The organism is Flavobacterium sp. TR2 (assembly GCF_025252405.1).
Classification (GTDB): domain Bacteria; phylum Bacteroidota; class Bacteroidia; order Flavobacteriales; family Flavobacteriaceae; genus Flavobacterium.
The window spans coordinates 3690051-3805393 of record NZ_CP104307.1 but is presented as its reverse complement, the minus strand read 5'-3'; the positions used below and the strand labels follow the sequence as shown (position 1 = coordinate 3805393).

Sequence of the window (115343 nt, the reverse complement as noted above, 5' to 3'; positions counted from 1 at the left end):
CAGCTTTATTTTCTTTAGAGTTTAAAAGTGTAATGCTTTGTCTTGCAAGTGATCTGGAATCATTCAATAAAGCACCCCAGAGTTTTCTTCCTTCCCAAAAACGGTCGTAGCTCACATTGTTTCTAAAACCAAGAAATATTGCAAGCGCAATTCCGAATAAAGTAAAAATTGCAGGATTTATATGGAGATTATATTCTAGTAAAAAAGATTTGTAATAGAAAACAAGAAAAGAAAATAGAAAGAGTAAAAACAATCGCGGAATAAGCTGGGGTAAAACTGAACCTTTCCATTCGAAGAGCATTTTAAACCAGTTATCTTTTTTCTTAATAATCATTTTGCAAATAGAATTGATGCATTAAAAGTAATTAAAAGTATTTATTCTCTGTATTTTTTTAAGAGTAAATCTTTGCGCAGCAAAAAGAAAAAAAACTGAAAGAATCAGGCTTTTAAATTCGGTTTTTAATACAAAATCATTTCAGCCAATTTGATGAGTTCATTTTGAGTTTTCATATCAGAATCATTTGCAAAAAGAATTATTCCCGAATTCATTTCTGGAGAAAAAACAACATAAGAACTAAAACCTAAACTTCCGCCTGTGTGCGAAATTCGTATTGGGCCATTTTCAGGTTTGGTTATTTTCCAGTTTAAGGCAATTGCACCTTTGCGAATGTCTCCCGTAGTTGGCTGATGGCTAAGTTTGGCATCTTCATTTTTTTCATTCAAATGATATTTGATATATTTCAACATATCTGAAGTTGAAGAAGCGATAGACGCCGCAACCTGAATATCTTCCCAATCTATAAAAGGCATTTTTCTTCCTTTGGCATCATATCCAAATGCCATTGAAGCCGGAATTTTGCCATTGCCCAATAAAACTGTGTTTTTCATTTTGAGCGGAGTTGTAAATTGGTTTCTTATTAATGTTCCGAATTTTTCTCCATAAACCGTTTCCATAATATGTCCCAATAATTGAGCGGCGGTGTTGCAGTGTCTTGCCAATGCACCAGGAATTGTATCTAATTTCACTTTATGCAAATCGGTGTAAAATTGGTTTCTGCTATACTTTCTATGTACGGCATCTAATAGGTATGCAATAGAATCTGGGTTTGCTTTGGCAAAAAGTTCTCTGCTGTCTGGCATCCAATTTGGGAGGGCAGAAGTAAGATTGGCTAGATTTAACAGTGTAATTGGAGTTCCATTATATTGAAGATTTGGATAATCTTGGTTTAAGTATTTTCGAATATCATCTGTGAGGTTTACTTTTTTGTTCAAAACGGCTCTTGCTAATAATGTAGAAGAGAATGTTTTACTGTTTGAAGCCAATTCGTAAATCGTACTTGCAGTTGGCAGAATCTGCTTTTCTTTTTGAGTCGAGCCGTAATTATAAAAATATTCTTTTCCGTCTTTAATGATTCCTATAGAGAGACCAACTCTTGAACTTTCTGACATAAACGGGATCGCAGATTTGTTTACCAACGAATCTAGCTTTGTTTGGAGTTTGTTGTCTGCAGGAATTGCACTTTTTTGTGAATAAGCCATTACAATACATAGAATTAGGCTTAATGTTAGTAGAAATTTTTTCATTTTAAAAAAGCTATTTTTATGTTAGTGGTAATTCAATCTATAGGTATTAAAGCTGAGGCGAAACCAAATTGTCTAAATCTGAAAGTTTATAGAATTTAAGATCATTCAATTTCATGTATTTACAGATAAATTCTAAAGTTTCAATTTTGACCTGATAATTTTCGGTTACTTCTTTAACGGGTTTATGACCGCATAGAAGGAGAATTTTATTGTTCTTTTTGGCATAATCCAATAGTTCAAGTACATACGGAATGCTGAAATGAATATGGCTGTTGTCAATATCAAAAGCAAAAACAATTTTAGAATTATCAAAATAACTGTCCTGTTTTTCTGGGATTTCACCTCCAAATGCTCGTCCTCTAATAATTTTAAACAAAGGAGATAATGCCTGATCTAAAGAATCTGATCTTTCGCCGTACGGATAAGCAAAAGAAGTCACATTGAATCCCTTTTTTTTCATAGAAACAATCATTGGATCTATTTCTTGTTTTAAGTATTCTTTGACGTTAAATTGCTTAGTAAACTTTACAGCATTGTAATGATGATAACCATGTCCAGCGATCTCATGGCCGTATTTTTGCATTTCTAATAGTGTTTTAATTTCTGGCGCGCCAATAGAATCTATGCGGCAGACATTAAAAGTCGCTTTCCAAGCATACTTTCGCAAGGCTTGATCTGCTTCTGACCATTCGTCAACATAAGCATCATCAAAAGATAAAATTACACCCGCTTTGTATGCCGGTTTAGGGGCTGATTTCGGTTTTTTATTTTCACATGAAAATAAAGATAAGAACAATAAAAATAATACTGCTTTAGTAAAATGTATTCTCATAGATTTAGATTTCTAGCGTATAAAATATAAGATGCAATTTAATTCAAATATAGAGAATCTTCTTAATAATAGGTGTGGCTGCGAGCTAAAAAATATTGAGGTAAATTTTTAACTAAGAGATAATTATTGTAAATTTATTACGAGCCAAGACATATATTTTCATTACTAAATTTTCTTATGGTGTAAATATGAAAGTACAATCCATTTCTAATAGATTTCTTGTTTTTTTTAAAGAGAAAAAAGGAATCTCCTTTATACGAGAAAATGATAAAATTATTAGACAATCTGTTTTTACTATTTTTTTTCTCGGAATAGGAATTTGGTTTATCAAACATGAAAATTCGGAACTGAAAGAAGTCAAAAATGTAATTGCAAATGCCAGCAGTTTTTGGGTTTTATGCGGTGTCTTTTTAGCCGTTATTTATATAGCATTGCAAGCATTAATGTATTATGCTTCTTTTAAGGCGGTGCAAAGTAAAATTGCATTTGCAGATGCAGTTGTTCTCTTTTTAAAACGAAACTTTGTTAGTGTTTTTCTTCCTGCCGGCGGAATTTCGTCTTTAGCTTTTTTTACAAAACCCATAGAAAAGAAGGGGATAAAAGCAACTCAAATTCATTTTGCCTCAATTGTTTATGGTTTCGTCGGAATACTCTCTGTGATCATTGTGGCAATTCCTGCATTAATCTATTCTTTTTTTCAAGGCACTACAGGCGCTGGCGAATGGTATGCCTTTGCTACCGTGGCAGGATTAAGCATTTTGCTGTATTATATTTATGTTTCGGTTCTGGAGAGAGGATTTTTCTACAACATTATCATAAGATTTTTTCCTTCGGCCGAGGTTTTCATGGAGGATTTGAGAAATAATAGAATCATCAAAAATAAATTCCTGTTAGTTGTTTTTTATTCCGTAATGATTGAGTTTGTCGGAATCGCGCATTTATATGTAGCCATGATTGCGCTAGGATTTTCGCCATCGTTAACAGCGGCTATAATGGGCTATATTATTTCGGTTATATTTTTAATCGTTTCTCCTTTTCTTCGCGGGCTTGGAGCCATAGAAATCTCAATGAGTTTCGTATTGATACAGTTTGGCTTTCAGAACGTCAATGCGATAGCCATAACTTTTTTGTATCGTTTCTTTGAATTTTGGATTCCGCTATTGGCAGGAGCAGCATTGTTTTTATTGAGTGCCAATAAACTATTAATGCGTATTATACCTTCTTTCCTAATTTTTATATTAGGGCTAATCAATATAATATCTGTTTTGACGCCTGCTATTTCAGAACGTTTGGATGCTTTAGAAGATATAATTCCAATTTCTGCCATTAAAGTGTCCAATTATTTTGTGATAACTGCTGGGTTATTTATGCTCGTTAACGCCGCTTTTATGCTCAAAGGATTACGTACCGCGTGGTGGTTTTCTGTTTTCCTGACAGGTATTTCTGTTCTAGGAAACCTTGCCAAAGCAATAGATTATGAAGAAGCCCTAATTGCATTAATCGTTCTGATCAGTCTCATTGTAACCAGGAAAGAGTACTATGTAAAAAGCAATTCTCATTTGCAGAATGTAGGTTTTAAGACCGTTTTAATTAGCATTTCAGCTGTTTTAATTTATGGCGTTTTAGGTTTTTATTTCTTAGACAAAAAACATTTTAATATTGATTTCAACTGGCTTCAATCGATAAAATATACGCTTCAAAATTATTTTCTGATTGGAAGTTCAGATTTAGTTCCTTTGGATCGTTTTGCAAGGCACTTTCTAATATCGATAAATATCTGCGGATTCTTATCGTTAGGATTTTTGCTTTATGCGTTAATCCGTCCGTATACGATTAAAAAAGAAGCGGTTGAAAATGATTTTGCTGTAGCGAATGAGATTCTAAAGCAATACGGCTCATCTTCTTTGGATTATTTTAAAACCTATGATGATAAGACTATTTTTATTTCCAAAAATCAGAAGGCTTTTTTAGCATATCGTGTTGCAGATAATTTTGCTGTCGTATTAGAAAATCCAGTTGCAGAATCAGCTGAAGAAATGAAGCAATGCATCACAGAATTTGATGTTTACTGCTACGAAAATGGGCTCAGAAGCATCTATTATCGTGTTTCAGAAGAAAATATAGGTTTGTTTGCTTCATTGCAAAAAAAGAACTTGTTTATTGGTCAGGAGGGAGTTGTCGATTTATCGCTATTTACATTAGAAGGCGGTGCAAAAAAATCGTTGCGGAATGCAATAAGCAAAGTCAAAGAGAAAGGTTTTAAAACTACTATTTATACGCCGCCAATAAAAGATGGAGTGCTTCAGAAAATTAAAGCCGTAAGCGATGAATGGCTGGATAGCACAGGAAGAAACGAAATTATCTTTTCGCAAGGAAAATTTGACTGGGAAGAACTAAAACAGCAGACTATTATTACGGTTGATAATGCAGAAGAAAAAATTGTCGCTTTTTTAAATGTAATTCCAGATTATGCTGAAAACGAAGGAACTTATGATTTGATTCGCAAAACAAGCGATGCTCCAAATGGTATCATGGATTTTATTCTTATAGAGCTTTTTACGTATTTAAAATCGCAGGGATATGCCTCAGTAAATCTCGGATTGGCGGCAATGAGCGGAATGGAAGAAGCCACTACTTTTCCAGAAAAATCAATGAAGTTTGCTTACGAAAGAATCAAGTTTTTTTCTCACTATAAAGGTTTGCGTGACTTTAAAGAAAAATTTTCTCCCGTTTGGCATAACAAATACTTGGTTTATTCTCATGATTACGATTTGCTTCAAGCTCCAATTGTTCTGAATAAAGTTGTAAAACCGTAATTGTAGGCAGTATGAAAACAACACAATTCAATTGGGCAAAAATAGTGGCAGTAATCTGCATTTTGACTTGTGTTTCAGATTTTATTGTTGTGTTTGCATTGGGAAGCTATTATGCTGGGTATAGTCAGCTAAAAAATACTATGAGTTCTTTAGGAGCCAGCATGAGTCCGGTTTCAAATATAATTTCGATTTGGTGGATCTGCATTGGAATGATATTTATCTGCTTCGGAATTATTTTTAGAAATACATTTCATGGCCATTCTAAAAATATAAAATTAGGTTCACTGTTCATTATTCTTTATGGTTTAGGTGAAGGAATTGGTTCTGGTTTATTTAAGGCAGATAAAATTGATGGAAAGATGACCAGCTCTTTTTTGATGCACAGTTTGGCAGGAGGCGTTGGAGTTGTTGCGGCTTTAGTGCTCCCTTTGGTGCTCAGAAAAGCAATTGCAATAGAAAGAAAGCCTCAATTTTATGTTTTTTCATGGATTGTTTTTACCCTCGGACTCATAATGACAATACTGTTTACATTTCGTTTCTCTTCAAGCGAAACTAATTTTATTTCTCTTTACAAAGGTTTATGGCAAAGGCTTTTCATGCTGAATCTCTATATCTATTTTATTGTTCTTGCTATACTAATGTATGATAAGAAAATTAAGTTTTAATTTAATGCTAAAAAAGAATTATGATGGATAAAACAGCTCTAATTTTTCTTTTCGTTTTTATTTTTGGAAATAACATTTTTGCCTCAAATGCTGACACCATAAAAGTTGGTGCATTTGGAAAAGTTACATTATACAAACCCAAAACAGCGCCTAATGCAGTGGTGCTATTTATTTCTGGTGATGGAGGTTGGAATAGTGGCGTTGTAGATATGGCAAAAAATATTGTAGATCAAGGAGCTTTGGTGGCAGGAGTTGATATTCAGCATTACTTTAAAAGCATAAAAAAAGAAAAATCGAAATGTTATTATCCTGCAGGCGATTTTGAAGAATTGAGTCTGATTTTGCAGAAAAAATTAAAACTGAAGCAATATTTAAAACCTATTTTGGTAGGCTATTCTTCTGGAGCAACTTTAGTTTATGGAATGTTAGCCCAAGCGCCAGCGAATACTTTTAGCGGTGGAATTGCTTTAGGATTTTGTCCAGATATAGAAACAGATCGGACTCTATGCGATGGTTCTGGATTGACATCTCATGTTTTAAAAGCAGGAAAAGCCTATTATCTTGAAAAAACAGAAAAACTCACTGCGCCTTTTATTGTCTTGCAAGGCACAACCGATCAGGTGTGCAATTACGCAGATACAAAAAAGTATATGGATGGACTGAAGCTAGGAAAATTAATTTCGCTTTCTAAAGTAGGACATGGATTTTCTGTTACAAAAAACTGGCTGCCGCAATTTATTGAAGCTTATAAAGAAATTATAAATACGCCTAGTTACGCAAAACAGAAATCAGAACAAAATTCATTATTAAAAGAGCAGCATTTGGTTCCCCTTCCGTTTGAAATGCCTTTAACATTAATCCCGACAAAAAATAAAGACGAAAATCTTCCCGTTGCTTTTTTAATTTCAGGTGATGGCGGGTGGACAAGTTTTGACCAATCGGTTGGAGAGGCGCTTGCCGAAAGGGGAGTTGCAGTTATTGGACTTGATGCTCAGAAATATTTTTGGAATGCCAAAACGCCATCCGAAACCTCAACTTCTATTTCAAAAGCAGTCGAGCATTATTTGCAGCAATGGAACAAAAAAAAGTTTATTCTGGTAGGTTATTCATTTGGAGCATCTGTTGTTCCGTTTGCGGCTGCTAATTTGCCAGAAACTTTAAAAGAAAAACTAAAAGGTATTTATTCGTTATCGCCAGATGTAAAAGCCGATTTTGAAATTCATATTGCCGATATGTTAAGTTTGGAAAGCTCAAATGACGACTACGATGTGATTGCTGAAATAAAAAAAATCAAAGCTTATAACCCAGTCTGTTTTTTTGGAAGTGAAGAAGAATCCGAAACCCGTAAACGTTTCGCAGAATCAGATATAAAAACTGTCGAAATTCCTGGTTCGCATCATTACAACGATGATTATAATAAAATAGCAGAAAGTATTTTGAAGGAAATGAAGTAAAATGAAAACAATAAATATCAAAAGAGTTTACGATTATAGGCAAAGCGATGGCACTTATCGAATATTGATAGACCGTTTGTGGCCGCGAGGGATAAAGAAAACAGACGACCTGAATTCATTTCTTAATAATTACCCGTTTTTCAAAACGTCCATGATGGCTGATTGAAATGTCCTGAAGCGATTGGGCAGTTTTTAAATATGGAATGCCATTTTCATCTTTTATAATCTCTTTATTTTCAACTTCAATTACATTAGGTATATTTTCCCGATTTTTGACTGCAATTGTATGGATGCTTTCCAAAGAAAATATACTTTTGGTATAATACACATTTTCATTGCAAAGCACTTTCCCAAAAGCCTGACTTGAATTTAAAGAATCTAAAAAACAGCACAGCTTTTTAGGGCTGAATTCTCGTATTTTAGTCTGCCGATTGTAAATTTTGTATGCCGCTTCTTTCATGCTCCAAAGCAGCCACACCATGATTTCGGGGTAAGAATGCTCTTTAATCAATTTTTGTTCTTCAGCAGTAAAAAGCTTTTCGGCAAAACCTTTGCGCTGCCATCGGCTTTCTATCCGTGACTGCGCAAGATCTATTACATCATTACCGATCATTTTTCGGCGAGTTTGGTTTCAATGATTTCCACAGCCGTTTTTACATTAAGCATACGTTCCATATCAGTGTTGTCAATTACGACATTGAAATTTTCTTCAATGTCCAGTACAATATCAACCAGATTGGCCGAATTGATATTAAGATCTTTAATAAAATCGGTTTCTTCGGTTAGGTTTTCAAAAGCTTCTTCGTTTGCAGCAAACGGCTTGATAATTACTTTTAGTCTTGCAATAAGTTCCTGTCTGTCCATCTTAGTTTTCAAATTTTTTAAATAGTATACACGCATTTACATCGCCAAAACCAAAACTGGCTTTTGCAATTACTTTTGGGTTGAATTTAATTGTTTCTAAAAGTATTTTTGAAGGGGCAATTAGCGCAGCGATTTCAGGATGAAGGTCAGCACAGTTTTTATTTCCAAACAAAAAACCTTTATGAAGCTCCAAAACCACAGCAACGCTTTCGATACTTCCAGAAGCGCTTAAACAATGTCCCGTGAGGCTTTTTAAAGAATTAATATATGGAAAATCTGATCCATTTCGGTTCAATGCTTTTGTCCAGTTCTCAATTTCGAGACTGTCTTTTGTTGTGGCTGTCAAATGACCGTTTATTGCATCAATTTCATTCGGATTAATTCCTGCATTTTCGATGGCTGTTTTAACGCATCTTTGCACGGCTGTGCTGTTTGGAGCCGTCATAGTGCCGCCGTCTCTTTGTCCGCCAGAATTGACATTTCCGCCCAATATTTCGGCATAAATTACCGCTCCACGATCCAAAGCAGTTTCTAAGTCTTCAATGACTAAAGCACCAGCACCGCTCCCGGGAACAAATCCTGCTGCCGAAGCGCTCATGGGTCTTGAACCTTCTTCTGGTTTGTCGTTAAACTTGGAAGAACAGACGCGAAGCGCATCAAAACCTGCCCAAATATACGGACCGCTATCAGAGGTGCTTCCTGCTAGAATTCGTATTGCCTGTCCAGACTGTATTCGGTCATAAGCCATCAAAATAGCTTCTGCGCCTGTTGTGCAAGCCGAAGAATTGGTTGTAACCTGATTCCCTAATCCGATTTTACCGCCAAGATACGCGCTTACACCGCTGTTCATAGTTTGTGCAACAACTGTGCTTCCTAGTTTTCGGACTTGCAGTTCATCAATTTTATAAATGCTTTCACGAAATTTATCGATTCCTGATGTGCCTGAGCCAAAAATAGCGCCGCTGTCCCAGTCTGGATTTTCATTTAAAGGCAGTCCTGCATTTTGCCAAGCTTCCATACCTGCAATAACGCCATATAGGATTCCTGTACTATTAAATCCGCGAAGTTCCAGCTCGGTAAAATAGTGCGCTTTCAGTTCTTCAGCTATTTGAGGCTGGCCCGCAATCTGACAAGAAAATTGCAATTCTTCTAACTGAGCATCATGACGAATGCCCGAAATGCCGTTTTCCAGCGCATGAGTAAACGCAGGAATTCCAACACCGTTTGGTGCGGCAACTCCAAGACCTGTTATTACAACTCGTTTTTTCATAATTTCTTGGTTATCATTCCAGCCAAAACACCTCGGCAGACTTCTTGACCAGCTTCATTTTTCATTACCGCATTGCATTTTAATTTTCCAAAGCGAAAAAATAATTTTTCAGAAGTTACCGTTACCTTTTCATTTGGATAGACAGGTTTTAAGAACTCCATATCGGCAGAAGTAAAAGCGATCACGGTATGGGCTCCCAAATCATTTCCTAAAAGAAAAATCCCCAAACAAACCATTCCAATCTGAGCCATCGTTTCGGTTAGAATAACGCCTGGAGTTACAGGATTATCTTTAAAATGACCTTTGTAAAAGTCAAGATTCTTTTTGAATGTATAAGTTCCTGTCGCGCCATTTTCGTCTACATGAAGCAGTTCGTCAACAAACAGAAAAGGCTCGCTGTACGGAAGCTGCGAGATAATGTTGTTAAATTTCATAAGCTTTCAAATTACCATTGCAATAAAACTCTTTGTGCCGAAAAACCTGGGCCAAAACTTAGCATTAAACCTTTTTCTCCCTTTTTCGGATTTCGGTTCATAATATTTTCCAGAACGTACAAAACGGTAGCGCTCGACATATTGCCATAATCCCTGAGGATTTCTTTAGTATCATCAATATTTTTCTCCAGTCCAGCAAAAAGCGCTTCGACGGTTGTGACAATTTTTTTTCCGCCGGGATGAAATATCATGTGGTCAATATCTTTAATTTCTAGATTATTCTGTTTTAAAAAAGGATGGATAATTTCCTCAAAATGCGAAGCAATGGTGTCTGGAACTTCAATATCGAGAACCATCTGCAATCCGCTGTTGGTGAGTTTGAAGCCCATCATGTGTTCGGCATCGTAAAAATGATACATCTGTTCGTCGATAATTTCAGGACCTAAATCTTCTTCTTTCGAGGATAACAGGCAACAGGCAGCGCCATCGCCAAAAATGGCTGCGCTGACGATATTCGGCATCGAAAAATCATTCAGCTGGAAAGTTGCTGTTGGCGATTCTACCGCAATTACGGCTGCACGTTTGCCAGGATTTGATTTCAGGAAATTTTTCGCATAAATAATTCCAGATATTCCAGCCGCGCAGCCCATTTCGGTTACAGGAAGCCGAACGATATCTTGTCGCAATTTCATTTTATTGATCAGATAAGCGTCAAGCGAAGGAATCATGATTCCGGTACAGCTTACCGTGATAATGTAGTCTAAACTCTGTGGATCCCAACCTGTTTTGCCCAATGCTTTTTCGAGAACCTGATGGCCTAAAACAATCATTTCGCGACTGTAGATGTCATTTTTTTCTTCAAATGAAGTGGCAGTAAAAACCTCCGAAGGTTCCATGATAGAATACCGTTTATCTACAGAAGCTCCTTCAAATATCTTTTTTACTTTTTTGATAAAACGTTCTTCCTGACCTTCTAGCCAGACATCGACAAGCGGAAGAATTTCTTCTGTTGTTCTGGAATATTGCGGAAGCTGCTTAACAGCTGTGATTATTTTGACACTCATATTTTAGTAATTATCCATTGGTAGCGAAATGCCCATTTCCAGTTTATGGAGTAGTTTTTTAAATTTAATTTTTTAGACAAATGTTCTAATTCGTTCTTTTTGAACCCTTTTAAAATAGAGATTAATCCGTCATTGCGAGACATATCGTTGAGATTGAAAACATAGCCAATCAGTTGAAATAAGCGGTAAGCAAGTTTGCTTCGGTGCAAATCGTTTACGACAATGCCCATTGAAGCGTTTTTGTTCAGCACATCCATTATTTCTTCTATCTGATTTGTTGAAAAATGATGGAGCGTTAGGGTGCATAAAACAATGTCATATCTTAATTGGCTGAATTCTTCGCTAAAAATATCCATACAGAGATACTCAATGTTTGAAAAATCTTTTGAAAGCATCTTAGCGTAAGCAATTGTAAAAGCATTTGCATCAATGCCAACGAGTTTAAAATTCAGATTGCACTTTTTTCCATATTTTGCAAGCATTCTCAGCATATCGCCATTGCCGCAACCTATATCGGCGATTATTATCGTTTTTGAAATATCAGTTTTCCTTAAAAGTTTTTTTATTCCGTGAAGCGTTAATTTATTACCTCCAAGCAATTGATTGATTGCAGCAATCTGATCTAAAGCGCCGATCAATTCTTCGCCTTCAAGCGAAAAATCGTCCATTATTTCAATTTCTTCTGTTCTATATTTAGTGTTTACACTCATTATTCGATTGTTATGGGGCTGCCATGCGTTTGTTTGATGATGATGGAAAGTAATGACGGAATCGAAGCCGTAACAGTCGTCATTATATGCGTAAAATTTTTGTGTGTGAGCGCTTTGGCTAATAGTCTTCCAAAGAATAATCTTTTACTGAAATGTTTTTTCCATTCTTGAATATACTTTTTCTCAAATTCGCTTCTTGATGCTATCTTTCCATAATAAAAATCCAATACCAGTTCAGAAGCAATTTTAGCGCTGTGAATAGCCATTGCCATACCATTGCCGCACATGGGGTGAATCAATCCTGCGGTATCGCCAATCATTAATATGTGATTTTCTACAGGTTCTTTTTTGTCAAATGATATTTGGCTTATCGTTATTGGTTTTTCAAATAGGGAAGTGCTATTTTCAAAAACTGCTTTGAGTTTCTTATTTTTATAAAGCACAGATTTCTGATACTCTTCAATATTCTTATATTTTTTGAAAGTTTCAAAATCGGCTAGATAGCAAATGTTTATGACATCATTTTCAACTTTTGAAACGCCGCAATAACCGCCTTGAAAATTGTACAGCGCCACAAGGTTTTGATCAAAATTTCCAGCATAATGCCCTTTGACAGCAAGCCACGGCGATTTTTTAGCAATAAAATCTCTTGACAAGACCTGATCGATATTGGATCTTTTGCCAAAAGCGCCCAAAACTATTTTTGCAGAAAGAATTTCTTTGGATGTTGTTACGGTAAAAATGTCATTTTCAAAAGAAATATCCGTAACCGTTTCTGTAATAATGGTACAGCCGTTTTCGACCGCTTTTTGAAATAAAAAATGATCCAACTTATAACGGCTGACTCCGAAACCGCCCAATGGAAGTTTTGTTTTAGCGGTTTTGCCGTTTTGTGCTGTAAATTCGAAATTTGAAATTGCTGTGGGATGCAATTTTGAAACATCAATGCCAAGCCAAAATAAATAAGGAAGAATTTCATTTGAAATATATTCTCCGCAGACTTTATGTTTAGGATAGGTGTTTTTTTCTATAAGCACAACCTTCAATCCTTTTTTGGACAAGTGCAAAGCGCCTGCCAGACCAGCAAGACCGCCACCAATAATAAGTACGTCAGGATTTGTTCTCATACTACCAATTTAGTCATAAAATCTCAAACGTACTTTACTTAATTCGATAATAAATTAACAAAATTTCAACTTTTCTCTTAAAAGGCTAAAATGAATTTTATGGTAAAAAAATTAAAAGAAATTCTTTTAAAAGATAATTTTTACTTTTGCCCCAAAATAGCAGCATTCACAAATGACGGTACAAGATTTAGTAGGCACTTTTTCTATTTCAGGAAGCAATCAAGAAGAAAGCAATGAGATTACCTACAAAGGGGTTTTGACTTTGGCTTTAGACCAAAATAATCGAATTAAAGCACATTGGGTTATCAATTCTCACCTGCAAAAGGGGACAGGTTTTTTTAAAGACAATATTTTAGTGATTAATTTCAATTACAAAGGCGACGACAGCAAAACGTACAAAGGCGTTGCGGTGTACAGATGCATCACAAAAGATGTTTTGGACGGATTTTGGTCGGAGAAACACGGAAATCCGCTTTATCTAGGGAGTGAGCACTGTTTAAGAATGGAAACTACAGAACGATTAAATTAGAATAGTTTTTACTAAAGAAAAATAAGTTTTAACACATAGAAACATAGAATTTACCCTCTAGTGCAAAAGAGCAATAAAAGAAACTAGTTTCTAACACATAGAAAGCTAAACGGGCAACTTTGTCAAAGTTCAAAACTTTGACAAAGTTTAATGTTTACAGCTATGCGTTTTATAAAAGTGAAACGCCTATTTTTAAGATTTCAATAATCTATGTTTCTATGTGTTAGAAGTACGGGCACATGGAGACTGCAGAAAAACTGAAGAAGAATAAGTTTTAACATATGGAAAGCTAGTTGCCAACTTTGTCAAAGTTCAAAACTTTGACAAAGTTTATTACACAATAGAATTTGGCTGCAATTCATTATCATATTTTTCAGGATCTGAAGCTGCATATTCATTTTCGGGTTCTGGAATGACATGAATTTTAGAATCACTGATTGAAATTACAGCAGAACAGACATAAATGCCAATTTTTCCTTCGCTGTATTTAAAATCCAGTAAAGTCAGTTTTACAATGTCATTAATGGAGAGTTCATAATAATTTCCGTAGCGGATGATTTTAAAAGAAATTTGTTTTTCTTCTCCAATTTCAAACTGGTTGGTTTGAATGTTCTCGAAGATAAAATTATTCTTGACGTCTTTCTCATTAAATCCCCAAGCTCTAAACTGCACAAAACCATTCATAAAATCAATCGAAATATAATATCCCGTTCCTTCTTTGTCACATTCAATCACAAAACCTGTTTTTCCCATTCCTTCAACAGACAAAGTTCCTTCCCAGACAAAATCGTTAGAAGGTTTTTCGAAACCGTATATTTCGTAACCGCTTCGGCATCCAAAGCGCCATTTGCTTTCATTTTCTAAAACAAATTCGGCTGTTGGATTTCCTAAAATCGGCAAAGGAAGAGGAAGATCTTTTTGAAGAATGGTTTTTTTATAGAGTTTCTGCCAATAATAATAGCTCTTCAATAAAAGCCGTCCGCTTTTGTCGACATCGAGTTCTTTTGGAGGCGGAATTACGCGGTGCGTATTGACATTTCCGTCTGCGAAATAAAAATTATAGACTAAAAAATGTTTCCCTTCTTTGACAACCCTTGCGGCATAATTTCCCTGAGGCATTAAAACATTATTATGAAAAGCGCTGTATTCGCCTTTAAACTCAGGTGCAGACCAATAACGCACTTTTATATCTTCTCTGATCGATCCTAAAAGATAATGTGAGCCTTTAATTTCAAAAACACAAGGACATTCGACGTCATCATATACATACGGAATATGAAGCGGTTTCTGCAGCACAAAACCTTCTTTCTCTCTTTTGGCAACACCAATACAGCCTCTGCGGTATGTTGGTCCAGAGGCGCTTCGGGCGCAGATTAGCAAATAATCGTCACCTTTGTATTGGTATTTAAAAGGGTCGCGAAAACTAATCCATTGGCGCGGATTGTTGTTCGGGCCTTCATAATGTGGCGCTTCACTTTTAAAAGGAAGACCGTATAGATTTTCTTTCTTCCAAGCAATTAAATCGGTAGAAATGGCTCGTCCTACTTTTTGTTCAATTCCTTTATCCTGACGTTTCAAGCCAGTGTAATACATTTCGTAACCTTCGCCATCCGATTTTTTACTGATATGCATCGTCCATAGCATATCATCATCCCATTCTCCTGGATCGCCTACAAATAAGGCGTTTTTTACTCGTTTCCACGAAAGACCGTCTTTAGATACCGCGTGGGCAATATAATCGTGATTGGGAATGATTAAATGAAATAAATGATGAATTCCTTTCTCATCTATAAATACATCGACATCTCCAATTTCCCAATTGCTAAATCCTGAACCTGAATACATTTTATTGTTTACTTTTAAACTGTTAGTATATTTTTTTGCCTCAATTGCACCAATTTTTCCGAATTCTAATTTCTTGGCTTTTTTTCTAACACATAGAAACATAGCTTCACTTTGTCTAGAAAGGCATTTCACTTTAAAATAAAACACATAGCTGTAGACTTTGACAAAGTTGGCTGTTTAACTTTCTATGTGTTAGAAACTAGTTTCTTTTTTTGCTCTTTAGTTTAGATTAAAAATCTATGTTTTTATGTGTTTAAAAAAAATTATGCTCAAAGGCTTATTTTATAATCTTATAATATTTTAAACCCTCTAAAATTCCTTCGGAAGCTGAAGTTTTAGCGACATAAATGCTTTTGGTTGTTTGATACGCCAAGAGTTCTGCACTTCTGTTTCCGACAATAATTCCTTTTACTGGACCTCTAAACATATCAATATCATTTCCAGAATCTCCTGCAGCAATGACGTTGCTTAAAGGAATAGACCATTTTCTGCATAAAAACTTAATAGCATTGCCTTTGGAAGCCCTTTTTGGAATAAAATCTAAAAACTGGCCATGACTCGGAATAATATTGACCTTATACCAGCCTGTTCCTAAAGCAGCAATTAATTCGTCATGATTGTACTGTTCTTTGTCGTAATAATAGGAGATTTTATACGGATTTTGAGCTTCTTCTTCCTGCAATTTTATCCATTTAATGGCTGTTAACCTGTTTACAATATCGTCTCTTTTCCATCTTCCAGACAGAAATTTTGCCCATCCTTTGTCTAAAATATAATCCTTTCCGTTGGTGTAATAGATTTCTGTTCCGACAGAACAAATGATAAAGTCGGGCAGGGGAAATTCTTCTTCGTCAATTACTTTTTTGACCAAAGCCAGATTTCTTCCAGAAGCCATTGCAAACGCCATTTTATCGGTGCGATTGATTAAATGGGTTTTGAGTTCTTTTAAACCCGGGTTGGCCAATTTGGGTTCAATCAATGTTCCGTCAATATCGGAAACCAATAAATGATCTATTTTTCTTTTTAATCGGCTGATATTGATATTGGGATAGTGCTGTTTTTTGATTCCAGCCGAGGAGACGGACAGATTTTCGTTGATCAAATCCACATACTGGTTGACGTGGCTGATCCAGCTGTAATATTTCTGAATATTGATCGCGCCGTTATTCGAGTAATATTTCCACTGATTTTCATCGGTTAAAATATTTCTCAAAGCTTTTTTTATCTGGCTTTCTTCTTGGGGATTGACTAACTCTCCGTTCTGGCAAACTGGAATAATTTCAGAAGGCCCGCCGTTTTTTGTCACCACAACAGGAAGCCCCGAACTAGCCGACTCGATAACGGTTAAGCCGAAGTTTTCGTGCAGTGCCAAATTCACAAAAACACCTCTTTTTTCGGCAGCATAACGATAGATAATTGAAACTTCATTTTCGACATCGTGCTTTTTCGGAATGGCCATTTTTCCGTACAAATCGTATTTATCCATTAAAAGGAGCAAATCGGTAAGAACATTTTTCTCCGATTCGGGCATTTTGGCAATATCTTTTCTAATGCCAGCAAAAATGACCAGATTGGCAATACTTTGCAGCTCTTTGTCTTTTCCGTAAACTTCAATTAGAGTGTTCAAGTTTTTGTGGCGGTCAGGCCTCGAAAGTGCCAGAATAATAGGCTTGTGCGGATTGGTAAGAAATTTGGAAATGCTTTCTTGAACCCAGTATTTTCGCTGTATTTCTTCCATGTTTTTCTCAGAATCGTTTTCCTGATAGTAATAAGGAACGAATTTTCGCGTATCGATTCCGGGTGAAATGGCGTGGTATTTTCCTAATTCGAAGTTTTTGTATGCTTTGTAGGTTTCAATTTCCTGTTCGGTAGAAGTGACAATAAATTCTGCGAGTTCTAAGGTTCTTTCTTCTGCTGCAATTCGGGTTTTAAACTTAAACTTTTTTTCGAGTTCTTCTTCAGTTTCTCCGCTTTCGATTAATTTTTTCTTTTTGTAAAACCCTAAAGAATGTCCTGTATGCGCAAAAGGAATATTTAAAACGGCTGATAATTCGGCTGCGGCATAGCCTGCATCTGCATAATGGGAATGAATCCAGTCGGGGAAAATGTTGTGCTGTTTGATGTGCTGCATCGCTCCATTTACAAAAATATCAAGACCTTCCCAAAGCTGTTCTTTTGGCTTGTACTTCTTCCCCAAAAACGGAATTCGTCTTATATCCAATTTATCATTGATGATCTCGACAGGCACTGCATATTCTGGCGAAAGGGCAGGATCGTCTATTAATCTGGTAAAAAGATGAACGTGTTCTACATCTTCATGCTGGGATAAAAATTCTGCTAATTCGTAGATGTATTTGGTCTGACCTCCATTGTCTGCATCCCGTCCGATTTCTAGACCAGAACCCTTCAAAAGTCCATGTATGTTGATAAGTGAAATTCGTAATTTTTTCATCATTCTTCCTTGTATTATTTGAAAACACAAGTTACTGCGCCCATATTGATTAGGAAGAAATAATTCCAGTTTAAATTTACATAGTTCCCATGTTTGAAGGATTAAGCTAATGCTTTAACTATAAAAAAAGACTGATGGATTTGAAATAGAATAAAAAAACCGACAGGTATTAAAAATCTGTCGGGTTTGGATGTTATGTTTTTAAGAAGCATTAATTTTTATTGATTAAATTTTCAATGTCAAATATTGAAATTTCGGGGTTTCCGCCTGCCGATCCAGCGACTAAAGCTCCAGTTGCACAGGCAAAATTTAAGGCGGCTTGAGGCTCTTTCCCGTTTAAAAGAGAAGTGATCAAAGCTCCTAAGAAAGAATCTCCTGCACCAACGGTATCTTCGACTTTTACGGTATAGCCTTCATTTTCATAAAGATGCTTATCCCATAATAATAAGGCACCATCTTTTCCTCTCGTAACACAAATCGCAGTAGCATTACTTAGAGAACAGATAAAATTCATGTTTTCTTCCAAAGTATTATAAGGAGAATTAAGAGCTGCGCTGATTTCCATAATTTCTTCATCATTAAATTTGATGAAATTGGCAGATTGCATTAAATGCTGCAGGGTTTCATAATCGTAGTGTGGTTTTCGTAGATTGACATCAAAAACTTTATAAGTGTGGGTGTTAAGCAATTCGTTTAATGCTTCTCTAGAGACTTGGTCTCTGCAGACCAAACTTCCGTAAATTAAAACATCTGAATTTACTACTAATTCTCTCGCTTCTTCGTTGAGAATAATTTTGTCCCAGGCAGATGGATAAATGATTTCGTAAGTAGCCGATTTGCTTTCGTCTAATGTTACATTTACCAATCCTGTCGGAAAATAATCAGATTTTAGAATGGTATTGGTATTTAAACCTAATTTATTGACTTCGTTAATAATGGCTTCTCCATCTGCATCATTTCCGACACAGCTAATCATGGTAGAATCAACACCTAGAGCTTTCATTCGAAGAGCCACATTTAAAGGTGCTCCGCCAATTTTTTTCTGATTGCCAAAAATATCCCACAGTACTTCTCCGAAAGCTACAGCTTTTAGTTTTTTGTCGTTGCTCATTATAATTTGTCGTTGTTTTTTAATCATTAAATCGGATGAGTAGAGTTTCATCAGATTTCATAAAAATAAAAAAGAATAACGGCTTGTGCAACCTGTTTTTTATGTGAATTGCTTTTTTAAAGCTGTAAGAGATTGAAAATTAGCTTGTAAAGAGCAAATGGAAAAAGGCTTAATTTGTTTTGCAAAATCGATTTTTCTGCCTGTTTATAAGTGTATAATTTTTTTGCCGATGGTTTTTAATTATTTTTTAATAAAGTTTTAATCTTTTGCTAAGAATTCCGTTCTCGTTTATATATTTGTAACCAGTCTAAATAAGGATAAATTACAATTTTTATATGAAAACAATTTTCAAAACACTTAAAAACAATGTTTTATGTCAAGTGTTTACAGCCTTTTTGATTCTTTTGGCAGGTTCAGAAACGGCTTTTTCCCAATCTACTGTTGGTACAATTTCGGGTAAGGCTATTGTCAAAGACGGAAATTATTTACAAGGCGCAACAGTTAAAATTTCAGAGTTAAATAAAACTGCTACCACTGATTCTGATGGCACTTATCAATTAAAAAATATTCCTTTCGGGACGTATCTGGTCGAGATAAAACTAAATGGTTATGAATCGTCTCCGGCTTCGGTTATCGTAGATCAAAACAACACAGAAGTTACGCTTGATTTTGAGCTGACTTACACTTCGCAAAAATTAGAAGAGGTAATTGTAAGTTCGGGAGGAAATAGATTTGCCAGAAAAGAAAGCGAAGAAGTTTCTAAAATGAAACTGAAAAACATGGAAAATCCTCAGGTTTATACGATTGTGAGTAAGGAGCTTATGAAGGAACAGGTTATTACAGATTATAACAGCGCTTTTAAAAACGTTCCTGGTGCAGGTATCGCCGAAGTGAGAAATCAAGGGAGAACAACCAATATTTCTAGAGGTTTTGTAACGCCTCAATTGGTAAGAAACGGTGTGGGAAGTTTTACATATAATTCAATTGATCCGTCAAATTTGGAGCGTATTGAGGTGATTAAAGGACCATCGGCAACTTTGTTTGGAAGTACAATTTCTTCTTTTGGAGGTTTGTTTAATAGAGTGACCAAAAAGCCTTTCAACTTCTTTAAAGGAGAAGTTTCTTTTTCTGCTGGCGATTGGGATTTGAATCGTTTAACGGCTGATATTAATACGCCTTTAAATGAAGAAAAAACCGCTCTTTTTAGAATCAATACGGCATTGCATAGCGAAAGAAGTTTTCAGGATGCAGGTTTTAATAAAAGCTTTTTTATTGCGCCAAGCTTTTCTTATGAAGTAAACGAAAGATTGACTTTACTAATTGATGCCGAATTTAGCGCCTCAAAAGGAACGTCTCCAACACGATTAACGCCTTATACAAAAGCTGATGCTAAGGCTCATAGCATAGAAGAACTTGGAATTCCGTATAATCTTTCATTTGCCAATAATACAGTAAATTATACAGGGCAGCAGTATAATATTTTTGCCCAGTTAAAATATAAAATTTCAGACGAATGGACTTCGCAGACTATCGTTTCGCGTACGAGATCGTCATCAGAAGGTTATGTGGTGGCTTTGACGATGTTGAGCAATGAAACTTTGAGACAGCAGGTTACCAATCAGGATTATCCGTATTACGGAACCGATATTCAGCAGAATTTTAACGGTGATTTTAAAATAGGAAAATTGCGCAATAGAGTAGTGGCAGGGCTAGATTTTTACAGTCTTCGCGCAACGCGTAATGATGCAACGGTAAATATGCCGGCACTTAATTTTAGGAAACCTGGCGATGCTTACAATAATTTTACAATCAATAAAATTGAGCCTTTATTTGTAAATGCTACTTACACTAATATGGTGTCAAACAACGAAAGAACGTACAGTGCTTATGTGTCAGATGTGTTGAATGTGACGGATAGATTGTTGGTAATGGGAGGTGTAAGAGCCGATCGTTATATCAACAAAGGAGTATATTATCCGAGCCGTGATTCTATTGCTGGAAATTACAATCAGACGGCGTTTTCTCCTCGATTTGGTGCAGTTTACCAAGTGGTTAAAGAAAAAGTTTCTGTTTTTGGAAATTACATGAACGGGTTTAACAATGTTGGGGGATCTGATTTTTATGGAAATACTTTTAAACCAAATCAGGCGAATCAGTTAGAGGGTGGAGTTAAGCTTGACTTTAATAAAATCAGTGCTACTTTCAGCTATTATGACATCAAAGTGACAAATATTACGCGTGATGACCCTGATCATGTAAACTTTCAAATTCAGGACGGAACGCAATTGAGCAAAGGTTTTGAAGCCGAGCTGATTGCCAACCCGATCAAAGGTTTGAATATTGTGGCGGGGTATACTTATAACGACAGTAAATACACAAAAGCCAATCCGAGCATTAATGGTTTGAGACCTACAACAGCGGGTTCGCCAACAACTGCCAATCTTTGGGCAAGCTACAGATTGACAGAGGGCGCAGCTTCTGGTTTTGGATTTGGTTTTGGAGGAATTTATGGAAGCGAGTATTACCAGACCAATACTTCGACATTCAAGTTCAGCATTCCTTCTTATACGGTTTTAGACGCTTCTGTATTTTATGATAGGCCAAAATTCAGATTAGGTTTAAAAGTAGATAATCTTACCAACGAAAAATACTGGTCATATCGTTTAGCGGCTCAAAACCCAACGAGAGTTACAGGAAATATTACGTTTAAATTCTAAAATACAATTCATCATTTAAAATGATATTTCTACATTTGGATTTTATTGCAAATTATGACCAAAGGTTTTAAAAATACTATCAGACAAATACATTTGTGGCTCGGTTTAGCATCGGGCCTCATTGTTTTTATAGTGAGCATTACAGGATTTCTTTATGTTTTTGAAGAAGAAATTCGTGACTTTGCAAACAAGGAATATCTTCATGTTCCTGTTCAGAAAAAGCCATTTATTGGGTTAAAAACAATAATTGAAAATTACGAACGTCTTGAGCCTAAGCAGAAAATAACGGCTTTAAAAATAGATAGGGCAGAGCCGAATGCGGCAGTTCAAATTTCGACCAAAAAGAAAAAGACGTATTATTTTAATCCGTACGATGGAACTTTAATCAACCAGCAGGGAGCAGACTGGCTGAATACGGTTTTGGAAATTCACCGAACTTTATTGTTGGGAGAAGTTGGAGAGTTAATTCAAGGCTGGTCGGTTGTGATTTTTATCGTTATGCTTCTAACGGGACTAGTTTTATGGTTTCCAAAAAAAAGACGCCAGTTCAAGCAATCTTTAAAGATAAAATGGAGCGGTTCTTTTAAAAGAATCAATTTTGATCTGCATCAAGTTTTAGGATTTTATGCTTCTATTGTTCTGCTTTTAATTGCTTTTTCGGGAACGTATTTTAAATATGATACTGTCAAAAAAGGAGTGAGTTTGGTGACTGGAAGCAAACTTAGAAAAGGTGATGAAGTGGTTTCTAATGCCAGAATAGATTCGACTACAATTCCTGTTCGTTACAATAACATTTACGAAAGTGCAAATGCAAAATATCCAGGTGCTGCTTCGGTTTCATTTTCCATCAGAAAGACAGGTGAGCTTCGGTTAAGAATGACCTATCCGAACGATTGGGCAAGAAACCAAAACACCCTTTTCTTTGACGGAAAAACAGGGCAGATGCTGCGAACAAAATTGTACAAAGACAACAACGCTGCAGATGTTTACGAAGCGAGCAATCATGATTTGCACACAGGAGTTTTCTTTGGGCTTACAGGAAAAATAATCTGGAGTTTGGTAAGTTTGATTGGCGCTTCTTTGCCTATAACTGGATTTATTATTTGGTGGAAGAAAGGGAAGAAGAGTAAGAAAATTAAAAATTAGAAATTTCTACTAAAAGATAAAAACGGGATTATTGCTGTTCAGATAATCCCGTTTTTTTGTAAATTATATGTTCCTAGGAACATATAATTGGTAGAAAAATTATGTTGTTGTCATTATTGTACGTTCCGTAGGAACGTCTGATTTGAATATAATTTTTAAATGATAATGGGCATCAAACGTTCCTACGGAACGTGAATTTGGGTGGTTGTGATTTTTTTTCTACCGACGAAACATTCCTACGGAATGACAATCTTAGTTTTGAAAAAAAGTTTATTATCCATGCGCTTCAACCGAAACATCGTTCCATTTTTCCCAGCTTTCTAATCTTTGCGCGTAGCTTTGTTTTACAAACGGAAAGGCCACTTTTCCAAGTAATAAACGTAAAGGCGGATTTTCGTTTTCTACTAATTTTACCACTATTGGAGCTGTTGCTTCAACTTTTCCAAAGATATTTTCTCTCTCTGCTAGAGCCCTTTTAATGTCATCATATGCAGGAATACTTTCACTGGTAATTCCAGTATGCCAAATGTTAGATTCGTATCCGTTTGGTTCCAGTAAAGTGACATTGATCCCAAATTGCTTCACTTCTGAAGCTAATGTTTCGCTCAAACCTTCAACAGCAAATTTAGAAGCGCTGTAAAGTCCCATTCCTGTCGGTAAAGTTGCCAATCCTAAAATAGATGAAACCTGAATGATATGACCGTTTTTCTGCGCTCTCATAATAGGAAGCACTGCTTGCGTCAGCCACAATGTCCCAAAGAAGTTGGTTTCAAATTGTTCTCTTGCTTCTTGCTCGCTTGCTTCTTCTACCGCTCCTGTAAGCGCATAACCTGCATTGTTGATCAAAACATCAATGGTTCCAAAATGTTGTTTTACTTTTTGAACCGCTTCGATAGATTCTTGACGATTGTTAACATCTAGTTTTAATGGTAAAATTGCATTTCCATACTTTTCTTTTAAATCGTTTAAAGTATCAAGATTTCTAGCTGTTGCCGCTACATTGTATCCTTTAGCTAAAAAAGCTTCTGTCCAAGCTCTTCCAAATCCTTTTGAAGCTCCTGTAATTAAAATTGTTTTTGACATGGTATTTGTTTTTTATAATTATTAATAAATTTAAATATGACCAATCAGTCATTTTTATGATAAAAAAAATTATATCAATTTTTCAGATATAATTTTTTTAAGCGTTTTCTCTATTGTTTTCATATTGTCATTGTTGCCAGACATTCTAGACATTAGATGCCCTCCTTCAAGCATTGCAAAAAGGGCTGTGGCAAATTCTGCCGCATTCCAGTCAGAAGCAAATTCATTATCAGCGATTCCTTTTTCTATGATCGAAGTTAAGAGCTGCTGGCCTCGTTTGATTGCAGTATTTACTTTCTCTTTTACGGCTGGATTCGTATCGTCGGCTTCAGTTCCGAAGTTTAGCAAAGGACATCCGCCAGATACTGGAGGATTTATCGGATTGCTGAAAAACTCGATATATGCATAAAGCTGTTCTTTGGCGCCTTTTGCTTCTCTAAGTGCAGTTTCCAGTTTAGAACTCAATACTTTCATGTTGTGGTCTACCGCTGCGCAGGCCAAAACATTCTTATTTTCAAAATGAACATACATACTTCCTTTAGACAATTTAGTTGCCTCCATAATATCGCTCATAGAAGTAGCTGCAATTCCTTTTGTATTAAAAATAGGAGCGGCTTTCTCTATAATAAACTGTCTGGTTTCTTCACCTTTTGTCATGGCTGATTGTATTTAATGGTATAAATATATGACCGATTGGTCATAAAAACAAATTGTTTTTGATTTTTTTTTCTGTATTGAATTGTTTTTTAAATAGATAAAACAGCTAAAAATGTTCTGAAAGCCAATATTTAAAGCTGTTTTTGTCTAAATCAAAAATTAATTTGCACGATTTCTTTCTTCTTCATTTCCAAAGTTTCGTTCTTTAGATTTCACATTTTGGTTTCCGAATTTATAGCTTAAAGCAATTCTGAAGGCTCTAGAATCTCCGTAATTTTTCATGGTGTTTTTAATTCCGTTTGAATAATAAGAAATTAATGGTTTTTGAGCATTCAATACATCTTCTCCTGTCAAAGTGATCGAAAGATTCTTTTTTAATGCCAGAAATTTTACCGAAACATCCAAAATATTCAAAGTTGAAATATTAAAAACCTGATAGCGCCCTGGCAATTGCAAACCATAATTTAAGCCCAGGAAAAATGTTTTAGACTGATTGATGGTAAAATCGTTGTTACTGTAAATATAACCATTGTAGCCGTCTACAGATGCAATAAGATGGGTTCTCGATTTTACATTTTGATAGTTTAAATTGAAACCCATAAAGCTGTTCCACCAAGAATAGGTATTGAAGTTGTAATACGTTGAAAGCCCGATCTGATAAGTGTCTGCATAATTTATTGGCGTGCTTTTGGTGATATTGGTCTCAGGATCAATAATGGCTAATTCCTGTCCGAAATTGGAAACCTGAGAAAAATAAACCGTATTAACCCATTTTTGATTTCTGATATAGGAGAACTCAAAATTGTCAATTATAGATGGTTTTAAAAACGGATTTCCTTCAGAATAATAAAATGGACTGGTTCTAATGACAAACGGATTCAAATAATCAAAATCTGGCCTGCGAATTCTTCGGCTGTAGTTTAGCGAAAAGGTGTTATTGTCGTTGGCGCTGTAAGTCACATACAGCGTAGGAAACAATTTGATATAATTATTTTTATTGGTTTGGTTTAAGTTTTCAGAATAGCCTTCAGTTTGCGTTGCTTCGGCTCTTAAGCCAATTTGCGTTTCCCATTTTTCGCTTATTTTTTTATTGGCCGAAAAGTATAAAGCTTCATTGTATTCTTTGTAAGTGAATATATTAGAGTAATTTGCATCAAGAATTGGAGTTCCTGTTTCATTGTCAAAAACCGTCAGATTGTTTTGGGTATTGGTATAAAAACCTTTTCCTCCAAAACTTATATTTGCCCAAGAATAAGGAAGAGCAACATCTATTTTAGCAGAATAATTCTTCAATCGGTTTAAGTTGGAGTTGATTGCCGCGAAATAAGTTCCTGAAATATTTTCTTTCTGATTGTCCATTTCATTGCCTGAAAATTCGCGAGAATCATCTTTTTGATAATTGAAATAATCCAAATCGATCGTAATATTTTTGCCTTCGTTATTCAAAGCAATATTATGATTCCAGTTTAGCGCATTCATTTGAGGTTTGTTTTGGGCATTCACATCAGATAAAATATAAGAATTGATTTCGCCAGAAGTGTTATAGCGGGTCGTCAGCGGATTATTTGCTGAAGTCCGCTCATTAAAACTTCCTAAATATTTTACCCCAGAACTCCATTTTTCAGTCAGTTTATAATCGGCACCAAAACCAATGCTCAGTAAATCTGTTTTGGATTTGGTTGCAATGTTTTGTTTCCAAATTTCATTTGGATAATAGATTCTGCTGTCAGAAGTGGTGCGAAACTGGTCTTTTCCTTTATTGATAGAAGCTTGAAGCGACAATTTGTTGTAATTATAGACAAACAATCCATTTATGTTTCCGCTTGCATAACTTCTTTGCACATAAGTAGTTCCGAAGTTGGCATTCCACGAGTTGGCTTTGCCTGTTTTTAGCCTAATATTGATTAAGCCGCTGTTTCCTTCTGCTTCATATTTTGCTGGAGGCGTTGTAATTACTTCGATGCTTTTGATATTGTCAGCAGGAATTGATCTAAGAAAAGCTACCAAATCTTCCTGAGTCATTTTGTTCAAGCGGTCATCAATCATAACCAAAACTTCGCCTTTTCCAACAATAGAAATAGTTTCGTTTTGGACTCTTACTGTCGGTGTAGATTTAAGAGCATCCAAAGCCGTGCCTCCAGTTGAAACAACAGAGTTTTCGACATTGAAAACCAATCGATCTACTTTTTGCTCTACCAGCTTTTTTCTCGATTTTACTGTTACGCCATCAAGCTGAATCTGTTCTTTTGCTTCCAATGCTCTTAAATCAAGATTCTGATCGATACGGATAGGTTTATTGCTGAATTCAGTCCCAAATTGTTCTATGATCAGCTGATAATCTCCTTTTTCGGCTTTCAATATAAAATTTCCCAAACTATCTGTAGAGGCTTGCTGGTAAAAAGTTTTATCGGCTTTTAATAAAGTGGCAGTTGCAAATTCTAAAGGTGTTTTGTTCTGATTAATGATTTTTCCTTTAACAGTAAACTGTTGGGCAAATGCATTAATGTGAAGTAGAAATAAGACTGATACTAAAATGATTCTGTTCATGGTTTAAAAATTAATTACAGGACAAAACTGTTAGAATTAAAACCTAAAAACCATTTTTATCGACAAACCCCGCCGATTTATCTGCAAACGCGTTAAAATGCTTTTTACTGAATGTATATCTTTGTTTTAAAAATATACCGAATGTATAAAGGAACCATTACCAAAAAACTTGAAAGCCTAATTCATCTTATTTATTGGGTTTTAATTTTTTATTTCACTTTCGTGAAAAACCCGATTGGAGCGCGATTTTCTGTGCCTGATCTGTTTCTTTGCACTTATTTTATCGTTTTTATCATTACATTTTATTTTCATTATTTGATCGTAATGAAAACCGTTTTCAGAGCTTTTAGCTGGAAAAGGCTTTTTGCGGGAGTTTTTGTTTCGTATCTGGTTTTTACTTCTCTAAGATTCGTGTTTGAGCAGATTGTAACCAAAGTTTTGTTCGATAAAGTAAATTATACCGACGTCAATTTTCTAAATTATATGCTTGACAATCTGCACTATAGCAGTATGTCAATTATTTTGAGTTCGTTTCTCTGGTTTGTCATTTATTCGATTCGCCTTTTGGAATACAACAAACTTATTTTGGAAGAAAATAAGAATACCGAAATCAAATTTTTGAAAGCACAGATTAATCCGCACTTTGTATTTAATACTTTAAATAATATTTACTCAATGGTTTATTTTCAGTCAGATAAGTCATTGATGGCAATTGATAAATTGAGCCAAATTATGCGTTTTACGACTTACGAATCGCAGAAAGAAAAGATTAAGCTTTCAGACGAAGTCGATTATATAAAAGCGTATATTGAACTCGAACAATTAAGACATCAGGACAATGTTCGTGTTGATTTTAATGCTGAAATTAAAAATGAATTTGAAGAAATTCCGCCATATATTTTATCGCCTTTGGTTGAAAATGCTTTGAAACATGGAGCGGTTTCCGATTCTGAAGCCATAGAAATCGGGCTCAAAGTTTCGTCTGAAAAATTGATTTTTAAAGTGAAAAATAAAATTGGAACGCAGAAAAAAGATAGTTTGGGCGGAATTGGTTTGGATAACCTGCAAAAGCGCTTGCAGATTCATTATCCAAAAAAGCATCAATTAAATATTGCAAACGATGAAAACCATTTTACAGCCGAACTTGAAATAGATTTAAAATGAATAAAAAAATAAACTGCATTATTCTAGATGACGAACCTTTTGCTGTAAAATTGATCGCAGATTATGCTTCAAAAATTTCCAAACTGAATGTTTTATATGCAGACAGCGATATTTTTAAGGCGATTGAAGTTTTAAATTCAGAATCGGTTGATTTGATTTTTATTGATATTCAGATGCCGCAATTAACAGGTATCGAATTGATGCAGATGTTCAATCAGAAATATAATTTTATCATTACGTCGGCCTATCCGCAATATGCTTTAGAAGCGTTTCAGTTTCATGTGATTGATTATTTGTTGAAGCCTATTACGTTTAATCGATTTTATCAAAGTGTTGAGAAATTCATTCGCTGGCAGGAAACTTTTCAGGTTACAGAAAAAGCAGGCGATGATTATCTATTCGTAAAAGCGGATCGAAAACATTATAAAATTGCTTTAAGCGATATTTTATACATAGAAGGATTACGTGATTATATCCGCATTCATACGCATGATGAAAAAATCATGGCTTTAGAAAATATGAAAGACATTTTGGAGAAACTTCCATCTAATCAGTTTATTAGAATTCATCGTTCGTATATTATTCCAAAAGAAAAAATAAAGGTGATCGACGGAAATCAGATTGTAATGAAAAGCGGAAATGCCTTGCCAATAGGAGAGACGTATAGGAAATTGGTTAGTGAGTGGTTGGTTTAAAAAATTCGTAATGCATTAATTTAGTTGAATGATTTATTTATTTATTATGTTTATCCCTTAAAAACACTATCTAAATCTTGAGACATTAAATTTTAAATGAAAAAACTTTTCCTTGTAATATGCCTTCTTTTTTTTAGCATAAATTATGCTCAAATCAATCCTTCAAAAATTGAAGGGTACTGGATAAAATATAGAGGTGAAATGAAAGATGGTAGTGATCTATCTGGCACATTTAGTGAGGATTCAGGTTACATGGAGTATAGAATTAATCAAGGAAAATTATGCATTAATTCAAATCCAGTTCATAGAGTAAATGAAAGCTGTTTGGATTTTACCCTGATTAATAATTTTATAAAGACATCTCAATATTCTGGATTTGTAGTAGAAAAAGTAACTAAAGATTCTTTGATATTATGTGAGAAAATTGATGGATTGGCTGATGATAAACTTGAAAGATCCTATTTTATTAAACAAGAAGTAATAATTTCAAAATTTAAAGAAGAGAATAAGAATGAGAGAAATATAGTTGCTTCCAAATTATTCTCACCAAAAACAAGTGGTACTATTGAATTAGATTTGAATAAAGCATTTAAGAATAATTATTCAAATTTTGAGTTAGTTGGGAACTTGAAAATTTATCCTGCCAAGAAAAAGATAAAGACAGAAATTACGTTTGCAACTCAAAAGGATTCAGCAAGAATAAGATTAGTCAAAAAAGTCATGGATAGTTCTTTTGAAAAATGGAATTTAAAAGCTTTTAAAGAATATGAATCAATAGAAATTCCGTTTGTTCTAAAAAGTGAAATTACAAAAACATTCTGGGGAATTTCGGTAATATTTTTTACAACAGATTTAACTGAATTTGAAAGAATTTATGGAGTGAAAATGGAAGATATTAGAAAATCGTCGGATTGCTTTAATAAAGGATTGATTGCTTATGAAGAGAAAAAATATTTAGAATCTATAGAATATTTTTCTGAATCGTATAAATTTAATTCCAAGAATATAGATGCTCTATATAATAAAGCAGCCATATATTTTGAATCTGGAGATAAAGAAAATGCTTGTAAAGTATGGCTAGAAATTTCTATACTGGGTCAAGCAGAAGGCAAACAATTGTTTTTGAAAAATTGTGAATAATTTTCTAGTTATAACTAAACTCCACCATAATAAAGTTATCGATTCAAGACTAACGTTTTAACCGTAGTTATAATGTGGATATTGTTTATAAATAAATTCATAGAGGAGTGACGTGCTCCCGTTAATTTTTAGCTCACTTACATCCGTTACGTTTTTTCTTTTTAAGTTAATTCGATTATAATTAATTGTTTATTAGTGTTTTAAATATAGTGTATTCTTTTTTTGATTAAATTTATCTGAAAAAAATGTAATATGGTTACAGCTATACTTAGAGCGCATCCTGAACTGGCACTTTTTTTATGCTTGGCTCTCGGATTCTTAATCGGGCGCATTAAAATTGGGACATTTAAAATTGGTGTAGTACTTGGGACTTTATTTGCCGGAGTGCTAATTGGCCAGTTGGATATTGAAATTCCAGGTATTGTAAAAACTATTTTCTTCGATTTTTTCCTGTTTTCAACAGGATATAAAGTTGGTCCTCAATTTTTTCAAGGATTTAAAAAGAACGCCTTTCCGCAATTACTGCTCACTTTGGTAATTTGTTTAGCCTGTCTATTAGTGGCATATTCTGTTTCTACTTTTTTAGGTTATGATGTAGGAACGGCGGCAGGATTATTAGCAGGAGCATTTTCTGAATCAACTGTGATTGGTACTGCTTCAGATGCTATCAGTCATTTAAATCTTGATGATGCTGAAAAAACTAGACTAATCAATAATATTCCGGTAGCATATTCTGTAACTTATTTGGTAGGAGCAACATCCTTTGTTTTCTTTCTTACTGCAATCGCTCCAAAGCTGCTTGGCATTAATTTAGTTGAAGAAAGCGATAAACTGGCCGAAACCATTTCAGGAGAAACAGAATATGGCCCTGGAATGAAAAGCGCCTATCAGCGATGGATAATTCGGGCATACAAAATAACCAATGAGAAATGGATTGGAATCAGTATAAGTGATTTTGAAAAATTAATTTCGAACAAAAATATTGTTATTCAGCGCATACGCCATAAACATCAATTGCTAGATCCCAAACCCGATACAATAATCCATAAAGATGACGTAATGGTTATTATGGCACAGCACGGAATCATTTTGGACAGCCTCTTTTCTATTGGACCAGAAGTCTTGGATGAAGAATTGTTAAATTTCCCGCTAGCACATTTGGATGTAACCATCACCAATAAAGCAATTGATGGGATGACAGTAAAGTCTCTTCGAAAAAGCAGTTTTTATCATGGATTAATGCTAAATAAAATAACGAGAGAAAACCATGAGATACCGCTTGAATCAAAGACGGTTTTAAACAGAGGTGATATTTTGAATCTCTCGGGCAGACCTGCAAAACTGGAAGAAGCGGCAAAAGAAATAGGTTATCTGGATCGTTTAAGCCCTGAGACCGATATTATTTTTGTTGGTTTGGGTATTGTCCTTGGGGGGCTTTTAGGTTTGCTTTCGGTAACATTATTTGGAGTTTCGGTAACTTTAACAACGAGCGGTGGCGCATTGGTCATGGGACTTGTTTTTGGCTGGCTGCATTCAAGAACGCCTGTTTTTGGCAGAATTCCAGAACCCGCCTTGTGGATATTTGACAACGTTGGTCTTGCAGCGTTTATCGGACTTGTTGGTTTAGCTGCTGGTCCAAGTTTTATATCAGGTCTTAAAGAAACTGGTTTTGGCATTTTGCTTGCGGGTGTAGCGGTTGCGATAATACCCCATATCATCGGACTGTATTTTGGAAGATACATATTAAAAATAAACCCTATAATCTTACTTGGAGCACAAACTGGCGCAGGTACCTCAACCATTGGATTAAAAGCAGTCCAAGATGCATCAGGGAGCAAATTTCCAGTTTTAGGCTACACTATTCCGTATGCATTAGCTAATATATTATTGACTGCTTTCGGGCCAATACTTGTGGGTATGATGTCTTAAAAGTTGCTTAGTTACAAAAAAGGTTCTGTCAGTCGGTACTTAAAAGAAAAGAGTACAAGTCCTACCTTTGATTTGATGTTGTATTTCTCAAATAAGGATGCTCTGTATGCTTCAATTGATTTTATGGACAAATTCATAATTTCCGCCATCTGTTCATAGGTTAATTCTCTTTCGTCGCAAACTAGTTTAAGAAAATCTAATTCTCTTTGAGTTAAAACAATATTCCTTTTCTTCTCAGTGCTGTTATCATAATTTCGCACACGCTTAAGAATTTCAGAAACATTGTTATAACCTATATTAATAATATTGTCAATTGCAAATTTCAAATCGTGGGCTGTACAATTCTTATGTAAAAAGCCCCTTGCTCCATGATGATAAGCAGCATCGATTATTTGTTCGTCAAGATGTTGCGTCAACAATAACACTTTAAATTCTTCCTCTTTTTCTTCCAAGGCTTTTAATACTTCAATACCATTCATATTTGGCATAGAATAATCTAGGATGTAAATATTTGGTGTTGGGCTTATTGGAATCGCCTGGAGGAAATCATCGCCATTATCAAACTCATTGATTACTGAGTAGCTACCCATTTTATGCAGCAATTCTTTTAGACCATGTCTTACAATAGAATGGTCATCGATTATACAAATAGTGGTCTGTTCCATACTTTAAATTTTTTTATTTTCAGAAAGGATAATTAAAGTACCAGATCCTGGCTGGCTTTCTACGTCTAGCTGATAGGCTATACTGTTGGCTCTGCTGGCCATGTTTGTTAATCCTAAAGATAATTTGTCTTTTTTATCGGCAGAGTTAAATCCTTTGCCATTATCTGTAATTATCATTTTAAAATGAGGGCTGGTTGTTATAGAAACACTCATTTTAGAGGCTTTAGCGTGTTTAAAAATATTGCTAAGACATTCTTGAAATATTCGATAAATGATTATTTTCTCATTATCACTGAACTCTTTCACTTCGATTTCTTCAAATGAGAAAGCAATTTCAATTTTATTATTCTTTTGCAGTCTCTCTATTTCTGTGATTATGGCTTTTATCACATCTTGCTGTAATAGCAATTGGCTATTTAATGCGTGACTGATGCTTCGTATAGATTTTGATAAATTGCCTAATGATTGTGATACGGGCTCTAATATTTTTTCCAATTCGGGAGAATCCAATTTCATGTTTTCTATTTGAAAATTGATGTATGTAAGCTGTTGACCAGCATCATCATGCAGATCCTGAGAAATATTATTCAGTACTTGCTCTTGAGTTTCAAGGACAGTTTTAGTAACGGCCTTTTGAAAATTGAGATCTTTCTCGTGAAGCAGTTCTGTATACTTTCTTATCTTATTAAAATAAAGACGGATCAGAATAACACAAAAAAATAGTATTAAACCAATAAAAATAAAGGCGATTATTATTCCTAGTACGACTTGATTCATTTGCAGTTGTTTTTTTCTCTGTAGATGTAGATATTAATTAAAGTGTAGTAGGCAATACAAACGATATTAACAACGAAAACATAGAGCGTAACTTGACCAAACAAAATTATTCCTGTAACCTGTAATGGTTTAAAACCTAATATTAACCCCATTCCAAAAAAGAAATAGACTGGCGCAAACAACAATAAATAATTATTTGATAAGAAATACATTAAATTCTCTTCTCTTAACTGTCTGTAACTTTCGTAAATGAAAAGTATGACGTAAAGCAGGGCACCAAAAATGAAAGTGTAATAATTATTCGCATCTAATATTTCTACAATTATAAAATTGATAATAGAAAATAGAACAAAAATGCATAGTGTAATATTGGACCTTTTTTTATTGTTTACGTTTTCTCTAAATGCTAGCATCCAAAAAATGTCATGAAAAATAATGCTAATGATAAATGGTATTCGAATTGACTTATTGTTATATACTAAAATAGAATTTACTAGTTCAGTAGTAAAAACTACAAAAAGAATACACAGAAGATATCGATGCATTTTAATTTTCCAATGAAGATTAAATAAAGCATAAAGCAGCGTTATTAAAACGCATGCTTTTATTGGATTTATGATATCTAGAATATTCAATTGTATTTATTTACAAAGGCTTATTATCAATAGAAATAAATGGAGGTTCTGTAGAATAATCGTAGTAATATGGTGCTCCATTGACCTGAATGATAACAACAGTTTCCTTTGCTCTTTTCGATTTATCATTTAACTTGGCCAAACTGAACTGAAATTTAGCATTACTATTTCCTTTTGCATATTTTTTTGCCAGACTTTTTATTAAAGCTGTTGAAAAGCAATAAGATCCCTCTATATATTCTGGCACCATATGCAGTGAATCAATTTTTTGTTTATCTGTATCAACAGCTACGCTGAGATAGGCATCATATCCATGATCCTTAATGATACCTTTAAGTTTTGGCCAAGTAATATCATAAGTTCCTTTTTTATCAAGGATTCCACCTTTTACTTGATGAACATCTAAGACCGCTTTTTCTAATATCTCTTTACAAACATGATCTCCATTTTCTTTCAGCCATTTTACTTTTCGGTCTAATTTAGTTATAGTATCGTAGTCCTTTAAAGTTTTACACGCAGCATCTGGCGTTTTTAGGTCTGGATTATTATTTGTTTCTGGATTGATTACATTTTCTTTCTTTTGACAAGCTGTAATGGCTAAAATAATCAGTAAGATTAGGGTAATTTTTTTCATGGTTAAACTTATTTAAGGGTTAATAATTTATTTCATCAAATTTTATAATAATCCTCGCTTCTCCACTAGGGTAAAACTCTATTTTAATAGGGTTTTACCCCTAATAATCAATTTATCAGCTAAAATAGCAATTTTCTTTCAAGAACATATACATACTGGTAATATTCAGAAAATTAGGTAAAAAACTATGTCTATTTAGGTATTTACCCTAATAATGAGATTGCTGTCTGCAGTAGTTTTGGAATATAAATCGAGTGTTGCTGAACAACTGAACAACTCGTTAAAATATATTCTTAGTCTGGAATTTACGCGACTATTTCCTTTAGCTAACCAAAATGCAAAGCAAAGAAAAATAAGCTTTTAAAATTGTAACCATAAACCATAAATATATGAACACCAGAAAACAGCTTTTAGGTTTGCTGATCATAATCAGCAGTAATCTGTTTGCACAGGATTGTAATTGTGATAAACTTTTGCAAGATGGACTTTATTCGTTTACTAAAATGACAAAAACCGAGTCTTTCAATAGGGATTTAAGAACTTATTATCTGTCAGACACTTTTAAAACAGATATGAAAAGCGGAAAGTGGGGAAGCTCACTTACCATTCCTATTAAAGGCATTCCGTTTTCAATAGGAATGAATGATAATGACCAGAAATTTTCTGAATTGAGAACCAGTCTTTTGGAAATTACGGAATTAAATATTGATGAAGGCAGTGTACAGGCATCATTCGGGTCTATTCCTAATACAAGTCTTTATGAGGCTTTTGTTGAATGTAATAGGATATGTCATCAAAATGGATTTGGATTTATTCAGGGGAAGAATCTGGAGACAGAAGATGCAGTTGTCTTTACAATATATTACAAACCTTCATCCCCAACAGATCCAATGCCAGTTGTTACAAGTTTTAATGTTTTGCCTGAAGGTACAGTTGTCAGTGGAGGCCTGAGCATTAATCAGAGATTAACAGGTTTTACAACTTTAATTACTTGTAAGCGACCACTTGATAAAGATTTGGTTTTAACTCTTCAAACTGACAGAGGAGGAATTACTAGCAAAGCGTATGCACAGGAGAGTATTACATCAAGCAAAGAAATCCCGATAGGAACAGTAATTACATCGTATTTAAATTTTGAGCAGTTTAATACTGCTACAAAAAATAATGAGAAAAGTCCTGGCGGAATTTGGACTTCAAATAAAAGTAAATGGTCTCCTTGTGACGGCCGTCCAGTTCCAAATTCAAAATTTCAAGCGCTGACATCCCAATCTCAAATACCAGATTTAAGAGGTGTGTTTGTAAGAGGTTTGAATATATTCGATCCTAATCAACCTGTTGTGGCTATGACTGGTGAGAAGGGAGATTTAGAGAGCCGTATTGTTGGAAGTTATCAGTCAGATTCATTTCAGGGGCATAAACATATTGACCAAGATAGAATAGCAATCTACTACGGAAGAGAATCACCAAACACTCCTCATCAAAGACATAACGTTACTGATTCTCCCGCAAATAATACCGCAGGAACTGTAAATGCTGGTTATGGCACTCCAAGAATAAGCAATGAAACAAGACCGAAAAATATATCGCTCTACTATTATATAAAGATAAATTAAAAAAACAAATTTATTGTAAAAAGGAAGATTAAGGGTGTGTCTTGCGCCCTTAATTATTCTCTTTCTTGACTTTTGATTGCAGTCTGAACAGATTACTGAAAGTCCGTTTAGGCTGAGGGATTATTTTACTCAGAAATGACTAATAATTCGCATAGGCAAAAACTGTCCAAATAGCATTTTCTGAGTTAACTGTTTTAATTTTTAATCAATTAAACTGATTTTATCATGAAAAGATTTTTACCATTTTTATTGTTGTTTTTTTCTCATTTAGCTTCAGCTCAAAGTTTTATGTATTTAAACGCTGTAGATTTTGATTTTACAACGAATAAGGCCGGATATACAGGTCATTTTAATATTTATTCCCCTCCGATAGACTCTTCAAAGTGGGGGTATAATGCAGGGGTGATGAAAATAAATTATTCTACATCGGATAGTATTATGCTGTATACAGATGAATATGTTAAGCTAAAGCCACTGGACAAGCTTGTGGTTGGTAGCAAATATGAAGCAAGATACAATGAACATAAGATTAAAAATAAAAATTCATCGTACAGCATTTATATGCAGGCACTTTATGCCTTACGAAATCCTAGCGGAAATGCTACGAAAATATTTGCCCATGCACATGGAGAGTTACTAATTTCCAATTTTGAGATTAGTGAAGCAATAAATACATTGCAGAGAGATACTTTGACAATAACATCATTAGATTCTATCCCAAAAATATTGTCTTCTCAAAACAATAAAAATAACACCAAAATTAAAAGCATAACAGGATATTTTGGTCTTGGTGTAACCTTCGATCTCAAATGCACTGAACGATCCCGCTTATTTTTTCAGCCAACTATAGGGTATACTACAAATTATCCTCAACCTTCTTCTGTAAATACAGATGGTAATGCAGCGAGTTATTACCTAAGTGAAATAAAAGAATGGAATCCCTTTTATCTTGTGAGAAGTTATTTCCGTTATATTTTATCTACAAGAGGTGGTGCAGGAGCGGACGGTGCAAAAGCAGCCACTTCGGAACTCATTCTTGGAACGGATATAAGAGGACTATTTCCAAAGTTCGCTCCTTATTATTCTGTGTATATAGGCTTAAATTTGGATCTAGCTAAGTTGGTAGATTTGTTTAAAGAATAAAAGAAATGTCCAATGATAGTGAGTTTAAAACTGTATTTAACTGATTGATTTTGAGATATTTTATTTGTTTGTGCAATACTTCTCTAAAATGAGAAGGAGATCTGCTCTCGACACGGCCTGCACGCCATTAAAACCTTCATTTAACAGCACACGTAGGCTCCAACCAGGCAGTATCTGGTAAGACAATCCAAATCATGGATGTGTATGTCGCCATTCCTATGAGCAGATCCTTCTTCTTTCTTATATTTTCAGCAAGTAATTAGCGATTATTTTTCTAGAATTGGAATAAATTTTTTCCATCGTTTTGTTTTATTTAAGACACTTTTTCAAATGTTTTTTCAAGCTCTATTGCTTTTGGAAATAGAATATTATTTTCCAGATGAATGTGCTTTTTTAAATCTTTGTCAAATTCTTCTAGCATGAGAAAGGCTACTTTGTAAGTGTTGCAAGAGTCAACAGGAGGGGTGTAATTATTAGTTAAAGCTGCAATTCTTCTAAAGTGCTGTACTTCTGTAATATGATCTTCTTTTAAGGTTAAAATTGGGGCTTCAATAGATAAAAAAGGAGGTGTTTCCAGTTCTGTTCCTTTACTATACGCGGCTTTCATTTTTTTAATAAAAGGAAAAACAACCAACTCTTCTCTTTTCATATGAGCCGTCAGATCAAGATACGTTTTTGAAAAAATAGTATGAATTTCATGAAGCTCAGGATGTATTGCACCATGGTCACCGCATAATTTATTTAAATATTCTAGAATGGTAGGAGATTTTTCTTCCACATATCGATGGTGGGTTTTAGTAATATAATCTGCAATCATATCTGCCGACCAGCTTTTGTAATTAAAAGACTGATTGGCAGAACTATTTCCAGCTTTTTCAAGATGCTCGATAAGAACGTTTTCTTCAATATCTCTTTTTTTGCAGACTTCTTCGATTGTACGATGTCCTTTGCAGCAAAAGTCGATATGGAATTTTGTAAAAATGGCCGCTGTTTTGAAATCATCTGCTACGATTTCACCAATTGTGGTTTTGCTTGTTAGTTTCATAATGGTTTGGGGTATAGATTATTTTGGTTTCAGCATTTTGGTTTATTTTTCTCAGTCTTACACTGCTTAATGATAAGTAGAGATGCAGCGACCATATTTGAAAATTCAATAAAAGGAATCATTATTTCGTGTTTCTCAGTGAGTGAAACAGCATAATTATGAAGCTCTTTTATTTTTTGAAAAGCCAAATTGGCGTCGCGCTCTTCACTAGTGTAATATGAAGTGACTAATTTTTGCAATTCCTTTTTAAGTATTTCAAACGAAAGATAATCATCGGCTTGATGTGCTTTTGGAAACTTCGGAATTAGTATTTTGGATGAAAAAATAAATTGGGCAATAGTTTTATCTACATTTTCTGAAGCTTGATGTGCAAACACTACAGCTTCTAGGAGTGAGTTTGATGCCAAACGGTTTTTGCCATGAAGACCTGTTCTCGCACATTCGCCAATAGCGTAAAGATTTGGTATTGATGTGACTCCATTTTGATCTACCCGTATGCCGCCGCATTGGTAATGTGCCGCAGGAACAACAGGAATTAAATCTTTCTCAGGCCTGATTCCTAGTTCATTGCAATGTGCTGTTATGACAGGAAATTGATTTGAGAAGGCTTTTGGATCTAAATGCCTGCAGTCTAAATAAACATGATTTTTTCCGCTTATTTGAAGTTCTTTGCTAATAGCACTTGAAACCATATCGCGTGTAGACAATTCTCCTCGAATGTCATATTTAAATAAAAATCTTTGCTTTTTATCATTAACAATATGAGCGCCAAAACCTCTAACGGCTTCTGATATTAAAAACAGCGGATTTTCTTTTCCTGTAAATAATGCTGTTGGATGAAACTGGATGTATTGCATATCGACAATTTCTGCACCTGCACGCGCTGCGATTGCCAATCCGTCTCCTGTCGCTATTTTAGGATTTGTCGTGTTTTCAAACAGCTGTCCGCAGCCGCCAGTGCTTAAGACAATTGTTCTCGCTCTAATGTATTTAATTCGGTTGTGTTTTTTTTCAAAGAAAAAAGCTCCGGCACAAGTAGTTTTAGCTTTTTTTGTTTCGGCGTTTAAATCAATGACCATATGATTTTCTAAGAGCTCAATATTGGGCATTTTTTTAATGATTTTGAGCAGTTTCTGCTCGATTTCCTGTCCGGAGCTGTCTTTATGATGCAATATTCTATGCTGAGAATGTCCGCCTTCCAAACCTAAATCCCATTGTCCTTTTCCATTTTTATCAAAAGAAGCGCCTATTTCGATCAATTCGCGAAGCCTTTCGGGAGCTTGTTTAATCACCATATTGACAATTTCTTTATCGCACAAACCGCCTCCAGAACGAAGCGTATCATGGATATGTTTATTAAAACTGTCTTTTATTAAGTCGGTTACCACAGCAATACCGCCCTGTGCCAATGTTGTATTGGTATTTGTGGCTGTTTCTTTCGTCATTATAACAATTGATAAATCTGGGCGTTTTTTTGCCGTTTTCATAGCAAAAAATAATCCCGAAATACCTGAACCTACGATAAGTATATCTGTTTTAAGCATGTTATTTTGATTTAGAGTTATTGCATTTTTTACGATAGTTCGAGCATCCTTTGTATAGGTTTCAGGGCTTCTGTCCTCAGTTTTTCGGTAACCAGCATTTCGGGATATTCATTTTTAAGGCACAAATACAGTTTTTCTAGTGTATTCATTTTCATAAAAGCACATTCGCTGCAGGCACAGGTGTTGTCTTCTGTGGCAGGAGCCGGAATCAGCGTTTTATCAGGTACAGCTTTCGTAAGCTCATGCAGGATACCGGCTTCTGTGGCCACAATGAAAACGGCAGTAGGATCCGTTTTAATGAAATTAATAATTCCCGAAGTCGAGCCAATGTAATGTGCCGCTTTTAAAATATGTTCTTCAGATTCAGGGTGAGCTGCAATTTTTGCAGTCGGATTTTTGGTATATATTTCTATTAGTTTGTCTAATGAAAAGGCTTCATGCACAATACAAGAGCCTTTCCATAAGACCAGTTCGCGTTTGGTTTCTTTTTGGAGGTATTTGCCTAAATTTTCATCTGGAGCAAATATGATTTTTTGTTCTGCAGGTATAGACTCAATTATCTTTTTGGCATTTGCCGAAGTGCAGACCAAATCGCTCATCGCTTTTATTTGGGCAGAGCAGTTGATATAAGTGACTACAATATGATCTGGATGCTGTTTTTTGAAAGATTTAAAATCTTCAGGCAGACAACCGTCGGCTAGGGAGCAGCCTGCATTCCAATCGGGCAATAGTACTTTTTTGTTTGGGTTAAGGATTTTTGCTGTTTCTGCCATAAAATGAACGCCAGCAAAAACAATGATATCAGCACTTGTATTTTGAGCTTTTTTTGCCAATTCAAGACTATCTCCGATAAAATCTGCTATTTCCTGAATCTCCTCATCTTGATAATAATGAGCCAGAATAACGGCATTTTTTTCTTTTTTTAATCGGATTATCTCCTGTACTAAAAAGTTCTTGTTCATGTTCATTGTCGAATTTACTACTTTTGATACGGCATAAAAGGCGATAGCGCTTATTTTTAACTTGTACGAAAAAGACGTTTAAGCGCATAATTTTAATAGGGTAAATATATTATCATCATTTTTTTCAAAACATGATTCTAATCATGCTGTTTTATATTTGTTTTTATATGCTGGTCTTGACAATTGAACTTTAATTGAATGAGAAAGTGTGGTTTACAAAGACTTTTGGGCCATTTACTGAATTTTGTTTCGTCCGTATTAAGTGGTGCTATTTTTTAGAACTTTATTTTGGAGATGTTTTTCCTTAAAAAAAGAAAAGCATGATAAAAGAGACAGGCTCTATTATCATGCTTTTTACAATTGTAATTAAAAAAATTATTTTGCGTCTATCAGCGTAAGTGAAACTCTTCTGTTTAAAGGCTTATTCTCTGCTGGAGTATTTGGCACTAAAGGTTCGCTTTCTCCTTTTGAAAATAAATGCATACGGTTGGACTCAATTTCTTTATTCTGCAAATAATCTGAAACTGCTTGCGCTCTTTTCATTCCGATTTCAAGATTGCGTTTTTCAGTTCCTATATCACAAGTATAGCCTGTAATGTTTAGGTCTGTGTCTTTGTTTTCTTTTAGAATTTTAGCAATTTCATCTAGTCTTGTAGCCAATTCTGGAGTCACGCTCGTGTTCCCAACTTCTTGAAAAGCAAGAGGTTTTTCGACGTAAGTTCGTTCAGCAGCTGTCAGTTCTTTTTTGGCAGGAGGAGTTTCTACAGGTTTTTGCTGTACAGGAACTTCTTTCTGAACCGGAGCCGTTTCTGTCTTCGTAACGGTCTCTGTTTTTGGCTGTACAGGCTGTGGTTTGTCTTTAGCTAAAGAAAAACCTAATTTCAGCTGAATTCCAGCAGATAGATAGCGGCTCTCCTGAACGATTCTGCTGTTTCCAATAGTACCGTTTGCCTGAACATTGTCAATGCCGTTTGGGTTATACGCCACAATGTTGGTGTTTGGAGTTTCTTTTGCCAAATCAGTCAAACCATAATCTACATACAAACCGGTGTACAGTTTTGTTTTTTCTTTTAGTTTGAACGAAAGGCCTGTTTCAAAACTCAACATAAAAGCAGGGTCTAGGCTTACCGTTGTTTTATCCTGCCAATTGGTTACTTTGCCAAATCCGTGAGATGGCAGATCATCAATGATAAGATTAACATCAGGGTAATAGCCGCTCAGCTGCAATTCAGAAGCTGAAGCTTTTACAGTCTGTTTTCCAGGAAACATGATTTTTCCTCCGATTCCAAAATACAATTGTGTCTGAGAAGCAATCGATGTTCTGTATTGCATCATTAACGGAATGGATGCGGCAATAAAATGCTGATCTTCCTTATAATTGGTAGGCGTCACTCTATACTCGAATGCAGAAGTCTGGTCATCGACTTCGTAAGTTGAGATTGTTGTTCCGTTATTCAATTCAAAACTATTTTGATTGTAACTAACATCAACTCCAGTTGAGATTCCCCAGTGATCGCTGAAGAAATAGGTGTATCCAACACCTATTCCTCCGCCAAACTTTAATTTACCGTCACCGACATTGCTATCGTATAGAATTCCAGAAGGCCCTCCATTGATTTTGAAATTAATTTCCTGCGCTTTTATCGTGACATTAAATAGTAGTAGTATAGCTATGGTGGCTTTAATCTTCATTGCGTATAATTTTAAATTAAATCTCATTTTTATTTAACCAATAAGTTGATTGTTTTCAACTGACCGTCTGCCAGTTTAAGAACGACAATATATAAGGCTGTCTGCGATGGAGCGATAATTTGATTTTTGGCTTTTACATTTGAAATAGTCTGCACTAATTTCCCTGCAATGTCATAAATAACTACCTCAGCTCCATTTAATTGAGATTCGCTAAAATCACACTCTAAAGTAAATTCTGCTCCTGGCTTAACTGGGTTTGGATAGATTTTGATTTTCTTGGTGAAAACCGTTCCAGTAGTCTCAATTGGACAAGATTTAATTGAATTTCCATTTTTGTCTTTTGCAATTACGTGATATGTGCCGTTTAAAGGCTGAAGTTCGCTGTAATACTGACGGGTTGCACCAGAAATAGCGGCTCCGTTTTTATACCATTGCCAAGCTACATAATTGTTTGATCTATTGTCAAAGAACAGAACGTTTGCCCATTGCTGTATAACAAGTCCAGATTGGCTTATTTCTATTGGTTTAACAATGGCTGTCGCTGCATTATGATTCTGATCGCCATTTTGGGTTGCCGTAATAGTTGAGCTTCCTGAACCTTTAATGTTTAATGTTGATCCAGAGATTGTGCCCAATGCTGCATTTGCAATTGCATAAGAAACTGGCAATCCGCTGTCTGTTGTCGCGGTTAAAGCTACAGTGTTTGAGTCTGCACAGCCAAATTCTAAAGTCTGGTTCCAAGTAATCGTCTGATTCGCTTTTGTAATCTCAAATTCGGCACCAGTAAAGGCAATTACGTAATCTGCGCCAGCATTAATTGTTCCTGGTTTAATATTGTATTTTCCAACATTTTCTCCGGCATCTCTAGAAAGCAGTCCTGTAAGAATAGAATTGGTGTCTCCATTAACAAAACCTAAAGCAGTATAATTGAATACTGGATCGGCTGTAGCATATACTTTGGTATGTCCTGCAGCTGCAGTTATAGTAAGAGTATATTTTTGTGTTGTAAAACTTACTTCGTTTCCATAGCTAACAAAACCATTGCTGTTTATAGTATATGTTCTAACGTAATATGTTCTATTTCCTCTTAAGCCAGATAAAGTGTTTGCAAATGTTCCTAATGCAGCCGTAACATTAATTTTAGTATCGGCTATTGTAGGATTGGCGTGCTGTGCGTATACAAAACCAACTTCTGTTAAGCAAGATCCGCTATCGGTATTTATTCCGTTAGAAGATGCAGTACCAGATAATGAAGCGCCAGTTGTAGTTACTCCAGATACTACTGCCGTAATTAAATTAACTGGATTTGCCGGTTGTGTAATTTCAACCGTTGCAGACGCTGAACAAGAGTTTGCATCTGTAACGGTTACTGTATAAGTTCCCGCTGTAAGACCACTTGCTGTTGCTGCATTTCCACCAGATGGAGCCCATGAGTACGTGTAAGCACCTGTACCGCCAGTAGCACTTACGGTAACCGATCCGTTATTTCCGTTATGGCAAGTTACTGCCACTGGAGTTGTGGTTAAAGCTAAAGCATCAGGTTGGGTAATGGTAATGGTGCTACTAATAAAACATGAGTTTTCATCTGTAACAGTTACGTTATAAGTTCCCGCAGCAAGACCAGTTGCTGTTGCAGCTGTTCCTCCAGAAGGAGACCAAGAATAAGTGTAATTTCCAGTTCCTCCAATTGCTGTTACAGATGCCGTACCATTATTGCCTCCGTTACAAGAAACATTAGTATGCGAATATGTTGCTGAAAGGGCAGTAGGCTCTGTAATTTGTACCGACTCGGTTACAAAACATCCGTTTGCATCAGTAACGGTAACGGTGTAAGTATTTGGACTTAATCCTGTTGCTGTTGCAGCAGTTCCTCCAGATGGCGACCAAGAGTATGTATAATCTCCAGTTCCACCAAGAGGAGTTACTGTAGCGGTTCCGTTATTTGCCTGATGGCATAAAACATCTGTTTTTGCTATTGTTGCTGTTAAGGCATCAGGTTGAGAGATCGTTACGCTTGCAGTTGTTTGGCATAAGTTATCATCTTTTATCGTAACTGTATAAGTTCCTGCGGCAAGACCATTTGCTGTTGCAGCAGTTCCGCCAGATGGAGACCAAGAATAAGTGTAATCTCCCGTTCCTCCAGTAACATTTACAGTTGCTGTACCATTTGAACCTCCATTGCAAGAAACATTGGTTTGAGATGTTGTTGCAGTAAGTGCATCAGGTTCTGTTATGGTAAAATTGCGTGTTTTGGTGCATGAGTTTGCATCAGTTACAGTTAGCGTGTAAGTTCCTGCTTTAAGACCAGTTGCTGTTGCAGATGTTTGCACAGGGTTTGTGTTCCATGAGTAGGTCACCGCGCCTGTTCCTCCAGTTATAGCAGGAGTTATAGATCCGTTATTTCCATCCTTACAAGTCACATTTGATTGTGATGCTAGTGTTATTACAATGGCTGATGGTTCTGCTATTGTGAAGTTTTTTATAATAGAGCATCCATTGCTAGAAATAATTTTTACAGAATAGTTTCCTGCTGTTAAGTTGTTAACGGTATCGGTATTTCCTACGTTAGGAGTCCACTCGTACGTAAACGGTCCAGGAGCACCCGAAGGAGTTACTGTAATAGACCCTGTATTTGCGCCATTGCAAAGCACATCTACTTGAGTAGTATTAGCAACTAAAGTATTGGTTGTATTGATGGTGAAGTTTTTGATAATAGAACAGCCATTTCCATCTGTAATTTGACATTGATAATTACCAGCTGATAATCCTGTTGCAGTAGCAGATGCCCCCCCAGAAGGTGACCAGGAATAGGTATAACCTCCCACGCCTCCATAAGGAACTACTGTAGCTTCTCCGCCAACAGAACAAGTCGCATCTGTTTGAGATGTGGTTGCATTTAGCACAGACGGCTGGTTAATAGTAAAAGTTCTTGTAATAAAACAGCCGTTCTTATCTGTAATTTTACAGGTATAAGTTCCAGCAGAAAGTCCGGTAGCTGTAGCTGCGGTTCCTCCAGTAGGCGACCATACATACGTATAATCTCCAGCGCCTCCAATTGGGGTAACAGTTGCTGTTCCTGTTGATCCGCCATTGCATAAAACATCTGTTTGTGCTTGTGTGGCGTCTAAAATTGATGGTTCCCCAATGATAACTTGTTGTGAATTTTGGCAATTGTTCTCATCTGTTACAGTTACAGTATAAGTTCCTGCTTGGAGACCAGATGCTGTTGCTGCGTTTCCTCCAGAAGGAGACCATTGGTAAGAATAGTTGCCTGTTCCTCCCGTAGCAGTTACCGTGGCCGAACCATTTGATCCTCCATTGCAAGAAACATTGATTTTTTCAATGCTTATAACAAGAGCAGGTGGTTGGCTTACAAGAATATTACTTATCGTTATAGAACAAGAATTGTTATCGGTAATGGTAACCGAGTACGTGCCTGCCATTAGTCCAAATCTGTTTTGTGTTGTTACTCCGCCATTCCAGCTATAGGTGTAAGGCGAAACCCCTCCCGTAGGAGTAAGACCAATAGAACCATTTGATCCTCCATTGCAAGACACATTATTAACTGATACACTTCCTCCAAGTGCTGAAGGTTGCGTAACAGCAATATTGTTGAAAGTTTTACTGCACAAGTTGCTGTCAGTAATTGTAACTGAATAAGTGCCAGCGGTAAGTCCTGTTCTGTCCTCACTTGTTACTCCGTCATTCCATAAGAAAGTATAAGGCCCAACACCTCCAGATGGCGTAATGTTTATTGCTCCTGTTGCTGCGCCATTACAAGCAATATGTGTTATGGTTATTGGCGTGGCAATTGCTGAAGGTTGTGTTACCTGTATGTTAGATATTGTTTTTGTACAGCCATGGCCGTCTGTAATGGTAACTGAATACGTGCCAGCTGCAAGTCCAGTTCTATCCTCAGTAGTTACTCCGCCACCCCAGTCAAATGTATAAGGTGATGTTCCGCCACTTGGAGTAAGATTTATGGCTCCTGTATTGCTGCCATTACAAAGTATAGGGGTTACAGATACTGCTCCATCAAGCGGTGCAGCAGGTTGACCAACTGCAATATTGCTTATTGTTGCCGTACAGCCATTGGCGTCAGTAATTGTAACGGCATAAGTACCCGCAGGAAGTCCGTTTCGGTCTTCGGTAGATGCGCCACCTACCCAGTTGAAAGTGTAAGGGCCAGCTCCCCCAGTTGGAGTTAGGTTAATGGCACCATTAGATCCTCCAAAACATGAAGCATTAGTTACGACTGTAGTACCTCCAAGAGCAGAAGGCTGATTGATTGTAAAACTAGGTAATGTTTTTGAGCATGAATTAGAATCCGTTATGGTCACGGTATAAGTACCCGCTGTAAGTCCTGTTCTGTCTTCTGTAGTTGGACCATCGCTCCATGCAAAAGTATATGGGCCAACACCACCGCTAGGAGTAAGGTTTATAGCTCCTGTATTTCCTCCAAAACAAGCAACATGAGTCGGAACTATAGATCCAGAAAGCGCAGGAGGTTGAGTTACCGGAATGTTGTTTATAGTTGCTGAACAACCTTTAGAATCTGTAATGGTAACGGAATATGCGCCTGCTGTTAGTCCCGTTCTATCTTCTGTTGTGATTCCATCATTCCATAAGAAAGTATAAGGGCCAGTTCCTCCCGTTGGAGTAAGGTTTATAGCTCCAGTATTGCCTCCATTACAAGCAACATTAGTTGGCGCTGTTGTTCCGCTGACTGCTGCCGCAGGCTGGCCAACCGCAATATTGCTTATGGTCAAACTGCAATTGTTAGAATCGGTAATGGTAACAGAATATGTACCTGCTATAAGACCTGTTCGATCCTGTGTGGTAATTCCGCCACCCCAGTTATAGGTATAAGATCCGCTGCCTCCTGTCGGAGTAAGATCTATGGCTCCGTTATTACCTCCAAAGCAAGATACAGTAGTAACGGAAATTCCTCCTTGTATGGCTGAATCTTGTCCTATAGTAAAGATTTTAGATGTTGTAGTCCCTTCGCTATCTGTTATATTAACCGAATAATTAGATGGCATTAAACCTGTAATTGTTGCTGCAGTCGAACCATTAGACCATGCATAAGTATAAGGAGATTTTCCTCCAGAAGGAGTTACTGTCGCGGTTCCGTTATTAACGCCATTGCAAGCATTTGTTTGTGACTGTGTAGCAGATAAGGGCGCATTAGTCGAAAATGATGCAGGAGTGCCATAAGTAATTCCAGCCGAGTTCGATGCATAAGCCGCATAATGTATAGTAGTTCCCGAAGGAAGTGAAGTTGCATTTACACTAAAAGGACCAGTACCAATACTTGCCGCTAAGTTGTTTACACCTGGGCCACCAATAACAGGATTTGGCATAAGAGACCAGACAATACCTCTGCTTAGTACTGTGTCACCACCGTCAGTGTTTGAACCTGCTAATGTAGCGGTTAGGGCTCCATAGTTTGTTACGGGAGCTGTGGTAGTTACTGAGGGTAATGTTGTACAAGTTACACTTGGCGAATAGTTACTTGGTAAAATTCCCTGAGTTCCAGAAGGAGTAGAAGTTAGGGTTGTAATTGTCCAATTAGTATATGTATTAATATTTGTTCTTAAAACAGAAGAAGTGCCTACTAAAGATCCTGTATACTTTGCAAAAAATTGACTTGGTTCAGGACCACTAGGAAATAGAGCGACACAATTTGTTCCGTTTGTTAGTCCTTGTGGTAAAATACTTTCTGCACCGCCAAGATTTGCTGTTATTAAAGGGTCATTCCATTTAGTAGAACCATCGTGATTATTTAGATTATAATCACCTTGCACACCTGCGATGAAAGTTATAGTAGATAGTGAAATTGCAGGTCTCATGCCATTAGTAGCACTTTGATAGGCAAGCATTTGGTCCCCAGCAGACAAGTTGAAACTGTAAACGGGTCCTTCTGGATTAATTACAAAATCAGAAGTTGATCCACCTGTTACTGTAAAGACATTGTTTGTAGAAGTTTCAATAACTGAGATGATTTTTCCACAAGTTACCCCAGGAGGTATTGTCCATTTGATATGTGGCTCGTTACTGCCGATCCAGCCAGATGCAGAGAGACCTTCTTCAGTAAAGTATACGATCTCACCCGCTGGTAAGTTTTTTAGGGCTATAAAGCTAAACCCATCTAAACCGCCAGTGTCAAAGCCTATAAAAGCAATGTCTCCCGGTGCTAAGGTCTGTCCTTTTATATTTTGGTGTAATCCGAAGACACAAAAGAACGTAAAAAATAAGAGTAATTTTTTTTTCATAACATACAATTTAGTTAATGACATAGATAAGCATTGTCCCAGCCTCCTAGATGCTCAGGTTTTGATAATGAGGCAAAAGCCTTAATAAAATCCCCATCGTTTATCAATGTTTCAATTTTTTTAAAGCTTATAGTATTAAAAGAATCCAAGTTTAATTGGTATATATAATGATCGAACACTGTTCTGTTGGTATCCTCATCAAATCGGATAGTGCCTCTCGGGCCGTCAATATTCAATTTATGAATTGCTTCAATTAAAGAGCTCGTTTTTAAATTAGCAGCATTTAAAAGCATATGCTTTAATATCAGCCCGTTTTCATAACCTAAAATTGAAAATAGAGAAGGGGTTTCAGCATAAATTTCTTTGTAATTTGAACTGAAATCTGTTGCATCGGTATCATGCTGCATCCACGTGCTCACTACATAAAGTTCATGGGGATTATTTTTATATTCGTCCAAAATTTTATCATTGATAAAAAAAGGCGTTACATAAAAAGGATATTTTTGAGTGATTTTATTTTGTTTCATAAAATCGGCATTTTCTTCTGCATACAGACCACTATAAAAAGCAAAAACAGCATTAGGCTGCTGCGCATTTATAATTTCATTCATATAAGAAGCTTCATTTTCTCTCGGATTAAAAGGAGTGATGTAATGCCCTGTAAAATGATTTTGTTCCTTAAAAGCATATTCTAAGGCATGAAGCATCCCGTATCCCGAATCATAAAATGATGTAGAAGTTGCTATTTTATATTTTTTATCTGAAAAATATTTACCCAAATGATAGCAAGATTCGGTTAGCCCTAGAGAATTTATATATATGCCTTTATATGCTGATTGATAAGGAATTGTTGCTCCTAAATCTGCAGCCAACAATAAAATATCGTTATTAGAAGCATATTTATAAACATCAGTCATATTATGATGCCCTAGGAAACCAATTATAATTGATATATCTTCCTGAAAGTTAAGTTTCTGTATTTTGTCAATTATAAGTTTCTCATCAGCACCAATGCCAATGCTTTCTACATAAAATTTTACATTCAGGTTATTGAGTTTTAAACCTCTTATAAAATCTTTATCCAGCGAAGGGTACTGTTGAGACTTTGATATTAAAATTCCTATTTTAATGTCGTTATCCATAAAATGATATTAAAAAATAGAGGCAATTTTTTGCCTCTATTTTGAATTTATTAGTTTCTAGAAGGGAAAATTCCACTTGTTGCAATACAAAAGTTTATTGCAAGATATGGATTGCGTATGCTAAAAGGGCTAGTGCCTCCAGTTGGAGCTGTATTGCCACCTAATGTAGCTGTTGCACTAAAACCGCCAACTTTGTCAGTTCCACTCCCTCCTGGTTCGCTGTAGATGTTAGGTGCCGAACCACTCGAAGCAAAAGAATTGTTTCCGCCGTCAGTTTCATTAGTAATTGTACCTCCTGTAATAGTAGTTGCAGTCACAGTTACCGCTGCAGTTCCACCTGCTAGTGCATGTATGTGAGCAGGAATGTTTAATGTTGTTAAAGTAGTATTTTCTGTACCTGCTCTTTCACCTTGCGTGATATTGCTTAAACCAGGCCCTTGACCAAAATGGATAGGAGCTCTTCCTCTTAGATCCGGAAGACCGAATGTGCTCATGCCATCCCCGCCGTACATTGTTCCCAATAGTGAAAATAAAGCTGTGTTCTGACTGATTGAAATGAGTTGACCATTGCAATAAGCCCATCCTCTAGGAGGAAAATTAAATCCGAAACCTAAAATTGTTCCAAGAAAGACTTCCATAATTTTTTAAGATTTAATGTTAATGTTAGTTTTTGATCGTATTTTTTTTACAACGCTAAATTACTTTATAACTAAATTATGGGTACACGGGTTTATACGTGTTTTTGGTAAAATGCTATTATTTAACATTTTACTTTAAAAGTAAGAAAATATTTCAATATTTTCACTAAAAAAAAAATTACTCTGAGCAATAAAAAAGGCAGTAATACGTTACTGCCTTTTTTTACGTTTTAACTTGAGAATGTCAAGCCTTTATTTTTAAAGCTCATATAAAGCTCTTGTCTTGCAGAACTTACAGTTTCTTCAGTCCTGTAGATACTGCACCAGAACTTGATTAAAAGTTTATATTTTTCGTCAGAAATTGAGCTATAATATATTTGTGAAGGTTTTGAATTGTTGACCAGCGGAAGATTGGCAAGCGTTTCATTTATTACCGAATTGATTTCTTCTGGAATTGTTTCTCCGCTAATTTCGAAAGTAACTTCAACCAATTTTAAATTATCCGTATATGTCCAATTGGTAATGTTTTGAGATAACAAGTTACCATTCGGAACTATAATTTCAGCGCCATTTGGAGCATTTATTTTGGTTGTTCGCAATCCCATCGATTTGATGCGGCCAGATTGAGAACTCACTTCTACGACATCGCCAACTTGAATTGGCTTGTCAAAAATCAAAATTATACCCGATACAAAATTGTTGACAATGTTTTGGAGTCCAAGTCCGACACCGACACCCAAAGCTCCTAAAAGAATGCTCAATTTATCCAAAGGCATTCCAGAAGCGGCAACAGCAAGCAGATAACCGATTATGAGCACAACTAATCGTGTAATAAGCAATTTTGAATGTTGCCTTTTGTTAACGTTTTCTTCGTTTTCATCATCAATTTCACCAAAAAAATAAGCAACATATTTTTGCAGTAAGTGCGCTGTCCAAATAATAATAAAGAACAAAACAATATTGCCCAGCGTAAATGTGATGCTTCCGATTGTATTTGGATGGCTTAACAATTTGGTCAAAGAAGCGCGAAGCGATTCCCAAATATTCAAATTTGAAGCAATCACGATCAGCCACATATAACTAATTACAATAATAAAAGGTTTTTTCAGCGTATCTGATAAACTTTCATAATCGAACATTTTTTCGATTCCTCTTTTTACCCTAATCGTATAAATTTGAAGTAAAATAATTTCCAAAATAATCTTCAAAAGAACACTTAAAGCAACAATTTGAGTAAGTGAGATAAAAGCCGTAAGACTTAACATATTAGAAAGAGAAACTCTTCCGAATACATTATAAAGAATAGACAAAACATTTAATCCGATAAAAATGATGCTTGCCCATTTAAAAAAGCCTTTTATATAAAGTTCTTCTTTAAGCGTTTTAATCTGAACTAAACCATAACGAATGCCTAAAATATTAATTGCAACAAAGGCAAAACGCTGCAATAACCCGATTGTGATAAACAAATCTAGAAAGCAAAGCGCAAAGAATAATCCGACAAGAAAAAGCCAGTTTCTCATAGAAACGCCAGACCACTGATTTTTGAAAAGGAAAATTAAAACCCCAAGCAGGAAAAGCTGGATTAGTTCTAAAAATAGAGCGGGAGCATACAAATTGGTTACCACGGCAATATTTAATGCAATGACCAAAACAGGAAGGAAAGCGCCTCGATTTAAGTATTTGAAATTTAAAAGCAAAAGGTTATCAGCATAACCATTTGTTTTAAGGTATTTGATGTTTTTGGAAATGTACCAAAACAAAAGTCCCATAAAGAAGCATAGCGTGATAAGTCCGCCCGCTTTGTAGCTTAGGTAATACGCCGCTACATTTTCTTCAATTATGATTTTTGCCTTGATGTTGTGCGTTACTTTTTTCTTAGCCGCAGTATCGTTAATCTGCCACAACGAAGGATATTCTTTCTTGAAAATACTGATTCCTGATTTTTCCAGTTTATTTTCAACGGTTTCCAAAGCATTAGAAACAGCAATTTTTCGCTGTACGGTAAGCCTTTTTTTATTGTTTAGAGTAGTTTGGTTTTTAGTCATTAAACTATCTGTAGCAAGATAGATTTCTCTAAGATTTTTAAATTCTTTTTTAAATTGCTTACGTCGGATGGTATCTTTTAGTAAAGACATTAAAGTCTTGTCGTTGCGAAGGTCAATTGCACGTTTTTTGATGTTTTCAAGATCTAGATTACGGCTATTGATGGCTTTGTTCTGTTCTTCCAGTTCCTGCTGGATTTCCTGTAATACAACACGATACATCTGCTGGTTTCGCACATTTGGGTTTGCACCTTTCAAACTGGCCAAAATTAAGTTCAGCTTGCTTTCTGTGCGTTTCATTTCGCCAAAAAGATGACGGGTGTCGCCTGCAAAATCAATATCGTTATAAGCAGACTCCAATGCTTCACTGGCTTTCTCGATTGCCATTAAATAATCGCTGTCTGTAGCTGTAGTATCATTAAATAATCTTCCGCGGCTTTCTTTTTTGACCGTTTTTTTTTCTTGAGCATAATTAAGCTGTGAGAAGAAAAGAAATAAAAATAGGGGGAGAAAATAAAAGGTTCTTTTTTGAATCATCATAAATTTTAGGCTTGTATTGCGAGCCCAAAATTAATTTTTTTTGGTAGACTTTCAGTTAAGAAAAATTAAATTTAAAGTATAACTGAATATTTATCAGCTGATTTTCAGTTCAAATTTCTTGTGGCAATTTCCTGCTGAATCTCTTTAAGAAAATTAGAGTTGACTATTAGAAAAGCCATGGAGAAAGGAATTGCCATTAAACTTAACAATCCTTTCTCGAGAAATAAAAATACAATAATGATTAGCAGCATTATGGCGGCCAAAATCAAAATTTTAATTGTTGTCTTAATTGTTTTCTGCATTTTTAACAGCTCCTCAATGCTCATTTCGCTTGGTTTCTTTGCTTTCATTTCCTATTTTTACTTTAGAATTACTACAAAATTTAATTAAAAAACGCTCCAAAACAATAAGTCAGATTTTTTTGACTACCCGCAATCATTATGGAAGAAAAAGAAACTTGTCCGGCCCAAAGACTTTTAAAGATGTTATCTGGAAAATGGAAAGCAGAAATTTTCCGTCTCGCAGTAGAATCGCCTTTGCGTTTTAACAATTTACTGCGTCAGATTCAAGGTTCAAATAAACAATCTTTGGCTACAGCCTTAAAAGAATTGGAAGAAGAAGGGCTTTTGGAAAAAACTACCATAAAACTAAAGCCTCTGCACATCGAATACAATTTGACAGAAAAAGGTAAAGCTTTAATTCCGGTATTTTTGCAATTGGAAGGGCTGTCTAGCTAATACTGAGCCCGTTAATTCCTAAAGGAAATCTTAAGGTTTATTTAATGATGATTTTTATAGAATTTAAATTAAATTTGCCTTGTGCGAAAAAGTATTATTTACATATTCATTTTTTTAATAGCTTCAAACAGCAGTTTTGTACAGCAGTTTTACAAATTGCCGATACTTATTGAGCACTATCAGGAGCACAGACAATTAATGGATTTAAGTTTCATCGATTTCTTGTCTATGCACTATTGGGGAGAAGACTTAAAAGACAATGATGCCGATCGCGATATGCAGCTTCCTTTTAAAACAATCAGCAGCAGCGCTTTTCACCTTGTTTTTATTTTAGACGACAAAGATTTGTTTCCGGTTCCTTTCAATCCAGAATTACCGCAATCAAAAATTCCAACTTATAGATCTGATCTTTTCTCAGATCCAAATCTGCTATCTCTTTTTAGACCTCCAATCGCATAATTATTTTTTAAAATTTTTATTGTAACAGCTGAAAACGTAACGTTTTACAGCCGTTCATCTATTATTTTTTAATTAATACATTATGCTTAATAAAGTAATTCAGTTCTCAGTTAAGAACAAACTGGCAATTGGAATCTTTACATTGCTGTGGATTGTCTATGGCGTGTATGAGGTTACCCAATTGCCAATTGATGCCGTGCCAGACATCACAAACAATCAGGTGCAAATCATAACTACAGCGCCATCTCTAGGGGCTGAAGACGTAGAAAGATTAATCACGTTCCCGATAGAACAAGCCATCAGCAATATTCCGCATCTTAAAGAAAGCAGGAGTATTTCGCGGTTCGGACTCTCACTCGTAAGTGTTGTCTTTGAAGACGATGCCGATGTCTATTGGGCTAGACAGCAAATTACAGAAAGACTGCAGCAGATAGAAATTGACCGAAATGCCAATAGACCCGAAATGGCGCCTGTAACAACTGGTTTAGGTGAAATTTATCAATACGTTTTAAAGCCAAAACCAGGCTACGAAGAAAAATATTCATTAGAAGATTTAAGAACAATTCAGGATTGGACGATCAGAAGACAGCTTTTGGGAACTGCCGGAATTGCAGATGTTTCTACTTTTGGCGGAAAGCTCAAGCAATATGAAATCGCCGTAAATCCTGCCAGACTTAAAGCGCAGAACTTAACAATTAGTGAAGTTTTTACAGCCCTAAACAATAGCAACGAAAATACAGGCGGGGCTTATATTGAAAAAGGTCCAACCGTATCTTACATTAGAAGCACTGGTTTAGCCAAAAGCATCGAAGATATTGAAAACATTGTAGTTAAAAGCACTCAGGGCGGACTTCCTATTTTAGTAAAAGATGTTGCCAATGTCAAAATTTCTTCGGCAATACGTTACGGAGCACTAACCACCGACGAATACGGAGAATCGGTTGGCGGGATTGTCATGATGCTGAAAGGAGAAAATGCGAATAACGTTATTGTCAACGTAAAAGATAAAATTGCTCAGATCGAAAAAATCCTTCCTGAGGGACTAAAAATTGAACCTTTCTTGGACCGAACAAAAATGGTAGACAATGCCATAGGAACAGTTGAAAAAAACTTAATCGAAGGCGCTTTAATTGTGGTTCTGATCTTGGTTTTGTTTCTCGGAAATCTCAGAGCAGGTTTTATTGTGGCTTCGGTTATACCATTGGCCATGCTTTTTGCCATTATCATGATGAATACTTTTGGCGTAAGCGGTAACCTGATGAGTCTCGGTGCATTAGATTTCGGATTAATCGTCGATGGAGCTGTTATTATCGTAGAAGCCATTCTGCAACATCTTCATAGTTCAAAAAAATACCAATCTGTTTCGAATATTTCTCAAGACGAAATGGATAAAGAAGTAACAGGATCTGCCGCGCGCATGATGAATGCAGCCGTTTTTGGACAGATTATTATTCTAATTGTTTATTTGCCGATTCTATCCTTGCAGGGAATTGAAGGAAAAATGTTCAAGCCAATGGCTCAGACCGTTGCATTTGCCATTTTAGGCGCTTTTATTTTGTCGCTTACGTATGTGCCAATGGTTAGCGCTTTATTTCTAAGCAAAAAAATCAGCCATAAAAAGAATCTTTCAGATCGTATTATGGAAAGATTAGAAAATGCTTACGAAGGGTGGCTTACAAAAGCTCTAAGTATCAGAAAAGGAGTTGTAGCCGCTGCATTTGTGCTTTTCGGATTGGCAGTTTTGTTATTCGCAAGAATGGGAGGAGAATTTATTCCGCAGTTGGAAGAAGGAGATTTTGCCGTTGAAACCCGTTTGCTTTTAGGAACCAATCTTTCTACGACAACAGAAACAATCACGAAAATTTCTAAAGAATTAAAGAAAGAATACCCAGAAGTCCAGCAAGTGGTTTCTAGAATTGGAAGCGCAGAAATTCCAACCGATCCAATGCCAATTGAAGGCGGAGATATGATTATCGTTTTAAAAGACAAGTCAGAGTGGACAAGCGCTTCTTCGTTTCCTGAATTGGCAGATAAAATGACTAAAACCGTTAAACGGATTGCTCCTGGCGTTACAACTGGATTTCAATTTCCGGTTCAAATGCGTTTTAACGAATTGATGACGGGAGCCAAACAGGATTTGGTTTGTAAAATTTATGGGGAAGATCTTCAAAAGCTTTCAAAATATGCCGAAAAGCTTGGTGAGATCAGTAAAACAGTCGATGGTGCAGCCGATTTATACGTAGAAAAAGTTACCGGAATGCCACAGATCGTAATTGATTACAATTGGGCGGAAATGTCAAAATACGGTTTGCGTGTGGTTGACATTAACAGAACCATTAACGCCGCTTTTGCAGGTGCTGTTGCCGGAAGCATTTACGAAGGTGAAAAACGTTTTGACATGGTCGTTCGCGTAGAAGACAATGGGAGAAAAGGAATTGAGGATGTGCGAAATCTTTTGATCGCAACGCCTTCAGGAATGCAAATACCGCTTTATCAAGTAGCTAAGGTGGAAGAAGTGGAAGGTCCAAACCAAATTCAGAGAGAGAATGCCAAACGAAGAATTATTGTAGGCTTTAATGTTCGAGGAAGAGATGTGCAGTCAATTGTGGAAGAATTGCAGCAAAAAGTAAATAAACAGATCAAATTTGATCCAGGTTACTACATTACTTATGGCGGAGCATTTGAAAACTTGCAGCAGGCTAAAGCGAGACTTGGAGTTGCTGTTCCTGCCGCTTTATTGATGATCTTCGCATTATTGTACTTTGCTTTTAAATCGTTTAAAGAAGGCATTATCATATTTACAGCCATACCGTTATCTGCAATCGGTGGTGTATTTGCCTTAGTATTGCGAGATATGCCTTTTAGCATTTCTGCAGGAGTTGGTTTTATTGCCCTGTTTGGTGTTGCCGTATTAAACGGAATTGTTTTGATTTCGGAGTTTAACCGAATTCAAAAGCATGGCGAAGTCACAGATCCTTTTGAGATTATCATTTTAGGAACAAAAAATAGATTGCGTCCTGTTTTAATGACGGCGGCTGTTGCTTCGCTTGGATTTCTTCCAATGGCTTTGAGCAACGGAGCAGGAGCAGAGGTGCAGCGCCCGCTCGCAACAGTGGTGATCGGCGGATTGGTAACCGCGACTCTTTTAACGCTTTTTGTGCTTCCTGCGATTTATTTAATGACTTTTCACGCTAAAGGATTTTCTAAAAAAAGAAAAAAACACATGAATAATCTAACCATTTTATTGAGTATTCTTTTTATTGGCAATATAGCCGATGCACAAGAATTGCCCATTTCGCTTGACGAATCCATTTCAGTTGCGATTCAGAATAATAGAACCGTCAAATCGGCTAAATTAAACGAGCAGTCTAAAAGCCATTTACAGAAAACGGGCTATAATTTTCCGCAGACGCAAATCGATGCCGATTATGGACAGTTTAACAGCGCGCAGAAAGACACGAGATTCGGAATTAGCCAGACTTTTGCTTTTCCTACCGTTTACAGCAATCAGAAAAAAGCGCTTCAAGCTGACTTTAACAAAGCAAAGGCTGAAGTGCAGCTCACTTCTCAGGAAATCAAAACCAGAGTAAGAACTGTTTACTACGACTATTTGTGGCTGAACAGCAAAAAAGAACTTTTGGTCTATGCCGATTCGATTTACAGAATTATGGAGAAAAAATCAGACTTAAGATTCAAGGCAGGTGAAGCGAATGTTTTAGAGAAAAGCGCTTCGCAGTCGGCTAGGCAATTCTATAGCAACCAATTGGTGATGGTAAACAGAGACATCGAAATTGCTTTAAATTCGTTTAATGCCATTCTTCAGGACAAAGTAGCTTACACTCCCAAAAAGATGAATTTGAAAGCAATTTTAAACCATTCGTCTATTCAAAATTTGAAAGCAGAAAATCTTCCTGCCGTACAGCGTTCCCAGTTTGAATCGGAAGCTGCAAAATGGAGATGGAAGACAGAAAGCGCCAAAATGCTTCCTGAAATTACTTTGGGCTATAACAATTTGAGCATTATCGGAACTCAAACTAATGCTTCAGGTCAAGAAGTTTATTATGGTAGTGGACAAAGATTTAATTACGTCAATGCGGGGCTTTCAATTCCGATATTTTTCACCAGTCAGTCAGAAAGAAAAAGAGCTGCAAAAGCAGAGTACGAAAGTTATGTGGAACTTTCTGAAGCAGCTAAAATCGAAATGAAGACAAGTATTGAAAATGCAGATCGAGAAGTAAAAAAGTATCAGGAAAGCTTAGCGTATTACGAGACAGATGGATTAAAAAATGCGCAGACCATCATAGAAGCCTCTAGCAGTCAGTTGCAAAATGGCGATATTGATTACCTGCAATGGGTTTTGGTAGTCAATCAGGCCATTACAATCAAAAGCGAGTATCTAGATGCATTGAATGCTTACAATAAAGCAGTGGTTACACTACAGAATCTTAATAATATTTAAAATGAAAAAATATATTGCAGCGTTCCTAAGCGCTATATTCCTAACCGCTTGCGGGAATAATAAAACGGAAGAGAATAAAAGTACAGAAGCCAAAAGCATTGGTATTGTCAAATTAAGTGCCGAACAGATTAAAAATGCAGGTTTAGAAAGTGGCAATCCGACGGTAAAAAATGTTAAAGAGATTCTGAAGCTTCAGGGTACCGTTACTGTTCCTCCAAAAAGCGTAATCAGCATCAGCATTCCGTTGGGAGGTTATGTAAAAAGTACAAATTTGATCGCGGGAATGAATGTGCAGAAAGGACAAGTTTTGGCAGTTTTAGAAGATATGCAGTTTATCGAGTTGCAGCAAAATTATCTAATGGCTAAAGAGAAGTTTGAACTCGCACAGAATGAACACAGAAGACAGAAAGAGCTTAATGCCAACAAAGCGGCGAGTGACAAAGTTTTGGAACAGATTACGACCGAAATGAGAACGCAGCGCATTACAATGGCCTCTTTGGAACAGAAATTAAATTTATTAGGAATTAATGCTAAGGCATTAAATGTAAATGGCATAAGTAAAACCATTAAAGTGATTTCGCCTATAAATGGTTTAGTTTCAAAAGTCAATGTTAATATCGGCAAGTATGTAAATCCGACTGATATGCTTTTTGAATTGATTGATAAAAAAGATATCGTTCTGACTTTAAACGCATTCGAAAAAGATGTGACCTCACTTTCGATTGGACAAAATGTTACGGTGTATGCAAATGCTTCTGATGCTAAAAAGTACGGAGCCAAAATCGCTTTTATCAACCAAAGTTTAAACGGCGACCGAGCTGCAGAAATCATTTGTAAAGTAAATAATTACAATCCAGAACTTTTGCCTGGATTGTTTGTGAATGCTGAAGTGGAAATCGAAAATCAAAAAGCACTGACTGTTCCAGAAGATGCAGTTGTACGTTGGGAAGGTAAATTTTATGTGTTTACAGAACTTGGAAATAATCAATTTAAGATGAATGAAGTAAAGTCTGGAGTTAAAAACGAAGGTTACAATCAGATTATTTCAGATGCTATTTCGAGTTCGTCAAAAGTGGTTATAAAAAATGCCTACACTTTATTGATGTCTGCCATGAATAATGATGAACAATAATGTTTAGTTTCTGATTACAATTTAGATTAAACATGAAAACCCAGTAAATTTAGTTTTACTGGGTTTTTTAATTTAAATATGTTTTTCAGTCTTTAATAGCCTCCAGCTTTAGCTGGAGGCTATTAAAAATATATATATTAATTAGTCAAACCTGATGGTTTTAAAACCCGTCAGGTTTAAATGAAATTCAATTATTACTTTAAATAATTTTAGCTATATTTTTGTAAAATAAATAGAATACGATGCTTCAATTGTTTTTATTTATCAAAATAATTTCATTTCCCGCTATAGCAAAAATAGTATGCTCTGATTCCGGTTTCATAATAAATTTTCCAGTAAATTCTCCAAAAGCCGGCAGTATCATTTGATTGGTTTTGTGAAAAAAGCAGCGTAATTTTAAGCTTTGCATTCCTAAGCCCCTTAAGATTATTCCAGGATGGATATGTCCTGAAAAATTAAAGCAATCTTCTTTTTCTGTTGGGTGATGCGTGAAAAGAAAATGATCGATTTCTAAGGAGTCAACGACAAGAATTCCGATTTTATAATAGTGTTTCTGGTCGATGATATCGTGATTTCCTGCAATTAGATACGTTTCTTGGTTATGGTTGGAAATCCATTCTTCAAACAAATTCCACTCTGCATTTTTTGAACTATGAAATAAATCTCCTAAAAAAATGATTTTTTCAGGTTCAAAATATTCCAAAACCTCAGTAATCTTTTTAAAGTTTTCTGAAACAGCATTTTGCGGAATGGCGATTCCGTGTTTTCTGAAATGCATCACTTTGCCTAAATGCACATCAGAAATGATGATCATTTTTTTTGATTCCCAAAAAATAGCTCCGCTCGGATGAAGTATAAAATTTTCGTTTTTGATTTGAATATTCATAAGCTGTTATTTCATGTAAGAAGCAGTCATTTTCTGAATTCTTTCTGCTAGAGTTTCACTCGAAAGTTTTTCTCTCAATCGATCTGTAATAATTGGAAAACTGAAAGGAGTTGGTTTCAAACATTGTTTCCAGACAATTTTTTGATTTGCAATTCGCTCCAGAGCCAAAATCAAACGTCCTTCTTCGAGCTGATGTTCAAAAGTTTCGCGATAGGCTTGGTGCAGCAATAGATTGTCAGGCTCAAAATCTCTGAAAACTTCAAATAATAATTGAGAACCGCTTTGAAGATGTTTCGTCTTAACCATTTTTCCGGGAAAACCAGTAAAAACTAATCCCGAAATTACGGCAATGTCTCTAAATTTTCGTCGAGCCATTTCTGTCGAATTTAGGCTTTTCTGTAAATCATGATGAACATATTCTGTAGAAAATAAATTATTGTCTAAAACCGCTTCAATGTCAATTTCCTGATCCGAAAGCAACTCAAATCCATAGTCATTATAAGCGAGAGAAAAAGTAATAGATTGCAATAAACTGATTCTGAAAGCCAGCAAACTCGCTAAAGCTTCATGCACAAAACGTCCTTCAAATGGATAAAAAATGGCATGAAATCCTTCTCTGGTTTTAAAAGTTTCAATTAAAAATTCATCAGAACTTGGCACGATAGATTCTCTGCGCTGTCTCTGAAATAAAGGCTGCAAGGCTTTTAATTCTGGGGAAAGATTATCGGTATTGGCGCGGTACAATTCTTTTCGAAGCAATTCGCTCATCTGTGAAGATAAAGCTAATCGCCCGCCCATCCAGCTGGCAATTTTAGACTCTTTTTTTGCGCTTGCTTTTTTTACCAAAACCTGCATATTCCTGATTTTGAATAATTCCAGTTTTTTTCCAGCGAAAATAAAAGTATCGCCGGGTTTTAATTTAGAAATAAACCATTCTTCAATGGTGCCGATATAACCTCCGCTCACGTATTTTACATTCATAACGGCATCACCTACAATAGTGCCAATCTGCATTCTGTGATGCATAGCAATCATTCTGCTGTTAATTTTATAACAGCCGTTTTCATCAATTTCTACTTTTTTGAATTCGTCATACGCATGAAGGCTTTGGCTTCCTTGTGTGATGAAATTTAAAATCCAATTCCAGTTTTCAGCTGTAATGGTTTGATAGCTGAATGTTCCTTGAATTTCTTTGAAGATTTCATTTGGATAAAATCCGTCAGAAACGGCAAGAGTATTTAAATATTGCACCAAAACATCCCAGCTGTTTAAATACGGAACTCGGTCTTCTATCACACTGTTTTCAACTGCTTTTTTCAGGGCCGAAGCTTCGATGAGTTCAATGGCGTGAGTGGCTAAAAAGTAAATGACGCTTTCTTTGCCGGGTTGGTGTCCGCTTCGCCCGGCGCGCTGCATGAAACGCGCAACACCTTTTGGACCGCCAACCTGAATAATCGATTCGACAGGAGCAAAGTCAACACCCAAATCCAAACTAGAAGTGCAGACTACAACTTTCAGCTCTTCGTTCCGAATTGCGTTTTCTACCCAAAGTCTGGTTTCTCTGTCAATGCTTCCGTGATGCATTGCCATTTCACCTGCAAATTCAGGATATTTTTCTAACAATCTTTGGTACCAGATTTCGCAAGCCGAACGAACATTGGTAAAAATAAGTGTCGTTTTGCTGGCTTTTATAATTTTTGCCGCTTCATCAATTAAATGCAGTCCCATATGCCCACGCCACGGATAAGCATCCATTTTGTCAGGAATAATGGAGATTACTTTTATTTTCTTATGAATTGCCGCTTTGATTAAAACAGAATTATGGAACGCTTCAGAATCAACTCCAAGCAAAACTTCCTGCGCTTGCTGCAAATTCCCAATTGTGGCAGAAATACCCCAAATTCGAATGTTTTTTGCGATAGTTTTAAGTCTTGATAAACCTAATTCTACCTGTACACCGCGTTTGGTTCCGAGTAATTCGTGCCATTCATCAATGACGATTGAAGTGCAATTTTTAAAAATACTGGCATAACCTTTAGCTGCTAGAAGCAATTGCAAACTTTCGGGCGTTGTAATCAGTAAATCGGGCATTTTATTTTTTTGTTTGGCTCGTTCAGCAGATGTAGTATCTCCAGAACGAATTCCGACTGTCATCGGAATATCCAAATCGGTAAGCACTCTTTCAGCAGCTTGTTTGATTTCAACAGATAGGGAACGGAGCGGGGTAATCCAAATTGCTTTTAATCCAGAATTGTGCTTGGTTCTGTAATTCGGATTTTCTTTGATGTAATTTAAAATAATCGGCAGCCAGAGCGCATAAGTTTTTCCGCTTCCTGTTGGAGCATTCAATAAACCATTTTTCCCTTGCAAAAAAGCAGTCCACGTCTGCGTCTGAAACGGAAAAGGTTTCCATCCTTGGCTTTCAAACCAATTGCTGGCGATCGTAAATAACTGCTCTCTGTTCATTTATAAAATCATGTTTTTTAAATCTTCTATTGAGTTGGCTTCTTCAATTTTTTTGTCGTGCCGCCATCTCAAAATTCGCGGAAAGCGGGTTGCAACTCCGCTTTTATGTCTTTTGGAAAGTGCAATTCCTTCAAAACCAATTTCAAAAACCAATTTTGGCGTAACGCTTCTTACTGGCCCAAATCGTTCCAAAGTATTTTTTTTGATGAAATCGTCTACCATTCTAAATTCAGCGTCAGTTAAACCTGAATAAGCTTTTGCAAAAGTGACAAGTTCACGCTCATTGCTTTCGTTTTCTTGCCAAAGGGCAAAAGTATAATCGGTAAATAAATTAGATCTTCTTCCGTGGCCGCGCATGGCGTAGGTGAGAACAGCATCAATTGTTAAAGGTTCGATTTTCCATTTCCACCAATCTCCTTTTTTTCTTCCAACTAAATACGGAGAGTCTTTTCTTTTCAACATTAAACCTTCGCTTTTCATTTCGCGCGATTTTAATCTTTCATTTGTGACATCTTCCCAAGTCGAAAAATGAATTCTTTCTGAAAGCTGCAACGGAATTTCTTTCCCAATTAAGCCGGTAAACATTTGTTCTAATACTATACGGCGTTCTTCGTAAGAAAGATTTCGAATATCATTTCCCTGCCATTCCAATAAATCATAAGCTTTAATGATAACAGGCGTATTTTTTAAAACGGATGCCGAGACGTTTTTGCGGCCAATTCTGGTTTGCAGATCATTAAATGTTCCAATTTGATTGTTTGCAAAAGGAAGAATTTCGCCATCAATAACAGTTCCGTCTGGTATATTTCCAATGAATGATTGAAATTCGGGATATTTATCGGTCACTAATTCTTCGCCACGGCTCCAAACATAAATTTCGTTGTCACGAATAATCGTCTGCGACCGTATTCCGTCCCATTTATGTTCGGCGCTCCAGTCTTCAGGATTTCCCAGATTCTCAAGTTCGCCTTCAATCGGATAAGCTAAATAAAACGGATAAGGCTTGGATAAATAGTCACTGCTTTTTTCATCCAAAATTAATTCTTGAAACGTAACCGTATTCGGATTCCAGTCTCCCATTAATTTGTAGGCGAGTGTATCTTCGTCAATATTTTCTGCTTTTGAAAGTGCCCGAGTCATTAGTTTCTGACTTAAGCCAATTCTGAAGCTTCCGGTTATTAATTTGGTGAAAACGAATCTTTCGTAATAATTCAAATTCAGCCAATTGGTTTGCAGATATTCCTTTTTTTCTAAATCAGTTTTCTTTTTTAAAGCAATGATTTCCTGTAAAAATTCGGTCAAGCTTTTGTCAGAATGTTCTTTTGTTGTCGGAATAACGAGTGCGATTGTCTCAGCCAAATCTCCCACAATATGATAGCTTTCTTCAAATAGCCAAAGCGGAATATTGGCCAATTCATTTGCCCACAAGCGCAATAAAGTTGTATTGACTGGCCGTGGCGGACGACGATGCGAAAGTATGGCAATTGTCCAGACTTTATCTTCGTCGCTTGCTTTTAGAAAATAGTTGGTCAGCGCATCAACTTTTACCGATGTTTTATTAGAACTGTCTAGGGTTTTTATAAGCTCGGCAAAGTTTTTCATTTTTTTAAATTATTGGTTTACGGTTGATAGTTGGCAGCTTAGTTTTTAATTCAGAGTTTGCAATTCACATTTCATCATTATTTGCGTCATTCGTTTCACCTTCGTATTGCGTGTGCGCTGTTCTCGCGTCATAGCCTAACTCTCTAAGGTATTTGGAAAAAATATCTGAATATCCATGCGTGCAGATTACTTTTTCGGCTCCTGTGGCTTTTATGCTTTCTAATAAACCTGTCCAATCGCAATGATCGCTTAGAACAAAGCCACGGTCAACGGCACGTCTGCGTCTTGCTCCGCGAAAGGCCATCCAGCCGCTTGCTGTTCCAGTTACAAAAGGAGTCATTTTTCTGATCCAAGTGCTTCCGTGAGCGCTCGGCGGAGCAATTACAATATTGCCCAATAAATCTTCTTTTTTAGTTTCAGGTGTTATTCGTATTGTAGGCGGAAGATCAATCATGGGACGGACAATATTGGTCATATTTTCTATTGCGCCATGCGTGTAGATCTTTCCGATATTTGGGTCCAGATTTTTTAATAATCGCTGTGCTTTTCCTAAGGAATAGCCAAATAGAACAGAAGTTTTTCCTTCTGCACGATTTTCTGCCCACCAATTATTGATTTCGGTCATGACATCGGTTTGAGGTTCCCATTTAAAAGCAGGGAGTCCAAAGGTGCATTCGGTTATAAAAGAATGGCATTTTACGACTTCATACGGAACAGAAATGCCGTCATCTTCGATTTTATAATCTCCTGTAAAAACCCAGATTTCGCCTTTGTACTCGACCCTTATTTGCGCAGAACCAATAATATGGCCCGCAGGATGAAAAGAAAATTGCACTCCGTTTATGGTAAAGGTTTCGTTCCAGTTTTTGCCAGAAACATTAATTTCTCCCAAGCGATGTCTGATAATCGGAATGTTAGAATAATGTGTGATATAATTTTGATGTCCCCAACGCGCGTGATCTGAATGTCCGTGTGTAATAATGGCATTTTTTACGGGACGCCATGGATCCAGATATACATCAGCCCGCTGACAGTAAATTCCTTTATCGTTAAATTGAAGTAATGGCGGATTCATTTTTTAATTAGATCATTAGAAAATTTGACAATCAGAAAATTATTTTATGCGCTTGCTGCAATAATAAGATAGGCTATAAGCGATATGCTCAACACAAACAGCATCATAGTAATAAAGGTAAGCATTGCTGTCGAATACTGGTACTTTCCTTTCTTTAATAATTTGATTGTGTGGCTGTAACGCAAATAAGACAATAAAATAGTCATAGCACCGGCTATCAACAAACCGATGCCCAAATAAATTGTGAAATTGCTATCTGGCGGAACAGTTTCGGCTAAATATTTTGCAGGAAGCTGTTTTAAAAACAATGAAAATTTTACTGCTACAAATCCGAAAACCATTATTCCAATTCCTGTGCGAAGCCATGCTAATAAAGTTCTTTCATTAGACAAGTATTCATTCATAATTTCCTGATCATTTTTTGGCGACATAGTGGAGGAGTAATTTTTTAGTGTTCAAAATTTCTATATGGAGGGCAGTTATATTTATCATCTTCGTTGTCTAAATTATAACTGTTGTAAAGATTAGAATCGTCGTAAGTAGGAAAGGGCGTATTGTCCTCAGCCAGATTTAGTCCGCTTTCTATGATTTCATATGCATCCTCAGAACTATCGCAATATTTCCTATAATTAGTATCTTCATTTTGTCCTGAAGTAAATTCGTCATCCATTGCCTCATTTTCGTGAGCAGTATCTATGTGGTCTGGTTTACTGCATTTAAAATCATCTAATTCTGCAGTTTTTCTGTTGTCGGCATCTTTTTTCATGGCTGCTATTTTAAATTAGTAAATGTTTATCTAATGATTTTATACAAATTTGAAAATTAACCACTTAAAAGATTTATAAGATTCGAAGTTATTTTTACATGATTTATTTATTTTTAGAAAGCAACCTGCTTCTTATTTTGTAAAAATCAATTATAATTCTGTAAACCAATTGTTTGTGCGTTTTGCAACTTTGTACATATTAATTATTTAAAAAATTATAACATCATGGAAACTTCAAGAAAAGATTCGAAATCTGGAATGAAAGATTCTGGAAAAACTCAAAAATCAACTTCTGGTTCTAGAGGAAAAAGCACTGCTACAAAATCAACAGATTCTAAAGGTAGAGCTGGCCATTAATTTTTTAGTCTGATAAATGGCTAAATAATAAAAGCGTGCTGTTTATTTATAGACAGCACGCTTTTAAATTTTATATGGATTGAAATTTATTTTAAAACTTCTTGAATTGTTTTTACAAATGTTTCTACAGGCTGCGCACCCGAAACAGCATATTTTCGATCAAATACAAAGAAAGGAACACCCTGGACGCCAATCTCGCCAGCTTCTTTAATATCTGACTGCACTTCTTTTAGGAATAAGGTGTCACTTTCCAGAACTTCTCTGATTTCATTTTCTTCCAAACCAGCCTCAATTCCTAATTTTATCAGAGTTGGGCCGTTGTTTAAATCTTTTCCGTCAGTAAAATAAGCTTTAAAGAAAATTTCTTCCATGCGATCGCCAATATTTTTTGTCTTAGCCAATTGAATAATTCTATGCGCATTTAAAGAATTCGATATTACCGCTTTATCAAAATGATAATCTAAACCGACGCTTTTAGCGCGTTCTGCAACACCTTTGTGCATTTCTTTAGATTGCTCAATCGAGATTCCTTTTCTCTCCGCTAAGAACGTATATACGTCTGTATCCGGCTGTGAAGTGATTGTAGGATCAAGCTGAAAGCTTTTCCATTCGATTTCAAATTCATCATTAGGAAATACTGCAAGGGCAGTTTCCAACTGTCTTTTTCCGATATAACAAAACGGACACATGATGTCCGACCAAATTTCTATTTTCATTTTGCAAAGATACGGAAAATTGTTGTTTCACATTTTAAGTTTCAAGTTGATATGCTTTTTTACCGCAAAGCGCGATAAGGTTATGCAAGGGACACAAAGTTTTCTTTTTCTAAGATTTTCTTTAAAAATATAAGTCCACCAGCTTTGTGCTCTTTGCATTCCAAAAGAATCCTAAAAAAAAATCTTAGCGAACTTTGCGTAATCTTAGCGTACTCTGCGTTATAAATTATACGCATAGTATATCAACTTGAAACTTGAAACTTGAAACAAAACCAACAAAGAGAGTTTAAATAAAAAACCGCAACTCTTTATGGGAATTGCGGTTTCTAGGTATAAAAAATGGTTGGTTAATAGCGATATCTTTTTTTTACAATGATAGACTTTTATATTGAAACTAAAAAATATCCCTGTAACAGAAAGAAACTTTAATGTTAACTATTTAACATTACTGGCATTACAAGCATAGTAACCGTTTCTCCCTCTTCTAAACCATCTACTGGCGTTAAAATACCAGCTCTATTTGGTAATGACATTTCAAGCATAATCATATCAGATTGCAGGTTAGTCAGCATCTCTGTTAAGAAACGTGAGTTGAAACCAATTTGCAAATCATCACCTTGATAATCGCAAGTCAATCTTTCTTCTGCTTTGTTTGAGTAGTCAATATCTTCTGCAGAAACATTTAATTCTGCTCCAGCAATTTTTAAACGAATTTGGTGTGTAGTTTTGTTAGAGAAAATCGCAACACGTTTAACAGAACTTAAGAATAAAGAACGGTCAATCATCAATTTGTTTGGATTTTCTTTTGGAATTACCGCTTCGTAGTTAGGGTATTTTCCATCAATCAAACGACACATTAAAATATAGTTGTCAAATGAGAAAGTCGCATTTGAATCGTTATATTCGATTTTCACTTCAGCATCAGAAGTTCCTAAAATGCTTTTTAAAATGTTCAAAGGTTTTTTAGGCATAATAAAATCGGCAACCTGAGATGCTTTTACATCTGTACGTGCATATTTTACCAATTTATGAGCATCTGTAGCTACGAAAATTAATCCTTCTGGCGAAAACTGGAAGAAAACTCCAGACATTACTGGACGTAAATCATCGTTTCCTGCTGCGAAGATCGTTTTGCTTACTGCAGTTGCCAAAACCTCTGCAGGAACAAGTGTTACTGATGGATCTTCAAGACTTACTGCTTTAGGAAATTCTTCTCCGGCTGCATAAGCCAATGCATATTTACCTGAGTTTGAACTAATCTCTACTGTGTTATTATCTTCTACAGTAAAAGTCAACGGCTGCTCAGGAAAAGTCTTTAAAATTTCAAGCAAAAGCTTTGCCGGAACAGCTACACTTCCTTTACTTGTAGAATCGATCGATAATGTAGCCGACATTGTCGTTTCAAGATCTGAAGCCGAAACGGTCAACTCATTGTTGTTTAGTTCAAATAAAAAGTTGTCCAAAATAGGCAACGTATTATTACTATTGATTACACTACCTAAAACTTGTAATTGTTTTAATAAGTATGAACTCGATACTATAAATTTCATCTTTTTTATTTTATTTTTTGATGGATGCTTTAGCAAATAAAGGGCTAAATATACGGATTACAAATATATCTTAAACTATCGAAAGTATTACATTTTTTTATTAACATCTATTTGCTGTATTTTCTTTTTCTTACAAAAGTAAATGCAAGTCCAAAAACTGTTAAAATTAGAATTGGAACTCCGATAGTTATGAATTGTGTAAGACTGTAGCTTTCATATACTTTTTCTTTGTCTAATAAAGGCAGCTCCACATCTTTGCTTCTAATGTTAATAAGTCCTGTATCATCAAGAAGATAATTGATGCAATTCATGATGAAGTCTTTATTGTCGTATAAATTTCCAGTTCTTTGGTCGTAGCCCAATTCAACAGGCATCATGTTTTTGTCCAATTGGTTTCTGGCAATATCTCCGTCGGCAATAACAATCATTTTGTTTGGTTTTCCTTTTGCTGTAAACGAATTGTCTTTGAAAGGCAAAACTCGGTTTTCAAAAGCAGAATGGAAAGGACCTTCTAGTAAAACAGCAAGATTCTGGTTTCCTTTATTCAAATAATCTTGCGGAGTCGATTTCTCGGTAACCATATTCAGATTTATTTCTGCTGGTGTTCCTACAGTCTTAGAATACTGTGAAGATTGCAATAAAACCGTTTTCTTGATTCCGTTTTTCAAAGTGTCAATTGGGTTCGCAAAATCAAATTTAATTCCGCCTAGATTTTTTACAATAGGATGCTGGCTTTTCGGATAAACCTGCGGAGCAAATTTCCAGATAAAATCTTGATATTGCGTTGCACTTCCTTGTTCGCCAGTTGCCAATTTTATAGGGCTTCCGTATTCGTCTTTTATCAAATCAGGATTAATTCTGAATCCATATTTGAAAAACATATCATTAAGATTTAAATCTCTCGGATACGCTAAAGTGGCACCTGCATCATTGTATAAACTGTCCATATCGGCAGCAACCTGATCTATTAGCCAAATGGTTTTTCCGCCGTTCATAATAAACTGATCCAGAACTTCTTTTTCTTCATCAGAGAATTTTTCTGTTGGTTTGGAAATAATGGCTAAATCATATTTTTTCAATGCATTTAAGGTCCCATTTGGATCTTTTGCAACAGAATCTAAAGTAAAAGGCCCGATAAAATAGCTTTCGCGAATCTGCATCAGCATTTTAGCAATGTGAATTTCGTTCAATTCGCCATTTCCTTTTATGATGGCAACTTTTTTCTGTTTGTTTTTAGTCACTTTATTAACAGCGTCAGCGATAGAATATTCTAAATGCTGAATAGAACCTATTACTTTCTGCGTAGTTGAAGAACCCATTATATTTTTTAATAATGGAATATTGACTTCTTTGTTGTTGTAAACCGCGACTGCCCAAGGAAAAACCATTGCTTGTGATTGTTTTCCTTTATCGTCAACCGTTATGTTTACAGGGGTTAATCCCTTTTGGAAAAGTGATTTTGTAAGTTCTTCGCTTTCATCTTCGTTTTCTAACGGATCGACAAATTCGAAAACAATATTGCTGTTATAAGCTTGAAATTCTTCCAGCAATTGTTTGGTTTCCTGCTGTAAACGTCTAAAATCGGCAGGAAGATCGCCGGCCATATAAATCTTTATGGAAAGCGGATTTTGAACTTGTTTTATAATGCCTAACGAAGTTGGCGATAGCGTATAGCGCTTGTCTTTTGTTAAATCAAAACGATGAAAAAATAGCGTTCCGAGTACATTTAAAACCACTAAAATGAAAATAGTAATGCCTAATGTTTTTAAATTTTGCTTGGTAGATGGTTTCATTAGGCTTTATAAGATTTTAATTGGTAAACAGTAAAAGACAAAAAAGCAATTGCAATGCTCAAAAAGTAGATTATGTCACGAGTATCGATAACACCGCGGCTCATGCTCTTAAAGTGATTCTGCATTCCTAAAACTGAAATAAAATTGTTTGAGCCTGGAATTAGAGAACTTAAACCTTCAAAACCAAAATAAAAGAAAAAGCATAAAAAAACCGCAAGAATAAAAGCCACAATCTGATTTTCTGAAAGAGTAGAAGTAAAGATTCCGATTGCTGAATACGAGGCAATTAAAAACAATAATCCAAAGTAAGAACCAATAGTGCTTCCCATATCAATATTGCCTTCTGGCGAACCTAAATCTGAAATTACTTTTACATAAATTAAGGTTGGAATAATAGCCAAAATAATCAACAGGAATGAACCAAAGAATTTTCCATTTACGATTTCCCAGATGGATAGCGGTTTTGTTAAAAGCAATTCTAAAGTTCCTTGTTTTTTTTCGTCAGAGAAACTTCTCATGGTTACGGCTGGAATTAAGAAAATTAGAATCCAAGGTGCCAATGTGAAAAACGGAGTTAAATCGGCATAACCAGTATTTAGAATGTTATAATCTCCTTCGAATACCCATAAAAATAGTCCGTTGCTAATTAAGAAAATTGCAATGACAAGGTAGCCAATTGGAGAGCCAAAAAAAGATTTTATTTCTCGTAAAATGATTGATTTCATGTATAACGTTTAATTATTTTTTTGTTTCATGTTTCACGTTTCAAGTTGCTTTACTTTGTGTCTATATTTTTAATCGCTAAGTTCGCAAAGTTTTTTCGCAACGCTTTGCGTTTAAATCGTTCCAGTTTTCAGTCTCAGTAATAACTTGAAACTTTAAACATGAAACTAATTTAAACTAAATAGTTTATCCACACTCCAAGCTTCTGGTTTAGCGTTGAATAGTTTTTTTGTAAAATCCCAAACCGTATTAAAGAGTTCAGATTTTCGGTAATTTTCTAGATCTTCTTCAGTTTCCCAATAACTATATGTGAAAAAGATGCATTTATCATTTTTGTCCTGATACAATTCTAAAAAACGATTTCCCTCCGCATTTCGTATTCTATCTTTCACCGATTCAAAATTTTCCAGAAAAGCAGGAATTTTTTCTTCGTGAAAACTCATTTTTACTATTCGAACAAACATGTTATTATTTTAGATTTCTGATTTTAGATTTTAGATTGTAAATCTGCTTACAGGTGCGCAAAAATACCAAATTTGATTGTTGTTTTAAATAAAAATTAAAATATTATAAATGTCGATTTTTAAATTCTGTTTTCATAATATTTTCAAGCTTAGCTCACGGTTTAAACCGCGGGAATACAATGCGTATTACACATGCCGTAAATGATGTTGAGCAATAATGCGTCTGTGTTTTTAATTGTCACAAATATTGAGCGAAAACATAGCCCGTGGTTTCAACCACGGGAACGCAATGCGTGTATGGTCAACCACATACAACGCGCGCTATTCCACAATGTGTCCCCGTGGTTGAAACCACGGGCTATATTTATAATGAAAAAAATAAATCTGCTCAATCAGCAAAATCTGCGAGCAAAAAAATAAATTAATTTAGGAGAATTTAATCGTAATCACATCACGATAATTCAATCCCAACAAACTATTTGCAGAACCCACTTTAGAAGGATTGCTTCTAAAAATTGCGATTTCTAAGAATCCAGCCTCATTAAAAATCGCCAGTTTCTCGCCCTCATAAGTTTTAATCGGATATTTGTCTGAAGTAGCAATAGCCGAATAATTTGGCAGAATTGTTTTTATGCTTTTTGGATTCATCACAATTTCGTACGGACGTCCGCGTGAAATTTCTAAGAATTGTTTTTTAGAAATATTCGTTACTACGTTTCCAAAATGATCGATGTAAATGATATTGCCTTTTATAGAATTTCCGTCATCGGCTACGAGAGCTTGCAATTCGGTAGCTTCTTTAATAGACGAAATTTCTTTTCCGATAACATTAAGCAAACCGCCTTTTGACAAATGAGAAGCAACCTGAATAAAAATATCCAAATCTGTAGCTTCAATCGGGAAACGATCGTGAATGTTAATGGCCACAATTTTTTGCGGAACAATTTTTTGCGTCAGCATACTTAAGATTCCATTATCGGCACAAATAAAGTAATGGTCGTTCCATTGCATGGCAATATGCTGATTCTCTTTATTGCGTTCAATATCTACACCAATCAGGTGCACGGTTCCTTTTGGAAAGCTCAAATAAGCTGCCCCAATAATATAACTTGCCTCGGCAGTATTAAAGGGATCAATGTCATGAGAAATGTCAATGATTTGAACCTCTGGATTTTCAGAAAGTATTTTACCCTTCAGCGACCCCACAAAGTGATCTTTTAAGCCGTAGTCTGTAGTAAGGGTAATTATTGACATATTTTTGTTTATAACTATTGATAGTATTTGAATCTAATTTTCATTAAATTTGAGAAATGCAAAGCTAATAATAGTAAACACAAATTGAAAGAAAGAAAAGACAAATTGTGTTTTTTAAAGTATTTGCCTGTTACAATATTCAGAAACACTGATTTAAGTTTTAAGAAAGAAGCTAAAAAGTGCAACAAGGTATTGTGGCTTAAGAAAGACCCGACAACCACTAAATATTAAAAGGAATTATTTTAATTTAAAACTACTTCATTTGAACGAAAGAATAATCGAGCTAGTAGACATTGCGCCAAAAGAATTTTGGGGCGCACAGGACAGCCATTTAGAAATCATTAAAAAGTATTACCCAAAGCTTAAAATCGTAGCGCGAGGGACAACTTTAAAGGCATTTGGCGAAAAAGAAGTTTTAGACGAATTCGAAAAAAGATTTCAAAGATTAATGCTTCACTTTACACGTTACAACAATATTGATGACAATGTAATAGAGCGTGTAATAATGAGTGATGGTCAGGATGAAAAGAGAGCTTACGATCATGACAAAATCTTAGTTCATGGTGTTGGCGGTAAGATTGTTAAGGCAATGACTCCAAATCAGCAGTTGCTGGTCGATACGGTTAAAAAAAACGATATGGTTTTTGCAGTAGGTCCTGCCGGAACAGGAAAAACCTATACAGGAGTTGCAATGGCTGTAAAAATGCTGAAGGATAAAGAAGTAAAAAGAATCATCCTGACGCGTCCTGCTGTTGAAGCTGGAGAGAACCTAGGTTTCTTGCCAGGTGATATGAAAGAAAAGCTGGACCCTTATATGCAGCCGCTTTACGATGCATTGCGTGATATGATTCCGAATGAAAAACTCGAAGATTATATCTTGAAAGGAATTATTCAGATTGCCCCTTTAGCCTTCATGCGCGGACGAACTCTTGACAATGCTTTTGTAATTCTCGACGAGGCTCAGAATACCACACACTCGCAAATGAAAATGTTTTTGACCCGTATGGGAAAAAATGCCAAATTCATGATTACTGGCGATCCAGGGCAGGTCGATTTGCCGCGAAGAACCATTTCAGGCCTTAAAGAAGCGCTTTTGGTTCTAAAAGATATTGAAGGCATCGGAATTATTTATCTGGATGATAAAGATATCGTTCGCCACAGATTAGTTAAAAAGGTAATCGATGCTTACAAGCAAATAGAAAACCACGATTAATTATAAATTTTTAGTGAAATGTTAAATGTAAATCGTGAATTGTGTTTTAACATTTATTAATATTCGTTTTGTATGTTTTTATATAAAAGATACAAAACGAATATTTTTTTTGCCATTATATAATTTAAGAATCAATGATGCTAAGAATTTTAGGTCTTTTAATTTTTATTTCTTTTTTTTCATGTAAAAAAAAAGAAATACCAGTAAATAAATTTGTTGGAATTTGGTATGATACAGAATACATTGTGCCAAGTAAAAATGTATTAAAAATAAATAAAGACAGCACTTTTTCTTATAATGGAGCTGGTTGCGATTGGAGAGTAATATCCAAAGGAAAATGGAGGCAAGCGGGAGATTCTATTGAGTTAAATAGTACCAGTAGTGATACGTGTTATAGAATGTTTCCGTATGCGAGATGTATAAAATTTGGAGAAAATAGAAGAAAAGATACGTTGACTATTCCAAATTGTATGCCAAGCCAAACTACTGATTTTTTAATTTTTTCGAAAGAAAGATTTTATATTAAAAAAGATTCATTAGTTTATAAATTTAAAGCCAGCTCTAATTGTCCAGGTTACGATACATTAAAATTAGTGTACGCTCATACCAAAAAAATAAGAAGAAATTATTAAAATGAACCAACTAGACGATTTTTACCTAAATCAAGAAGAACCTATAAAAGAAGTATTTCTGGCATTAAAAGAAATCATTCTAAAGCAAGATCATGACATTACAAATACCTTAAAGTACGGAATGCCGTTCTTTTCTTATAAAGGAAAAATGTTCTGCTATTTATGGATTCATAAAAAACTAAAACAGCCTTATATCGGAATTGTAGAAGGAAAACATTTTGATGAAGCTTTTTTGATTCAAGAAAATCGTTCGAGAATGAAAATTATGATGTTTGATATTAATGAAGATTTGCCTTTGGAACGTATTAAAGCGATAATTCAAAAGGCTATAAATTTATATAAAACGGGAATTGTTAAGATTTAAATTGTTTATATAGCAATATTTAACCGAATAGTTAAATAAATAATAAACTTACCTCAATTTTGGCTTTCAAAGCTTCTAATCTTTGTCTAAACGAGCTTAAAACCGTAAATTTGCATACCATCGAATTTGACAATTAATATGACAAAACTTAAAAATATAAAAGCGGTAGTAAGTGATCTTGACGGAACTTTACTAAACCCGCAACACAGAATTTCAGAATATACCAAGTCAGTTTTTCAAGAACTTCATAATCAAGGCTATTTGATTGTTGTAGCTACAGGGCGTCATCATCTTGACGCATTGTCCATTATAGACACGCTTGCAGTGCCGGTTTATCTTGTAAGTTCCAACGGAGGAAGAATCCATTCGCCTAATAAAGAAGAACTTTTTGCTTTCAATTTAGACAGCGATGTGGTTAAAGCGGCATTAAATATAGAAATCGATCCAGATGTTACGGTTGTATTATTCAAGGAAAATGTTTGGCAGACCAATAAATGGAACGAAAGATTAAACTCTTTTCAAGCCGAGTTAAAATACCGTCCGGAATTGGTGGACTATAAAACAATTGAAGATTTTAAAGCAATCAAGATTTTCTTTTCTTGTGACAATCATGAAAAATTGGTAAAAGTTAGAGATGCTGTTTTGGCCAATTCTTCAGAACACCTGCATCATGCTTTCAGCTTGCCAACTTGCTTAGAATTTATGGATAAATCTGTAGATAAAGCAGTTGCAATTGCAAAAGTGTTAGAAAAAGAAGGTTTTACTTTGGATGAAGCAGTTTCTTTTGGGGACGGTTTCAATGATTTGCAAATGCTTTCTTCAACCGGAAGAGGATTAATCATGGGTAATGCTCCATCAATTTTTAAAGAAGCTTTGCCTAATTTAGAAGTCATTAAAACAAATGCCGAAGATGGTGTCGCAAAATATATTGCATCTAAAATTTTAGATAAAGAATTTGCAACAACTTAATTAAGAGTATTTTATATTTAGTTTATTGCTGAATAGTAAATAATAGTTATTTTTATAAGAGCTAATTCACAGAGAGTTAGCTCTTATTTTTTAACCTTAATTACACAACCATGAAAAAATTTCTACTTCAAGCTGAACGAAACTTGATTTCGGGGGCATTGGTTTTATTACCGCTTTTAGTTTTTTTTATTTTGTTGGGAAAAGTCTGGAAGTTCTTTCAGAATTATGGAGAAAAATTTGCGCACTTTCTGCGTTTGGATTTGATATTAGGAAAATACGCGACCGATATTGTAGGCGGAATGATTTTGGTGGTTTTAATTTATTTAAGCGGTTTTTTGATGCGTTTATCTATTTTAAAAAGATTTACCAATTGGGTAGACGAGAAGCTGATGATCTTTTTGCCGGGGTATGAAAAAAATAAGAAGGAAGCTGAAGAAAAACTTTTAAAAAGAAATCATACGCCAAAACCAGTTACAGATTTGCCCGTTTTATTTAAAAATGGACATTTTTGGCAGCCCGCACATTTAATTGAAGAAGGAGAGGACGGAAAAGCTGTAATCTTTGTGCCAAATGCGCCAGCACATAATGAAGGACAAATTTTAATCGTACAGTCTGAAGATTATAAAAAGCTGAACGATACCACATTGGCAAGTTTAGACGATTCGATAAAATCTTTTGGCAAAGGAATTTTAAGCTTTAAATAATTCGCTAAAATTGAAGTGATATTTTCTTTGTTTGCTCTGTCAAATAGTTTTAAATTTGCATTCATTAAAAACAACACAACCAAAAGGATAATGAGTAATACAATCACAACTACAAATTTTAATTTCCCGAACCAAAAATCAGTTTACCGCGGAAAAGTTAGAGAAGTTTACAATATTAACGACCAACTTTTAGTAATGGTAGCTACCGATAGACTTTCGGCTTTTGATGTAGTTTTGCCAAAAGGAATTCCATACAAAGGACAAATCTTAAACCAGATTGCAACAAAATTTATGGAATTGACGCAAGATATCGTTCCAAACTGGCTGATTGCTACTCCAGATCCAAATGTGGCTGTTGGGCATTTATGCGAGCCTTTTAAAGTAGAAATGGTTATTCGTGGCTATTTATCTGGCCACGCCGCTCGTGAGTATGCTGCAGGAAGAAAACAAATTTGCGGTGTTGCAATGGCGGAGGGTTTAAAGGAAAACGATAAATTTCCGGAACCAATTATTACGCCAACTACAAAAGCAGATAACGGTTCTCATGACGAAGATATTTCTCGCGAAGATATTCTGGCTAAAGGAATTGTTTCTGAAGAAGATTATTTGGTTTTAGAAAAATATACCAGAGCTTTATTTCAAAGAGGAACTGAAATTGCTGCAAAACGCGGATTGATTTTAGTGGATACTAAATATGAGTTTGGAAAAACAAAAGAGGGTGTTATTGTTCTAATTGACGAAATTCATACGCCAGATTCTTCTCGCTACTTCTATGCTGACGGATATGCAGAAAGACAAGAAAAAGGAGAGGAGCAAAAACAATTGTCAAAAGAGTTTGTTCGCCGCTGGCTGATCGAAAACGGTTTTCAAGGTAAAGAAGGACAGCAGATTCCAAATATGACAGATGAATATATTGAGTCAGTTTCGGAAAGATATATCGAATTGTACGAAAATATTTTAGGAGAAAAATTTGTTAAAGCTGATATTGACAATATTGATCAACGTATTGAAAAAAACGTATTAAATTACCTTTCTTCAAAATAATAATTTAGGGTTTAAACTAATTATTTAAACTTTGAAAATAAAATTAAAAATACCCTGCTGTAAAACCTACTAGCAGGGCATTTTGTTTTGGAACAGAGTTTTAAGAAAAAAAACTCAGGCTAAAAAAGTATTGATTTAATGATTCAAAAAGCGCAATTCAGTTTTTCTGATTGCGTTTTTTTTATTGTGTTTTAAAAAAAATATCATTTTTTTCATTTTTGATGCAACGTTTTATGGGTAATGAGCGTCTAACAAGTAATCATCACAATCATTAATCATTAAACAATCAATCAATCAATCATGAAAAAAACAGTAATCGTTTTCGGAACGGCTTTGGCCGTATTTGTAAATTTTGCGGCAGCTTCTAGTCCGAAGCTAGAAAGTAAAAAACAACTTGAAATTCTTTTTGATTTCGCATCGCCTTTGCACGCGGCTGTATGCAATGGAGATATTGAAACTGTCAAGAAAAGCATTGAGTATGGCGCAGACGTAAATAAAATTGTGCGAAATATGACGCCTTTAATGCTGGCAGCACGTTTTAATAATGTCGAAATTGTAAAAATTTTATTGGCAAATGGGGCTAAGCCTTCGATAGAAAACGCTCATGGACTTACAGCATTGGATTATGCGCGATATGCAAAATCTACAGAGTCCGCAGAGATTTTAAAAGGACTGAGATAAAACTTTCTAAAGCAAAAGAGAAAAGCATCATTTTTTAGAAGAATGATGCTTTTTTTATTTTAAAGAACAGTTTTATTTCTGCTCTATTATAGTTTTTAAATTTTCTAGGCCTTTCTGTAAATCATTTCCAATCATTTGATCCATTTTTAGCATTGGAAGCATAATGTTTGTTGGATAAGGAATTACACCGCTAATTCCCCATTTTACTTTTGTCTGATTGCCAGAAACAGGTTCTGTAGACATAAATCCGGCTGCGGTATCTTCCATCGGTTTTTTAAAACGGAGCGCAAAATCCAAACGTCTGTTTTCTGTTATTTTGGTAATTTCCTGCTCGCCAACGCCAACTTCTTTTACATCGCTTTCCCAAGAAGAAACAGAACCTACCATGCCATCAACTCCTCTATATTGAACTTTCATTTTCGGGTCCATGTTGGCCCACACGCTAAATTCATTTTGATTTTTTAAGGACTTAACATATTTAAAAATGCTATCAGCAGGTTTGTTGATGGTTATTTCTCTTTCTACCGAATATTCTTTAGGCATAAAATAAGCCGCAATTAAAACAATTGAAATAAATAAAATTAAAATGACGAGAATTCTTTTAATAAAAATCATGACTGTTTGTTTTTATGGTTATTACTTTTTTGGTTAATCTTTTTTCTGAAAAGCTTGTAATTACTGGACTTGAATAGTAATAGACTATTCTTTTGATTTATAATGGTATAGTAAATTTAGAAAAATAAATCATGTGTTTGTAAGTCGTGATTTTTTAAAGGATAAAAAAAAAATAAGATTTATTGTAACATTTTCTGTTTTCTGTAGTCTATTATAGTAAAATCAATAATTTGGTAACGTTAGGGAGCTTTGATTATCGTTTTATTAAGTAACTGTTAAGAATTGGTTAAAACATGGTACTTTGTTATACATAATACAATAAAATAATTTACCTTTACATCATCAAATTAAAATCATCATCAATCATTTAATAAACATCAATCATTATGAAAAAATCAGTTATTTATTTAGGACTAGCCTTAGTAACATTTGGAAATGTAGCAATGGCTTCAAACACAATTTCAACTACAAAAAATCCAGTTGAGTACACAGGTTATGCAGCAAACCCTTTGAATGTTGCAATTAGTAAAGGAGATCTTGAAACTGTTAAGAAATTTATCGAGTACGGTGCAGATGTAAACCAAATGTCTGAAGATCTTACACCTTTGATGATCGCAGCGCGCTACAATAAATGTGAAATCATTAAAGTTTTATTGGCAAATGGAGCAAAACCAAATACCAAAAATGACAGAGGATATACTGCATTAAAATATGCAGAACTTTCAAATGCTTCAGAAGCTGCTTCGCTTTTGAAAGATTTGAAATAACAGTTTAAAAGTTTTGAGTTAGTAAAATGGCCTTTCTGAGCAAAAGGCCATTTTTTTTTGCTTTTAATTTTCTTCTTTAAAGCAAAAAAGCATCATTACGAGAATGATGCTTCTTCTTTTTAAATCCCAACAAATTGATTTAAAACTAAATATTTTTAGTGCTATTCTATTGGCACGTGTTTTTTTCTGTTGAATATCCAGAACAAGATTGGAAACACTAATAATGTCAGAACCGTCGCTGTCATAAGCCCTCCAATAATAACAATCGCAAGCGGTTTTTGAGATTCTGATCCGATTCCTGTAGATATTGCAGCAGGCATTAACCCGATCGAAGCCATCAGCGCTGTCATAACCACGGCTCTTGTTCTAGCTTTTACTCCTCTAAAAATGGATTCTTCCAGCGAGTGCTTCGCCTTTAAATTATGATGGAACTCAGAAATCAGAATAACTCCATTTTGAATACAGATTCCGAGAAGGGCTATAAAACCAACTCCGGCAGAAATTCCGAAATTCATTCCCGTCACGTGTAGGGCAATAATTCCACCAATAATAGCAAAAGGAACATTAGCCAAAACAAGAAGAGAATCTTTGAAATTTCCAAATAGAATGAATAGCAATACAAATATTCCAATTAAACTGATAGGCACAACTTGAGCAAGACGCGCACTCGCACGAACCTGATTTTCAAATTCTCCAGTCCATCCTGTGGTATAGCCAGCAGGAAGTTTCAGCTGATTCACTTTTTGTTGTGCTTCGGCAATGGTGCTTCCTAAATCGCGATCACGAACAGAGAATTTTACGCCAATAAAACGTTTGGTATTATCTCTGTAAATAAATGCCGGACCGGTTATGGTTTTAATGTCACAGATTTCTTTCAAAGGAATTTTGATTCCGCTGATGGTTGGAACTTTAATTTCCTCCAAATCTTTTTCATCTTTTCGGTATTCTTTAGAAAAACGAACGCGAACATCAAATTTCTTTTCATCTTCGTACTTTTCAGTTGCTGTTTTTCCTCCGAAAGCCAATTCTAAAACGGCCTGAGCATCGCTTAAAGTTACTCCGTAAGCAGCCATTTTTTCACGATCCAAGATGACGCTGATTTCAGGCTGTCCAACATTTCGTAAAATCCCAACGTCTTTTATACCTGGAATATTTTTAATTTGAGCTAAAACTTCATTTGCCAGCTGATCTAATTTATTCAAATCATCTCCATAAATTTTTACAGCATTTGAAGCTTTAAATCCAGCCACCGATTCTGCAACGTTATCAATTACCGGCTGCGAATAATTATACGTAATTCCTTGATGAACTTTCAGTTTGTCATCCATTTCATTAATCAGGTCATCCATCGAAATTTTACGTTTCCATTCTTTTTTTGGAAGTAAGTCAACTTGAAGCTGGATAAACCCAAAACCGTTTGGGTCGGTTCCGTCATTGCTTCGTCCAGTTTGAGATAAAACCTGCTTGACCTCAGGAAAAGTTTCCAAATCTTTTCTAATCATTGCTGCCGTTTTAACACTTTCAGGAAGCGAAGTGCTCATAGGCAATTCTGCTGTAACCCATAAGGCGCCTTCGTTTAACTGAGGCAAAAATTCTGTCCCTAAGAAACCTGCAGAAAAGAAAACCGCGGCCAATAATCCTATTGATGCAATTAAAGTTTGCACTTTATGCTTGAATGTCCATTTGAATCCTTTGCTTACAATTCTATCCCAGAAGCTTACAAACGGATTGTGCTTCTCTTTTACATTTTTGTTTAATAAAATATGCGAAAGAACCGGAACTAGAGTCAAAGTAAAAATAAGCGCTCCTAATAAGGCAAAACCTAAGGTAAAGGCTAGGGGAGAGAACATTTTTCCTTCTACTTTTTGGAAAGAGAAAATTGGAAGCAAGGCGGTGATAATGATAAGTTTTGAAAAGAAAATAGCTTTACCCATTTCTGTTCCCGTTTTCTTGATCAGGCTTCCTTTGGCAATTTTATTAAATTTCTCCATGCCCAATTGATGCGCTCGATGATCTAAAACCACAAACAAACCTTCAACCATTACCACGGCTCCATCAATTATAATTCCGAAATCGACCGCGCCTAAACTTAATAAGTTGGCACTCATTCCCATCATTTTAAGGCATAAAAAGGCAAATAATAAAGAAAGAGGAATAACAATTGAAACGGTAAAAGTAGTTCTCCAGTCAGCCATAAAAAGAAATACGACACAGGTAACCAGAATTATACCTTCAAATAAATTGTGCATTACCGTTTCGGTCGTAAAATTCATCAAATTATCACGATCGTAAAATGTCTCAATTTTAATGTCTTTTGGAAGCACATTATCGTTAAGGTCTTTAATTTTGGCTTTGATTAAAGCCAGCGTTTCCTGAGGATTTTCACCTTTACGCATTACGACGATTCCTTCAACTGCATCATCATTTTTTCCAATACCCGTTTGGCCAACTCTTGGCATTGAACTTTCGTAAACATCAGCTAAGTTTTTAACTAATATTGGATTTCCTGCGGCATCATCAACAATAATATTTCCAATATCATCTTTTGACTTTAATAAACCGACACCGCGAACAACAAATGCCTGTCCGTTTTTCTCAATAACATCACCGCCAACATTTAGGTTTCCAGAATTTACAGCATTATAAACTTGAAGCGGAGTAATATTGTATTTTGCCAATTTGATCGGATCAACACCAACTTCATAAGTTTTAGTCTGACCTCCAAAAACATTTAAATCGGCAACACCTGGAAGAGAACGAAGCTGTTTATCGATAACCCAATTTTGGTAAGTCAATAACTCCCTGCTGTCTCTGCTGTCACTCTTTACAATGTATCTGAAAATTTCGCCTGTTGGCCCATAAGGTGGCTGTACATCAGGTTCTACTTCATCTGGGAGCGAAACATTTTTCAGAAGATTATTTACCTGAAAACGGGCAAAAGTATCGTCTACGCCGTCATCAAAGATGATTTTTATAACCGATAAACCAAACATCGTTATGCTTCGAACGCTTGTTTTTTTCTGTACAGAGTTCATTGCAATCTCAATAGGAGAGGTAACGAATCGCTCTACTTCTTCGGCACTTTTTCCGTTCCATTGCGTAATGATGATGATCTGCGTATTGGTAACATCTGGAAACGCGTCAATTGGCATATTTTTGAACGAAATAAATCCTGCAACAGCCAACAATCCCACCCAGAAAAAGGTAAACGCTTTATTCTTAAGGGAAAAAGCAATAATGTTTCTTATGAATTTGTTCATTTTTAAAAGTATTTTTAATGATGAATTTTTATTTTAATTACAATGCTTCGTTTAAAGCATCAATATTTTATTGGTATTCCCAGTATTAAAACTCTGTATGAAAGCGTAAGGCTAAAAACTGGACAGGACCTCTGTCTTTGTTATAAGCTGGATTCATCGCAAACTGATAATCTGGAGAAAGTGTGATTTTAGAATTAGGAATTAAAAAGGAATAAAAAACTTCTACAATTTGCTCTATTCCATAATTTAAGGTTCCATCACCAATCATAAATCCGTTTCCGCCCAATCTTTGATATTCTTTATGCGGGTTCGATAATCCGTTGGCAACTAAAGCAACGCCAGCAAAATCATCTTTTCGGTTCCACATTTTTCCTTTCAAATTGATTCCTAACTGTGCCGATTGATCAATTTCTGTAAAAGCCCATGTTTCATTTTTACCGTCATTATAGCTCATTCTGGCAAAAAGTCCCCAGTTGTCACCATGTGTATAATCCATATTTAAACCGATTCCGTATTTTGTACGGCCATCTTTTCTGGTGCTTTTGATATCGGGAATCGTGGTAAAACTAGAATTTGCTTCATCGTAATTACCCATTCCTGCAACATTTCGAAATCCTAATAATTTTATATTGCTTGTATCATTGTTACTGAAAACAATCTGCTTTTCAATTTCTACATTTATAGCATTAGAATCTTTAAAATTAAACTCAACATTTGGACCATTTGCGTATGTAGGCAAGGCACTTAAGCACGCCCTAATCTGCCAGCTGTCAAATTGATAATTGACATACAATCCATCCGTATATCCTCTAGTGTTCGCAGCATAATCCCAAGCGCCATAAGTCATAAGAGACCAGTTTAAAAATTGAGTTCTTGGATCATGAGAATAGGCATTATTATCGAAATAGTCTGATAAGCCAAATTTCCCAAAAACCAATTGCAGCGATTTGTTGTTTTTAAACTGAAATTTTTGCTCCAAAAGCATTCTTGCTACATAAACGACGGGTTTTGTATCTCCAATTCTAAATGTTTCTCCATTAGGAAAACCTCCTAATCCTCTGGCCTGCGATAAACCTTGCCCGCCTGACATTTCTGGATTGAAAGTGGCTGTAGCTCCTTTCCAAAGAGGAAGATCAAAAAATAAGGTTGACGTTAAAGACAAAGCGCCTTCTTCTTTCGGGTCCATACTGTTTGTTCCTGAATAATCGGCTTGGAAATTTGGATGATATTGATATATAGACGTCATTTGAAATCTCAGACTGTATTTTCGTATCGAATCGGTTTCTTGCGAAAATGAAAATGCAGAGACAAGCAACGTTGCAAAAGTCAATATGTTTATAGGCTTATCCATTTCATTTATTCATTTAATGCACGGTAAATAAATAACTGATTATTGGTAATGACTTTTTCGTTTTCTTTTAACCCGCTAGAAATATAAGTTGTGTCTCCCACAACTCTATATACGTCTACTTGTCTGGTTTCAATATTGTTACGATCTTTAAATATCATGACAAAGTTTTTGCTTTTATCAAATACAATAGCTTTACTAGGTATGGCTATCATAGATTGGTTTTCGCTAAAAGATAATTTAATATTAGCATTCATATCAGGTTTAAGCATATAGTCAGGATTGCTCAATTTTATTCTTGCCTGCATTGCTTTAGTTTCAGGATCAATTACGTTGTAGATTTTATCGACTTTTCCGTAAAATGCTTTATCAGGATAGCTTAAAGTGGTTACGGTAGCGCTCGTTCCTAGTTTTACTTTATTAATATCAATTTCATTAATGTTGGCCATTGCCCAAACTTCACTAATTTCTGCAATATCAAATATATTTTCTGAACGGTCATTTCTCAAAAGCATATCCTGATTGATACTCTTCTGAATAATAAAACCGCTTATTGGAGCAGTTACTTCGTAAATAGAACCCGCTTTGATATTATAAATTTTATACGTTTCTTGAATTTTGCTTAATTGAGACTGCGCTTTATTGACTTCAGATTTCGCCTGAAGAACATCACTTTCAGAATTTAGTTTTCCATCAAACAGTTCTTGTGCTACTTTCAAATTGTTTTTGGCTACAAGCAAATCACTTTTGGCATCGATAGATTGTTTTTCAAAGTCGGCCACATCGGTACTTTTTATAGTTGCCAAAACCTGTCCTTTTTTAACATAGTCGCCAAGTTCAACATTTACATTCATTACATTTCCGCCAACCAACGGATAAACGTCAATCATTTTATTATTGTCAGCAGTGATTTTTCCATAAAAACTAAGCTCGTTTTTTAAGGGCTGTGTTATCGCTACCGCAGTTGTAGTGCTTTTTAGCATAGTATCGCTCAAAACAAAAGAGGTATTTGTCTCAGGATTTTCAACTTCTTTTTTGCAGCTCGTAAGAGATAAGCCTGCTAATGCGATTCCGATGAATAATATATGTTTCATTTCTGTATTTTTTTAAAATAAATCTTTGTTGATGGTACTATTTAATTCTTCGCCTGCGATTACTACTTTTTTCTTTAATTCGTTTAACTGAATTATCGCTTGATTGTAGCTTTCCATAAAATCGGTAAATTCCAAGAGACTTACATTTCGTTTTTGGAAATTGGTCAGCATTCCGTTATAAACCGCTTCAAAATCCGAATTTACAGTTGGTTTTATTACGCTGTAGTTTTGTCTCGATTCGTCCCATTTGGTCCATGCCGAAGTGATTTCGGTTTGCAGCTGCAACTCAAAATTTTGCTTTTCAATTTTAGACTGTTCCAAAATGGTTTGTGCATATTTAATATTTCCCTTATTCTTATTCCATAAAGGAAGCGGAATCCCAATGCTCACATTGGCTTCATTATTAAAAGCGCCGCTTCGCTGATCATAATTAGCGCCTAAAGTAATATCTGGAACCGAAAGCGATTTCTGCCATTTTACATTTAGTTCATTAGCATCAATTTCTTTTTGCTTGGCTAAATAATCAGGTCGGTTGGCAATAGCTTGTTCTTCAAAGCTTTTAAGATCAAAATCAATTATTTTTAAGTATTTGTTCGAATCATCTTTGCTTACAGCAGGAATTACATTTTCAGTTTCGTTTAGAAGCAGTTTTAAATTGGCCTGTTCTTCTATATTATTGTTTACAACTTCCAGACGTTCGTTTTTAAAGTTTAAATACAGCGATTGCAAACGAACAACATCTTTTAAAGGAATATTTCCCTTTTGAGCCTGAACAGAATAAGAATTAATTAAGTTTTCGATGTGAGCCAATTGCTTGTCTGTGTTTTCAAGATTCTTGGTGTTATAGTAAACCGTGTAGAAGCTTTTGCGCAATTGCAATTTTAAAGTGCGCAAGACATCATTAAACTGTAATTCTGCCAATTGCGTATTGGCTTGAGCAAGTTTAACCTCATTGCGTTTCTTTCCGCCAAGATAAATAAGCTGTTCGATGCTAAAAACTTTTTGACCATCTTTGCCAATATCAAAAAACTTGTCCCTTTCAGGATTGTAAGCATTCAATTCTGCCGTTATCGTGGGATTGTCCCATATGCGAGCCTGAATTGTGAGTGCTTTTGCGGCATCAATATTATACTGAGATGCCAGTAAAAATAGATTTTTCTTTAAAAATTGGCTTTCACAGTCTTGCAGGGTGACTGTTTTTTGTGCTATTGCGGCTTGATTTAAAAGTGCAAATAACAGCAATGCGAATAACTTTTTCATTGTATCATCTTTAAGTTGTACAAATATGCTATCAACAGGCTTTAAGAGAGCTTAAAATCTACCTTAAAAATAGCTTAAAATTGTTTACAAACTAAAAAATAATTGAAATAAATTCGTGTTAATATTTGGAGTTGAGTAAATTATGTTTGCTTTATGTAATGTAAGAATGCGTTGCACAATTCGTAAGCCAAGCCCAAAACCAGAGGTTCCTTTTGAATTGCGGCCGCGCATAAAAGGTTGAAAAAGATTCTTTTGCTCTTCTTTATTTAAAGTTTCTCCTGTATTGGATACAGAAATAATGAGATGATGATGGTCGGTGCTTATTTTTACTTTTGCCTGTTTATTGTCTGAATAAACACAGGCATTTTTTAGAATATTGGTTAAGGCTATTTCTAACAGATTTTTATTTCCTTTTACTTCCAAAGCTGTATCTAAATCCTCGCTTTCTTCCATTTCAAAAAGAATAACGAAATCAGGAAAAGTTTTGTTGATTTTTTCGATAGCAGAAAATAAAATTTCATCAATTCTTTGCACTTCATGATGATCTGCCTTTCGATTGTCAATTTTTGAAAGGATAAGCAAAGAATTTATCAGCTCGCTCAAATGATTGACATCATCTAAAATCGAATTTAAAAAAGACTTGTTTTTTGGCTGAAGTTCTGGTTCGGTCAAAGCATTTTCTATCTGAGAAGTCATTCTAGAAAGCGGTGTTCTGAGTTCATGCGAGGCATGAGCAGTAAATTCCTTTTGCTTTTGGTACGATAGCTCAATACGGTCCATCATAAAATTAAATTCGTCAGCAATTAGATCAATTTCATTTTTAGTGCTTTTAGATTCAATTCTCGTATCTAAGTTGTTCTCATTTATATTTTTTATTTTCTGATGGAAGTCAAGAAGCGGATTCATAGCTTTTCTAACCATAAATGATGTAAGCAGCCAGCAGATTGTAGTAAAAAAGATATACGAAATGACTAATGTATAGCGCAAGAAAAGCAATTTCTTTTTGCCATAATTATCTGTAGCCGATATTAAAGCATAAAAATCTTTGGCATTAGTATCATAAAAAACACCGTAGACTTCATAATCGCCCTGTTGTTTAAAAAAGGTTTTATTCTTTTTCAAATATTTCAAATCATCAACAGACCAGTTGATTTTTGCGTCATCAATACTGCTGTAAATCAGTTTATAATTAGAATCAAAAACCAAAGTCTTTTCATCATACAGTTTATTTATAGAATTTTGGTCTATTATTTTCAAAAGCTGATTGTCGACCTGTTTCACATTAACCAATAACTTAATATTAGATAAAGCTTTGATTTCTAGTCGGTCGCGAAATTCTTCTTTTCGGTAATTGGAATACAAAATGAATATCACCGTAGAGGCCAACCCAAAAAGGATGGTAAACAGCAAACTGACTAAAAGTGATATTCGATTTTTTAATGTCATTCCTGATCGCTTAGATAATATCCGTAACCTACTTTAGTTCGGAGAAGTTTAATGTCGTGGTCTTTATCAATTTTCTTTCTTAAAAAATTAATATAAACCTCAATAGTATTCTGATTGGTTTCAATATGATAATCCCAAAGCTTTTCGGCTATAAATTGTTTAGAAAGCACTTTTCCTTTGGCATGAGCCAATATTAGGATTAATTTGAATTCTTTTGGAGTAAGCTTAATTTCTTCGCCAGCCCTAAAAACTTTCATGTCTTCTCCAAATATTTCTAAATCTTTAATAGTGATTTTACTTTCTGTTTGCTGAGGAACTTCTTTTCTTCGAAGAAGAGATTGTACTCGCGCGTATAATTCTTCAAAATGAAAAGGCTTTACCAGATAATCATCGGCACCATTATCAAAAGAAGACAATTTATCTTCAATTTCACTGAAAGCCGTAAGCATTATAATAGGTGTTTTTTTGTCTGTTTCGCGAATGCCTTTGCAAACATCAATTCCATTTGCACCAGGAACATTTATATCCAGAACAATCAGATCATATTCGTACGGAAAGTATTTTTTCAAAAGCAAAGAACCATCATAATAAGGAACACACTCGAATTCCTTTGAAGTAAAGAATGCCGAGATCTCTTTTGATAAAGTAAAATCGTCTTCGAGCAGTAATATTTTCATGTCTGGTTTTAAAATTTGTAAATCCGACTTTAGTCACCAAATCGGATTTACATTAAAAGTATATTATTTAAAATAAGAAAAAGTGTCGTTGTTCTCAATTTTTAATAAAGTTTCATAAATAAGCTGAATCACATTTTCAACATCATCCTTATGAACCATTTCTACCGTAGTGTGCATATATCGTAACGGAAGCGAGATCAACGCAGAAGGAACACCGCCATTGCTATACGCAAAAGCATCGGTATCCGTACCCGTTGCGCGAGAAGTTGCGTGCCTTTGAAACGGAATTTTATTTTCCTCAGCAGTATCCACAATCAAATCACGCAATTTATTCTGAATTGCAGGCGAATAACCAATAACAGGACCTTTACCCATTTTAAGATCGCCTTCAACTTTTTTATCAATCATTGGAGTAGTGGTGTCGTGGCAAACATCAGTCACAATAGCCACATTTGGTTTTATACGGTGCGCGATCATTTCGGCACCCCTAAGACCAATTTCCTCCTGTACAGAATTTACTATATATAAGCCAAAAGGAAGCTTTTTATTATTTTCTTTTAATAATCGTGCAACTTCAGCAATCATAAAACCGCCCATTCTGTTATCGATAGCGCGGCAGACAAACTTGTTCTCATTCAAAATCATAAATTCGTCAGGATATGTAATCACACAGCCCACATGAACACCCAACGCCTCAACTTGCTCTTTGTTTTCACAACCTAAATCAATAAAGATATTGCTCAGTTTTGGAACCTCTTCCTTATCGCGCAAACGAGTATGAATTGCAGGCCACCCAAAAACACCTTTCACAATGCCATTTTTAGTATGAATATTAACTCTTTTTGAAGGAGCAATCTGATGATCAGAACCGCCATTTCGTATTACATAAATTAAACCATCTTCTGTAATATAGTTTACATACCAAGAAATTTCATCTGCGTGCCCCTCAATTACAACTTTATAAGGAGCATCGGGATTAATTACCCCAACAGCCGTTCCATAAGTATCTGTGATAAATGTGTCAACATAAGGTTTTAAATAATTCATCCAGAGTTTTTGCCCCTCACTTTCATAACCTGTTGGAGATGCATTATTTAGATAGCTTTCTAAGAAAGCAATAGAAGTATCATTTAAGATAGATTGCGTACTCATAAAAATATTTTTTTGCTAAAATATAAATTTGGTATCAGAGTTGTGTATAAATATATAATTTTACACTTAAATTATGATTCGATGAGACTAACCACCTTTTTATTTATAGTATTAATTTGTTTTTCTTCTAAAGCCCAAGTCACTCCAAAAGAGAACGAACAGATGGGATACATATTAACAGAAAAAGATTCTATTTTAGGTGATACCATTCAGCTACCCGAAATAATTATTTCAAAAGGGAAGAAGATGAGCCCTGAAGAAATGAAACAATTTCAAATTCTTCAAAACAGAGTCTATAAAGTGTATCCTTATGCAAAGTTAGCCGCCGAAAGATTAACAGCTTTGAATAATGGAATGGCTCGTTTAAAAACAAGTCGTGAAAAAAAGAAGTATTTTAAGATTGTAGAAGATTACTTGAATAATGAATTTGAAGAAAGGCTTAAAAAGCTATCCCGAAAACAAGGGCAGATTTTAGTAAAACTGATTCATCGTCAAACAGGAATTACAACGTACGAGTTAATTAAAACTCTAAAAAGCGGATTCAAAGCCTTTGTTTCAAATACAACAGCCAACTTATTTGATATAAGTTTGAAAGAAGAGTATAAACCCTATGATGTAAACGAAGACTACTTAATAGAAACAATCTTAGTAAGAGCATTTGAATCTGGCCGATTGGTAAACCAAAAACCTGCCAATCCTGTAGATTACGAAGACCTCGCAGAAAAATGGCAGCTAAAAGCAAAAGAACTTAATACAAAATAATTTCATACATATATATATAGTATAACAACCCGACAGGTTTTCAAAACCTGTCGGGTCTTTTTTTTTTTATGCGTATACAATATAAGTATGTTTTGCCAGGCCGATCGGAGCCGAAGCTATTTGGATTTGCGGTTTTAAATATAATCGGGAGCTGTTTCCCGCTATCGGCTCCAATCTTCCGCTTTTTAAATAAAAAAGCAGAAGGATTTCTCCCGAGGCTTCGGGGCTGTCGGGGCTATGGCCTCCGGTTTTGAGGAGAAAGAAGAGAAAAGCTTGGCGCCTTTAGGGCCTAAAAGGCGGGAAAAACGGCTTTCGCGCCTTAGCGCCTTTGCGGCGAAACGCCCCAATTGGAGGAGATATCCAGAAAATACTTACGCAGAATAAAAAAACTCCGAAACGTAAACAAGATGTTATCAGTGCGTTAGGAAAAAAGCGGAAAAAAGATTTAAAATAATCGTTGAAAAGAGTTGGAAAAGCGGAAAAAGGCGCTACTTTTGCACCCGCAACGGCGAAAAACGCTCTTAGAAATTCCGGCAGCTTGAGAAGATCAGCGAAAAGAGATTTTCGAAAAAAAAGATTGGAAAAAGCTTGCGGGAAAAGAAAAAGCTTTTTACATTTGCACCCCGCAAAACGCGGAAAGTCCATTGAAAGATCGGAAGGGAAATTGGAAAAGGGAAGCGAAAAAAAAGCTTCAAAAATTTTTTAAATTTTTCTTGCAGGAAACAAAAAGAATTTTTAGTTTTGCACCCGCTTTGAAACACAAGCGAAGACAGAAGAAACAACGTTCGTAGACATATTGAATTGACAGCCGTCTTATCTTAAAGATAAGACAACAAAAGAATAAGAGTAATGGAATCGAGAGATTCGAAAAGAACCGATAGGAAAGGCATCGATAATATAATATTAAAATATACGATGAAGAGTTTGATCCTGGCTCAGGATGAACGCTAGCGGCAGGCTTAACACATGCAAGTCGAGGGGTATGCCGATTTATCGGCAGAGACCGGCGCACGGGTGCGTAACGCGTATGCAATCTGCCTTCCACAGAGGGATAGCCCAGAGAAATTTGGATTAATACCTCATAGCATCATGTTCCGGCATCGGGATATGATTAAAGTCACAACGGTGGAAGATGAGCATGCGTCCCATTAGCTAGTTGGTAAGGTAACGGCTTACCAAGGCTACGATGGGTAGGGGTCCTGAGAGGGAGATCCCCCACACTGGTACTGAGACACGGACCAGACTCCTACGGGAGGCAGCAGTGAGGAATATTGGTCAATGGACGCAAGTCTGAACCAGCCATGCCGCGTGCAGGATGACGGTCCTATGGATTGTAAACTGCTTTTGTACGGGAAGAAACACTCCTACGTGTAGGAGCTTGACGGTACCGTAAGAATAAGGATCGGCTAACTCCGTGCCAGCAGCCGCGGTAATACGGAGGATCCAAGCGTTATCCGGAATCATTGGGTTTAAAGGGTCTGTAGGCGGTCTTGTAAGTCAGTGGTGAAAGCCCATCGCTCAACGGTGGAACGGCCATTGATACTGCTGGACTTGAATTACTGGGAAGTAACTAGAATATGTAGTGTAGCGGTGAAATGCTTAGAGATTACATGGAATACCAATTGCGAAGGCAGGTTACTACCGGTGGATTGACGCTGATGGACGAAAGCGTGGGTAGCGAACAGGATTAGATACCCTGGTAGTCCACGCCGTAAACGATGGATACTAGCTGTTGGTGGCAACATCAGTGGCTAAGCGAAAGTGATAAGTATCCCACCTGGGGAGTACGAACGCAAGTTTGAAACTCAAAGGAATTGACGGGGGCCCGCACAAGCGGTGGAGCATGTGGTTTAATTCGATGATACGCGAGGAACCTTACCAAGGCTTAAATGCAGACTGACCGATTTGGAAACAGATCTTTCGCAAGACAGTTTACAAGGTGCTGCATGGTTGTCGTCAGCTCGTGCCGTGAGGTGTCAGGTTAAGTCCTATAACGAGCGCAACCCCTGTTGTTAGTTGCCAGCGAGTGATGTCGGGAACTCTAACAAGACTGCCAGTGCAAACTGTGAGGAAGGTGGGGATGACGTCAAATCATCACGGCCCTTACGCCTTGGGCTACACACGTGCTACAATGGCCGGTACAGAGAGCAGCCACCTCGCGAGGGGGAGCGAATCTATAAAGCCGGTCACAGTTCGGATCGGAGTCTGCAACTCGACTCCGTGAAGCTGGAATCGCTAGTAATCGGATATCAGCCATGATCCGGTGAATACGTTCCCGGGCCTTGTACACACCGCCCGTCAAGCCATGGAAGCTGGGGGTGCCTGAAGTCGGTGACCGCAAGGAGCTGCCTAGGGTAAAACTGGTAACTAGGGCTAAGTCGTAACAAGGTAGCCGTACCGGAAGGTGCGGCTGGAACACCTCCTTTCTAGAGCCTGAAATGTTAGCCGGAAGGCACGTTTGGGAAATGGGATGCCAAGACTGCAGGTTTTGGATCTTGAAATTGCATTACTCTTGCTGTTAATTTAAAGAAATAAACTTTTAAGTAAAAAAAAAACAGAGTCTCGTAGCTCAGCTGGTTAGAGTACTACACTGATAATGTAGGGGTCGGCAGTTCGAGTCTGCCCGGGACTACTTTTTAAAGCTTAAAGAGAAGGAAATTCTGGATGCTGGGATTCGCCAAAAGAAATTAGAGAAGAATAAGAAATCTAAAATCTGAATTCAAAAATCTAAAATTGAAAATGGGGGATTAGCTCAGCTGGCTAGAGCGCCTGCCTTGCACGCAGGAGGTCAACGGTTCGACTCCGTTATTCTCCACCAAGGGCTATAAGCTATAAGCTGTAGGCCGTAAGCTGAGAAAGCCTAAAGCATACTGCTTTAAGCCTAAAGCATAAGAAAGTTCATTGACATATTGGGATAAGAAAATAATAAGAAAGTAGAAAGCGTTTTTATTAGCGATAATAAAAACAAAGAAAAACGGTCATAAATGATTTTATGATTGGTGCAATAAGCAAAATAAGGGCGCATGGGGAATGCCTAGGCTCTCAGAGGCGATGAAGGGCGTGATAAGCTGCGAAAAGCTGCGGGGACGGGCACACACCGACTGATCCGCAGATACCCGAATGGGGCAACCCGCTATATTGAAGATATAGCACACCGATAGGTGGGCAAACCCGCTGAACTGAAACATCTAAGTAGGCGGAGGAGAAGAAAACAAAAGTGATTCCGTAAGTAGTGGCGAGCGAACGCGGATTAGCCCAAACCAGAGCTGTTACGGCAGTTGTGGGGTTGTAGGACCGCGATATTTCATGCATAAGGAACCGGAAGCTTCTGGAAAGGAGCGCCATAGAGGGTGACAGCCCCGTACGGGCAACAAATGTAATGGATAGCGGTATCCTGAGTAGGGCGGGGCACGTGAAACCCTGTCTGAATTCGGCGGGACCATCCGCTAAGGCTAAATACTCCTGAGAGACCGATAGTGAACCAGTACCGTGAGGGAAAGGTGAAAAGAACCGTGAATAACGGAGTGAAATAGATCCTGAAACCATGCGCCTACAAGCGGTCGGAGCCCTTTAGTGGGGTGACGGCGTGCCTTTTGCATAATGAGCCTACGAGTTAACGCTGCTGGCAAGGATAAGTGGTTAAGCCATGGATCCGCAGCGAAAGCGAGTCTGAATAGGGCGCTTTAGTCAGTAGTGTTAGACGCGAAACCGTGTGATCTACCCATGGGCAGGTTGAAGCTGTGGTAACACACAGTGGAGGACCGAACCGGTTGACGTTGAAAAGTCTTCGGATGACCTGTGGGTAGGGGTGAAAGGCCAATCAAACTCGGAAATAGCTCGTACTCCCCGAAATGCATTTAGGTGCAGCGCATAAATAAGTTATATAGAGGTAGAGCTACTGATTGGATGCGGGGGCTTCACCGCCTACCAATTCCTGACAAACTCCGAATGCTATATAATGTTTCTATGCAGTGAGGGCTTGGGTGCTAAGGTCCAAGTCCGAGAGGGAAAGAACCCAGACCATCAGCTAAGGTCCCCAAATATATGCTAAGTTGAAAGAACGAGGTTTGTCTGCCCAGACAGCTAGGATGTTGGCTTGGAAGCAGCCATTCATTTAAAGAGTGCGTAACAGCTCACTAGTCGAGCGGACGAGCATGGATAATAATCGGGCATAAGCATATTACCGAAGCTATGGATTTGCATGTATTTGCAAGTGGTAGGGGAGCATTCTGACAGGGCAGAAGGTATTCCGTAAGGGGTGCTGGACCGGTCAGAAAAGAAAATGTAGGCATAAGTAACGATAATGCGGGCGAGAAACCCGCACACCGAAAAACTAAGGTTTCCACAGCTATGCTAATCAGCTGTGGGTTAGTCTGGACCTAAGGCGAACCCGAAAGGGACAGTCGATGGCCAACGGGTTAATATTCCCGTACTTCTTATTGCTGTGATGGGGTGACGGAGTGATGAAAGCGCCGCGAACTGACGGAATAGTTCGTTAAAGCACCTAGCTATATCTTTTATAGGCAAATCCGTAGAAGATGGCGAAATGCGATAGTACTCGGAGTCTTCGGACAAAGAGATAGTGCGCCTAAGGGCTTCCAAGAAAAACCTCTAAACTTCAGGCAGTAAGAACCAGTACCGTAAACCGACACAGGTAGTTGAGGAGAGAATCCTAAGGTGCTCGAGAGATTCATGGCTAAGGAATTAGGCAAAATAGACCTGTAACTTCGGGAGAAAGGTCGCCCCGAGCAATCGGGGCCGCAGTGAAGAGGTCCAGGCGACTGTTTATCAAAAACACAGGGCTCTGCAAAATCGCAAGATGAAGTATAGGGCCTGACACCTGCCCGGTGCTGGAAGGTTAAGAGGAGATGTTATCTTCGGAGAAGCATTGAATTGAAGCCCCAGTAAACGGCGGCCGTAACTATAACGGTCCTAAGGTAGCGAAATTCCTTGTCGGGTAAGTTCCGACCTGCACGAATGGTGTAACGATCTGGACACTGTCTCAGCCATGAGCTCGGTGAAATTGTAGTAACGGTGAAGATGCCGTTTACCCGCAGTGGGACGAAAAGACCCTGTGCACCTTTACTATAGCTTAGTATTGACCTTGGATAAATGATGTGTAGGATAGGTTGGAGACTATGAAGCGGCGTCGCCAGGCGTTGTGGAGTCATTGTTGAAATACAACCCTTTGTTTATCTGAGGCCTAACCCCGCGATGTGGGGGACAGTGCTTGGTGGGTAGTTTGACTGGGGTGGTCGCCTCCAAAAGAGTAACGGAGGCTTCTAAAGGTTCCCTCAGTACGCTTGGTAACCGTGCGTAGAGTGCAATGGCATAAGGGAGCTTGACTGAGAGACATACAGGTCGATCAGGTACGAAAGTAGAGCATAGTGATCCGGTGGTTCCGCATGGAAGGGCCATCGCTCAAAGGATAAAAGGTACGCCGGGGATAACAGGCTGATCTCCCCCAAGAGCTCATATCGACGGGGGGGTTTGGCACCTCGATGTCGGCTCGTCACATCCTGGGGCTGGAGAAGGTCCCAAGGGTTGGGCTGTTCGCCCATTAAAGTGGCACGCGAGCTGGGTTCAGAACGTCGTGAGACAGTTCGGTCTCTATCTACTGCGGGCGTTAGAAATTTGAGTGGATCTGATTCTAGTACGAGAGGACCGAATTGGACAAACCTCTAGTGTATCTGTTGTCCCGCCAGGGGCACCGCAGAGTAGCTACGTTTGGAAGGGATAAGCGCTGAAAGCATATAAGCGCGAAACCCACCACAAGATGAGATTTCTTTTAAGGATCGTGGAAGATGACCACGTTGATAGGCTACAGATGTAAAGGCAGTAATGTCACAGTCGAGTAGTACTAATAATCCGTAAGCTTATGCACAGACTTTTTCCTCCCGGGCAATCGGGAGGAAGGAACTTTCTAAAAAATAAAGCTTATTTGTTTCTTTATCCCAGTATGTTAAAATATTTGCCCGTCGCGGGCAGTCTTTAAGCCGAAAGATTAAAGCCGAAAGGCTTTAAGACTTGTGACTTTGGACTAAAAACCTTAAGGTGGTTATTGCGGCGGGGCTCACCTCTTCCCATCCCGAACAGAGAAGTTAAGCCCGCCTGCGCAGATGGTACTGCAGTATTGTGGGAGAGTATGTCGTCGCCTTTCTTTTGAAAACCCTGTTTTTTTAACGGGGTTTTTTATTCTAATCTTCACTTATAGATATTATAAGTGGAAATGGTACCTTAGCTCAGATGGTAGAGCAATGGACTGAAAATCCATGTGTCCCTGGTTCGATCCCTGGAGGTACCACATCATGCTCGGATGGTGAAATTGGTAGACACGCTGGACTTAAAATCCAGTGAACAGCAATGTTCGTGCGGGTTCAAGTCCCGCTCTGAGTACTAAAACTTCAATTGGCTTTTTGCTAATTGAAGTTTTTTTTTTTGATTAAATTGGGATAGCACTCTAAATTTTATATTTTTACTTTACTATTATTGTAATATTTTAAACTATGCAAAATGTTTTTCTTAAAGAGGATTGTGACCAATTTATAAGCCGAATTAATCAGCTTAAAGATGATTCAAAGCCACTTTGGGGCAAAATGTCTGTGGATCAGATGTTGGCTCACTGCAATGTTACGTATGAAATGGTTTATGATAATATCCATTCTAAACCAAATGCTTTCATGAAGCTTCTTTTGAAACTTTTTGCTAAAAATAAAGTGATAAGCGAAACTCCTTACCCGAGGAATCTGAATACTGCTCCGCAATTTATTATTAAAGGAGATCGTGATTTTGAACTGGAAAAAGATAGGTTGATCTCTTATATTCAAAAAACACAAGAACTGGGAGAGAAAGAATTTGAAGGCAAAGAATCTCTTTCTTTTGGTGAATTATCTGCTAAAGAATGGAATAATATGTTTGCAAAACATTTAGACCATCATTTTTCTCAATTTGGCGTTTAAAACTTTTTAAAATGATGAAAAATTATATAATTATCTTTTTTCTTCTTTTCGGATTATCTTGTAATGCACAAAAACAAGAAGTTCAAAAGTGTATTGAATCTTTTTTTGAGGGATTTTATCAGAGAGATTCTGCAAAAATTAAATTAGTTTGTTCAGATAAGATGATATTGCAATCCATTAGCGAAAGCGCTGTTAAAGGAAACAAATTGTCTAATGAAAGTGCAAAGGAATTTTATAAATCTATTGCTTCAATTCCTGCAAGTATGAAGTTTCAAGAGAAAATTTTAAGCTATAATGTTCAAATTGATGGAACTATGGCTCATGTTTGGACTCCATATGAGTTTTATGTAAATGACAAACTAAGCCACACAGGAGTGAATGCTTTTACATTATTTAAAGAAAAAGATTCTTGGAAGATTATTTATCTGATAGATACTAGAAGGAAATAGTTAGATTATTTCTGTGTTATAGTAAAGGCAAATATCTGTTAAAAGGCATTCAGGACATTTCGGTTTTGGCCTACAAGTCTCTCTTCCTAGAAAAGAAATTGCCATTCCTATTTCTGACCAAATATTTTTAGGAAGAACCTGCATTAAGTCTTTTTCTATTTTATTTCCATCTTTACTCTCTTTAATGATTCCGATTCTAGGGGCAACGCGGATAACGTGTAGATCAGCAATTATTCCTTCTGCGGGTTTATTTGTTTCTCTTAGAATAACATTCGCAGATTTTCTACCAACACCTTTCAATGCTGTTAATCCTGACATTGTTAAAGGGATGTTGGCATCTTCTTTAATAGTTTTCGCAATATCTAATATCCATTGAGCTTTTGTAGTGTAGTTTCGGACTTTAGTGATCTGTGATGTAAAAGTTTCTATATCGGTTTGTGATATGCTTTTTAATGTTGGATATTTTTCGAATAATTTTGGGGCTATAGAATTTATATTAGCATCAGAATCTTGTGCTGAAAGAATTACCATCACAAGCAATTGATAGGCGCTCTGGTATTCCAGAGGATGTTTCTTTCCTTTATATTTTTTCAAAATGGGCTTTAATTTTGTTTCCCAATCCGAAGTTTGTTCAAATAAATCCATTTTGTTTTAAATTTAAGGTTTTGATATTTAGTTGTTTATGTTTGTAAATTTACGGTTTTTTGATGAATTCGAGGATTTTTTTGATAACACTATGATTTCCCAGAATTTTTCTGTGTCCAAGACCTTCCGTTAAGTATAAAGAACCATTTTTAAGATTTTCATGAATGTGTATTCCTGCTTTGACAGAAACTTCAGGATCATCATTATCATGCATAACTAAAACAGGAATTTCTATTTTTTGAGCAGCTTTGTAAGCAGAAAAATCATCCATTTTAACCTGATACATATTTTCAAAATAGTCTCTTAAGTGTATGCTGATTTCTTTTTTTAATCCTAGTTTAAATGTAAATTCATCTAAAATATCTTGAACAATATCGCCGCTTCCTATGATTATCGCTTTTTTTACTTTAAGTCCATCTTTAATTGCATTTAAAACAGACATTCCTCCTAGAGAATGCCCAATTGCGATTTCAAAAGGACCAAATTGTTTTTCAATTTCTAATATAGAAGCTATAAACTCGGACATTATAGTTGTGTCGCCTTTTGATTTTCCGTGTGCTGGCGCGTCAAAGCTAACTGTTGAATAGCCATTTTCTAAAAGTTCGTCAGCAATTTTGAAAAGCTGAGTTCCTCTTCCTGACCAGCCGTGCACTAATAATACTTTTTGATCACTTTTTCCATACAAATAAGTAACTACGCTCTTTTCAATGGCTGGAACATAAATTAGCTCTTGCCGACTTTTGGCATCCATTTCCATTTCACGTTTTGGAACTTTGTGCTTTATGGGTGTTGTAAAAATCTTAGCGCCAAATTTAGTAACTAATTTTGTTGATATAAATGCGCAAATTTTCGCGGAAATTATAATAATCTTGGGAATTTTTAATGATTTAGTAGGATTAATTGCCTTTTTTGCCATTTCAATAAAACTGATTTAAAAGAAGAATTTTGCTTGTTTTTTTGCTAAATTTAAAAAGCATAAAAATAGCATATAAATCGATGCTTCTATATGTATAATCATAAATAATTTCTTGAATGGAAATATTTCATATTAGTGCAGAATGTTACCCTGTTGCAAAGGTTGGCGGTTTGGGCGATGTAGTCGGCGCCTTACCTAAATATCAGCAATCTGCTGGACATGATGTTAGAGTTGTAATTCCGTGTTATGACACTAAGTTTAGAAAAGAAAATGATTTTGAGTGCGTGCACTGGGGAACAGTTAAGTTAGGAAACTTTAATTTTCCGTTTAGTGTTCTAAAGGAAGCAACAGACAAACTGGGTTATGAATTATACCTGATAGAGATTAATGAATTGTTTAATCGTCCGAATGTGTATGGCTACGAAGATGATATAGAAAGGTTCTTGTCTTTTCAAATTGCCACGCTCGATTGGATTATAGCACGGAACAGAATTCCAGACATTATTAATTGCCATGATCATCATACTGGTGTTATTCCTTTTATGCTTCAATTTGCTTATAAATATGAGAGTTTAAAGGATGTAAAGACTGTTATAACCATTCACAATGGTTTGTATCAAGGATGGTTTGGTTTTGATAAGCTGTATTATCTGCCAGAGTTTGATTTAAAGCACGTTGGTTTTTTAGAATGGAGCAATTCTATAAATTCACTAGCTGTTGGAATCAAATGTGCTGATGCTGTAACAACGGTTTCCCCAAGTTATTTAAACGAAATTAATATTTCTGCAAATGGTTTGGAATCGCTGTTTAATTCTGTTCGGAACAAATCAAAAGGAATTTTAAACGGAATTGATATTGAAGTTTGGAATCCGGTAAAAGATCAAATGATTGCAGAAAATTATTCGATTGAAGATTTTGAATCAGGGAAACAAAAAAACAAGGAAAAACTCTGCGAGGAGTTTGATTTAGATCCTTCAAAGCCACTGTTTAGCTTTATTGGAAGATTGTTTGATGAAAAAGGGGGTGATTTGCTTCCGTATGCTTCTGCTTTGGCTTTGTCAGAACATTTTGAAGAAATAAATATTCTGATTTTAGGATCAGGAAATGCAGCGATTGAATCGCAACTGACTCAATTGCGGAATGATTATAAAGGAAATTATAATGTTTTTATTGGTTATAATGAAGAGTTGGCACATTTGATTTATGCAGGCTCAGATTATATTTTAATGCCTTCAAGGGTTGAGCCATGCGGATTAAACCAGATGTATGCAATGAGATACGGAACAATTCCGATTGTTAGAAGAACTGGAGGGTTGAGAGATACGGTTATTGATTTTGGAGATGAAGGAAATGGGGTCTGTCATGATCAGGCTTCTGTGGCTGATATCTGCTATTCAATAAATCGTGCAGTTAGGTTGTATGAGGATAAAATAAACTTCAATGAAGTTTTAAAAAGAGGAATGTTAGCAGATCATTCCTGGGAAAGAGTTTGCCAAGAATATATTGAAATATACAACTTAATAATTCAGCAAGATGAAATTTAAAAAGAAGAATGTAATCGCCATTATTTTGGGAGGTGGACAAGGTTCACGTTTATTTCCATTGACAGAAACAAGATCAAAGCCGGCAGTTCCTATTGGAGGAAAATATCGCTTGGTTGATATTCCGATTTCAAATTGCATCAATTCGGATATTTTTAAAATATTTGTTTTGACTCAATTTAATTCTGCTTCGCTAAATGCCCATATCAAAAACACTTTTAATTTCAGTATTTTCAGCCAGTCTTTTGTAGATATATTGGCTGCTGAACAAACACCTGACAATCCAACTTGGTTTCAGGGGACGGCCGATGCTGTTAGACAATGTATGTCGCATTTTTTGAAGCACGATTTTGATCACGCTTTAATTCTTTCAGGAGACCAGCTGTATCAAATGGATTTTAACGAAATGCTTGAAGCCCATATTGCCGCTGACGCCGAGATTTCTATTGCGACTTTACCCGTAAACGCTAAAGATGCGCCTGAATTTGGTATTCTTAAAACTGATCATGAAAATAATATTCATGCATTTATAGAAAAACCTCATGCTTCTTTATTGCCCGAGTGGGAATCTGAAGTAAGCGAGCAAATGCAGGAAAAAGGAAAAAAATACTTGGCTTCGATGGGGATTTATATTTTCAATAAATCACTATTGGAAGAATTAATGTCAAATCAGGAAACTAAAGATTTTGGCAAAGAAATTATCCCGCAAGCTGTTGGAAAACATAAGATTTTAAGCTATCAGTATGAAGGATATTGGACGGATATTGGAAATATTGAATCATTTTTTGAGGCCAATATTGGTTTAACTGCCGACATTCCGGAGTTTAATCTGTTTGATAATGAGAATAAAATTTTTACAAGACCGAGATTACTGCCTCCATCCAAATTTAGGAATTCAATTATCAATCAGTCGCTAATTTCTGAGGGATGTATTATAAATGCTAAAGAAATTAAAAGTTCTGTAATTGGCATTCGTTCCAGAATTGGTGAAGGAACGGTTTTGGAAAACTGCTATGTTATGGGAAATGATTTCTATCAAGATTTGGATGAACTGAACCATGAAAGCAGTATTAATAAAATTCATGTCGGAATTGGCGAAAATTGCTTTATTAAAAATGCTTTAGTTGATAAAAATGTGCGAATAGGAAATAATGTGCATATTAGCGGCGGAAAGCATCTAGATAATTTTACGAATGAATTGTACAGTATTAAAGACGGAATAGTTGTTATCAAAAAAGGGGTAACGCTTTCCGATAATTTTAGAATTGAATAAAGAAACCTAAATTTCAATAAAATAAACGCCAAATTCCAATTGCCTTAAAAAACAAATATGACTAAAGTTATTCCACATTCTCTTTTTACCGATTTTGACATAGATTTATTTAAAGCGGGAAAACATTTCAGATTATATGAAAAATTAGGAGCTCATTTAACTGAAGTGGATGGAGTGAAAGGTGTCTACTTTGCAGTTTGGGCTCCAACTGCAAAGTCAGTTTCGGTTGTTGGTGATTTTAATTATTGGACTCAGGACGAACATAATCTAAATGTACGCTGGGATTCCTCTGGAATTTGGGAAGGATTTATTCCAGAGATTTCAAAAGGAGCACTTTATAAATATAAAATTCAGTCCAATATTAATGGGGTAATTACCGAAAAAGCTGATCCGTTTGCGCTTTATTGCGAAAAGCCGCCACATACGGCATCTGTCGTGTGGGATTTGGATTATAAGTGGAAAGATGAAAATTGGATGCAAAACCGTCAAGATTATAACGCCTTAGATAAGCCATATTCGGTTTACGAAGTGCATTTGGGGTCTTGGAAACGAGCAGATCATAATCGGTTTTTGACTTATTTGGAACTTGCTGATGATTTAGTCAAATATGTAAAAGAAACTGGTTTTACTCATGTTGAGTTTATGCCAATTATGGAATATCCTTACGATCCTTCTTGGGGTTATCAGTTAACAGGGTATTTTGCTCCGACTTCACGCTTTGGGAAACCGCAGGATTTTATGGTTTTGGTTGATAGGCTGCATCAGGAAGGAATTGGGGTGATTTTAGATTGGGTTCCGTCACATTTTCCAGACGATGCACACGGCTTAGGTTTTTTTGATGGTTCGCATTTATATGAGCATCCAGATCGAAGAAAGGGCTATCATCCGGATTGGAAGAGTTTGGTTTTCAATTATGGAAGAAATGAAGTTCGCGCTTTTCTGATAAGCAATGCCGTTTTTTGGCTTCAAAATTATCATATTGACGGACTAAGAGTCGACGCTGTGGCTTCTATGCTTTATTTGGATTATTCTCGAAAAGATGGTGAATGGGAAGCTAATATTTTTGGTGGAAGAGAAAATTTAGATTCCATCAGTTTTCTTAAAGAGTTTAATGAAGTGATCTATTCTAATTTTGATGGAGTTCAGACTATTGCAGAGGAAAGTACTTCTTTTCCTATGGTTTCAAGACCAACTTCTATAGGAGGTTTGGGTTTTGGAATGAAATGGATGATGGGATGGATGCATGATACGCTAAAATATTTTCAGAAAGAAACTGTCTACAGAAAATACCATCAAAATGAATTGACTTTTTCGATGACATACGCGTTTACTGAGAATTTCATGCTTCCGTTTTCACATGATGAAGTTGTGTATGGCAAAAAATCTCTTATCTATAAAATGCCTGGCGATGAATGGCAGCGCTTTGCGAATTTAAGGTTGCTGTACGGTTATATGTTTACGCATCCTGGAACAAAATTATTGTTTATGGGCGCTGAATTTGGTCAGACTGCTGAATGGAATTTTGAACAAAGTTTAGACTGGCACTTGCTGCAATATGATTTTCACTCCGGAATAAAAAGATTGATTTCAGATTTGAATCAATTGTATAAATCGCAGCCTGCATTGTACGAAAAACAATTTGGAGGCGATGGTTTTGAATGGATTAATTATTCAGATCATCAGAATGCTATTTTATCTTACATCCGAAAAGGCAATAATCCTACTGAGAATTTAATCGTAGTCTGTAATTTTACTCCAGTCGTTCGAGCAAATTATAGAATCGGCATACCCAAGGAAGGCAAACTTCAAGAGGTTTTTAATAGTGATGCTATTGTTTACGGCGGAAGCGGCGTTGAAAACTCTAAAGCATTAAAAGTAGAAGCAATTGCTTATGATGGACGAGATTATTCAGCTGAATTAATTTTACCGCCTTTAAGTGTTATCGTTTATGTTTTAGTTTAATAAAAAAATCTGGAAGTAAGATTTTGTCATTATATCGTTTCAAAATTATCAAATTGCTGATTTTTTATTTTGTAATTTGATACTCATTCAGAAAAAACGTTTTCGTGAATAAACCTTTTATTCATAGGGTGTTACCGACTTTTTTTGTATGTTTGGATAGAGGAAAAATGTTAATTTAATTCATTGGAGATATGATTACAAATACATCATTAGAATACAAAGGCGATTTATACCCATCAAAAATTGTTTCTTATGAACATGAAGGAGATTCTATTTTCTTTAATACGGATAACAAAGTAATTTTAAAAGTCACGGTTCTTCGTGATAGTTTAATCCGATTTCGTTTTACTACAAAAGGTTATTTCAGCAACGACTTCTCGTATGCTATTGATAAAACTCAGCTTCACGGTTATAATTTTTTGGAAGTGACCGAAGAAGAAACCTATTTTCAGATCAGGACGAGTAAAGTAAAATGCAAAATTCAAAAAGCAGATCTTCGTCTTTCAATTTATGATTTAAACGATTTTCTGATTCTGGAAGATGAGCTTGGTTTTCATTGGGAGGAAAGCTACGAATACGGTGGAAATATCGTTAAAATGAGCAAATATGCTAAGGACGGAGAATGTTATTACGGTCTTGGGGATAAGGCTACTCAAATGAACCTTAAAGGTAAAAGAGTAGAAAATTTTGCCACAGATCAATATGCTTATCAAAAAGATCAGGAACCATTGTATAAAGTAGTTCCGTTTTACATTGGTCTGCACAACAAACAGTCTTACGGAATATTTTTCGACAATACATTCAGAACTTTTTTTGATTTCTGTCAGGAAAGAAGAAATATTACCAGTTTTTGGGCAGAAGGTGGCGAGATGAATTATTATTTCATTTATGGTCCGCAAATGCAGGATGTTGTAACAACTTATACCGATTTAACAGGAAAGCCAGAGTTGCCGCCTCTTTGGGTTTTGGGCTATCATCAATGTAAATGGAGCTATTATCCAGAAAGTAAAGTAAAAGAAATCACTTCGAAATTCAGGGAACTACAAATTCCGTGTGACGCTATATATCTAGACATTGATTATATGGATGGTTTTAGATGTTTTACATGGAATAAAAATTATTTTCCCGACCCAAAGAAAATGGTTTCAGAGCTAGCAGAAGACGGTTTTAAAACTATTGTAATTATTGACCCTGGAATTAAGATTGATAAAGATTATTGGGTTTATAAGGAAGCTTTAGAAAAAGATTTTTTCTGCAAAAGAGCTGACGGACCTTATATGAAAGGAAAAGTATGGCCTGGAGAATGTAATTTTCCTGATTATACAAATCCTTCAGTTAGAGAGTGGTGGGCTGGATTATTTAAAGAATTAATTGCAGATATTGGCGTTAAGGGAGTGTGGAATGATATGAATGAGCCTGCTGTAATGGAAGTTCCAAATAAAACTTTCCCAATGGATGTTCGTCACTTTTATGACGGAAACCCTTGCAGCCACAGAAAAGCGCATAATATTTACGGAACGCAGATGGCTAGGGCGACCTATCATGGTGTGAAGCGTTTTGCTTATCCGAAACGACCATTTGTCATTACAAGATCGGCTTATTCAGGAGCACAGCGTTACACATCTTCGTGGACGGGAGATAATGTAGCGACTTGGGAGCATTTATGGATTGCCAATATTCAAGTGCAGCGAATGTCAATTTCTGGAATGGGATTTACAGGTTCTGATATTGGAGGCTTTGCAGAACAGCCTACAGGCGAGTTATATGCACGCTGGATTCAGTTAGGTGTTTTCCATCCGTTTTGCAGAACGCACTCTTCTGGCGATCACGGAAATCAAGAACCTTGGGCTTTTGATGAAGAAGTGGTAAATATTACTAGAAAATTTGTAAGTCTGCGCTATCAATTGCTTCCGTATTTGTATACTATGTTTTGGCAGTATATTGAAGAAGGAGTTCCGATGCTGAAACCTCTAGTTTATTACGATCAAGACGATACGCAAACTCATTATCGCAATGATGAATTCATTTTCGGAAACCATATTTTAATATGCCCAATACTTGAACCTAATGCTGTAGGTAGGCGTATGTATATTCCTAGAGGAGAATGGTATAACTACTGGACAAATGAGCTTTTTATTGGCGGAAGAGAAATTTGGGTTGATACTAAATTTGATGAAATTCCAGTTTTTGTAAAAGCAGGAGCTATTATTCCTAAATATCCTGTTCAGCAATATGTGGGCGAATTAGAGTTTGACGAATTGACTCTTGATGTTTATTATAAAAATGGTAAAGAGCAGTCTGCAGTATACGAAGATGCGCAGGACGGTTACGATTATAAAAAAGGACGTTACAGCTATTTGTCACTAAGAAATATAGGGAAAGAAAAAGAGCTTATTATTCAGCTTCACAAAGAAGGAAAATACGAAACGCCATACTCTAAATATAAAATCAATTTGATAGGGCTTCCATTTAAGGTTGCAGAAATTGAAATTGACAATGAAAAATTTGAGTATGACAAAATTAGTTTCGAGCAAAATAATTTCTTACTAGTTGATAAAGAGTTTAGTGAGCTTCACATTATAGGCGAATAGAAAAATTTTGATAATTTTTTGGCTTATAGTGTAAAACATTTCATCTTTTTTAGTCGTATTTTTGTTATAAAAATAGCTCGAATTATGAAAAAATATGTTTGTTTAGGGGTTTTTGGAGCACTTATGATGGGTTGCGCAACAAATCCGATTACAGGGAAGCAAAACTTGAATTTTGTTTCGAATAGCGAATTATTTCCATCTTCTTTTCAGCAATACAGCCAGTTTTTAACTGAAAATAAAGTTATTACAGGAACAGCAGATGCAAAACTTGTTGAAACTGTAGGATTTAAAATAAAGGCGGCTGCAGAAAGATATTTAAATTATTTAGGTCAGACACAATACTTAAAAGATTATCGATGGGAGTATAAATTGGTTGATAACAAAGAAGTAAATGCATGGTGTCTTCCAGGAGGTAAAATTGTTGTGTATTCTGGAATTTTGCCAATTACACAAAACGAATCTGGTTTGGCGACCGTAATGGGACATGAAGTTTCTCATGCTTTGGCAAATCACGGAGCGCAAAGAATGTCTGCCGCACAATTGCAGCAAATAGGAGGCGCAGCTTTGGGTGCCGCAACTAGCGGAAAATCTGAAGCAACACAGCAGATATTTGCACAAGCCTACGGAATTGGTTCTGAAGTAGGGGTTATGCTTCCATTTAGCAGAAGCAATGAAAGTGAAGCTGATAAAATCGGTTTGACTTTAATGGCAATTGCAGGTTACAATCCAGACGATGCTGTAGCTTTCTGGAGCAGAATGGCTGCAAAATCTGGCGGAGCTTCTACACCTGAATTTATGAGCACTCACCCTTCTGATGCTTCAAGGATTGCAAATATTAAAGCTTTAATTCCCGAAGCAAAAGCAATTGCATTAAAAGTAGGAACTATCAAATAAATATATTTTTAAGATATTCAAAAAAGCCATTCGTCACGAATGGCTTTTTTTTGTTTATAATTTATTAATGAACGAATTAGCTATTTTATATCTGTTTATCATAAAAAATGGATAAATTCGTAGCCTATTTAACAAAACCATTTCTATGAAAAACCTACAAAAAGGAGATAAGAAGCTTTTAAATGCTTGGGCATTTTATGATTGGGCAAATTCTGTTTATACGCTTACAATCGCTTCGGCAGTTTTTCCAATTTTTTATGAAGCATTATTTAGCGATCGCGACCATTATATTGATGTTTTCGGTCTCCATCTAAAAAACTCAGCCTTAATTAGTTTTATTACAGCAGCTGCCTTTTTGGTTGTTTCCTTTATTTCGCCATTATTATCGGGTATTGCCGATTATGTCGGAAACAAAAAATCCTTCATGAAATTTTTCTGCTACATGGGAGCTTTGTCATGTATGGGATTGTATTGGTTTAACCTTGAAAATATCTATGTCGGATTGGCATTCTATTTCCTTGGATTATTAGGATACTGGGGAAGTTTAGTTTTCTATAATTCATATCTCCCAGATATTGCTTTTGAAGAACAGCAAGATAGGATTAGCGCAAAAGGATATTCATTAGGTTACATCGGAAGTGTTATTTTGCTGATCATAAATCTAGCCATGATCATGAAGCCAAAACTTTTTGGAATATCAGGAACTGAAGGAGAAGCTGCGATGAAAGCAATGCGTTATTCTTTTGTAATGGTTGGAGTTTGGTGGATTTTATTTAGCCAATATACCTATTATTATTTACCTAAAGGAAGTAAAGAAACAGGGCAGAAGCTAACAAAATCTGTAGTATTTAATGGTTTTAAGGAACTAAAAAAGGTTTGGGGGTTATTGAATGATAATGTTCCGTTAAGACGTTATCTAGGCGGTTTCTTTGTTTCTAGTATGGCAGTACAAACTGTAATGCTTGTTGCGACATATTTTGGAGCTCAAGAAATTCAATGGGAAACCAAAGAGCAAAGCACAATTGGTTTGATCATTTGTATTTTAATCATTCAATTGGTTGCTGTTGTAGGGGCAGTACTAACTTCAAGAGCTTCTGAAAAATTTGGAAACGTTCCAACATTAATTTTTATCAATGCGATTTGGGCAGTGTTTTGCGCATTAGCTTACTTTATTATACTTCCAATGCATTTTTATGTAATGGCTACGGTTGCTGGATTTGTAATGGGAGGAATTCAAGCTTTGTCTCGTTCAACTTATTCTAAATTATTGCCAGAAACAGAAGATACGGCATCATTCTTTAGTTTTTATGATGTGGCAGAAAAAATTGGAATCGTGATCGGAATGTGCGTTTACGGAATTATCGATCAAATTACAGGAAGCCCTCGTGCGGCGATTGTGATCTTAGCAATATTCTTTATAACGTCAATTTTCCTTTTAAGAAGAGTGCATAAAAAAGACGTTTCAAATTAATTGAAACGCCTTTTTTAAAATAACCAATATCACGAATTGCAAGAATTGTTTAATTGATGATTTCTATTGTAATTCGTGATATTTTTTTTAGAAAAATTAACCTTTTGTAATAGTTCCCGATCCCGAAACTTTTACATCTCTTTTCTCAGGATTTCCTATATATTTTATATTTCCAGAACCTGCAACTCTTGCTGTAATGCTTTCGTCGCAAGTCACTTTGCTATTTCCAGACCCAGAAACGTTTGCTTCTACAATTTTAGATTTTAAGCTGGAAGCATCAATATCGCCAGAGCCAGAAAGCTTGGTTGTAAGTTTCGTAGCTGTTCCTTTTAAATTAATATTTCCAGATCCGCTTACGTGCAATTCTAAACTGTTTGTGTCAACTGGTAGACTGAAGTTTCCTGAACCGGATAATTTTACTGCAAGATTATCATTTTTGATTACGTCTTTCGACTGGATATCTCCTGAGCCCGCCAAACTTAATTCTGAAATTTTCTCAAATGGAACTGTAACTTGAATTTTACCTGAGCTTGTGCGTATTTGAGTTCCTTTATCAACATAAATTTTTAACGAATTATCTTCAACTTCTACTTTGATAACTGCTAATAAATTTTCTTCTCCTTTGATTGTAATTTTTCCCTCTTTTCCAGACACTAAGTTTACGTCAAAAGAACCAGCTATTTTAATGCCGTCGTAACCTCCAGTGGTTCTGGTTTCGGTAACTACTTTTCCGTTGCCTTGTACTTTGTTTTGCGCATTAACTGTGCTATTTGTAAAAAATGCAGCTAGCGCTAATAATAAAATTGACTTTTTCATTGTTTTGATTTTTAGATGATTAATTTTTTGTTAGCGAAATATTTCCGTAGTTCGAGTTAATATTGATTCTGTTTTGACCTTTTTTCTTGTAGAAGCCTGCAATTCTTTTGCTATTGCTTTTTACTTCCGAAACAGAAAGTTCTAAAGAATTATCATGTTTGATGTTTGTATATTTTCCTGATATATCAAAATCAAAAGCGTAATTTGGAACGTACCCAATTGCAATGTCTGTATATCCAGAGTTTATCGTGATATTTCCAGCTTTCTCAGTTACTGTTCCAATGCTTATTTTACTGTAATTGGTATCATAGCTAAAGTTGCTCGACACTTCTCCAATAATATACGTGAGATAATTTCCAGATCCGCTCAAAGAGTTGATTTTTTGGAATTTAAAAGTTCCGTAATTACAGTTCGCTTTAATGTTTTGGCCATCATTTAAATTCACGTCAGTATAGCTGGCATTGAGATTTAGATTTCCAGAATCATTAATTTTTAGACCTGAATATCTAGCATCAATATTTCCTGCTTTTATGTAATCTATGCTCGAATTTTGGCAATATTGAATTGAGATTTGATTATTTGAACCATTCAATTTTCCTAAAGCAACCTTACCGTATTTACACTCAATATCTGTAGAAGATTCAGCATTTGGAACAGCAATATTGCCGTATTTGTTGGCTAACTTAATAGTTCCGTTTTTTGGAATTTTGATAACATAGTTAATCTCAAAACTATTGTTGCTTCCTTTGCTTTTAAGATTAGAACTTCCTAACGATGTTACAGCAGTAACCATGCTTTTAAGAGCCGTAATATCGACATCAATGCTGTTTAAGCGTTCGTTTACCCAGTTTTCGTTAGGGCCATTTACTTTTATGGTAATGTCAAGATCAATTTTATCTTCATCCCAAGTGGTGACCGTGATGTTTCCGTATTTGTTGTCTACATCAATTCCAGCATTCGAATTTACGATATACGTTTTTTTAATGTTTTTTTGTTTCGTTATGTAGGTGTCATCATTTGAAAATCCTAAAAAAGGAATCAAAAGCAATAAGATAAGTAAATTATAGTGTTTTTTCATTAGAGGTGTTTTTTAGTTTTTCGTTGTCTTCAATTCTTTTCAAAACGGTTTGCAAAAAAGAAATACGTGTTTGGAGATTGCTAATCATCGCATAAATAATTTGTTTGTTCTCACCATTTTTTTGCAGTTCATTGATGATTTTTTGATAATCAGCATCAAAAGTTTTCATCTGTTTCATAGCATCATTAATAATCTGCTGATTTTCTGGCGAATTTTTCTCTTTTAGTTTAACCAGTTCGTTGTCAATCAGAATGTTGAAAATAGAATCGGTACGTTTAGTCTCTTTAGAAGCAAATTTGAATTCTTTTGGTTTTTCATTTTTATAAAAAAGAGACACTCCAAGCATCAATACAATCGAAGCGGCAATAGCAGTCACGAACCAGTATCTTTTTGCAGGCTCTTTTTTGTTTAATTTTTGAAGAAAATCCATCTGATGATCAGGGTTTAAGTCCTGAATATCCCATTGGTTTTCAAATCTGTTGAATAATTCGTCTAGGTTGTCTTTTTCATTTTTCATAATTCCAATTCATTTTATATTTCTTCCAATTTTTTTCTCAAACTATCTTTTGCTCTGCTCAAGGTTGTTCTGCAATTTGCGTATGTGATATTTAAAATCTCGCAGATTTCTTCTTGATCATAACCTTCAATGTAAAAAAGCGTCAATACCATTCTGTAATTATCTTTCAGTTGTAAAATGGTGTCCAAAACTTGTTTTACTTTTAGAGAACTTAAGTCAATATTTTCAGAAATAATTCCGTCGTTTTCTTCGATTTTGTAAAGCTGTTTACTTAGGTCTTCTACTTGAAAAGAATTTTTCTTCTTATAAAAATCGATGCTATAATTGATGATTATTTTTTTTAACCATGCTCCAAAAGCCACTTCTTGTTTATAGTCATTAATTTTTGTAAAAGCTTTTAAGAAACCTTCCTGCATGACATCTTGTGCAAAATGTTCGTCTTTAACAATACGAAAAGCCACATTGTACATTGCCTTACAATAGCGATTGTATATTTCAAACTGCGCTTTTTGATTGTTGCTTTTGCAAAGCGCAATCAGTTCTTCGATATTTTGGTTGTTTCTGCTCAAGTAGTGGCTTTTGGTTTTTAGTAAGGACTGTGCTTTTTTTAGTTTGTTACACTTTTATAAAATTAATTTTATTTTTTTTTAATTTCATCGGGCCGAAAGTGAAAATATAATTTTTTAGAACTGACTTCTTTTGCTTTTGGCATAATGATTGTCTATTTTTATGGCCTATCTTGTAATTGAATAACGAAACACGTTTTCAGTAAAAACTTCAATAAGCAATACTCCTTTTACAGATAGCACAAAAAATTTAATGACAAAAAGACTTATATTTTATTATGTCAAACCATAAAATACTTACTATTGACAATCTGTCACTTCAAGAATTTGACTCAGAGGCAGAATTAATTCCATTGTTGACACCAGAAGACGAGGAGGAAATGAATAATGAAGAGCTTCCTGTTTCGCTTCCCATTTTACCTTTACGTAATACTGTATTGTTTCCAGGAGTTGTTATTCCAATTTCTGCTGGAAGAGATAAGTCTATCAAACTAATTAACGATGCTAACGCAGGCGGGAAAATTATTGGTGTTGTATCTCAAATTAATGAAGAAGACGAAGATCCGTCAAAAGATGATATTCATAAAGTAGGAACTGTAGCACGCATTTTACGCGTGCTAAAAATGCCTGACGGAAACGTTACGGTTATACTTCAAGGAAAAAAACGTTTCGAAATTGACGAAGTAGTTTTAGAAGAGCCGTACATGACAGCAACAATCAAAGAAGTTGCGGAAGAACGTCCAGACGAAAACGACACTGAATTTACAGCGATTTTAGATTCGGTAAAAGAATTGGCAATTCAGATTATCAAAGAAAGTCCAAATATTCCTTCAGAAGCTACTTTTGCTATTAAAAACATTGAAAGCCAGTCGTTTTTGATCAATTTTGTTTCTTCAAACATGAATTTGTCTGTAAAAGAAAAACAAGGGCTTTTATCGATAAATGGTTTAAAAGAACGTGCTTTAGAGACGTTGCGTTATATGAATGTTGAACTTCAGAAATTAGAATTGAAGAATGATATTCAGTCAAAAGTTCGTTTCGATTTAGATCAGCAGCAAAGAGAATATTTCCTTCACCAGCAAATGAAAACCATCCAAGAAGAATTGGGAGGCGTTTCTCAGGAAGAGGAAATGGACGAAATGGGGCAGAAGGCGAAAACCAAAAAGTGGGACGAAAAAACGCAGAAGCATTTCGAGAAAGAATTGTCTAAAATGCGCCGCATGAATCCGCAATCTCCAGATTTTGGAATTCAGCGCAATTACTTAGAGCTGTTTTTAGAATTGCCTTGGGGCGAATATTCTAAAGATAAATTTGATTTGAAACACGCTCAGAAAGTTTTAGATAAAGATCATTTCGGTCTTGATGAAGTAAAGAAAAGAATGATTGAGCATTTGGCAGTTTTAAAATTGCGAAATGATATGAAATCACCAATTATATGTCTAACTGGACCTCCAGGAGTTGGTAAAACTTCTATCGGACGTTCGGTGGCAGAAGCTTTAGGGCGTGAGTATGTTCGTATATCTTTAGGCGGATTGCGTGACGAAGCAGAAATTCGAGGTCATAGAAAAACCTATATCGGAGCAATGCCAGGACGAATCATTCAGAGTTTGAAAAAGGCAGGAACGTCAAACCCTGTGTTTATTTTAGACGAAATTGATAAATTGTCAAATGGAAACAGCGGAGATCCTTCTTCAGCTTTATTAGAGGTTTTAGATCCAGAGCAAAACAACGCTTTTTATGATAACTTCCTCGAAATGGGATATGACTTGTCTAAAGTAATGTTTATTGCGACGTCAAATAACATGGCAGCGATTCAGCCGGCTTTGCGCGACAGAATGGAAGTAATCAAAATGTCGGGCTACACTATTGAAGAAAAAGTTGAAATAGCTAAAAGGCATTTATTTCCAAAACAATTGGAAGCTCACGGTTTAACTGCAAAAGATCTGACTATTGGTAAAAAGCAATTAGAAAAGATTATTGAAGGCTATACAAGAGAATCTGGTGTTCGTAATTTAGAAACTAAGATTGCGCAAGTAATTAGAAATGCAGCAAA

General features: G+C 35.8%; 92 protein-coding genes, 4 tRNA genes and 3 rRNA genes (2 of these 99 cut by a window edge). 44 read left to right on the top strand and 55 right to left on the bottom strand.

The features are described 5' to 3' along the window. From N4T20_RS16755 to N4T20_RS16745, 3 genes are all read right to left on the bottom strand, one after another. Positions 1 to 334 carry the beginning of a bestrophin family protein gene (locus N4T20_RS16755; RefSeq protein WP_260670265.1) on the bottom strand. It extends 584 nt beyond the left edge of the window, so only the first 334 of its 918 coding nucleotides appear in the window; the start codon lies at positions 332 to 334; its stop codon lies beyond the left edge, outside the window. A 125-nt stretch (positions 335 to 459) separates the two neighbouring features. Beyond that, a complete protein-coding gene (locus tag N4T20_RS16750; RefSeq protein WP_260670264.1) occupies positions 460 to 1584 on the bottom strand; it encodes a serine hydrolase domain-containing protein in 1125 nt (374 codons plus the stop codon). A gap of 46 nt (positions 1585 to 1630) precedes the next feature. Further along, positions 1631 to 2416, bottom strand: a complete 786-nt coding sequence (locus tag N4T20_RS16745) for a polysaccharide deacetylase family protein (protein WP_260670263.1) — start codon at positions 2414 to 2416, stop codon at positions 1631 to 1633. Positions 2417 to 2604: 188 nt separating this feature from the next. Between N4T20_RS16745 and mprF the strand changes: the two genes are divergently transcribed. The 4 genes from mprF to N4T20_RS16725 are packed head-to-tail and all read left to right on the top strand — an operon-like array spanning position 2605 to position 7517. Next, positions 2605 to 5232, top strand: a complete 2628-nt coding sequence (mprF, locus tag N4T20_RS16740) for a bifunctional lysylphosphatidylglycerol flippase/synthetase MprF (RefSeq protein WP_260670262.1) — start codon at positions 2605 to 2607, stop codon at positions 5230 to 5232. Between the two features lie 11 nt (positions 5233 to 5243). After that, on the top strand, positions 5244 to 5897 hold the full coding sequence (locus tag N4T20_RS16735) for a DUF998 domain-containing protein (RefSeq protein WP_260670261.1): 654 nt from the start codon (positions 5244 to 5246) through the stop codon (positions 5895 to 5897). A 20-nt stretch (positions 5898 to 5917) separates the two neighbouring features. Then, the gene (locus tag N4T20_RS16730; RefSeq protein ID WP_260670260.1) at positions 5918 to 7351 is read left to right on the top strand and encodes an AcvB/VirJ family lysyl-phosphatidylglycerol hydrolase; all 1434 of its coding nucleotides are present in this window, start codon (positions 5918 to 5920) and stop codon (positions 7349 to 7351) included. Between the two features lies 1 nt (position 7352). Beyond that, a complete protein-coding gene (locus N4T20_RS16725) occupies positions 7353 to 7517 on the top strand; it encodes a DUF488 family protein (protein ID WP_260670259.1) in 165 nt (54 codons plus the stop codon). Here N4T20_RS16725 and N4T20_RS16720 read toward each other — a convergent pair. Genes N4T20_RS16720 through N4T20_RS16690 form a run of 7 tightly spaced genes read right to left on the bottom strand, consistent with a single transcriptional unit; the run spans position 7467 to position 12820 of the window. Beyond that, entirely contained in the window at positions 7467 to 7964 is a 498-nt protein-coding gene (locus N4T20_RS16720; protein ID WP_260670258.1) for a 4'-phosphopantetheinyl transferase superfamily protein, read from the bottom strand. The two genes, N4T20_RS16725 and N4T20_RS16720, sit on opposite strands and share 51 nt — an antisense overlap. Then, on the bottom strand, positions 7961 to 8215 hold the full coding sequence (locus N4T20_RS16715) for an acyl carrier protein (protein WP_260670257.1): 255 nt from the start codon (positions 8213 to 8215) through the stop codon (positions 7961 to 7963). Before N4T20_RS16715 ends, N4T20_RS16720 begins: the two co-directional genes overlap by 4 nt. A gap of 1 nt (position 8216) precedes the next feature. Next, positions 8217 to 9485: a beta-ketoacyl-[acyl-carrier-protein] synthase family protein gene (locus tag N4T20_RS16710; protein WP_260670256.1), complete on the bottom strand. Its 1269-nt coding sequence runs from the start codon at positions 9483 to 9485 to the stop codon at positions 8217 to 8219. Further along, complete coding sequence (locus N4T20_RS16705; protein WP_260670255.1) at positions 9482 to 9919, bottom strand: 3-hydroxyacyl-ACP dehydratase FabZ family protein; 438 nt, start codon at positions 9917 to 9919, stop codon at positions 9482 to 9484. Before N4T20_RS16705 ends, N4T20_RS16710 begins: the two co-directional genes overlap by 4 nt. 11 nt (positions 9920 to 9930) lie before the next feature. Further along, positions 9931 to 10983 (bottom strand): type III polyketide synthase, encoded by a 1053-nt coding sequence (locus N4T20_RS16700; RefSeq protein WP_260670254.1) that lies wholly within the window; start codon positions 10981 to 10983, stop codon positions 9931 to 9933. After that, positions 10980 to 11693 carry a methyltransferase domain-containing protein gene (locus tag N4T20_RS16695; protein ID WP_260670253.1) on the bottom strand — a complete coding sequence of 238 codons (714 nt, stop codon included), beginning with the start codon at positions 11691 to 11693 and terminating at the stop codon, positions 10980 to 10982. The genes N4T20_RS16700 and N4T20_RS16695 overlap by 4 nt, the downstream gene beginning before the upstream one ends. Beyond that, positions 11693 to 12820 (bottom strand): NAD(P)/FAD-dependent oxidoreductase, encoded by a 1128-nt coding sequence (locus N4T20_RS16690; RefSeq protein WP_260670252.1) that lies wholly within the window; start codon positions 12818 to 12820, stop codon positions 11693 to 11695. The genes N4T20_RS16695 and N4T20_RS16690 overlap by 1 nt, the downstream gene beginning before the upstream one ends. A 172-nt stretch (positions 12821 to 12992) precedes the next feature. On the opposite strand from N4T20_RS16690, the gene N4T20_RS16685 reads away from it, so the two are divergent. Further along, positions 12993 to 13349, top strand: coding sequence for a hypothetical protein (locus N4T20_RS16685; protein WP_260670251.1), 357 nt, complete (start codon positions 12993 to 12995; stop codon positions 13347 to 13349). Positions 13350 to 13682: 333 nt separating this feature from the next. On the opposite strand, the gene N4T20_RS16680 is transcribed toward N4T20_RS16685, so the two are convergent. The 3 genes from N4T20_RS16680 to N4T20_RS16670 all read right to left on the bottom strand — a co-directional run bounded on the left by N4T20_RS16680 (position 13683) and on the right by N4T20_RS16670 (position 18757). After that, positions 13683 to 15296 carry a glycosyl hydrolase family 32 gene (locus N4T20_RS16680; protein WP_260670250.1) on the bottom strand — a complete coding sequence of 538 codons (1614 nt, stop codon included), beginning with the start codon at positions 15294 to 15296 and terminating at the stop codon, positions 13683 to 13685. 175 nt (positions 15297 to 15471) lie between these two features. After that, a complete protein-coding gene (locus N4T20_RS16675; protein WP_260670249.1) occupies positions 15472 to 17649 on the bottom strand; it encodes an HAD-IIB family hydrolase in 2178 nt (725 codons plus the stop codon). A 208-nt stretch (positions 17650 to 17857) separates the two neighbouring features. Further along, positions 17858 to 18757: a carbohydrate kinase family protein gene (locus N4T20_RS16670; protein WP_260670248.1), complete on the bottom strand. Its 900-nt coding sequence runs from the start codon at positions 18755 to 18757 to the stop codon at positions 17858 to 17860. A gap of 335 nt (positions 18758 to 19092) precedes the next feature. On the opposite strand from N4T20_RS16670, the gene N4T20_RS16665 reads away from it, so the two are divergent. Both N4T20_RS16665 and N4T20_RS16660 read left to right on the top strand, forming a co-directional pair. Next, the gene (locus N4T20_RS16665; RefSeq protein ID WP_260670247.1) at positions 19093 to 21474 is read left to right on the top strand and encodes a TonB-dependent receptor; all 2382 of its coding nucleotides are present in this window, start codon (positions 19093 to 19095) and stop codon (positions 21472 to 21474) included. A gap of 54 nt (positions 21475 to 21528) precedes the next feature. Continuing rightward, positions 21529 to 22620 (top strand): PepSY domain-containing protein, encoded by a 1092-nt coding sequence (locus tag N4T20_RS16660; protein WP_260670246.1) that lies wholly within the window; start codon positions 21529 to 21531, stop codon positions 22618 to 22620. A gap of 273 nt (positions 22621 to 22893) precedes the next feature. Here N4T20_RS16660 and N4T20_RS16655 read toward each other — a convergent pair whose 3' ends face one another. From N4T20_RS16655 to N4T20_RS16645, 3 genes are all read right to left on the bottom strand, one after another. After that, complete coding sequence (locus N4T20_RS16655; protein ID WP_260670245.1) at positions 22894 to 23703, bottom strand: SDR family NAD(P)-dependent oxidoreductase; 810 nt, start codon at positions 23701 to 23703, stop codon at positions 22894 to 22896. Positions 23704 to 23772: 69 nt separating this feature from the next. Beyond that, a complete protein-coding gene (locus N4T20_RS16650) occupies positions 23773 to 24360 on the bottom strand; it encodes a TetR/AcrR family transcriptional regulator (protein ID WP_260670244.1) in 588 nt (195 codons plus the stop codon). A 159-nt stretch (positions 24361 to 24519) separates the two neighbouring features. Continuing rightward, entirely contained in the window at positions 24520 to 26907 is a 2388-nt protein-coding gene (locus tag N4T20_RS16645) for an outer membrane beta-barrel family protein (protein ID WP_260670243.1), read from the bottom strand. A 141-nt stretch (positions 26908 to 27048) separates the two neighbouring features. Here N4T20_RS16645 and N4T20_RS16640 point away from each other — a divergent pair, with 141 nt between their 5' ends. The 4 genes from N4T20_RS16640 to aspT all read left to right on the top strand — a co-directional run bounded on the left by N4T20_RS16640 (position 27049) and on the right by aspT (position 31835). Continuing rightward, positions 27049 to 28071, top strand: coding sequence for a sensor histidine kinase (locus N4T20_RS16640; RefSeq protein ID WP_260670242.1), 1023 nt, complete (start codon positions 27049 to 27051; stop codon positions 28069 to 28071). Then, on the top strand, positions 28068 to 28766 hold the full coding sequence (locus N4T20_RS16635) for a LytTR family DNA-binding domain-containing protein (RefSeq protein WP_260670241.1): 699 nt from the start codon (positions 28068 to 28070) through the stop codon (positions 28764 to 28766). Before N4T20_RS16640 ends, N4T20_RS16635 begins: the two co-directional genes overlap by 4 nt. A 96-nt stretch (positions 28767 to 28862) precedes the next feature. Continuing rightward, the gene (locus N4T20_RS16630) at positions 28863 to 29906 is read left to right on the top strand and encodes a tetratricopeptide repeat protein (RefSeq protein WP_260670240.1); all 1044 of its coding nucleotides are present in this window, start codon (positions 28863 to 28865) and stop codon (positions 29904 to 29906) included. 252 nt (positions 29907 to 30158) lie between these two features. Next, entirely contained in the window at positions 30159 to 31835 is a 1677-nt protein-coding gene (gene aspT, locus N4T20_RS16625) for an aspartate-alanine antiporter (RefSeq protein WP_260670239.1), read from the top strand. Between the two features lie 11 nt (positions 31836 to 31846). Here the strand turns inward: aspT and N4T20_RS16620 are convergent, their stop codons facing one another. From N4T20_RS16620 to N4T20_RS16605, 4 genes are all read right to left on the bottom strand, one after another. Further along, complete coding sequence (locus N4T20_RS16620; protein ID WP_260670238.1) at positions 31847 to 32500, bottom strand: response regulator transcription factor; 654 nt, start codon at positions 32498 to 32500, stop codon at positions 31847 to 31849. 3 nt (positions 32501 to 32503) lie between these two features. After that, positions 32504 to 33277, bottom strand: coding sequence for a sensor histidine kinase (locus N4T20_RS16615; protein WP_260670237.1), 774 nt, complete (start codon positions 33275 to 33277; stop codon positions 32504 to 32506). Continuing rightward, a complete protein-coding gene (locus tag N4T20_RS16610; RefSeq protein ID WP_260670236.1) occupies positions 33274 to 33690 on the bottom strand; it encodes a hypothetical protein in 417 nt (138 codons plus the stop codon). The genes N4T20_RS16615 and N4T20_RS16610 overlap by 4 nt, the downstream gene beginning before the upstream one ends. Before the next feature lie 232 nt (positions 33691 to 33922). Further along, positions 33923 to 34546, bottom strand: coding sequence for a hypothetical protein (locus N4T20_RS16605; RefSeq protein ID WP_260670235.1), 624 nt, complete (start codon positions 34544 to 34546; stop codon positions 33923 to 33925). Between the two features lie 389 nt (positions 34547 to 34935). Here N4T20_RS16605 and N4T20_RS16600 point away from each other — a divergent pair, with 389 nt between their 5' ends. Together N4T20_RS16600 and N4T20_RS16595 are read left to right on the top strand one after the other, a co-directional pair. Beyond that, positions 34936 to 36159: a hypothetical protein gene (locus N4T20_RS16600; RefSeq protein ID WP_260670234.1), complete on the top strand. Its 1224-nt coding sequence runs from the start codon at positions 34936 to 34938 to the stop codon at positions 36157 to 36159. A 225-nt stretch (positions 36160 to 36384) separates the two neighbouring features. Next, positions 36385 to 37302 carry a hypothetical protein gene (locus N4T20_RS16595; RefSeq protein WP_260670233.1) on the top strand — a complete coding sequence of 306 codons (918 nt, stop codon included), beginning with the start codon at positions 36385 to 36387 and terminating at the stop codon, positions 37300 to 37302. A 313-nt stretch (positions 37303 to 37615) separates the two neighbouring features. On the opposite strand, the gene ric is transcribed toward N4T20_RS16595, so the two are convergent. From ric to N4T20_RS16550, 9 genes are all read right to left on the bottom strand, one after another. Beyond that, complete coding sequence (gene ric / locus N4T20_RS16590; protein ID WP_260670232.1) at positions 37616 to 38347, bottom strand: iron-sulfur cluster repair di-iron protein; 732 nt, start codon at positions 38345 to 38347, stop codon at positions 37616 to 37618. A gap of 29 nt (positions 38348 to 38376) precedes the next feature. After that, on the bottom strand, positions 38377 to 39891 hold the full coding sequence (gene nadB / locus N4T20_RS16585; RefSeq protein WP_260670231.1) for an L-aspartate oxidase: 1515 nt from the start codon (positions 39889 to 39891) through the stop codon (positions 38377 to 38379). A gap of 29 nt (positions 39892 to 39920) precedes the next feature. Further along, positions 39921 to 40853, bottom strand: coding sequence for a quinolinate synthase NadA (nadA, locus tag N4T20_RS16580; protein WP_260670230.1), 933 nt, complete (start codon positions 40851 to 40853; stop codon positions 39921 to 39923). A 375-nt stretch (positions 40854 to 41228) separates the two neighbouring features. Continuing rightward, positions 41229 to 42545 (bottom strand): OmpA family protein, encoded by a 1317-nt coding sequence (locus N4T20_RS16575; RefSeq protein WP_260670229.1) that lies wholly within the window; start codon positions 42543 to 42545, stop codon positions 41229 to 41231. A gap of 29 nt (positions 42546 to 42574) precedes the next feature. Further along, entirely contained in the window at positions 42575 to 48820 is a 6246-nt protein-coding gene (locus N4T20_RS16570; RefSeq protein WP_260670228.1) for an MBG domain-containing protein, read from the bottom strand. Positions 48821 to 48834: 14 nt separating this feature from the next. Then, positions 48835 to 49962, bottom strand: a complete 1128-nt coding sequence (locus N4T20_RS16565) for an ABC transporter substrate-binding protein (protein ID WP_260670227.1) — start codon at positions 49960 to 49962, stop codon at positions 48835 to 48837. A gap of 50 nt (positions 49963 to 50012) precedes the next feature. Then, positions 50013 to 50600, bottom strand: coding sequence for a phage tail protein (locus N4T20_RS16560; RefSeq protein WP_260670226.1), 588 nt, complete (start codon positions 50598 to 50600; stop codon positions 50013 to 50015). Between the two features lie 230 nt (positions 50601 to 50830). Beyond that, positions 50831 to 53185, bottom strand: a complete 2355-nt coding sequence (locus N4T20_RS16555; RefSeq protein ID WP_260670225.1) for a mechanosensitive ion channel family protein — start codon at positions 53183 to 53185, stop codon at positions 50831 to 50833. Between the two features lie 104 nt (positions 53186 to 53289). Beyond that, on the bottom strand, positions 53290 to 53535 hold the full coding sequence (locus N4T20_RS16550; RefSeq protein WP_260670224.1) for an efflux RND transporter permease subunit: 246 nt from the start codon (positions 53533 to 53535) through the stop codon (positions 53290 to 53292). A 90-nt stretch (positions 53536 to 53625) separates the two neighbouring features. Here N4T20_RS16550 and N4T20_RS16545 point away from each other — a divergent pair, with 90 nt between their 5' ends. From N4T20_RS16545 to N4T20_RS16530, 4 genes are all read left to right on the top strand, one after another. Next, on the top strand, positions 53626 to 53922 hold the full coding sequence (locus N4T20_RS16545; protein WP_260670223.1) for a winged helix-turn-helix transcriptional regulator: 297 nt from the start codon (positions 53626 to 53628) through the stop codon (positions 53920 to 53922). A gap of 81 nt (positions 53923 to 54003) precedes the next feature. Beyond that, entirely contained in the window at positions 54004 to 54381 is a 378-nt protein-coding gene (locus tag N4T20_RS16540) for a hypothetical protein (protein ID WP_260670222.1), read from the top strand. A gap of 82 nt (positions 54382 to 54463) precedes the next feature. After that, on the top strand, positions 54464 to 58840 hold the full coding sequence (locus tag N4T20_RS16535) for a CusA/CzcA family heavy metal efflux RND transporter (RefSeq protein ID WP_260670221.1): 4377 nt from the start codon (positions 54464 to 54466) through the stop codon (positions 58838 to 58840). Between the two features lies 1 nt (position 58841). Continuing rightward, positions 58842 to 59972, top strand: coding sequence for an efflux RND transporter periplasmic adaptor subunit (locus N4T20_RS16530; RefSeq protein WP_260670220.1), 1131 nt, complete (start codon positions 58842 to 58844; stop codon positions 59970 to 59972). A gap of 247 nt (positions 59973 to 60219) precedes the next feature. On the opposite strand, the gene pdeM is transcribed toward N4T20_RS16530, so the two are convergent. From pdeM to N4T20_RS16500, 6 genes are all read right to left on the bottom strand, one after another. Next, positions 60220 to 60858 (bottom strand): ligase-associated DNA damage response endonuclease PdeM, encoded by a 639-nt coding sequence (pdeM, locus tag N4T20_RS16525; protein ID WP_260670219.1) that lies wholly within the window; start codon positions 60856 to 60858, stop codon positions 60220 to 60222. A 6-nt stretch (positions 60859 to 60864) separates the two neighbouring features. Beyond that, positions 60865 to 63324: a ligase-associated DNA damage response DEXH box helicase gene (locus tag N4T20_RS16520; protein ID WP_260670218.1), complete on the bottom strand. Its 2460-nt coding sequence runs from the start codon at positions 63322 to 63324 to the stop codon at positions 60865 to 60867. Further along, entirely contained in the window at positions 63325 to 64926 is a 1602-nt protein-coding gene (locus N4T20_RS16515; protein ID WP_260670217.1) for an ATP-dependent DNA ligase, read from the bottom strand. 64 nt (positions 64927 to 64990) lie between these two features. Further along, positions 64991 to 66001: a ligase-associated DNA damage response exonuclease gene (locus N4T20_RS16510; protein ID WP_260670216.1), complete on the bottom strand. Its 1011-nt coding sequence runs from the start codon at positions 65999 to 66001 to the stop codon at positions 64991 to 64993. A gap of 44 nt (positions 66002 to 66045) precedes the next feature. After that, on the bottom strand, positions 66046 to 66432 hold the full coding sequence (locus tag N4T20_RS16505) for a YidH family protein (RefSeq protein ID WP_260670215.1): 387 nt from the start codon (positions 66430 to 66432) through the stop codon (positions 66046 to 66048). 17 nt (positions 66433 to 66449) lie between these two features. Beyond that, a complete protein-coding gene (locus N4T20_RS16500; protein ID WP_260670214.1) occupies positions 66450 to 66767 on the bottom strand; it encodes a hypothetical protein in 318 nt (105 codons plus the stop codon). A gap of 225 nt (positions 66768 to 66992) precedes the next feature. On the opposite strand from N4T20_RS16500, the gene N4T20_RS16495 reads away from it, so the two are divergent. Further along, complete coding sequence (locus N4T20_RS16495) at positions 66993 to 67124, top strand: hypothetical protein (protein ID WP_260670213.1); 132 nt, start codon at positions 66993 to 66995, stop codon at positions 67122 to 67124. An 86-nt stretch (positions 67125 to 67210) separates the two neighbouring features. Here the strand turns inward: N4T20_RS16495 and N4T20_RS16490 are convergent, their stop codons facing one another. The 6 genes from N4T20_RS16490 to N4T20_RS16465 all read right to left on the bottom strand — a co-directional run bounded on the left by N4T20_RS16490 (position 67211) and on the right by N4T20_RS16465 (position 73624). Continuing rightward, positions 67211 to 67840, bottom strand: coding sequence for a DsbA family protein (locus N4T20_RS16490; RefSeq protein WP_260670212.1), 630 nt, complete (start codon positions 67838 to 67840; stop codon positions 67211 to 67213). A gap of 431 nt (positions 67841 to 68271) precedes the next feature. After that, positions 68272 to 69390: a DNA polymerase III subunit beta gene (dnaN, locus tag N4T20_RS16485; protein ID WP_008469033.1), complete on the bottom strand. Its 1119-nt coding sequence runs from the start codon at positions 69388 to 69390 to the stop codon at positions 68272 to 68274. A 107-nt stretch (positions 69391 to 69497) separates the two neighbouring features. Then, entirely contained in the window at positions 69498 to 71183 is a 1686-nt protein-coding gene (gene gldG / locus N4T20_RS16480; protein ID WP_260670211.1) for a gliding motility-associated ABC transporter substrate-binding protein GldG, read from the bottom strand. Further along, entirely contained in the window at positions 71183 to 71908 is a 726-nt protein-coding gene (gldF, locus tag N4T20_RS16475) for a gliding motility-associated ABC transporter permease subunit GldF (RefSeq protein WP_260670210.1), read from the bottom strand. Before gldF ends, gldG begins: the two co-directional genes overlap by 1 nt. A gap of 165 nt (positions 71909 to 72073) precedes the next feature. Then, complete coding sequence (locus N4T20_RS16470) at positions 72074 to 72370, bottom strand: putative quinol monooxygenase (RefSeq protein WP_260670209.1); 297 nt, start codon at positions 72368 to 72370, stop codon at positions 72074 to 72076. Positions 72371 to 72796: 426 nt separating this feature from the next. Continuing rightward, positions 72797 to 73624: an S-adenosyl-l-methionine hydroxide adenosyltransferase family protein gene (locus tag N4T20_RS16465; protein WP_260670208.1), complete on the bottom strand. Its 828-nt coding sequence runs from the start codon at positions 73622 to 73624 to the stop codon at positions 72797 to 72799. Positions 73625 to 73886: 262 nt separating this feature from the next. Here N4T20_RS16465 and N4T20_RS16460 point away from each other — a divergent pair, with 262 nt between their 5' ends. The 7 genes from N4T20_RS16460 to N4T20_RS16430 all read left to right on the top strand — a co-directional run bounded on the left by N4T20_RS16460 (position 73887) and on the right by N4T20_RS16430 (position 79231). Continuing rightward, positions 73887 to 74837: a PhoH family protein gene (locus tag N4T20_RS16460; RefSeq protein ID WP_008469028.1), complete on the top strand. Its 951-nt coding sequence runs from the start codon at positions 73887 to 73889 to the stop codon at positions 74835 to 74837. A 134-nt stretch (positions 74838 to 74971) separates the two neighbouring features. Further along, a complete protein-coding gene (locus N4T20_RS16455) occupies positions 74972 to 75469 on the top strand; it encodes a hypothetical protein (RefSeq protein ID WP_260670207.1) in 498 nt (165 codons plus the stop codon). Between the two features lies 1 nt (position 75470). Further along, positions 75471 to 75833, top strand: a complete 363-nt coding sequence (locus N4T20_RS16450; RefSeq protein WP_260670206.1) for a DUF1801 domain-containing protein — start codon at positions 75471 to 75473, stop codon at positions 75831 to 75833. 138 nt (positions 75834 to 75971) lie between these two features. Beyond that, positions 75972 to 76802 carry a Cof-type HAD-IIB family hydrolase gene (locus N4T20_RS16445; protein ID WP_260670205.1) on the top strand — a complete coding sequence of 277 codons (831 nt, stop codon included), beginning with the start codon at positions 75972 to 75974 and terminating at the stop codon, positions 76800 to 76802. Positions 76803 to 76912: 110 nt separating this feature from the next. After that, positions 76913 to 77506 carry a hypothetical protein gene (locus N4T20_RS16440; RefSeq protein ID WP_260670204.1) on the top strand — a complete coding sequence of 198 codons (594 nt, stop codon included), beginning with the start codon at positions 76913 to 76915 and terminating at the stop codon, positions 77504 to 77506. A 90-nt stretch (positions 77507 to 77596) separates the two neighbouring features. Continuing rightward, positions 77597 to 78550, top strand: coding sequence for a phosphoribosylaminoimidazolesuccinocarboxamide synthase (locus N4T20_RS16435; protein WP_260670203.1), 954 nt, complete (start codon positions 77597 to 77599; stop codon positions 78548 to 78550). A 300-nt stretch (positions 78551 to 78850) separates the two neighbouring features. Next, positions 78851 to 79231 (top strand): ankyrin repeat domain-containing protein, encoded by a 381-nt coding sequence (locus N4T20_RS16430; protein WP_260670202.1) that lies wholly within the window; start codon positions 78851 to 78853, stop codon positions 79229 to 79231. 72 nt (positions 79232 to 79303) lie between these two features. Here N4T20_RS16430 and N4T20_RS16425 read toward each other — a convergent pair whose 3' ends face one another. Further along, positions 79304 to 79846, bottom strand: coding sequence for an SRPBCC family protein (locus N4T20_RS16425; protein WP_260670201.1), 543 nt, complete (start codon positions 79844 to 79846; stop codon positions 79304 to 79306). 386 nt (positions 79847 to 80232) lie between these two features. Between N4T20_RS16425 and N4T20_RS16420 the strand changes: the two genes are divergently transcribed. After that, positions 80233 to 80613 carry an ankyrin repeat domain-containing protein gene (locus tag N4T20_RS16420; RefSeq protein WP_260670200.1) on the top strand — a complete coding sequence of 127 codons (381 nt, stop codon included), beginning with the start codon at positions 80233 to 80235 and terminating at the stop codon, positions 80611 to 80613. A 161-nt stretch (positions 80614 to 80774) separates the two neighbouring features. Here the strand turns inward: N4T20_RS16420 and N4T20_RS16415 are convergent, their stop codons facing one another. The 7 genes from N4T20_RS16415 to N4T20_RS16385 form a co-directional block, all read right to left on the bottom strand. Beyond that, positions 80775 to 83873 carry an efflux RND transporter permease subunit gene (locus N4T20_RS16415; protein WP_260670199.1) on the bottom strand — a complete coding sequence of 1033 codons (3099 nt, stop codon included), beginning with the start codon at positions 83871 to 83873 and terminating at the stop codon, positions 80775 to 80777. 85 nt (positions 83874 to 83958) lie between these two features. Beyond that, positions 83959 to 85224 carry a carbohydrate porin gene (locus N4T20_RS16410; protein ID WP_260670198.1) on the bottom strand — a complete coding sequence of 422 codons (1266 nt, stop codon included), beginning with the start codon at positions 85222 to 85224 and terminating at the stop codon, positions 83959 to 83961. Positions 85225 to 85229: 5 nt separating this feature from the next. Further along, the gene (locus N4T20_RS16405) at positions 85230 to 86315 is read right to left on the bottom strand and encodes an efflux RND transporter periplasmic adaptor subunit (RefSeq protein ID WP_260670197.1); all 1086 of its coding nucleotides are present in this window, start codon (positions 86313 to 86315) and stop codon (positions 85230 to 85232) included. A 12-nt stretch (positions 86316 to 86327) separates the two neighbouring features. After that, positions 86328 to 87575: a TolC family protein gene (locus N4T20_RS16400; protein WP_260670196.1), complete on the bottom strand. Its 1248-nt coding sequence runs from the start codon at positions 87573 to 87575 to the stop codon at positions 86328 to 86330. 84 nt (positions 87576 to 87659) lie between these two features. Beyond that, positions 87660 to 89021, bottom strand: a complete 1362-nt coding sequence (locus N4T20_RS16395; protein WP_260670195.1) for a sensor histidine kinase — start codon at positions 89019 to 89021, stop codon at positions 87660 to 87662. Beyond that, positions 89018 to 89698: a response regulator transcription factor gene (locus tag N4T20_RS16390; RefSeq protein WP_260670194.1), complete on the bottom strand. Its 681-nt coding sequence runs from the start codon at positions 89696 to 89698 to the stop codon at positions 89018 to 89020. Before N4T20_RS16390 ends, N4T20_RS16395 begins: the two co-directional genes overlap by 4 nt. A gap of 63 nt (positions 89699 to 89761) precedes the next feature. Continuing rightward, complete coding sequence (locus tag N4T20_RS16385; RefSeq protein ID WP_260670193.1) at positions 89762 to 90850, bottom strand: M42 family metallopeptidase; 1089 nt, start codon at positions 90848 to 90850, stop codon at positions 89762 to 89764. A gap of 81 nt (positions 90851 to 90931) precedes the next feature. Here N4T20_RS16385 and N4T20_RS16380 point away from each other — a divergent pair, with 81 nt between their 5' ends. The 11 genes from N4T20_RS16380 to N4T20_RS16330 all read left to right on the top strand — a co-directional run bounded on the left by N4T20_RS16380 (position 90932) and on the right by N4T20_RS16330 (position 99020). After that, a complete protein-coding gene (locus tag N4T20_RS16380) occupies positions 90932 to 91612 on the top strand; it encodes a DUF4294 domain-containing protein (protein ID WP_260670192.1) in 681 nt (226 codons plus the stop codon). A gap of 457 nt (positions 91613 to 92069) precedes the next feature. Then, a complete protein-coding gene (locus N4T20_RS16375) occupies positions 92070 to 92318 on the top strand; it encodes a hypothetical protein (protein WP_260670191.1) in 249 nt (82 codons plus the stop codon). 206 nt (positions 92319 to 92524) lie between these two features. After that, positions 92525 to 94038: ribosomal RNA gene (locus tag N4T20_RS16370) — 16S ribosomal RNA — on the top strand. Between the two features lie 132 nt (positions 94039 to 94170). After that, positions 94171 to 94244 (top strand) — tRNA-Ile (locus N4T20_RS16365). A 109-nt stretch (positions 94245 to 94353) separates the two neighbouring features. Further along, positions 94354 to 94430: transfer RNA gene (locus N4T20_RS16360), tRNA-Ala, on the top strand. Positions 94431 to 94613: 183 nt separating this feature from the next. Further along, a 23S ribosomal RNA gene (locus N4T20_RS16355) occupies positions 94614 to 97496 on the top strand. 166 nt (positions 97497 to 97662) lie between these two features. Next, a 5S ribosomal RNA gene (rrf, locus tag N4T20_RS16350) occupies positions 97663 to 97772 on the top strand. Together the 16S, 23S and 5S rRNA genes with 4 tRNA genes alongside form the textbook arrangement of a ribosomal RNA operon. 71 nt (positions 97773 to 97843) lie before the next feature. Continuing rightward, positions 97844 to 97916, top strand: a tRNA-Phe gene (locus N4T20_RS16345). Positions 97917 to 97922: 6 nt separating this feature from the next. Further along, positions 97923 to 98008, top strand: a tRNA-Leu gene (locus N4T20_RS16340). Between the two features lie 110 nt (positions 98009 to 98118). Beyond that, a complete protein-coding gene (locus N4T20_RS16335; RefSeq protein ID WP_260670190.1) occupies positions 98119 to 98571 on the top strand; it encodes a DUF1569 domain-containing protein in 453 nt (150 codons plus the stop codon). An 11-nt stretch (positions 98572 to 98582) separates the two neighbouring features. Beyond that, entirely contained in the window at positions 98583 to 99020 is a 438-nt protein-coding gene (locus tag N4T20_RS16330; RefSeq protein ID WP_260670189.1) for a nuclear transport factor 2 family protein, read from the top strand. Here N4T20_RS16330 and nth read toward each other — a convergent pair whose 3' ends face one another. Further along, positions 99021 to 99665: an endonuclease III domain-containing protein gene (gene nth / locus N4T20_RS16325; protein WP_260670188.1), complete on the bottom strand. Its 645-nt coding sequence runs from the start codon at positions 99663 to 99665 to the stop codon at positions 99021 to 99023. Positions 99666 to 99714: 49 nt separating this feature from the next. Then, entirely contained in the window at positions 99715 to 100581 is an 867-nt protein-coding gene (locus N4T20_RS16320) for an alpha/beta hydrolase (RefSeq protein WP_260670187.1), read from the bottom strand. A gap of 116 nt (positions 100582 to 100697) precedes the next feature. On the opposite strand from N4T20_RS16320, the gene N4T20_RS16315 reads away from it, so the two are divergent. The 6 genes from N4T20_RS16315 to N4T20_RS16290 all read left to right on the top strand — a co-directional run bounded on the left by N4T20_RS16315 (position 100698) and on the right by N4T20_RS16290 (position 110313). Beyond that, on the top strand, positions 100698 to 102125 hold the full coding sequence (locus N4T20_RS16315; RefSeq protein ID WP_260670186.1) for a glycogen synthase: 1428 nt from the start codon (positions 100698 to 100700) through the stop codon (positions 102123 to 102125). Beyond that, positions 102115 to 103395 carry a glucose-1-phosphate adenylyltransferase gene (locus N4T20_RS16310; RefSeq protein WP_260670185.1) on the top strand — a complete coding sequence of 427 codons (1281 nt, stop codon included), beginning with the start codon at positions 102115 to 102117 and terminating at the stop codon, positions 103393 to 103395. The genes N4T20_RS16315 and N4T20_RS16310 overlap by 11 nt, the downstream gene beginning before the upstream one ends. Positions 103396 to 103452: 57 nt before the next feature. Then, on the top strand, positions 103453 to 105357 hold the full coding sequence (gene glgB, locus N4T20_RS16305; RefSeq protein ID WP_260670184.1) for a 1,4-alpha-glucan branching protein GlgB: 1905 nt from the start codon (positions 103453 to 103455) through the stop codon (positions 105355 to 105357). A gap of 191 nt (positions 105358 to 105548) precedes the next feature. Next, positions 105549 to 107948, top strand: coding sequence for a glycoside hydrolase family 31 protein (locus N4T20_RS16300; RefSeq protein WP_260670183.1), 2400 nt, complete (start codon positions 105549 to 105551; stop codon positions 107946 to 107948). 84 nt (positions 107949 to 108032) lie between these two features. Then, positions 108033 to 108842 (top strand): M48 family metallopeptidase, encoded by an 810-nt coding sequence (locus N4T20_RS16295; RefSeq protein WP_260670182.1) that lies wholly within the window; start codon positions 108033 to 108035, stop codon positions 108840 to 108842. Between the two features lie 145 nt (positions 108843 to 108987). Beyond that, positions 108988 to 110313, top strand: a complete 1326-nt coding sequence (locus N4T20_RS16290) for an MFS transporter (RefSeq protein WP_260670181.1) — start codon at positions 108988 to 108990, stop codon at positions 110311 to 110313. A 96-nt stretch (positions 110314 to 110409) separates the two neighbouring features. On the opposite strand, the gene N4T20_RS16285 is transcribed toward N4T20_RS16290, so the two are convergent. Genes N4T20_RS16285 through N4T20_RS16270 form a run of 4 tightly spaced genes read right to left on the bottom strand, consistent with a single transcriptional unit; the run spans position 110410 to position 113293 of the window. After that, a complete protein-coding gene (locus N4T20_RS16285; protein WP_260670180.1) occupies positions 110410 to 111129 on the bottom strand; it encodes a head GIN domain-containing protein in 720 nt (239 codons plus the stop codon). A 19-nt stretch (positions 111130 to 111148) separates the two neighbouring features. Continuing rightward, positions 111149 to 112207 carry a hypothetical protein gene (locus N4T20_RS16280; protein ID WP_260670179.1) on the bottom strand — a complete coding sequence of 353 codons (1059 nt, stop codon included), beginning with the start codon at positions 112205 to 112207 and terminating at the stop codon, positions 111149 to 111151. Further along, positions 112191 to 112724 (bottom strand): anti-sigma factor, encoded by a 534-nt coding sequence (locus tag N4T20_RS16275; protein ID WP_260670178.1) that lies wholly within the window; start codon positions 112722 to 112724, stop codon positions 112191 to 112193. The genes N4T20_RS16280 and N4T20_RS16275 overlap by 17 nt, the downstream gene beginning before the upstream one ends. A gap of 14 nt (positions 112725 to 112738) precedes the next feature. Next, positions 112739 to 113293 (bottom strand): RNA polymerase sigma factor, encoded by a 555-nt coding sequence (locus N4T20_RS16270; protein ID WP_260670177.1) that lies wholly within the window; start codon positions 113291 to 113293, stop codon positions 112739 to 112741. Positions 113294 to 113568: 275 nt separating this feature from the next. On the opposite strand from N4T20_RS16270, the gene lon reads away from it, so the two are divergent. Further along, a protein-coding gene (gene lon, locus N4T20_RS16265; protein WP_260670176.1) for an endopeptidase La crosses the window boundary here: on the top strand, positions 113569 to 115343 show its 5' portion. The gene runs 679 nt beyond the window's last position; the window shows 1775 of its 2454 coding nt (coding positions 1-1775); it begins with the start codon at positions 113569 to 113571; the stop codon falls past the right edge of the window.

Bases quoted from the DNA above. Each gene is read 5' to 3' on its own strand.
- N4T20_RS16690 (WP_260670252.1), bottom strand. From the start codon at position 12,820: ATGAGAACAAATCCTGACGTACTTATTATTGGTGGCGGTCTTGCTGGT.
- N4T20_RS16320 (WP_260670187.1), bottom strand. From the start codon at position 100,581: ATGGCAAAAAAGGCAATTAATCCTACTAAATCATTAAAAATTCCCAAG.
- N4T20_RS16510 (WP_260670216.1), bottom strand. From the start codon at position 66,001: ATGAATCCGCCATTACTTCAATTTAACGATAAAGGAATTTACTGTCAG.
- pdeM (WP_260670219.1), bottom strand. From the start codon at position 60,858: ATGAATATTCAAATCAAAAACGAAAATTTTATACTTCATCCGAGCGGA.
- N4T20_RS16735 (WP_260670261.1), top strand. From the start codon at position 5,244: ATGAAAACAACACAATTCAATTGGGCAAAAATAGTGGCAGTAATCTGC.
- N4T20_RS16430 (WP_260670202.1), top strand. From the start codon at position 78,851: ATGAAAAAAACAGTAATCGTTTTCGGAACGGCTTTGGCCGTATTTGTA.
- N4T20_RS16685 (WP_260670251.1), top strand. From the start codon at position 12,993: ATGACGGTACAAGATTTAGTAGGCACTTTTTCTATTTCAGGAAGCAAT.
- N4T20_RS16605 (WP_260670235.1), bottom strand. From the start codon at position 34,546: ATGAAAAAAATTACCCTAATCTTACTGATTATTTTAGCCATTACAGCT.
- N4T20_RS16495 (WP_260670213.1), top strand. From the start codon at position 66,993: ATGGAAACTTCAAGAAAAGATTCGAAATCTGGAATGAAAGATTCTGGA.
- N4T20_RS16670 (WP_260670248.1), bottom strand. From the start codon at position 18,757: ATGAGCAACGACAAAAAACTAAAAGCTGTAGCTTTCGGAGAAGTACTG.
- N4T20_RS16520 (WP_260670218.1), bottom strand. From the start codon at position 63,324: ATGAACAGAGAGCAGTTATTTACGATCGCCAGCAATTGGTTTGAAAGC.
- gldG (WP_260670211.1), bottom strand. From the start codon at position 71,183: ATGAAACCATCTACCAAGCAAAATTTAAAAACATTAGGCATTACTATT.
- N4T20_RS16280 (WP_260670179.1), bottom strand. From the start codon at position 112,207: ATGAAAAAACACTATAATTTACTTATCTTATTGCTTTTGATTCCTTTT.
- N4T20_RS16700 (WP_260670254.1), bottom strand. From the start codon at position 10,983: ATGAGTGTCAAAATAATCACAGCTGTTAAGCAGCTTCCGCAATATTCC.
- N4T20_RS16285 (WP_260670180.1), bottom strand. From the start codon at position 111,129: ATGAAAAAGTCAATTTTATTATTAGCGCTAGCTGCATTTTTTACAAAT.
- N4T20_RS16655 (WP_260670245.1), bottom strand. From the start codon at position 23,703: ATGTCAAAAACAATTTTAATTACAGGAGCTTCAAAAGGATTTGGAAGA.
- N4T20_RS16725 (WP_260670259.1), top strand. From the start codon at position 7,353: ATGAAAACAATAAATATCAAAAGAGTTTACGATTATAGGCAAAGCGAT.
- N4T20_RS16560 (WP_260670226.1), bottom strand. From the start codon at position 50,600: ATGGAAGTCTTTCTTGGAACAATTTTAGGTTTCGGATTTAATTTTCCT.
- N4T20_RS16450 (WP_260670206.1), top strand. From the start codon at position 75,471: ATGAACCAACTAGACGATTTTTACCTAAATCAAGAAGAACCTATAAAA.
- N4T20_RS16445 (WP_260670205.1), top strand. From the start codon at position 75,972: ATGACAAAACTTAAAAATATAAAAGCGGTAGTAAGTGATCTTGACGGA.
- N4T20_RS16440 (WP_260670204.1), top strand. From the start codon at position 76,913: ATGAAAAAATTTCTACTTCAAGCTGAACGAAACTTGATTTCGGGGGCA.
- N4T20_RS16575 (WP_260670229.1), bottom strand. From the start codon at position 42,545: ATGAAGATTAAAGCCACCATAGCTATACTACTACTATTTAATGTCACG.
- N4T20_RS16500 (WP_260670214.1), bottom strand. From the start codon at position 66,767: ATGAAAAAAGATGCCGACAACAGAAAAACTGCAGAATTAGATGATTTT.
- N4T20_RS16490 (WP_260670212.1), bottom strand. From the start codon at position 67,840: ATGAAAATAGAAATTTGGTCGGACATCATGTGTCCGTTTTGTTATATC.
- N4T20_RS16710 (WP_260670256.1), bottom strand. From the start codon at position 9,485: ATGAAAAAACGAGTTGTAATAACAGGTCTTGGAGTTGCCGCACCAAAC.
- N4T20_RS16300 (WP_260670183.1), top strand. From the start codon at position 105,549: ATGATTACAAATACATCATTAGAATACAAAGGCGATTTATACCCATCA.
- N4T20_RS16615 (WP_260670237.1), bottom strand. From the start codon at position 33,277: ATGAATCAAGTCGTACTAGGAATAATAATCGCCTTTATTTTTATTGGT.
- N4T20_RS16385 (WP_260670193.1), bottom strand. From the start codon at position 90,850: ATGAGTACGCAATCTATCTTAAATGATACTTCTATTGCTTTCTTAGAA.
- N4T20_RS16415 (WP_260670199.1), bottom strand. From the start codon at position 83,873: ATGAACAAATTCATAAGAAACATTATTGCTTTTTCCCTTAAGAATAAA.
- N4T20_RS16660 (WP_260670246.1), top strand. From the start codon at position 21,529: ATGACCAAAGGTTTTAAAAATACTATCAGACAAATACATTTGTGGCTC.
- N4T20_RS16720 (WP_260670258.1), bottom strand. From the start codon at position 7,964: ATGATCGGTAATGATGTAATAGATCTTGCGCAGTCACGGATAGAAAGC.
- N4T20_RS16680 (WP_260670250.1), bottom strand. From the start codon at position 15,296: ATGTTTCTATGTGTTAGAAAAAAAGCCAAGAAATTAGAATTCGGAAAA.
- N4T20_RS16515 (WP_260670217.1), bottom strand. From the start codon at position 64,926: ATGAAAAACTTTGCCGAGCTTATAAAAACCCTAGACAGTTCTAATAAA.
- N4T20_RS16295 (WP_260670182.1), top strand. From the start codon at position 108,033: ATGAAAAAATATGTTTGTTTAGGGGTTTTTGGAGCACTTATGATGGGT.
- N4T20_RS16595 (WP_260670233.1), top strand. From the start codon at position 36,385: ATGAAAAGATTTTTACCATTTTTATTGTTGTTTTTTTCTCATTTAGCT.
- N4T20_RS16410 (WP_260670198.1), bottom strand. From the start codon at position 85,224: ATGGATAAGCCTATAAACATATTGACTTTTGCAACGTTGCTTGTCTCT.
- N4T20_RS16390 (WP_260670194.1), bottom strand. From the start codon at position 89,698: ATGAAAATATTACTGCTCGAAGACGATTTTACTTTATCAAAAGAGATC.
- N4T20_RS16335 (WP_260670190.1), top strand. From the start codon at position 98,119: ATGCAAAATGTTTTTCTTAAAGAGGATTGTGACCAATTTATAAGCCGA.
- N4T20_RS16400 (WP_260670196.1), bottom strand. From the start codon at position 87,575: ATGAAAAAGTTATTCGCATTGCTGTTATTTGCACTTTTAAATCAAGCC.
- gldF (WP_260670210.1), bottom strand. From the start codon at position 71,908: ATGAAATCAATCATTTTACGAGAAATAAAATCTTTTTTTGGCTCTCCA.
- N4T20_RS16405 (WP_260670197.1), bottom strand. From the start codon at position 86,315: ATGAAACATATATTATTCATCGGAATCGCATTAGCAGGCTTATCTCTT.
- N4T20_RS16730 (WP_260670260.1), top strand. From the start codon at position 5,918: ATGATGGATAAAACAGCTCTAATTTTTCTTTTCGTTTTTATTTTTGGA.
- N4T20_RS16535 (WP_260670221.1), top strand. From the start codon at position 54,464: ATGCTTAATAAAGTAATTCAGTTCTCAGTTAAGAACAAACTGGCAATT.
- N4T20_RS16425 (WP_260670201.1), bottom strand. From the start codon at position 79,846: ATGATTTTTATTAAAAGAATTCTCGTCATTTTAATTTTATTTATTTCA.
- N4T20_RS16420 (WP_260670200.1), top strand. From the start codon at position 80,233: ATGAAAAAATCAGTTATTTATTTAGGACTAGCCTTAGTAACATTTGGA.
- N4T20_RS16395 (WP_260670195.1), bottom strand. From the start codon at position 89,021: ATGACATTAAAAAATCGAATATCACTTTTAGTCAGTTTGCTGTTTACC.
- nadA (WP_260670230.1), bottom strand. From the start codon at position 40,853: ATGAACAAGAACTTTTTAGTACAGGAGATAATCCGATTAAAAAAAGAA.
- N4T20_RS16330 (WP_260670189.1), top strand. From the start codon at position 98,583: ATGATGAAAAATTATATAATTATCTTTTTTCTTCTTTTCGGATTATCT.
- N4T20_RS16645 (WP_260670243.1), bottom strand. From the start codon at position 26,907: ATGAACAGAATCATTTTAGTATCAGTCTTATTTCTACTTCACATTAAT.
- N4T20_RS16275 (WP_260670178.1), bottom strand. From the start codon at position 112,724: ATGAAAAATGAAAAAGACAACCTAGACGAATTATTCAACAGATTTGAA.
- dnaN (WP_008469033.1), bottom strand. From the start codon at position 69,390: ATGAAATTTATAGTATCGAGTTCATACTTATTAAAACAATTACAAGTT.
- N4T20_RS16695 (WP_260670253.1), bottom strand. From the start codon at position 11,693: ATGAGTGTAAACACTAAATATAGAACAGAAGAAATTGAAATAATGGAC.
- N4T20_RS16620 (WP_260670238.1), bottom strand. From the start codon at position 32,500: ATGGAACAGACCACTATTTGTATAATCGATGACCATTCTATTGTAAGA.
- mprF (WP_260670262.1), top strand. From the start codon at position 2,605: ATGAAAGTACAATCCATTTCTAATAGATTTCTTGTTTTTTTTAAAGAG.
- N4T20_RS16555 (WP_260670225.1), bottom strand. From the start codon at position 53,185: ATGATGATTCAAAAAAGAACCTTTTATTTTCTCCCCCTATTTTTATTT.
- N4T20_RS16505 (WP_260670215.1), bottom strand. From the start codon at position 66,432: ATGTCGCCAAAAAATGATCAGGAAATTATGAATGAATACTTGTCTAAT.
- N4T20_RS16455 (WP_260670207.1), top strand. From the start codon at position 74,972: ATGATGCTAAGAATTTTAGGTCTTTTAATTTTTATTTCTTTTTTTTCA.
- N4T20_RS16640 (WP_260670242.1), top strand. From the start codon at position 27,049: ATGTATAAAGGAACCATTACCAAAAAACTTGAAAGCCTAATTCATCTT.
- N4T20_RS16630 (WP_260670240.1), top strand. From the start codon at position 28,863: ATGAAAAAACTTTTCCTTGTAATATGCCTTCTTTTTTTTAGCATAAAT.
- N4T20_RS16550 (WP_260670224.1), bottom strand. From the start codon at position 53,535: ATGAAAGCAAAGAAACCAAGCGAAATGAGCATTGAGGAGCTGTTAAAA.
- N4T20_RS16570 (WP_260670228.1), bottom strand. From the start codon at position 48,820: ATGAAAAAAAAATTACTCTTATTTTTTACGTTCTTTTGTGTCTTCGGA.
- aspT (WP_260670239.1), top strand. From the start codon at position 30,159: ATGGTTACAGCTATACTTAGAGCGCATCCTGAACTGGCACTTTTTTTA.
- N4T20_RS16290 (WP_260670181.1), top strand. From the start codon at position 108,988: ATGAAAAACCTACAAAAAGGAGATAAGAAGCTTTTAAATGCTTGGGCA.
- N4T20_RS16675 (WP_260670249.1), bottom strand. From the start codon at position 17,649: ATGATGAAAAAATTACGAATTTCACTTATCAACATACATGGACTTTTG.
- nadB (WP_260670231.1), bottom strand. From the start codon at position 39,891: ATGCTTAAAACAGATATACTTATCGTAGGTTCAGGTATTTCGGGATTA.
- N4T20_RS16545 (WP_260670223.1), top strand. From the start codon at position 53,626: ATGGAAGAAAAAGAAACTTGTCCGGCCCAAAGACTTTTAAAGATGTTA.
- N4T20_RS16705 (WP_260670255.1), bottom strand. From the start codon at position 9,919: ATGAAATTTAACAACATTATCTCGCAGCTTCCGTACAGCGAGCCTTTT.
- N4T20_RS16315 (WP_260670186.1), top strand. From the start codon at position 100,698: ATGGAAATATTTCATATTAGTGCAGAATGTTACCCTGTTGCAAAGGTT.
- N4T20_RS16380 (WP_260670192.1), top strand. From the start codon at position 90,932: ATGAGACTAACCACCTTTTTATTTATAGTATTAATTTGTTTTTCTTCT.
- N4T20_RS16310 (WP_260670185.1), top strand. From the start codon at position 102,115: ATGAAATTTAAAAAGAAGAATGTAATCGCCATTATTTTGGGAGGTGGA.
- N4T20_RS16530 (WP_260670220.1), top strand. From the start codon at position 58,842: ATGAAAAAATATATTGCAGCGTTCCTAAGCGCTATATTCCTAACCGCT.
- N4T20_RS16610 (WP_260670236.1), bottom strand. From the start codon at position 33,690: ATGCTAGCATTTAGAGAAAACGTAAACAATAAAAAAAGGTCCAATATT.
- ric (WP_260670232.1), bottom strand. From the start codon at position 38,347: ATGAAACTAACAAGCAAAACCACAATTGGTGAAATCGTAGCAGATGAT.
- N4T20_RS16565 (WP_260670227.1), bottom strand. From the start codon at position 49,962: ATGGATAACGACATTAAAATAGGAATTTTAATATCAAAGTCTCAACAG.
- N4T20_RS16745 (WP_260670263.1), bottom strand. From the start codon at position 2,416: ATGAGAATACATTTTACTAAAGCAGTATTATTTTTATTGTTCTTATCT.
- N4T20_RS16600 (WP_260670234.1), top strand. From the start codon at position 34,936: ATGAACACCAGAAAACAGCTTTTAGGTTTGCTGATCATAATCAGCAGT.
- glgB (WP_260670184.1), top strand. From the start codon at position 103,453: ATGACTAAAGTTATTCCACATTCTCTTTTTACCGATTTTGACATAGAT.
- N4T20_RS16465 (WP_260670208.1), bottom strand. From the start codon at position 73,624: ATGTCAATAATTACCCTTACTACAGACTACGGCTTAAAAGATCACTTT.
- N4T20_RS16715 (WP_260670257.1), bottom strand. From the start codon at position 8,215: ATGGACAGACAGGAACTTATTGCAAGACTAAAAGTAATTATCAAGCCG.
- nth (WP_260670188.1), bottom strand. From the start codon at position 99,665: ATGGATTTATTTGAACAAACTTCGGATTGGGAAACAAAATTAAAGCCC.
- N4T20_RS16750 (WP_260670264.1), bottom strand. From the start codon at position 1,584: ATGAAAAAATTTCTACTAACATTAAGCCTAATTCTATGTATTGTAATG.
- N4T20_RS16665 (WP_260670247.1), top strand. From the start codon at position 19,093: ATGAAAACAATTTTCAAAACACTTAAAAACAATGTTTTATGTCAAGTG.
- N4T20_RS16470 (WP_260670209.1), bottom strand. From the start codon at position 72,370: ATGTTTGTTCGAATAGTAAAAATGAGTTTTCACGAAGAAAAAATTCCT.
- N4T20_RS16650 (WP_260670244.1), bottom strand. From the start codon at position 24,360: ATGACAAAAGGTGAAGAAACCAGACAGTTTATTATAGAGAAAGCCGCT.
- N4T20_RS16635 (WP_260670241.1), top strand. From the start codon at position 28,068: ATGAATAAAAAAATAAACTGCATTATTCTAGATGACGAACCTTTTGCT.
- N4T20_RS16435 (WP_260670203.1), top strand. From the start codon at position 77,597: ATGAGTAATACAATCACAACTACAAATTTTAATTTCCCGAACCAAAAA.